We start from the raw sequence: 115343 nt of genomic DNA, 5'->3' as shown, positions 1-115343 counted from the left end.
CGCGCGCACTCGCGCCCGAGAGCGTCCGTGCCCTTGCGGTCGACAGCGCTGCGGTGGACGGTGTGACCCTTCTCGACGCCCCTGATCTCACCGAGGCACTCGGTGCGACGGCGGGTGAGGCCTTCGTGATCCGGCCCGACGGTCTGCTGTTGTGCCGGGTACCGGTTGCGGAACTGACCGGTGTGGCGGCTTCCGTGCGCTCCGGCGCCGCCCCGGCCGGAGCCGAACTCCCGGCCCGGCCCGCCGAGCAGGCGACCGCGGACGAGCAGCGTCGCGAGAACGTGTGGCTCGGCCTGTCGACGGCTCTGGACCAGGCGGCCGAGAACGACCGGGAGGGCTTCCTGGCACGACTCGCGCTGGTGCTCGGCTCCCAGGTCGACCGACGGCAGTTCGAGGAGGCCATCGCGGCCGCCGCGGACACCTCACCGCTGCGCGTGGAGGAACTCGCCGCGCAGTCCTGATCGATCGCTTCGATCCGTCGTCCGTCCCGGTGGCTCTCGCTGCCGGGACGGACGGCTGTCACGGGTCGGTCGGGGAGACGAGCCCGGTGCGGAAAGCGATGGCGACGAGATTCGCTCGATCCCGAGCATGAAGTTTCGCGAGGATTCGGGTGACGTGGGTGCGCACCGTCGCGGGACTGATGAACAGCTTGCGTCCGATCTCGTCGTTCGACAGCCCCGAACCGATTTCCACGAGGATCTCGCGCTCACGATCCGTGAGAACCTTCAGCACTTCCGTCTCCCGCGTGCGGGGACTGCGCGCCGCCGCCTGCATGACGCGGCGGGTGACCGCAGGGGAGAGCATCGCGTCGCCGTTCGCGACGTTGCGGACGGCGGCACGTAGTTCCTCGGGGGCGGAGTTCTTCACGAGGAAGCCGACAGCGCCCGCGCCGATCGCGTCGAGGATGTTGTCCTCGCCGTCGAAGGTGGTCAGCACCACCACGTGCGTCCCGGTCGACGGCGTGGCGCCGACTATCCGCCGGGTAGCGGTGATCCCGTCCGTCCCCGGCATCCGGATATCCATGAGCACCACATCCGGTGCCGTACGCGCGACCACCCGAACGGCTGCGTCTCCGTCGGATGCTTCGCCGACCACCTCGATGTCGTCGGTGCGAGCGAGCAGTGCCCGCAGCCCCTCCCGGACGAGGACCTGGTCGTCGACGATCACAACCCGTATCACGACCGCCCTCCCGTGGGGATCCGTGCCGTCACCAGGAAACCCCCGCTGTCGGACCGGCCGGTCTCGATCGTCCCGCCGAGCAGTCCCACACGTTCCCGCATGCCGGCGAGCCCCCAGCCGGTGGAGCCGTCCTCGCCCGGACCCCGACCGTCGTCCTCCACCCTCACGGTGAGATCACCATCTCGAACGAGCAGTCGCACAACTGCCGTCGTGGCATCCGCATGTCTGAGGACATTGCTCAGCGCCTCCTGCACCACCCGATAGGCAGTGGCGGCCACGACCGAAGGAAGGTCGTCGATCGGGTGGTCGGGGTCGAGGTGCACCTCGATCCCGGCGGCGCTGACCGTATCGACGAGATGGGGGAGCCCGGCGAGGGAGGGCGTCGGGGCGCGACCGGAGTCGTCGGTGGAGCGCAGCGCCTCCACCGTGGCGTGGAGCTCGTCCACGGCGCGAGAACAGCTGGTGCGTACCGCGGCCAGCGACCGGCGGGCCAGAGGCGGATCGTCCTCGATCGCCTCCGCTGCAACCCCGGCATGCAGCGAGATGATCGAGACGGTGTGGGCGAGTAGATCGTGCAGGTCGCGCGCGATCTCCACTCGTTCTCGTTCGACCCGTCGCGCGGCCTCGTGCTCGCGTTCGAAGTGTGCTGCTCGTTCCCGCCGGAGCATCTCCGCCCGCAGGGCGCGTCGCGACCGGACGCTGTCGCCCAACGCGATCACTGCGGCCATCAGGCCCACCTGCCCTCCCACCTCGAAACCGAGGACATAAGCGAGGTCGTCGCCCTCCGTCCACCGCACGCTCGTCGACAGCACGACCGACGCGACGGCGACTCCCACCGCCAAGCGCACGTGCTTCTGCTCGGCGGCGGAGTACAGCGCCACCGCCAACGGCACGGCGAGACCGATCGGTGGCAGCGACAGGCTGTAGTACGCGACGAGCACCGAGGCGGTGAAGAGCAGTACCGCGACCGGATGTGTCCGGCGCACGACGATCGCGCCCGCCACGAAACCGGCGAGGACGTAGGCGAGCGGCGACGGGCCGGTGGTATCGCTTCCGAGGTTCGCGACGATCCCACCGACGAGGACGACGAAGACCACCGCCGCGAGGAGAACGTCGATCGCGCGGGCGCGGCGCTCGGCGCGATCGGGGCTCTCGGACGGGACCACTGCCACGGTTCCTCGATCCTGCGCATGCGCAGATCCCACGACGGCGACGTTACCGCTCGGAGGTGGTGGGTGGGATCCGAACGCTGCGAGTGGAACTCTTCCCGTCGGTCTCGAAGGGAGCGGGAATGGTGAGCACTCGGTGTAGGGCACCGAATGCGAGCGTGGCAGTAACCGCGCTCATCGCAAGCCGGATACGGTGCCCGTTCTCGAATTCTGCGGCCACGCGACGCAGTGTGTCCGCGGAATGCACCGCGATTCCTTCGTCGAACATGATCGTGTTGCGTGGCCAGAAGTACAGGGCTGAGAACGCGAATTCACCCAGGAGCAGGACGGTCACACTCGCGGCGACCCACCTGCGTGCCACCCGGTCGCGGCGGACGGCGACGAGTGCAACGAGACCGAGAACGACGGTGAGCGCGCCCATCGGTGGGAAGAAGTCGGCCGGCCCGGTCTGGGAGAAGAACCGGACAGCCAGATCGAGAGATCCTGGCGGGTCGTGGAATACGTTGGGATACAGGATGATCGTCTCCGCGAGAATGCCCCCGAACGCGATGAGCGCGACACACGAGTAGGCCGTGCTCACCGCGATTCCGGGTTTCGCGATACCGAGTGTGGACATGGCACCGACGTTAGGAGCCGAACACGCTGCGGTCGTCCGTTCGAGATCGTGATCGATGTACGACTTCCGACGTACTCGGTGCTACCGCAGAGCGTCGAGCGCTTCGTCGATCGGGAGGTCGCCGTTGTTGAACTCGATGGTGCGGCCGACCGTTTCCGGGCGCTCGAGCACCGCTGCGATGACTGCGGCAACGTCGGCACGTGAGACCTGACCTCTGTCGCTCGCACCGTGACCTTCGATCTCGATGCGGCCGGTGGGCGGATCGAGGGTCAGGGCACTCGGGCCGAGGATCGTCCAGTCGAGGCCGGTGCCCCGCAGGTGAGCGTCAGCGGCACCCTTGGCCTCGGCGTAGGCGTGGAAGCTGTTGTCCTCCGGGACGCCGTGATCGGGACGGGATCCGAAATACGAGACCATCACGTACCGGCGGACCCCGGCCTCCTGCGCCGCGGTCATCGACGCGATCGCTGCGTCACGATCCACCGCGTAGGTGCGAGCGGGGTTGCCTCCTCCGGCTCCTGCCGACCAGACCACCGCGTCGTGGCCACGCAGCAGATCGGTGATCTCGGCGATGCCCAGTTTCTCGACATCGGCGATCACCGGCGTGCCGCCGGCACCGCGCACATCCTCGGCATGATCGGGATTGCGGATGAACGCACTGGTCTCGTGACCGGCATCGGCCAGCAGTCGCTCGAGATGCAAGGCGACCTTGCCGTGTCCTCCGAAGAGTGCGATTCGTGCCATGGAGCCCTCCTGACGATGAAGTGATTCCCGTGCAGCATGCCCCGCGCCGGCCCCCGCGAACCGTGACGTCCACCGCGAACCGCGTGATCAGCCGATACGTTCGAGCGCGCGGTCGACGAGATATTCGGCGATTGCCATCGACGAGGTGGCCCCGGGTGACGGTGCGTTGCGCAGGTGCACGATCCGGCCGTGCCCCGTGACGACGAAGTCGTCCTCGAGACTCCCGTCGGAGTTCATTGCCTGGGCCCGGATGCCGCGCGGTCCCGGCCGCACGTCGTCGACGGTCAGCCCGGGCATGTATGCGGCTGCATCGGCGACGAACCGTCGAGTGCTGGCGGCGGTGCGTAGTTCCCGGCCCGCCGCAGGCAGATTGTGGGCGGCGAAACGCCAGAAGCCCGGCCACGCGACGGCGTCACGCAGATCCCGCCACGATCCGCGTCGGCCGCGGTAGCTTTCGCGACCGGGGGAGAGGAAGGCGTTCGGCCCCACCATCACCTCCCCGTCGATCCGGCGGGTGAGGTGCACACCGAGGAACGGGTAGCGGGGATCGGGCACCGGATAGATCAACCCGCGCACCTTCGCCGCCGCCTCGGTCTCGAGCAACAGATAGTCACCGAGAAACGGGACGATACGCGGGTGGCGGGTGTCGCCGGAGGAATGTGCGAGGCGGTCGGACTGCAGGCCCGCGCACGTGATCACCAGGTCGAAAGCGACCTGGTCGGCCGGTGTGTCGACGACGACCCGGTCGCCGGCTTCACGGACGGCGGTAACGGGAGTCCCGGTGCACAGCATGCCGCCGGCGGCGATCACATCGTCTGCCAGTGCGCGGGTCACCGCGACGAAGTCCACGATCGCCGTGTGGGGCGAGTACAGCGCGGCGATCCCGACTGCATGTGGCTCGATCTCGGTGATCTCGTCGGCGTCGATACGGCGGAGGTCGGGGACGCCGTTCGCAGTGGCCCGCGAGAAGATCGCGTCGAGTCGGCCGAGTTCCGATTCGTCGAGGGCGACGACGAGCTTGCCGCATTCGTCGTAGGGCAGGCCCTTCTCCGTGGTGAACGCCTGCAACAGTTCCACCCCGCGCCTGCACAGCCGCGCCTTGAGGCTCCCGGGCGTGTAGTAGAGACCCGCGTGCACGACGCCGCTGTTGTGTCCCGTCTGATGTGCGGCGAGCCGGTCTTCCTTCTCGAACAGCGTGACGTCGGCGTCCATCATGGCCAGTCGCCGGGCGGTCGCGGCACCGATGATGCCCCCACCGACCACCGCGACGCGAAGGTTGCGAATACTCAAGGGCCGCTCCCTGTTCTCTGCGGATCGTGGGTCCGAGTGCAGTTCGGCGAGTATATGCCGCGACGCCTCGCCGACAAGCACGATCCGGGCAGGGGAACCGACACTGTTCGAAGCAGTTCTGACCGGAACACTCGGCGAAATCCCCCGAGTGAGGGATGGTCGAGGCACCCGACCCCGGCCGACACTGAATTCACGGAAGAGAGGGGTTCATCGAGAACCCTCGTCGATCGGAATCACCATGAAGAAATATCGATCACGTCGTTCCATTGCTCTGCTCGTGGCGACCTGCCTCGCCGTGGCGATGGCGGGCGTGGCATCGGCGGTGCCCGCTCCTGCCCACCTGCATTTCGGTCGGGCCGTGAGCGTCGGCGACGGAACTGCGCGTGCGTATGCCACCCTCGACGCGAACGGCGCTCCGACTGCCGTCGGCATCCGTCTCTCGCCGACTGTCCTCGACGGACTGCCCGATGCCGACGGGATGTACATGCTGCACCTGCCCGTTCAGGCGTCCGACACGGTGTTCGACCACGTCATGTTGAACTGGAATCCGCGTGGACACGACCCGACCGTGCTGTTCGGCAAGCCGCATTTCGACGTGCACTTCTACATGACCGACATGGCGTCGATCGAACGGATCGACCCTGCCACACCCGATTACGCCGACCGCGCGGCACGGCTTCCGGACCCGAAGTACATGCCCGTCGATTACGTGACCCCGCCGGGCATGCTCGCCTCCCAGTTGGCGGTGCCGCTCATGGGTGTGCACTGGCTCGACGTCACGGAGGGAATGGTCCCCGGCGTCTACAACTTCACCGAGACCTTCATCAACGGATCGTGGGACGGCGACTCCACATTCATGGAACCGATGATGACACGGGAGTGGCTGCTCACACGTCCGGCGATCCGCGAACAGATCAAGTTGCCGGCCGCCTATCAGCACTCGGCCTACTATCCCACCGTCTACAGCGTCGGATTCGACGAGCAGGCACAGGAATACGACCTCGCCCTCGAAGGGATGGTTCCGCGTCAGGCGTCCTGATCGCGATGCCCGTGAAAAATCCTGCGGAGACACAGGAATCGTTCAGTGCGAAATCAATCCGAACGGAGGAAATGTCATGCCCGTAACCGAGGAATCCATCATCATCGACAAGCCTGTCGACGAGGTCTTCGCCTTCTTCGCCGCCGCGGAGAACGCCCCGGTGTACATGACGAACGTGATGGACTACGAGCTGGTCTCGGGTGAAGGCGGCAAGGAGGGATCGCTCGCGCGCGCCACCGTCAAGGTCGCCGGACGGAAAATCGAACTTACCGAGGAACTGGCTCGGGTCGAGCCCGGCAGAGCCCAGCACCGCCGCAGCGTGAAGAGCCCGATCCGGTACGAGACCGTCTTTCGCTTCGACCCGGTGGAGACAGGAACCCGCGTCACCTTCCGTCAGGACACCGAGGAGGTCGGGAGCTTCTTCGTCAAATTCACTCAGCCCGTGGTGGAGAAACTGTACGCACGCGATGTGCGGAACAACCTCGAACACGCGAAACAGCTCCTGGAGGAGGGGGATGCGGACGAAGGGTGACGTGAAGTCCCGACCGGCACCTGTCAGGGGGTGCCGGTCGCTTCGCGTGCACACGTCAGTGGTCTGTTCGTCAGTGGTCGACGAGCGTCAGAACTCGATCGGCCGCTGCCGATGCCCCGTCGACACCCCGGAGCCGAGCACCGAGTTCCCCTGCCGCCGTGCGATACCCGTCCTCGGTGAGCAGACTGTTCAGGGCAGCGCGCACGTGCTCGGGCGACGCGGTCTTCCGGAGGCGGATGCCCGCACCGGCCTTCGCCACCTCGCGACCGATCATCGCCTGATCCGTCACTGCGGACATGGGCATGATCAGCATCGGAAGACCGTGGGCCAGTGCCCGGAAGGTCGTCGCATGCCCGCCGTGCCCGACGACCACCGAGCAGGTCGGCATCAACTCGTGGTGCGGAACGTACCGGTGGACGGTCGCATTGGGCGGTACGCGCAATCCTGCGGGATCGATCGCGGGCCCGGTGGTGACGACGAACTCGGCGTCGATCCCGGCCGCCGCATCGAAGATGTTCTGGTAGGTACGGCGCTGGCCCGGGAAACCGCCCGTGCTCAGGCTGACGAGTACGCGCGGCGGTGTTCGTCCGACCGCGGCGGCCTTCGCGTCGTGGATCGCACCGGTCCAGATCAGCGCGCGGTTCGAGTGCCGTCGCCCGGCCGGGTCGAGCATGCGATCCGAGCACACCAACCGCATGTCGGCCTGCTCCCACAATCGCTTCGGGCCCAGGCCACGCAGACGCGCTCCGATCCCGAACGGCCCGTGACGGAACGAGCCGTCGAAGGCGGAGAAGAAGGTGTGGAACAGCACCACGTGCGGCACTCCGGTGCGCGCCGCCGCGTCCTGGGCGTTGAACAACATGCAGTCGACTATCACCAGATCGGTCGGCTCCCTGGTGATCTCGTCGTTCACGTCCCGGGCGACCGCAGCGTCGGTCGTCATGGCGAGGGCCATGGTCAGCACCTTCGCGGTGCTCAGCTCGACGTGCGGGGTCCAGGTCGGCGAGTGCCGATAGCTGCAGAAGGCGAGACCGGCGTCCTCGGCGACCTTCCGTTGCGATTCGTGTCCGAGAACCCGCACGTGGTGTCCGCGGCGATGCAACTCGCGTCCGAGCGCTGCTTCGGGCGGGTAGTTCCCGCCACCCTCCAACGTGACGATCAGGATGCGTGCCACGTTTCACCTCTTCCGCTGCGCATCGACCGGGACGTTCTTCGGGTCCGGCTTCTCGACGAACCACCCGTCCGGTCCGACCGTCGTACCGATCCGGGGCAGGCAGTGGGTGAAGAACAACCGTGCGACGAGTTCCTGACGGCTGCCCACATTGGTCTTCGCATAGATGCTCTTCAGATGGTCCTGCACGGTGTACGGACTGATGAACAGTCCACGTGCGATCTCGGTGCGTGACTCTCCCGCGAGAATGCACGCGAGGACGTCGGTCTCCCGCTCGGTGAGGCCGTGGAGCGCAGCCGTGAGGGCAACGAGCTGAGCGGGCTGTGCGGGTTCGATCGTGACGACGATCCGGGCCGAATCGCCTCGCCCGTCCAGCGTCCCGGCCCGGAGGACGAGCCACTGACCGTCCCGCGTGCGGGCACGTACAGCACGCGCTGCGGTGCCCTCGTATCGGAATCGAACAGCGATCACCACGGCGGGGAGCATGAAGGAACCTTCGTAGCCGAGACGCTCGAGATACTCCGTCGCCTGGGGAGTGGCCGATTCGATCTCGTTGTCCGCTCCCACGACCACGACCGCCGGTCCGGAACCGGCAAGCGATTCGTCGGATGCGAGTAGAGGGGATTCACGCAACAGCGACAATCGGAGTCCGTCACCGATCTGGCTCACGCATCCCGCGAGCGTCGCCACCTCCTCGGCGTCGAAGCGACGGCCGGGACCGCGCATGAGAGTGCCTCCACCCCAGACACGGCCGTCACGACCTCGGAAGACGAGGCGCACCTCGTCGTCCATTCCTCGAGGCTCGAGGAGCTTGTTGTAGGGCAGCGCGTCGCGGATGTCGCAGTCGAGGGCCTCGCGGATCGTCTGGACACCGGTTCGTGTCCGGGCGAGCCGGCCGTAGGTGTTGGCGAAGCACGACGTGCCGTACTCGATGTGCGCCACCGTCTCTGCAGCCCGACGGGAGGGCTCGTCGACATCGAGCATGGTTGCCCCCGTGAACAGCAGGCTCGCCGGATCGACGAGCGCGATGCAGCCGATGTCGAAGGGGATGCGCCGGCGGATGGCGTCGAGGGCGGCGCGCCGGAACTCGGTGGGTTCAGCGGTTCCGAGCGCGACGTCTCGCACCTCGTCACGAAGCGCCCCTGCCTGCCGTGCCGCGGCCATATTCTCAGTATGTGCTGGTCACGGCTCTCTCGATACCCCTCGGCGCGGCAGGAACTCCGCATATACGGCGAATGCCGTCCCCGATCGGTGGGATCGGAGACGGCATTCGGAGGGAACGGGACGAACTGCTCAGCGGGTGCGGGCCGAGCTGTATCCCCAGAGCCAGTCGGTGTACTTGTAGCTCGAGGTGTCGCGGATGCGGAACAGCTCGTTGCGGGCTTCACGGCCGGCGCCGTCGAGGTGCCACAGATCTCCCCACATCCGTCCGGTGGTGAGGATGCGGTTGCAGCGCGGTGCGCGTTCTGCGTTGACGTCCTGCAGGATCTTCGGCCAGTTCTTCGTATCGCCCTGCAGATCCTCGGCGGCATAGTCGGCGAGGCACCGGGCGTCCTCGAGGGCCATGACGGCACCGGAGGCGAGGTACTGCAGCGGCGGGTGAGCGGCGTCGCCGAGCAGGATCATCCGCCCGTCGACCCAGTTGTCGATCGGGTTGCGGTCGAACATCGGCCACCAGCGATCGGTCCACAGGTACTTCAGTGCGGCCTGCACGCTTTCGTGGCAATGGTCGTATGCGTGCGCGAGTTCCTCGGGGCTGCCCCATTTCTCCTCGCCGCGCAGGAAGGCGGGGGACTGGAAAACCGCCACCTGGTTGAGCATCTCACCCTGACGCAGGGGGTACTGGATGAAGTGGCACCGCGGTCCGATGTAGCCGACGACGTCCTCGATCTCCTCCTCGAGCGGAACCTCGTTCATCGGAAAGGTTCCGCGGAAGGCGACATAGCCGGAGCCGACCGGCTTGTCGTCGGAGAGCTTCGGACGCAGGCGGGAATGCAGTCCGTCCATGCCGAGCGCGACGTCACCGACGTGCTCCTCGCCGTTCTCGAGCACGACCCGCACGGTGTCGCCCTCGGTGATCACATCGGCGACCGTCGAGCTCGTGCGGAGGTCGGCGCCGGCCCGACGAGCCGCCTCGACGAGCACGGAGTGCAGATCGGAACGGTGCACCACGAAGTACACGCCACCGTAGTGCCGCTGGTAGTCGTGTCCCAGGTCGACCTTCGTAAGGATCTCGGCGGTCACGGCGTCCCGGAAGACGAGGTTCTTGGGCAGCACACCCTTCGCGATGACCTCGTCGTACACGCCGAGCGACTGCAGGATCCGGGAACCGTGCGGGCCGATCTGAAGACCCGCGCCCACCTCGCCGAACTCGGGAGCGCGCTCGAACAGCGTGACCTGAGCACCCTTCTGGGCGAGAGCGAGGGCGTTGGCTACACCGCCGATACCGCCACCGGCAATGAGAACTCGTGCGTCCTTCAGGTCGGACATGACACTCCTTCGGTTCGTGTGAAGTAAGGGGAGGGGCCGCGATCAGGGCGTAGGGATCGGGCGAAGCGAATCGTGACGGGCGGGGAACTTCTTCCAGACCACAGTCAGCAGCAGCGACGAGATCAGCGCGCTGATACCGAAGAGGACGAAGTTGGAGTTCGCGCCCAGACCGGCCGCGAGCAGCCAGCCACCGATCTGCGGAGCGGCGACAGCGCCGATGCGCCCGACACCGAGCGCCCAGCCCAGCGCGGTGCCGCGCAGATGGTCGGGGTAGTAGGACGCGACGGCGGCGATGATCAGGGCTTGCGTGCCGTGCGTGCCCACACCGGCGAGTACGAAGATCAGGTACACCGCGGCAACCGGCGGGTCGAGCAACAGTGCCAGCAGCGCGACACCGGCGATGAGCGCGGCGATGATGCTCGTCGGGACCGACCCCCATCGCACGCCGCCCCAGGCGGTGACGAAGGATCCGGCGACCGCACCGAGGTTCAGGGCCAGGGAGAAGGTGAGGGCGCTACCGAGGTCGGTGCCCTCGCCCTGCATGAGCTTGGGCAACCAGGTGCCCAGGCCGTACCAGGCGAGCAACGTCACGACGGTGACGGCGGCGAACATGATGCTGATGGTCCGGAACCGGGAGCCGAGGAGTTCCTTGAAGCCACCCTCGGAGCGGTCCGGATGCGTGCGCGCCGCGGCGTGCTTCGGCAGGACCTTGATCGCCAGCGGAACCAGGACCACCAGGGGGATGAGAGCGAACGCGAACATCGGCCGCCATCCCCAGTTGGGGATCACCGGGATGCCGACGAGGGCGGCGATCGAGCCACCGATCGGTACGCCCGACATCATCATCGTGGCCACGGCGGCGCGCCACTTGTCGGGTACGAGTTCGGCGGCCAGGGCGTTCGAGGTCGGCACGAGCCCACCGAGGCCGATGCCGGCAATGAGGCGCAGGAGGCCGAAGATCACCGGTCCGGGAGCCGCGGCGCACAGTGCCGTGAAGACGGAGAGAACGACGACGCATCCGATGACAGCGTTCTTGCGTCCGATTCCGTCCGAGAGCCGACCGGCGAGCACGGCGCCGATCATCATGCCCACGAACGCGAGGCTTCCGAGCGTGCCTGCAGTGGAGGAACTGATGCCCCATTCGTCCTGCAGGCTCGAGATCACGTTGCCGTAGACGATCAGGTCGTAGCCGTCGAAGACGACGAAGAGCCAGCAGACGATCACCGCGATCACGTGAGCCCGAGGGAGGGTGATGTTGCCTCCGGCCCGCGTCGATGAAGCCTCATTGGGGGAATGCATCCTTCAACGGTGGGCGCGCAGCGCTCTTCGATGCAATAAAGTTCTGCTATGCAGAACAAGCCGATCGGCACGATTCGTAAGCCCACCTACATGCTGGAGTCGGTCGACAACGCCTTGCGGCTTCTCCAGTTGCTCCGCGATGCGGGAGCGATCCGACTCAAGGACGCCGCCGCGGAACTCGGCACGGCGCCATCGACGGCGCACCGTCTGCTGGCGATGCTCGTCTACCGGGGATTCGCCGTGCAGGACGAGAAGCGGATGTACCACCCCGGCCCAGCACTGGGTGTCGGTCCCGCTCGGCAGGGGTGGACGCGCGACTTCACCGAACTCTGCCGGCCGCACATGGAGGCGCTCGCAACCCTCGCAGACGAGACGATCAACCTCGTGATCCGAGTGGGCTCCCAGGCGCGATTCCTGTGGACCGCCGAGACCACATCGATCCTGCGTGTGGGGGATCGCCGGGGTCAGGTACTGCCTGCCGAACTCACCGCCGGTGGACGGATCCTCCTGGCCGAACTTCCCCGCTCGGTTCTCGAACAGCTCTATCTCCGGCCTGCGGACGAGCCTCACATCGGTCAGGGGCCGAGTCCCGCCTACGAGAGCGATCGGCGGATGGCGATCGGGGAGTTCGAGGAGTTCGTCCACGAACTCGAGGCTGCACGCCGGCTCGGTTTCGCGGTCAACGTCGAGCAGACGGAGGAGGGTGTCGCGGCGATCGGAGTGGCGATTCGCAACGGCCGGGGCACTGCGATCGGTGCCCTCACCGCCGCCGTGCCCATCACCCGCTACCGCCAGCATCTGCGCGGAAAGCTGGTCGCGCAGATGCAGGCAGCGGTGCGTGGCATCGAGGTGGATATAGCTCACATCGACGGTCCGGACGTTTCAAATTCCACGCAGCAGAAATAGTTGGCCTCCGCTTGTCCGTGGACCCTAGGTTGGGAGTTAACGCCGGACAAGGAGATTTCATGACTGCCACCGAGCCCGTCGATCCTGAGCTCCAGAAGCTGTACGACGACTTCGAGACGGAACACCTCAATCCGTTGTGGACCCAGATCGGCGATCTGATGCCGATGGTCCCGACTTCCAAGGCTGTCCCCTTCGTCTGGAAGTGGTCGACCCTCTACCCGCTCGCGCAGCGCGCGGGCGACCTGGTGCCGGTCGGCCGTGGGGGAGAGCGACGCGCCATCGCACTCGCGAACCCGGGTCTCGGAGGTGTCCCGTACATCACTCCCACCCTGTGGGCGGCGATCCAGTACCTCGGACCGAAGGAAACCGCACCCGAGCACCGGCACTCGCAGAATGCCTTCCGCTTCGTGGTCGAAGGCGAGGGCGTGTGGACCGTGGTCAACGGCGATCCGGTTGCCATGCGTCGCGGCGACTTCCTGCTCACGCCCGGCTGGAACTTCCACGGCCACCACAACGAGACCGATCGGCCCATGGCGTGGATCGACGGTCTCGACATCCCGTTCGTGCACTACACCGACACCGGCTTCTTCGAGTTCGGGTCGGACGGCGTCACCGACGAGAGCACCCCGGATCTCTCCCGTTCCGAGCGTTTGTGGGTCCACCCGGGCTTGCGTCCGCTGGTCGGCCTCGACCGCAAGACCAGCTCGCCGATCGCGTGCTACCGCTGGGAGCACACCGATCGTGCTCTGAACGAGCAACTCGCGCTCGAGGACGAGGGTTACGCGGCCACCCCCGAACCGGGTCACGCTGCCGTGCGCTACACCAATCCCACCACCGGTGGCGACGTCATGCCGACGATCCGTGCCGAGTTCCACCGTCTCCGCGCAGGAGCGCACACCCGCGCTCGCCGCGATGTGGGTTCGGTGGTCTTCCAGGTCTTCGAGGGTGAGGGCCGTTTCCATCTCGCGGACAAGAGCCACGACGTCGCCAAGGGGGACATGATCGTCGTGCCGTCCTGGACCGAATGGTCGCTCGAGACCGACAAGGGCGTGGACCTGTTCGCCTTCTCCGACGCGCCGATCGTCGAACGTCTGCATTTCAACCGCACCATCATCTCCGAAGGAGCCTGACCCATGCGTCTCGCCACTCTCCGTCTCGACGGCGGCACGGCCGCTGTCCGCGTCGACAGCGACTCCAGCGCCACCGTCATCGACGGTTATGCCGATCTCTCTGCGCTGCTCGCCGATCCGAACTGGAAGTCGGTGGCCGAGAAGGCTTCCGGCAAGACCATCGACCTCGGCTCTGCCGACTATGCCCCCGTGGTTCCGGCGCCGGGCAAGATCGTGTGCGTCGGACTGAACTACGCGACCCACATCAAGGAGATGGGCCGCGACCTGCCGGAGTACCCGACTCTGTTCTCGAAGTTCAAGGAAGCCCTCACCGGACCGTACGACGACGTGGTGGTCCCCGCCTACGCCGGATCCCAGCTCGACTGGGAAGCCGAGCTGGCCGTCATCATCGGCAAGCAGGCCTACCAGGTCTCGGAGTCCGACGCCGCCGAGTACATCGCCGGCTACTCGGTCATCAACGACTACACGATGCGCGACTACCAGTACCGCACCCTGCAGTGGGATCAGGGCAAGACCTTCGAGAAGACCAGCGGTTTCGGGCCGTTCCTCGACACCGACTACCAGCTCGGTACTGCTATCGAGACCCGGGTCGAGGGTGAAGTCATGCAGTCGTCGAATACCAGCGACCTGGTGTTCACCCCTGCCAAGCTCGTCGACTACATCTCCCACATCGTCACCTTGCAGCCCGGCGACGTCATCATCACCGGCACCACGGGCGGTGTCGGCCACGCTCGCAAGCCTGCGCGGTACATCCAGAACGGCGAGGTCTGCGAGGTCACCATCGAGGGTCTCGGCACCGTCAAGAACAAGACGATCATCAAGTAGGAGAAGCCGAATCGTGGGATTCAACGATCTCGACCTGTCCGAGCGACTCCTGATCGCACGGCGAGGTACCGCCTATCTTTCGCAGCGCCTCGCCGAGCTGACCGACGACGAACTCGACGGTCCCACCCTGCTCGAGGGATGGACGCGCCGACATCTGGTCGCGCACATCGGATACAACGCCGCGGCGCTGTGCCGCCTCATGGACTGGGCGGCGAGCGGCGTCGAGACGCCGATGTATGCCTCCACCGAACAGCGGGCCCAGGAGATCGCCGAAGGTGCGACGCTGAATCCTGCTGCTCTCCGGAATCTGTTCTCCCACACGATTGCTCGACTCGACGAAAAATGGCGCCACCTCCCGGATGCCGCCTGGGCGGCGGAGGTCCGGACCGCGCAGGGGCGGCTCGTCCCAGCCGAGGAGGTCGCCTGGATGCGCACTCGGGAAGTGTGGATCCACGCAGTCGATCTCGACAATGGTGGACGCTTCGGTGATTTCCCGCCGGTCGTGCTCGACTCGCTCCTCGACGACATCGTCGGCATGTGGCGCAAGAAGGACCTCGGAGCGGGCCTCGCCCTCGAGGTCGAAGGACGTGAACCGGTCCTCGTGCAGGACGACGCCGAGACGACCCACACGGTGCGCGGAGATCTGCCCGGCGTCGTCCGCTGGGCAGCCGGTCGCGGCGCCGTCGGCGTCACCGGGGGCGAGCTCACCCCACCGAGGTGGCTCTGAACGTCCCCGACGTTCGCGATGCAACGAAGGCCCTTCCGTCCCGGTGACGGAAGGGCCTTCGCCCGTCTGCGTGGCTCGCATCCGACCCCGACGTTCTCCGGGCCTGCCGGGGGACGGCCCGGACGTCTTGTCGTACGCCGGTCAGCCGGCGTCCGTCGTCTCGAACGGCACGACCACCTCCGGGGCGATCCGCATGACGGTGTATCCCGCCACCGCTCCGGCACCGAAGCCGGGAGCGAAGATGCGCACCGGTTCGGTGATCACTCCGTCGCGGACGGCGTCATGGATCGCGAGGGGGATGCTCGCCGACGACGTGTTTCCCACCTTTTCGATGTTGAAGTACAGGCGGTCCGCGGACAGGCCGGCGTCCGCCGCGAGTTCGACGATCATCGTCTTGTTCGCCTGGTGCGGCACGATGAGATCGATGTCGTCGAGCAGTGATCGCTCGGCGTCGTCGGGGGAGGGTAGTGCCTTGATCTCGTCGAGCATCTGCGCGAGATAACGTCCGGCGAGCGACTTCACCTCGGGACCGTAGACGGTGATGGCGTTGTCGAAATCCGGGTTGGGCCAGATGATCGAATTGACCTGGCTCGTCGGTCCGCTCGCGTAGGTGTTGAAGAACTCCAGGTCGGGTTCTTCGCCTTCGGCTGCCGGCGACAGGACGAGTGCGGCGGCGCCGTCACCGAAGATCATCCGGGACGGACGAACGTTTCCGATCTTGTCGGAGAACTTCTCGACGCACACCACGAGAACCGGGCGCCGGAGCTGCTGCATGATGCGGGTCGCCTCGGCCAGTCCGTACGGCATGCCCGCACACGCCGCGACCAGGTCGAACGAGGCATGAGTCTGGCTGATGCCCAGTTCTCCCGAGATCCACGTCGCCAGGGACGGGATCAGCCGGCCGCTCGTGCACGTGCAGGTGATGACCGCGCCGATATCCTCCGGGCCCACACCGGCGTGGGCGACCGCCTGCCTCGCTGCGGACAGAGCCAGTTCCTCGAAAGTGCCCGAGGTGTAACGGCGCTGCTCGATCCCGGTCTTCGCGGTGATCTCATCGGCGGACATGGGAGACCAGTTGTACGCCGTGTTACGGATCAGATCCTCGTTGGTGCACACCTGGTCGCCGTGAGCAACCGCGATCGCGTCGATGCGGGGAGCGACCGCGAACTCCGCCCGCACATCGACAGCCGGGTACGGTTTCGACGGTTCGGTCGGCTCGGGCCGGGTGAACGACGTGGCCGGGCGGGTGCGGCCCGATGCCACACGGTTGATGAAGCGCTGCACCTCGCGGTTGCGCGGGTGTGAGACGACAACGTAATCGTCGTCCTCGAGATCCGAGACCCGGGCGAGCTCGATCTCGTTGCGGTCCCAGAGCTGCTGGTTGTGCAGCACCATCGACCACCGGCTCAGCGCTTCGAGCTCGGCGACATCCTCATGGCAGTCCAGAATCTGGTCGTAGCCGAATACAGGATAGTTCGGGTCGAAGGTCCGCACCCGCAGGGTGATGCTCTCCGGATCGGAGAGAAGTTGGGCCACTGTCGGTTTCACCGTAGGAAGGTCGCCGGCGTAATGCCGACGTGCCCCGAACACCGAAAACAGCCGGTCGAAGATGCGATCTTCGGCCGAATTCTCCCATGCCGCAGGGAGGGTGCGGTAGGCGTCGGCAACTGCCGAGTTCCGCTCGTCCGCCTCGGGCCAGGGTGTGAGACGGGGCATGTAGATGTCGTCACGGTTGCGCGGCACATCGCCCCAGCGGGTGACCCTTCTGTCGAACATGGTGAGTGCGAATCTATCCGCCCAGAAGACATTGAGAGCCATGTCGCGCATGATCTCGAACTTCGACCGGTAGACGCCCTGCGCGTGACGGGACAGGATCTCGGAGACGGTAGGCGCCTTGGTGTCGAAATCGCGGCGGATCACCGAGTCGAGATGATCGATGCTGGTCAAAGTGGAGAAGTCCAGCTCCGGAATGAAATTGGAAGGGAACACGAGTCGGTTGTGCCGATTGAGTTCGAAAGGTTGCATCGGAAGAAAGGACCGTTCGATTCGAAGTAGTGGAATTGAAGTCCGGGTCACATGTCCAGGCCGCCGTTGACGCCCCACACCTGTCCGGTGATGTACGAGGAGGCATCGGCTGCCAGGAAGTGGACGACCCGGGCGATCTCCTGAGGGTCGGCGAGTCGCTTCACGGGGATGCTGTCGGTGATCCGCCCCAGTACCTTGTCGGGGATGGACTCGACCATCTCGGTAGCGACGAAGCCGGGAGTGACCGTGTTGACGGTGACACCGATGCCATTCGGATCCTGCTTGTCGCCCTTGGCGAGGTAGAAGGCGGCTTCCTTGGCAAGCGTCTTGGTCAGGCCGAAGAGGCCGGCCTTGGAGGCGGCGTAGTTGGCCTGACCGATGTTGCCGGTCTCGCCGATCACCGAGGAAACGTTGACGATGCGTCCCGTCCCCCGCTCGAGCATGTGTCGCAAGGCGGCCTGCGCCAGGTAGAACGCACCCGACAGGTTCACGCCGATGACGCTGTTCCAGTCCTCGTCCTGCATCTTCAGGACCGTGCGGTCCATGGTGATGCCGGCATTGTTGACGAGGATGTCGAGGCGACCGTGTGCTTCGATGACCTCGTCGATCGTGCGACGGCAGTCTTCGGGGTTCGCGACATCGCCGCGGTGGACAGAGTAACGAACATCCTTGCGGCCGTTCTCGTTCAAGTCTGCGAGAAACTGGTCTGCCTGCGCCGTGTTGCGGCCGTATCCGGCCGCGACCGTTGCGCCCTGGCTTGCAAGGCTGCGGCTGATGGCCGCGCCGATCCCACGTGTTCCGCCGGTGACGAAGGCGACTCGTCCGCGGAGCTTGTTTCCGCCTGCGCCGATCTGCGAAGTGGGTTCGACAGTGCTGGTCATTCTCATCTCCTCGCTGTGCGGGAGGGTGACGGGCCGACGGAATCGCCGGTCTCGATTAATCCCTGCCCCCTGATTTCCGGTGAAGGAACACGTTTCGGATACCCCCTGATCCGAACCCGTGCCCTGTGGCGAGCTCTTCCGGCTCGCAATTCCCTGCGATGACAATGATGCAACAGCTGGATCGTGTTGTCACCGGGAGCATTACGTACCTAATCCTGCGGGTGATTTGTCCAGTAGTCGGTTAAAGTGTTGTATACCAATCGATTTCGAGCGGTAAGCATCGTTACCGGTCGGTACGAACATGCTGAATGTCCGTAGCGCAGGTGGCCGGAATCGATACGCCCGGCCGGCGATGTCGATTTGACACAAGGTACTACCGGAAGGTCAGTTGCCTGCATCGGAATGCGGATCGAGTATCGCCATTGATCCAAGCGGTTTCGAAATATGTTTGCAGGAACAATATTTCGTCGCAGTCCATGATCGGTCGGCATCCTGCGGGGTCGGATGAGTCGGGATGCACTCCGTGCCATCGCGTGGTCTACGCGGTTGTCGCCGTGCTACTCCCCAGTAGGTCACGCACGACGTGCGACGGTGATGTGATTCTGGCCACCCCGAGCACGGACTGTGCCCGAAGCCGGTTCCGAGCGCGGATGAGAGGGTGGCTACGTGAGCAGCACTCGCATCGTCAGCACGACCGTGGCCGGGGGGCTTTGACCGGCCTGGACCCGCACGACCTCGCCGGCGACGTCGCCGTCGTCATCGAGTGGTTCGACGCGGCGCCCGCAGTGGTGGCCGGTCACGCCTTCGGTCACTATGTGGCGCGCGTGCCGGCCGCCGATCGGCCCGAACTTGTATCTTCGCCGAGGGGCACGACGCGACGGCGTGGCTCGACGGATGGTGGCCGGAGGCGATCGTGGCGCAGCGTGCCGCGATGAGAGCCACGGACAAGGAATCGTGGTGGACGGTGTCACCGTCCCCTCTGCTCGACGTGCAGGCAGACGAGGACGTATTCCGGCCCGCGCACACGCGCGGTGAGCTCGTCGACGAGTTCGGCAGCGCACAGGTCTCGACGGCGCTCCGCATCGGCCACCCTCGCCCGAGCTGCTCATTTCCCGAAACGTAGACGCCGGCTTCCCGGATCGCTTCGAGGACATCGAGGACGGGCCCCACCGGAAGTTCCGGTGGGGCCCGTCCCGAGTGCGTCGTTACGCGAGCGTGCGTGCCATGCCACGTTCGACGGCCGCGATGATCTGCGGTCGTAGCTCGGCTGCCGGCACGATCGCATCGACCGAACCGACCCGCTGTGCACGCTGGATGTTGTGGATCGCCTCGAACTCGGCTGCCACCTCACCGAGCTTCTCCGATCGGACCGCGGTACGCAGCGCGGTGAGCTCGACACCCAGACGCGCCTTGTCGCCGTCCTCCGCGGCCCGCAACTGGGCCTCGAGTTCCACGACCCGCGGATCGCTCGCGGTGCGCTTGTTGACGTCGCGGGTGAAGACCACCGCTGCTGCGGGAGCACCACCGAGAACCGAAGCGAACGACCCCTCGACCGCGAGAACCTCCATGTTCTCGTTGAGTGCGCCGGAGAACACCACGAAGGCACCACCGTGGTAACGGGACACCACGACGAACACGATCGGTCCGTCGAAGTTGACGATGGCCCGGCCGATCTCGGCGCCGTATTCGAGCTGGAGATTGCGCAGCGACTCGGGGGAGCCGTCGAAGCCCGACAGGTTGGCGAGCACTACGAGCGGACGGTTGCCACTCGCTGCGTTGATCGCCCGCGCCGTCTTCTTCGACGACTTGGGGAACAGCGTGCCCGACGTCCACTGGTCCGGTCCGTCGGCAGGGAACCAGCCCTTACGGGGGATCGCGCGGGACTCGATGCCGATGACCGTCACCGGGTTTCCACCCAGATGCGCGTCGAAGACGACCGAGGTGTCGGCGTCGGCCATGTCGGCCCAGCGCTCGAGCACCGCGTGGTCCTGGTCGACCACGGAGCGCATCACCGTGCGGATGTCGAACGGCTTCTTGCGATCCGGGTTGGTCTCGGACGAGAAGATGTCACCCACCGTCGTGAAGTCGCTGGACGGATGCACGTGCGGGTATACGCACACGTTCCGATCCACCGGGTCGGCGGATTCTGCCTTGCGGGGGAACCGTTCGCCTGGTGCGACATAGGCGTGAGCGTAGTGCGCGAACAGCGTCTCGATTGCTGCGCTGAGGTTGGGCGCCCAGTACTGCGCCTGGCCGTTGGGGCCCATGACGCGGTCGTACCCGCCGATGCCGAAATTGTCTTCCGCGGACACACCGCCGGAGTAGTCGAGCGACTGCTTGCCCGTGAGCACCATGGCGCTGTCGGGGGTCATCACCAGGATGCCCTTGGTGTGCATGAGCATCGTCGCCTCGGCGTTCCAGTAGGGCTGGGCGCCGACGTTGATGCCGGTGACCACCACGTTGATCTCGCCGCCGTTCTGCGTGAACGTGATGATGCGGCGGAGCCCGCGCGACACCCAGTCCATGTTCTCGGTACCCGAGTCCATCGAGATCGTCGCGCCCGACGAGAGTGCGAACCACTCGACGGGTGCGCCCAGGGTCTCCGCGAGGTCGATCGCAGCGACCACACGGGAGCATTCCGCCTCCGCGACGGTGCCCAGGGCTTTCGTGGGATCACCGAACAGCGCGACCCGCTTCATGCCCTCGGGGTAGCGCGGGGTCGGGGTGTCGACGACACCGACGATCACGCCCGCGGTGTTGCGGCCGTACGGCCGGTCGACCGGCACGAGGGTGCCTTGTTCGTCGAAGTCGTACTCGACGAAGGTTCCCTCGCCACCGGTGAGCAACGGGATCAGTTCGTACGGGTAGACGGTCCCGCGGGCACGCGATCGCTGTACCTTCTGGGTGTACTCGTCGAGCGGCTGCAGCGGCTCCTTCGGCGGTTCGGTGACCCGCACGATGACTCCGGCACCGGAACGGTACGAGAAGCGCAGGGCCACTTCACGTGCCGGCGCATCCTGATCCTGACGCCACGAGCCGATGACGGTGATCTCCTCGAGGCCCGCCCCCACGGTCAGAGGTGCGGCATTGCGGCCGATGCGGCGCAGGTCCTCCATGTCGAGATCCACGACGGGCCACACGTACAGCACCACGCGGTTCGCGTCGAGACGTCGCCCACCCCGGTTCGCCTGGGCACGGCGCATGCCGTCGAGTGAACTGGCGAGGGCACGCTCGAATGCAGGCAATCCGACGATCTTTCCGGAGTCGTCGCGCTGCGGTGTCAGGTCGCGTACCTCGGCGAGTGCGATGAATCGTTCGTCGGACGGATTGTCCTGCGACACCAAGTGATACAGGTAGGTGTCGGGGTTGGCGGGCAGGCGGGTGCCGTCGAAGTTCTTCAGACGCCACAGATCCAGGCGTTGTCCCGTGAGCGGGTGGATGTCGCGGATGTTGGCCTCTTCCGCGTACCCGTTCTCGTAGGAGCGGAAGGTGAACACGTGCTCCTCGGCCATGTCGGTATGGCAGACGGTCACGGTCACGCGCCGGGCCGTTGCGGTCACCACCCGGTCTGCGAGCATCTCGCGAAGGGCATCGGCCTGCGCATCGGTATCGGCGGGAGCGTCGTCCCAGGCGAGGTACAGGTCGATCACCAGATTCGACGTGTCCGGAATCGATGCTGCGGCCTCCGCGACGGCGTCGAGCAGGGAGGCGAACTCGGCGTGCGGCGCTCCCGCCGAGATCAGGTACAGGCGGGCGTCGCGCAGGTCGAACCTGCCGGTGACGAACTCGTGTCCGCCGACAGTGCACGAACGGACGTCCTCGAGAGTGCGGATCTTGTAGGCGCGTCGTGTGATGACCTCGAGCAGTGGGCCCGGAACGGTCTCGGGACGCGTGATCTGCTGCGCGAGAAGGTCGATCAGCGGTTCCGGAGTGGCGACCAGCCTATCGATGCGCGTCGCGTAGTCCGGTGCCTGCGGGTGCTCGGCGAGGTACGCGAGCGAGCCGCGGACCCCGTCGTAGGCCTGCTCGCGGGCCTTGCGGATGACCGGTTCCTCGAAGTAGCGGTACCGGAGATTGCGTGCGGTGTCGCCGATGACGGGGAAGCGGACCTGGGTCGCGACGATCAGCCGGTCGAGGACCTCGTTGAGCTCGTGCGAGATCCCCACCTCGGTGTCGTCGCGCTCGACCCAGCGGTCCAGCAGCGAGGTGACCACGGGAACGTGGGCCTCGATGCGCTCGAGCGCGAGGAACAAGCGGTACACCGCTTCCTCGAGTTCCGGGGTGCGATCGAGTTCGAGAACGTCGTAGTGCCGCAATGCGCGAGCGAGACGAGCACGGAAGCTGTCGGGCAGACCGCCGACCTCCACGTCGAGCGACTGCAGATAGCCGTGGAAGAACTCGCGGGGACTGTGCACCCGGTCGTCGCTGTTCTTCTCCTCCTCGGTGGGGCGATTGCGCGACAGTTCGCACACGTCGGCGAAGGTCGTGAGCAGCGCGAGCTCGGTACGGACGAGCGCGCAGGAGTCGACGGCGCCGGAAAGGCGCTCGTACTCGGCGAGCAGGGCGGCGGTGCGCTTGGCGGATACGTCGTAACCGGTGACCAGGGCGGCCAGTGAATCGAGCCGGGCGAGGGCGTCGGCGGCGACGTCGTCGCTGAGCGAGGGTGCCGGCGCTGCGAACTCCACACGCTCGACGGTCTCGGTGACCACCTCTTCGGCGATCTGATCGACCCGCAGGAGCGGGGCGCCTGCATCGACCTGAGCGTTGACGACGGCGAGGATCTCGCGCACCTTGCCGGCGAAGGGCGCCCGCACCGCGGTCTCCATCTTCATCGACTCGAGCACGACGAGTGTCTGTCCGGCCTCGACCTCGTCACCGATGGCGACGGGCACCGCGACGACCACCGCCGGGGCGGGCGTGCGCACCACACCTGCCTCGTCCTGGCTGATCTGGTGGCTGATGCCGTCGACCTCGACGAGGAAGTGGGCGGGCCCGGCGATCGACACTACGTTGTGGCGGCGACCGTCCAGGGTCAGACGCGACTCGTAGTCGCTGAGCCGCTCGACTTCGATGTCGAACTCGGCGGTGCCGGTGTCGACCCGGTAACGGTGCGGACCGACCTGGCCGACGACCAGCTCGTACGACTGGCCTTGGTAGCTCAGTTCGATCTTGCGTCCGACGGCGTGCCCGGCGCGGGGGCGACCACCACGGGCGGAGGCGAGGAAGGCGGCGCGTTCGTGGGCCTCGTCGGTGTCGTAGACGTCGACCGCCGTCGCGATGAGGGCGATGTCGGCGACCTTGGACGGCCCTGTCTCGGTGCCGGCGCCGGTGCGGTCGAGCCAGCCGGTGTCGGCGGACGCGTCGATCACCTCGGGCCGGTCGAGCAGGTCGAGCAGGAACGACTTGGTGGTGGTGCCACCGTCGAGGACGACGGTGGTCTCACGCAGGGCGGTCCGCAGACGGGCGAGTGCCTCGTCGCGGTCACGTCCCCACGCGATGATCTTGGCGACCATCGAGTCGTAGTCGGGCGGGATGACATCGCCCTGAGCGATTCCGGTGTCCACGCGCAGGCCGGACCCGAGAGGGAACTTCAGCAACTGCACGGTGCCGGGGGCGGGCGCGAAGCCGTTCGCAGCATCCTCGGCGTTCAGGCGTGCCTCGACGGCGTGACCGAACTCGCCGGGGCACTCGCCGGGCAGCTTCTCGCCGGAAGCGACGAGGATCTGCAACTTCACGAGGTCGATGCCGGTCGTGGCCTCGGTGATGGGGTGCTCTACCTGGAGTCGGGTGTTGACCTCGAGGAACGTGAAGATCTTCAGGTCCGGCTGGTAGAGATACTCGACCGTACCGGCGCCGGCATAGCCGGCCGCGCGGACTAGGTCCGCCGAGACCTTGCGCAGGTGGTCGGACTGCTCGGTGGTGAGCAGGGGAGACGCCGATTCTTCGATGACCTTCTGGTTCTTGCGCTGGATCGAGCAGTCGCGCACACCGGGGGCCCACACGTTGCCGTGCTTGTCGGCGATGATCTGGACCTCGACGTGGCGCGCGTCGGTGACGAGCCGCTCGATGAAGACGACGGGATCGCCGAACGAACGCTCGGCCTCGCCCTGGGTGCGCTCGAGAGCGAGCTCGAGCTCGTCCTCCGCATAGACCTTGCGGATGCCGCGGCCGCCGCCGCCGGAGCGGGCCTTGATGATCAGCGGGTAGCCGATCGCCTGTGCATGGCGGCGGGCATCGGCGCGGGACTCGACCGGTCCACCGGACCAGGGAGCGACGGGAACCCCCACCTTCTCGGCGAGGATCTTCGCTTCGACCTTGTCGCCGAGTAGCCGCATGGCATCTGCCGAGGGGCCGATGAAGGTGATCCCCAGGCGCGCGCAGAGCTCGGCGAAGGCGGGATCTTCGGCGACGAAGCCCCAGCCGACCCAGACGGCGTCTGCATTCGCCTCGAGGAGGGCGCGCTCGAGTTCCGTGTGATCGAGGTAGGGGGTCGCCGCCGTGGTCGACGGACGAAGGGTCACTCCTTCGTCGGCCTGACGGACGAACATCGCCCGCCGTTCGGCGTCGGTGTGCAGAGCGATCGTCCTGATGTCGTAGCCGTGCTCGGAGTTGAGCTCCCGGACTGCCCGGATGAGGCGGACGGCCGCCTCACCACGATTGACCACTGCGATCCGCTTGAACATACTCGTTGCCACCGTTCTCCATCGTTTGTGCGCGCATCGGGCGCGCGTCTCGAAGCTCCACCCCAATGAGGAGGAAAAACCTAGCCGGTTCTACGTCCCACGTCTCGTGCTGGCGGCGCGAGCGGGCACATCTGGCGGTCGGCTCCTCGTGGTTGGCATGGGCGTGCGTGTTCGTCGTCGGTCCGCGGGCAACGTCCGCGGTGTCCGCAGGACCGTTTCGAACAGGTCTTCGCAGCTACGGCCGTCGGTTGCGACGTCACGTCCCCCAGGGGCGAAGGCTCCGTTCGGTTAACAGCATGGACGAAACATGAGGGATTGTCACGTTTTGCTCCCGGGTATCGGGAAAGTGCGCCCCCGGCGACGCCTCATCTCTCGGTATCCCTCGGGTGCAGTCGATTTCGTGTGGCTGTGGACGTCCAGGCCGGGAGGTCCGGCCGGAGCTTCCGCGGGTACTGTGCAGTAACACCCATCGGTAACTTCTGTGACTGCGTGCGGGTCGAATCGGGTGACGCGTCATTCCTGCTGGTACACAGGGGTTTTCAAGAGTCCGGGATCGGGGTCGGTTTCGGAATCGGGCACAACGCCGCGGCGGCACCTGGAGCTGGTGTGACATCCGTCACGAAGCGCGAAAAGGTGAAGTTCTCAACCGAACCGGAAGGTGAAGTCGGCGGCCCGGTCGTCACCGTGAAAGAGGGTGATACTCCGGGTCGACCCCGGACATTCCTCCGACCCTCGCCGGATCTGGGAAAGTGGAGAGTGTACTGCGGACAAGCCGCGAGGAGGATCCGTGTCCGAATCCGATCGACCCCACCTCCAGGGCGACGACACGCCCGGTCACCACGGCCCGTCGACGGATCGGCGCGCGCGTATCGCCGGGCAGGTGCGCCGATGGTGCGAGAGCAGCAGCATCGAGGGCAGGCATGCGCCGCTCTCGGACGCGGCGGCCGTGGCTCTGGCTGCGGGCCGGCTCGACGAACCCACTCGTGTCGTGCTGGCGAACCGCCGACGCGCCGGGCGTCGACTGCCTGCGCTCGAAGGATTCGGTCAGCTACGCCTGCTCTCCGACGAGCACGATCGTCTCCGTGCTCGCATCGCCGGGCAGCGTCCCGGTGCCTCGCGACTCGCGGTCGAGTACCGGGCGAACGAACTGGCCAGGCGCCTCCGGGTGGCGCGGCAGACCGTCGTCCACTCGCCGCTGCACTATGCGCAGGGGGTCCGTGCCGTGCGCCGCGACCGGCGCGACGGGCTGCATCTCGAGATCGAACAACGCGAAGCCCTGTTCGCCGCCCTGCAGCGCACCCCCACGCCGCTGCCCGTTGTCCCCGTCGAGCAGGCGCGGGTCGCCTTGCTCGGTATCGCGGTCGACCGCGTGACCCGCTGGTCCGAACGCACTCCGCTCGCCGAGACGGGGCGCCGCGTAGCCGAGCGGCTCGCCCGTGAGCTGCCCGACGGCGACGACCACTTCGTCGACCGCTACGACACCCTCCTGTTCCTTGCCGGCTCCCTCTACGACCGCATCGAGGCGTCGGTGGCGTGGCGCTCGGCGTACTTCGAGGTTCAACGCGCTCAGCTCGATCTGCCCGAGGAGATCACCCAGATCGCGGTGGACGCCGTCGCGCTCCGCGACCTGCTCGACGACCTGCACACGGCGATCGGGACGACCCCGCAGGCGCGAGCAAGTCTCGAATCCCGTGTGGCCGCGCTCGAACCGGTGTGGGATCAGATACTCGCGCGTGTCACAGCGCTCGCGCGAATCGGAGATCTGCTCACGCGGGCGGAGGATCACGTACACCTCGCGCGTCTGGCGCAACGCACTGCGAACCTCGACCAGCGGATCGACGATCTGATCGGAAGGTCGGGCGCACGCGAATTGTCCGCGGAGAACACCGATTTCGTCGGTGACCAGCTCGGGGTTGCGGCCGAACCGATGGTCGCTCTGCGGAGCGCCTTGTGGACGGACATCGCGGAGCTCACCGCAAAGGAGTGACCCCGCCGGGGTTGTTATCCGTCACATCGATTCGAACGCGCTTCGGGTGGGATCTTCGAACTTCGAGCATGGGACCGGCGGCCCTGGTGCATTTGTCCGAAACGGTGGTAGCTTCCTCGCGTCCGGTCGGGGGTCGATCCACAGGGGGCGTGGTGGCGTCGCAATTCGTGCGAAGAAGCATTGTGCTGGCTTTCGCTGCAGTTCTCGGGGTGTCGGGGTGTGGGGGTGGGCCCACCGTTTCGGTGGTCGACGACCCGAGGCTCGAAGCCGAGTTCGAGTCGGTCCTCGTCTCCGGCGAGTCCCGCACTCTCGGGGAGATCGCGGCCGCCGCAGGAGTCGAGTCGTGGGATCGGATGTACTACTTCCGGGTGCCGGTACTGATGAGCGAGATCAACCGCATGATGCACACCCCGGGAGTGACCTGGCGAAACCTGCCGGGCGCCGAGGCCAAGGGGTTGATGGTGTTCGTCTCGCAGGGGGAGGTCGTACGCGCGGTCTCGGATCGGGAGCCTCCGCTGTACCTGAGCGGGTTCGCGACATCGGACTCGACCGTCGACGCGGATTCGGGTGCCGGTATTCCTCGTCTCGCTGTCGAGTCCATGGGACGCTGACCCGGCTGTCTCGTATGTCCGCCTTCGGGTAGTTTTCTCATGAAGCGAGTGACGAGTTCTCCCGAAGAGGTGCGGTTTGGCACGGGTAATCGCGACGATCAACCTGAAAGGTGGCGTCGGCAAGACGACGACGACGGCCGCGCTGGGCGAGTTCATGGCAGCGGAGTTCGGGCAGCGTGTGCTCCTGATCGATCTCGACCCGCAGACCAACCTCACCACGATGATGGTGGGCGAGGAGCGCTGGACGGAACTGAACGAGCTCGGTCTCACCCTCGCCACCCTGTTCCGGAAGGCGATCGAGCCCGATGCCGCCGAGTTCGACATCGAGAAGGCCGTCCAGCACGATGTTTCGCCTGTGCGTGCGGTCCGCGATCTGGATCTGCTCGCCTCGTCCCTGGACCTCATGGAGATCCAGGAAGGCCTGAGCCACCAGCAGTACGCCGACCCCGGTTCGCACCGTCCCGTCGAGGTGCTGCTCTCGGCAGTGCGGCCGATCATCGACCGATACGACTACGTGCTCGTCGACTGTCCGCCCAATCTCGGAATGCTCACTCTCAACGGGCTGCGCCTCGCCGACGGCTACCTGATCCCCACCATCCCCGACATCCTGTCGACCTACGGAATCCCGCCGCTGCAGAAGAAGATTCGAGAGTTCGCGCAGCGGACCGAACACCCGGTGCGCGAAATCGGCCTTGTCATCACGAAGTACCGCAGCGCGTCGAATCTGCACCGGAGCATCATCGAACAGCTTCAGCGCGACGATCGGATCGCGAATGTAGTCCCCGCCTGGGTGCCCGAAGCCAATCAGATAGCGGCGTCCGCAGAGTTCGTGCCCTACGGCACCCTGAAACGCAAGTACGGCAATTCGGGTCAGTACGACGCCCTGAGGATTCTCACCGAGACGATCATGATGAATGCGCAGGTGTACCTGTGACGAACCCCGACACCGCCGCGGGCATGGCACAGGCCCGCCTGCGAGTGAGCATCGGAGCCGCGAGTGCGGCCTTGCTCCGGCTCGACGAGGCCGCGCCCGGAACGGCAGACGCGCTCGTCGCCCTCGTCCAGGTCATCGCCGACGAGGCGGCACGCACCCCGCGTTTCGCGAAGGCGCTGTCCGCGGCACTGACCGCGGTCCCGCACACTGCGGAAACTGCGGTGCAATCCGTTCACGCCCCTGCCTCACGTCCTGCCGTGCCTCGGACGTCGACGCGCCGGACCCGGCGTGCACCCGCGGTGTTCGATCCGTTCGTGGTCTACCGCGAGGACGGAGAGGCGGCGCTGCGGGAAAAGCTGTCGGGTCTCGAGGTCGAGCAACTCAAGGACATCATCGCCGAGCACGCCATGGACTACGACCGACTTGCGATGCGCTGGCGCACCCCGTCCAAACTGCAGGACCGAATCGTCGAACGAGTGAAGGCATACACGACGAAGGGTGATGCTTTCCGGTGATCGGTCACAGTCCGTTCTTCTTTCGCTCCTAGCCACGTATGGTCGCTGCAGACCTCCGGCCTCGACGAGGCGGCGCAGGAGGTGGGCGCCTCGTGCTGCGTCCGCTCCATCGATCCATGCGTGCACGAAGAAGGAGTAGTCGACATGAGTGACACCGTTCGACGGGGAGTGACGGCGTTCGTCGCCGATGTACGGTCGCGGGGCGGTCACGCCGAGCCGATTCCGGGACAGCGGGACGTCCGGGTGTGCGGCGCGGACGGTTCCGAACGAGTCGTGCGTGTGTGCTCGACTGCGCGCGACTCGTGGCTCGCGAGACGCCGGGACGGAGTTCCCGGGGTCGACGGTGCGGGTGTGGCGTACTGGGTCTTCGTCGATCTCACGCCCCCGAGGCCGCAGTTCTACGTGGTGGATTCGGAGGAGGTCGAAGCGGGGATCGAGGAAGAAGTCGCTCTCTGGCTCGCCGACCGGCCTGGCCGGACGCCGACGGGTAGTCATCCGATTCAGCGCAGCAACGTTGTGCACGGTCATAATCGGTGGGACCTGCTCGGTCTCGCCGTGGTCAAGGATCCTGCGCACGATACGACGGTCGTGCCGCTGCCGACCACGCGTGTGAAACGCCCGGCTGCCCGCAAGGTCGTCGAATCCGACGGCGCCGACAGCCGACTCTCGGTAGTGACCGATATCGGAGGTTACCGCGTACAAGGGCGCGTCGATCCCGTGGTGGGAGCCCTCGAGATCACCCGAGGGCCGATGGAGGGGCGACGCTTCCCGGACGCCACGGCAGCGGCCCGGGCACTGGTCACCTTCTTCGACGACCACGAGACGGCCCCCGACGCCCAGACCTTCTGGCGCCACGAAGCTCTCGGGTGAGACCGACGTTTCCGGCGAAGCCTTTCCGGCGCACCCGGCTCCCGGTCAGGCGATGACGTAGCGCTCGTTCTCGCGAACCCAGAGCACGCCGTCGCCGGCTGTGGGGCCCTGTTCCTCGAGGGCCCGCTTGAGGATCTTGTTGGTGGCGGTGGACGGAAGATCCGCGGCGATCCGTACGTACTTCGGCCATGCCTTCGGTGAAAGATCTGCCTGCTCAGTGAGGAAGTGCTCGAATTCTTCTGGGGAGAGGGAGGTCTCGTCGCGAAGCACCATCGCGGCCATGACCTGATCACCCACATGCTCGTCGGGCACTCCGTACACGGCGACACGGCTCAGTTGCGGGAGCCGCTGCAGGATGCGTTCGATGGGAGCCGCTGCGAGGTTCTCCCCGTCCACACGCATCCAGTCGGCGGTGCGGCCGGCGAGATAGATCCAGCCCTCCGCGTCCTTGTAGGCGAGATCGCCCGACCAGAAGATACCGCCCCTCAGACACTCGTCGGTGGCGGCCTTGTCGTTGTAGTAGCCGGTGAAGAATCCGGCACCTTGCGTGTTCACGAGTTGGCCCACCGACTTGTCGGCGTTCACCAGGGCACCGGCTTCATCGAATTCCGCGTGTGCGCAAGGGGTTACGGTGTCGGGATCGTAGACGTCCACTCCCGGGAAACCTCGACCGATCGAGCCGGGTGGGGTGCCCTCGTCGCGGGTGATGATCACGGCGGCCTCGGTCGATCCGAATCCGTCCCAGACGGTGACATCGAAGCGTCGGCCGAACTCTTCGATGTCACGGTCTGTCGCTTCGTTGCCGAACGCCACCCGGAGCGGATTGTCGGAGTCGTCGCGGCGTTCGACGGTTGCGAGGATATATGCAAGGGGCTTACCGACATAGTTCATGTAGGTCGCGCGGTAGCGGCGCACGTCGTCGAGAAAGCGTGAGGCCGAGAACGTCGCCGGTGCCATCGCCGCGCCGCTGCACAGCGACACGCACCATCCCGCGAGGATCGCGTTCGAGTGGAACAGCGGCATCGAGAGGTAGACGACGTCGTCGCTCGTGATCGAAAACCGCGGAACGAGGGTGCTGCCGGAGAACAGCACCATCATGTGCGCGAGCATCACCGGCTTGGGGTCTCCGCTCGTGCCCGAGGTGAAGATCAGCATGAAGGGATCGGCCGGACCGGTCTCGCCGAACGGCTCGAGCGGGCCGGCGTCGTCGACGAGTGCCCGCCATCGGGGGCCGGTGACGTCGAAGACGGTGACTCCGCCGAGGTCGAGTCCTTCGAGCAAAGGGGCGTGCTCGGTGTCGGTCAGCAGGATCTGACAGTCTGCCCGCGTGATGTCGCGTGCCAGGCCCGCACCGCGACGGGTGCTGTTGATGCCGACGAGTGGAAAGCCTGCGAGTCCCGCGCCGGCGATTGCATGGAGGAAGTCGGGAGTGTTGCCGAGGAGTGCGCCCACATGAACCGGCCGGTCGCGATCCATCAGCGACAGCAGGGCCGATGCCTGTGCGGACGCTTCGGCCAAGTGTTCACGCCACGTCCAGATTCCGCTGTCGTGGACGATGGCGGTGGTGTCGTTCTCGAGCAGTTCGCGCAGTGCCTGCTGGACGGTGTCTGCCATGCATACCTCGATGTGTGAAGGGGTAGAGGCGGAGGCCGGGAACGGCGGGTTACATATCGACGAGATGTCTTGTCAGAAAATGGATCTGGTGTCGTACCGTTGTGTCGAACCACTTCTTCCCGGGCCAGACGTCGAAGTGGTCGCACGGATAGTGCCGTACCTCGGCGCGGGCGCGGAAGGCCGCTCGCGCAGCGGATTGCGGAGGCGCACTTCGATCGAAGTCCGCGATCTGCACGAGCACGGGGCATTCGATCGCGGACGCTTGCCGGGCCGGCCGGTAGATACCGAGCGACAGCACGATGTCGGCGTCGATCTCGTTGCGCCAGGTCGGTCCGGCGAGGGCGAGATAGTCCTCCTGATAGCCGTCCAGCGACAGGGCGGCCACCGTGCCCGGCGGTCCCACGATCGGGATGGTGGTGGACGAACGGCGCGTCGCGGATTCCACGCGGCTACGGATCCCGGCTGCTGTCGATCGCATGAGGACCGAAGGCGCGTGGCTTCGGGCTGCGAGTGCGCCCGCCGCGAGGCCGTCGACGAGTGGAGTCACCGATACGACGGCCGCGACCTCGGGTTCCTGCGCCGCAACCGCCAGGACGTGGCCGCCGGACAACGACACACCCCACAGCACGGCGCGGCGGGGATCCACGCCGTCGAGCCCACGCGCAGTCGCGAGCGCGGCGCGGTAGTCGGAGATCTGCCCGGCGAGGTCGACCCGCTGACGGGCGGTGCCTCCGGACTCACCGAAGCCGCGATAGTCGAAGGCGAGTACGTGCATGCCGGCCGCAGCGAGGCGCTCGGCGAACGGAGCGAGCCCGGAGTCCTTCGTTCCGCCCAGCCCGTGCGCCATGACCACGACGGGAGCTCGGCCGGCGTCGGTGAGAAGCTCGGAGCGGGGTGTGAAATGCCATGCGTGGACAGTTTCGTCATCCGAGCGGAATGTCAGGGGGCTCGGCGTCGTGACGCTCTCTCCTTCGACCCGTGTCATCGGGAGGTCTCCTTCGTCGCCTGGGCGGCGCGTGCGATTCCTGCAGGCAGCTCCTGCGTCCGGATGTCGAACTCGTACGCGAAATAGTCGAGTTGCTGCGTGTGCCGGGGACGGTCGAGCATGTGCCCGGTGTATCTGCGCTGATCCTCGACGATGACCCGGCGCATCTCGTCCTCGTGGGGCAACGCGTAGCGGCCGATCGCGTACGCCGCGATCAGTCGCGCCTGGCATTCGACGAACGGGAAGAGGGTGGGCGTGGCCTGGGCGAAACCGGCGAATGCGAGGTCCGGGATGCCCGGCGCGAAGATCCGCTTGTACAGCGCGATGTGGTTTTCGGGCGCGCTGATGAACTCCGGGTCGAAGAACGGAAAGGTGATGTTGTAGCCGGTCGCGTAGATGACGACGTCGAACTCGCCCTTCGTTCCGTCCACGAAGTGGACCGTGCGCTCGTCGAACCGCTCGATGTCGGGCTTCGGCACGATGTCGCCCGAGCCCAGGCGCAGCGGGAGCTCGACCGACTGCGTGGGGTGCGCTTCGAAGAACTTGTGGTTCGGAGTGGGCAGCCCGTATCGCTCGGGACGTCCCGACAACAGTGGCTGTCCCAGTTGCGCGACCTTCCGTTGCCACGACATCGGGATATAGGGAACGGTGCGGTAGAACTTGTCGGCCGGGCGTCCGGCGATGTACTTCGGGACGATCCACGCGCTCGAGCGCGTCGAGAGGGTCACCTCGGTCTGCAACGCCTTCGACGACAGTTCCACCGCGATGTCGGCGGCGCTGTTGCCGAGCCCGACCACGAGGATGCGTCTGCCCGCGAAATCGATCGGGGTGCGGGGGTCGATGTAGTGGTGGGAGTGAAGCCACTCGCCGGTGAAGACTCCGGGGAACTCGGGCACGCGTGGATCCCAGTGATGACCATTGGCGACGACGAGGAAGTCGAACTCGCGGGTGCTTCCGTCCTCGAGTTCGAGTTGCCAACCGCCCTCGGGACGGCGCCTCGCGTGCCGCACGCCGTTGCGGAACTCGATGCTCTCCCGCAGGCCGAAGGCGTCCGTGTAGCCGTCGAGGTACTCCTTGATCTGGGTGTGGTGGGGAAAGTCGGGGTAGGACTCCGGCATCGGGTAGTCCTTGAACGACAGCTGGTGTTTGGAGGTGTCGATATGCAACGAACGATATGCGCTGCTGTGGCCGTTGGGATTGCCGAAGGCCCAGTTCCCTCCCACACGGTCGGAACTTTCGAAGCACGTATAGGGCACCCCGTAGTCGCACAGCATCTTCCCGGCAGTCAGCCCGCTGATACCGGCGCCGATGACCGCGGTGGCAGGTGCCGACATGCTTTCCCTTCGACGGTGTGGCGCCGGCGCGATCCGAAGACCCGCCGACAGTGATGACGGTCACAATGTAGAACACGTTCACTTTTGTGTACACGTGCCGTTCCGGGGACGGGTCGTGTCCGGGCGGCAGGTGTGAAGCGGCTGCGAAATCGGTCCGCGAACCCGGTGCGCGGGGGAGACGAAGCGCCTACTCTGGGTGCACCTGCATGCATTTGGGTGTGGTCTTCGTGTGCCGCACTGCACGTCGATCCGTCCGCGCCGCACCGTTGCCGTTGCACGGCAACCCGAGGAGGCCAGATGAACGCGGTTGTCGCTCCCGTCAAGCCCACACGGCCGTATCCGCCGCGAAAGCTGTCCAAGGGTGCCTTCCTCTACGACACCATCACCACGACGGACCCGAAGAAGCTCGGACTGATGTACATCTTCACATCGTTCGCGTTCTTCCTGTTCGGTGGTCTGCTCGCCTTGCTGATGCGCGCGGAGCTCGCGCTTCCGGGCCTGCAGTTCCTGTCGAACGAGCAGTACAACCAGCTGTTCACCAACCACGGCGGCATCATGCTGCTGATGTACGCGACCCCGGTCGTCTTCGGCTTCGCGAACTACATCCTGCCGCTGCAGATCGGTGCTCCTGACGTCGCCTTCCCGCGCCTGAACGCCTTCAGCTACTGGCTGTTCCTGTTCGGTGCGCTCACCGTGGCGTTCGCCTTCATCACGCCCGGCGGTGCCGCCGACTTCGGGTGGACGTCCTACATGCCTCTCGCCGACGTGACCCACTCACCCGGAATCGGCGGCAATCTGTGGTTCCTCGGTCTGGTCGTCATGGGCCTGGGCACCATCCTCGGTGGCGTCAACATGATCACCACCGTGGTCTGCTTGCGCGCACCGGGCATGACCATGTTCCGGATGCCGATCTTCACGTGGAACATCTTCATCACGATGATCCTCATACTCCTCGTCTTTCCCCTGCTCGCCGCGGCGTTCATGGGAGCCTTCGTCGATCGCGTCCTCAACGGGCACGTCTACGATCCCGCGACCGGCGGTGTGATCCTCTACCAGCATCTGTTCTGGTTCTTCGGGCACCCCGAGGTGTACGTCATCGCGCTGCCGTTCTTCGGCATCGTCTCGGAGATCTTCCCGGTCTTCTCCCGTAAGCCGATCTTCGGTTACAGCGGCCTCGTGTACGCGACCATCGCCATCGCCGCGCTGTCCATCGCGGTGTGGGCACACCACATGTACGCCACCGGCGCCGTGCTGCTGCCGTACTTCGCCTTCCTGACCTTCCTCATCGCTGTCCCGACCGGTGTGAAGTTCTTCAACTGGATCGGCACGATGTGGAAAGGTCAGATCACCTTCGAGACGCCGATGCTGTTCGCTGTCGGTTTCGTCGTCACCTTCCTCTTCGGTGGCCTGTCGGGCGTCATCCTCGCGAGCCCGCCGCTGGACTTCCATCTGCACGACTCGTACTTCGTGGTGGCGCACTTCCATTACGTGCTCTTCGGCACGATCGTGTTCGCGACCTACGCCGGCATCTACTTCTGGTTCCCCAAGATGACCGGCAGGATGATGGACGAGCGGCTCGGCCGCTGGCACTTCTGGCTGACCTTCATCGGCTTCCACACCACCTTCCTGGTGCAGCACTGGCTCGGTAACGAGGGCATGCCGCGTCGCTACGCCGACTACCTACCCTCCGACGGGTTCACCACCTTGAACACGATCTCCACGGTCGGTGCCTTCATCGTGGGCGCGTCGACGCTGCCGTTCCTGTGGAACGTCTTCAAGAGCTACCGCTACGGCCAGGTCGTGACGGTGGACGACCCGTGGGGTTACGGCAACTCGCTCGAGTGGGCCACCACCTGCCCGCCTCCGCGGCACAACTTCTACGAACTGCCGCGGATCCGTTCGGAGCGTCCGGCCTTCGAGCTGCACTATCCGCACATGGTCGAGAAGATGCGTGCCGAGGCGCACGTCGGCCCGGGCAGCGACAAGCACGCGGTCAATGTGCTCGAGGGTGCCGATCGCACTCCGGGTGATCGTCCCCGTGAGTGAGCGGAGGATCTGAGCACGCACCGGAAGAGCCCGCCACAGGGACGGAGTCGAGCGGATATGACCGGAGACCGATCGGATGAGGAACTACCCGCCGATCTCGATGTCCTGATCGTCGGCGCGGGCATCTCCGGTATCGGAACGGCTTACCACCTGAAGACCAAACGACCGGCGACGACCTTCGCAATCGTCGAGGCTCGCGACGCCCTCGGTGGCACCTGGGATCTGTTCCGCTACCCCGGGGTCCGCTCCGACTCCGATCTGCACACCCTCGGGTACGAGTTCAAGCCCTGGAGGAAGAAGCACGCGTATGCCGGCGGCAGCGAGATCCTCGGTTATCTTCACGAGGCGGTCGACGAACACGGGCTCCGCCGGTATCTGCATTTCGGGCACCGTGTGGTTCGTGCGTCCTTCTCCTCCGGCACCGGCAAGTGGACCGTCGTCCTCGAGCGCACGAGCGACGACGCCACATTCGCCGTGACCTGCAAGTTCTTCTTCTCCGCGACCGGCTACTACGACTACGACGAGGGCTACACCCCGGCGTTCGAGGGCAGCGACGACTTCCGTGGCAGGATCGTCCATCCCCAGCACTGGCCCGACGATCTCGACTGTGCCGGCAAGCGGGTCGTGGTCATCGGCAGCGGTGCCACCGCGGTGACGCTCGTGCCCGCGCTCGCGGAAGAGGCTGGGCACGTGACGATGCTGCAGCGCTCGCCGTCCCACGTTCTGGCTTGGCCGAAGGAGAACAAGGTCGCGAATGTGCTCAGACGCGCACTGCCGACACGGATGGCCGACCGCGCAGTCCGGTCCCTGAGCATCCGTCTGCTGCACGAGATGTACCGGACGAGCCGACGGGCACCGAACACCTTCCGACGTATCCTGCGCCGCAGGATGACGAGGGTGCTGCCCGACGACTATCCCGTCGACGTGCACTTCAACCCGTCGTACGATCCGTGGGATCAACGCCTGTGCGTCGCCCCCGACGCCGACCTGTTCGAGGCCATCGCGGACGGTTCCGCCTCGGTGGTCACCGACCGGATCGTCCGGTTCACTCCGGCGGGGATAGCCCTCGAATCCGGGCGCGAACTCGCCGCCGACGTCATCGTCACCGCGACAGGCCTGAAGATGGTGCCCTTCGGGCGGATCGCGCTCGATGTCGACGGAGTTCCCGTCGACCTGCACGAATGCATCACCTTCAATGCCACCATGCTCACCGGCGTCCCCAACTATGCGTTCGCGTTCGGATACACCAACTCGTCGTGGACCCTCAAAGTCGACCTCACCGGCCATTACCTGTGCCGGTTGCTCGATTACACGGACAGTCACGGTTACGACGTGGTGACCCCGGTCCGCGACGACCGGGTAGTCGGTGGAGGGCCGTTCTGGAATCTCACATCGAACTATCTCCGGCGATCCGCCGATGCGTTTCCCACGTCCGGTGCAGACGGGCCGTGGTCGATGGAGCAGAACTACTATCTCGACCGCAAACGGCTACTCCGCGACCCGATCGACCATCCGGCGCTGCAGTTCACGCATGTGGGGCAGCCTGTGGGTTCATCGACTCGAGGAGATCGTCGGGAACTCCCACCACGAGAGCCCGAGCAGCACCCGACACTGCCGCAAGGTCGCTGACACCGAGCACCGCCAGCGAGGCCGTCGCCAGCGCTTCCGGCAGTCCTGCATCGATGTCGCCGTTGTCGGCACGCATTCCGATGACCGACTCGACGATCCGGAACGGTAGGTGTGTGCGGGGATCACCGTCGCCGACGATCTCCGCCGCGAGGAGCCGGTATCGCTCCATCAATTGCAGGCGCTCGTGCCGAAATCGATCGAACGGTGCGGTCCGAACCTCCGGGAGATGGTAGAGGGCGCCGAGATTCCATCTCCCCGCGGATAATTGGGCCGTGTCGAACCAGGCGAGCGCGCACAGGCGCACGTCGGCGGGCAACGCGTCGTCGAGCTTCTCGTCGAAGTCGAGCGTCGGTTCGACGGTGTCCTCGAGCAGTGCGACGAGGATGTCGTTCTTTGTGGCGAAGTGGTTGTACAGCGATGCCTGGCGGATCCCCACAGCCTCGGCGATCGACCGTGTCGATGTGGGGGAGAATCCACGGGTGGTGAACAACTCCGCTGCGGCATCGAGGATTTCGGCACGTGCTGTCGAGCCCGGGCGGCGCGGCGCGTGGAGGCGGGGTCGTCCTGGTCCTGCATGGGTCACCTCCCCACTGTGACACGACGAAAGGCCCTGCAGCACGCCACTGTTCGAGTAGTGAAAACTTCGTCACACGGATGAAACATGCGTCACCGACTCGTTACGTGGTGGACATTCGCCGAAGATGCGCGCACGGAAAACTGTCGATCGACAGTTTCCCCGGACCGCCGATCGGAGCACCATGACCGAGACCATCGCGACCGCCACCACGCACGCTGCTCGCGCCCATGCCCGAGCGCAGGCAGGCACCGTCACGGACGCCATGCCGATCGTTCCCGCGTCGTCGTGGCCGGCCCCGCCGAGCGGTCGTGCGGCGTCCATGACCTGGGCCGAGACCGTCCCGGGCGGCCGCTACACCAGCAAGGTCCTCGCACGCGGCACCCGCCTGCGTCTACGGGATGTCGACGGCGCCGCCTGCGCCCACCTACTGCTGTTCCGTGCCGACGCGCCGCACGAGCGACTCAACGTCGCCGACACCGTGAAGGTGCCGTGGCAGGCCTATCTCGGTCTCGGGCATCCCTTGCTGTCCGACCAGGGCCGGGTCCTCGCAACGATCGTCGCCGACACGTCGGGCCGGCACGACGCGCTGTGCGGCACCACGCACCTCGCCGGAAACACCGAGAAATACGGTGCAGGCGAGCTTCATTCGGCATCGCCCGCCGGACGTGAACTCTTCACCGTCGCCGCCGCCAAGCACGACCTGCAGCCCCGCGACCTGCCGCCCTCCCTGTCCTTCTTCCACGGTGTGCAGGTGGCGGACGACGGAAGTCTCGTCAGTACCGGCAATGCCGGACCCGGCACGGTGGTCGACCTGTTGATCCATCTGCCGGTCATCGCACTGATCGCCAACACCGCACACCCTCTCGACCCGAATCCCGAGTTCACCACGGGCAGCCTCGAAGTCCTCGCATGGCGAGCACCCGGCGAGCTGAACTCGCTGCCGAACACCGATCCCGAGTACCAGCGCGCCGTACTGAACACCGATGACGCCTGGGCCGCAGCAACGTCCGAAACGGAGACCCGCCGATGACTCTCACCGCAGACACCGCAGAACTCGCCCTCGTTCCCGGCCGGGTCGTCCTCGACGAGATCGTCGGACTCCGAGGCCCGTGGTCGGCTGTCGTCGCCGCCGGTGACGTCCTCACGATCGTCGACCTGCACGGCAACCAGGCGGTCGACACCCTCATCTACGATGCACACGACCGCACCCGCCGATACAGTGCCGCCACTACCGTTGCGGCCCAACGGAATCTGTTCCTCACCACCGGTTCGGTCCTGCGCGACGCCGACGGTGCGCCCCTGATGACGCTCGTCGCCGACGAGGTTGGCAACCACGACACTGTCGGAGGTGCCTGCTCACAGGAATCGAACACCCTCCGCTACGGGCACCACACCAAGCACCAGCACGCGTGTGTCGAGAACTTCCTCATCGAGGGTGCGAAATGGGGACTCGGCAAACGAGATCTCGTCTCCAACATCAACTTCTTCATGAATGTGCCGGTGGAAGCGGACGGCACCCTCGGTATCGTCGACGGACTGTCCGCGCCCGGAAAGCGACTCGCGATCCGCGCAGAACGCGACGTGCTCGTCCTCGTCTCGAATTGTCCCCAGATCAACAACCCGTGCAACGGTTTCGATCCCACGCCTGTGCGGATGATCGTCACCCGCGGGGAGTGAGGAAGCCATGACCGTCAAGATCGGCGTCGAACGTCCGGGGATGCTCACCACCATCCAGGATTACCCAGGTCGCACCGGATACTGGCAGATCGGTGTGCCGCCTTCCGGGCCGATGGACGACCTGTCCTTCCGTCTCGGCAATGTCGCACTCGGCAACGACGAGGGCGCTCCGGGCCTCGAAACCACGATGGCCGGTCCGGCTCTGCGGTTCACGGAGGAGACCGAGGTGTGCGTGACGGGCGCACCCGTCACCGTGCGCGTCGACGGACGTGTCGTTCCGCAGTGGCGGCCCGTCACCGTCCCGGCCGGTGGCCTGCTCGACGTCGGCGTCGTCTCCGGTCCCGGTCTGCGTGTCTACATTCTGGTCCGGGGCGGGCTCGATGTCCCCGAGTTCCTCGGCAGCGCATCCACCTTCACCCTCGGAACGTTCGGCGGTCACGAAGGTCGCACGTTGCGCGAAGGTGATTTCCTCGTCGTGGGTGAGGATATCCGGGGAGAAAGCGCACCCGTCCCGTCCGAGCACGTACCGGCGCTCGTGACGCGATGGGAGATCGCGGTGACCGAAGGCCCGCACGGTGCCCCCGAGTTCTTCACCCGCAGTGACATCGACACTCTCTACGCCACCGACTACGAGGTGCACTTCAACTCCGACCGCACCGGCGTCCGGCTGATCGGACCCAAGCCCGAATGGGCGCGGACGGACGGTGGGGAAGCGGGTCTTCATCCGTCGAACATCCATGACAACGCGTACTCGGTCGGGGCGCTCGACTTCACCGGCGACACCCCGATCCTGCTCGGGCCCGACGGCCCCAGCCTGGGCGGCTTCGTGTGCCCGGTGACCGTCGTGAGCGCCGACCGCTGGAAACTCGGTCAGCTCGCACCCGGCAACACCGTTCGATTCGTGCCGGTCCGGTCGCAGCGCAGCGCCTCCCGTCGTGAACTCGGTGTCGGCCGTCGTGCCGGGCTCTCGCTCGTCGCCTCGGCCGGCGGCGACGGCGACGACGGAGTCCTCGCTCGCCGCGACGGGCACACCGCCGTCACCTACCGGCGCAGCGGTGACGACAACGTGCTCGTCGAGTACGGGGACATGACGCTCGACCTGTCACTGCGGGCCCGTGTGCACGCGCTGCACCAGCGCCTCGAGGCGGATCGCCCCGCGGGTCTGCTCGAACTGACTCCGGGCATACGATCCCTGCAGATCAAGGTGGATCCGGACATCCTGCCGGTGCGTGCCCTGCTCGGTCTGCTCGCAGAGGTCGAGGACACGATCGGCGACAGCGACGAACTCGAGGTACCCAGTCGGCAGGTGCGATTGCCGCTGTCCTGGGACGACCCCGCGACCCGCGAGGCCATTCAGCGCTACATGCACGGCGTACGCGCCGACGCCCCGTGGTGCCCGTGGAACATCGAGTTCATCCGCCGCATGAACGGCCTCGACACCGTCGCCGACGTGTTCGACACCGTCTTCGCCGCCGACTACATGGTGCTCGGCCTCGGCGACGTCTACCTCGGCGCGCCGGTCGCGACACCCCTCGATCCGCGGCACCGACTGGTCACCACCAAGTACAACCCCGCCCGGACGTGGACGCCCGAGAACGCCGTCGGCATCGGCGGTGCGTACCTGTGCATCTACGGGATGGAAGGCCCCGGCGGCTACCAATTCGTCGGCCGCACCACGCAGGTGTGGAACCACCGGCACCCGCAGTCCGCCGGCCCCTTCGAGGACGGAACTCCCTGGCTGCTCCGGTTCTTCGACCGCATCTCCTGGTATCCCGTCGAGCCCGACGAACTTCTCGACCTGCGTGCCGACCTCGCGGCCGGGCGAGGTGGGGGAGTCGAGATCACCGACGGCACCTTCTCGCTGGCCGACCACCGTCGCTTCCTTGCCGACAACGCGGCATCGATCGCCGACTTCCAGGCGATGCAATCCGTGGCCTTCGGACAGGAGCGGGCACGTTGGAAAGCGAGCGGCGCATGACGGTCGCCGGACGGATCCGCACGGTGGGAACCCGGTTCGAGCGGACCCTGCTGGCGCGGCCGGGCGTCGAGCCGGACACCACCACCCGGGTCACCTGGTTGCAGGGCGAGCAGTTGTACTGCGATCTGAGGCAGCCTGCACAGTTGCAGACGGTCGCGGCGCCGACGCTTGCCCGGATGGGTATCGACGACCTCGTGACCCTCGCAGGCCAGGACGGATTCGCCGGCCGCTTGCTCGACCGGGGAGAATACGTCGAGTGGGAACGAGCGGTCACCCTGCATCCGCTCGGGCCGACGCCCGATGCCGGCAGGCTGGCAATCCTCGACGCCGGCACGCTCGTCGAACACGGTGTGTTCGAGGACTACACGGAACACTGGCACATCGCCGAAGTCTCACCCCACGTCGACGAGTACCTGCTCGAAGACGTCGACACCGGTGCGACGGCGGTGCTCGTACGTGTCGGAGACACCTTCGCGTTCGCACGTGGCCGTGACCGCGTGATCGGGACCGAGCCGCTGATCGAACAGATACGTGGTGCCGCAACACTTGCCGACGCACAGGCGCTGATGGATTGTGAGATCGCGGTCGGCCGGGTGCACGACGGCCGGTGGAGCATCACCGCATCGACCCTTCCGTACCGCGTCGGAGACGCCCTCGATCCGAGCTTCGGCGACGAAACCCACACGCGTGACAGGGCATTCGACGGAACGGCCGTCACGAGACGGTGGCGTTCGGTCGACCCGACTTTCAGGAGCAGATCATGACGTTCACGAGTATCCCGGTCATCGACGTACACGCACTGGTTTCAGGAGACGGGGACCGTCGGGGCGTAGTCGTCGCAGAACTGGGGCGGGCCGCACGTGAGGTCGGTTTCGCGCAGATCATCGGGCACGGTATAGATTCCACCCTCGCCGACGGCCTGAAGGCTGCCGCCGAACGATTCTTCGCGTTACCCGAAGAAGCCAAAATGTCGGTCTACATAGGTAACTCCTCGAATCACCGGGGCTACGTACCGGCAGGTGAGGAAGTATTCGCCGGTGCCACACCGGATCACAAGGAAGCCTTCGACCTGTCGATCGATCTTCCTGCCGACCATCCCGAATACCTCGCAGGCAATCCGTTGCTCGGGCCCAACCAGTGGCCCGACCTGCCGGACTTCGAGAAGCCCGTCGGCGCATACTACGAGGCCGTATTCGGGTTGGGGCGCGTGCTTCTGCGAGCCTTCGCAGAAACGCTCGGTGAACCCGCAGATCTGTTCGATCGTTACGTCACCACGCCTCCGGCCCAACTGCGCATGATCCACTATCCGTACGATCCGGAGGCCGCCGACCGGCCCGGCATCGGCGCTCACACCGACTACGAGGTGTTCACGTTGCTCCTGCCGACCGCGCCGGGGCTCGAAGTGGTCAATGCAGACGGCGACTGGATCGACGTCCCCTACCGCGACGATGCATTCATTCTGAATATTGGTGACCTGCTGGAGATTTGGACCAACGGTGTGTTTACAGCGACGTCACATCGGGTGCGTAAGGTTGCTCAGGAGCGTTACTCGTTCCCGCTGTTCTTCAACGTCGACTACAACACCCGGGTCGAGCCGCTGGAGAGGTTCGTCGACGGCGACGGACCGCGATACGGCGGAGTGACGGCCGGCGAGCATCTGTTCGCGCAGACCGCCCAGAGCTTCACCTACCTCCGCAACCGTCTCGCCGCAGGCGAGATCACGCTTCCCGACAACGCACGCCCCCTCTACTCGCTCGGACGCGAAGCCCAACGCAGCGCTCCTGCCGTCTGACCCTCTCCATACGGAGTTGCCATGATCATCACCGGTGTCGCCGTGTGCCTCGTCGTACTTCTCGGGGCCGGCTTCTATTCCACCCGCAAGGTCCGCGGACAGGCCGGGAACTTCCTGCTCGCAGGTCGCTCGCTGGGCGCCCCCGTGCTCGCGGTCCTGCTCATGTCCCAGGTCATCGACTCCAACGCCACCCTCGGTTCCGCCGACCTTGCTGCCGGTTTCGGTTTCTGGGCGGGGGCAGCGATGCCGCTCGGGGTCGCGCTGAGTGTTCTTCTCGTCGGACTGTTCTTCGCGAAGCGTCTGCGAGCGACCGGTGTGGTGACCCTGCCCGAGTTCTTCGCACGCCGATTCGGCCGGGGCACCGAGATCACCGCCTCCGTACTCACCGTCGGCAGCTTCGGCATCCTCCTCGCCGGCAATCTCGTTGCACTCGGTTACCTCCTGCAGTACTTCCTCGGGCTGAACTACACGGTGGCCGTGCTGGTGATCATCCCGTTCGTCCTTGCCTACACGATGGCCGGTGGCATGTTCGCCAGCGTCTACACCGGCGTGGTGCAGTTCGCGGTCATGGCCGTGGGCATCGTCTCGTTGCTCGCATGGGTTGCCTTCGGTCCGGGCTTCACGCACGGCGACGGCCTCGGCATCGGTGATCTCGGGCAGCTCACCGATCCGGCGCAGGGGGCTGCGATCAACTGGGCGACGATCGTCGCTCTCGGACTCGGTAACCTCGTCGCGATCGACCTGATGCAGCGCGTGTTCTCCGCCAAGTCGCCGCACGCAGCCCAGCGCGCCTGCTTCTCGGCCGCGACCGGCATTCTCCTGCTCTGCGTGCCGCTGTCCTTCGTCGCTCTTGCGGCGGTGTCGATCGTCGGTGACAGTGCCGCCGACGGGCCGATCCTCTACGTCCTGCTCGGCCAGTACACCCCGGAATGGCTGTCGATCCTGGTGCTCTCGGGTCTGGTGACGGCCTCGCTGACCACCATCAGCGGTGTGCTGCTCTCCACCGCGACGGTGCTGGTGCGCAACGTCTTCCGTGTCGGCGGCGAGAACGCCGCGATGTCGTCGGACGTCATGAAGGCCACACGCCTGCTCATGCTGCCCATGGCGGCCTTCGGAGCGATCGTCGCCCTGCGTGTTCCGCAGACCGGCATCCTGCTCACCCTCACCTTCGACCTGCTGCTTGCCTCGCTGGTCGTGCCGTTCATCCTCGGACTGTTCTGGTCGCGCGGTGACGGTCGCGCCGTAGCGGCTGCCGCGATCGCCGGCATCACGGTCCGTGCCGGCTTCTTCGTCCTCACCCCGACGATCTACGGTGTCGACAACACTCTGCTGTATATCCCCAACTCGATGGTGACCTCGTCCGTCGACGGCTGGAGCACCTTCATCGGATTCCTGGTCTCGCTCGCGGCATACGTGATCGTCGCGCTGGTGCGGCGTCCCACGCCGACGCCGGTGCAGGCGCCGGTCACTGTGCCGGTCCTCGAGAAGCAGCCGGTCGCGGTGTAGTTCACCTTCCGAACCGGGGCTCGCTACCGCTGGAGCGGTGGCGAGCCCCGGTTCAGCGCGTCAGCCTTGCGATACGACGCGCAGCCTGCCGTAGTCGGTCGGCGACGGCGTCGAAGTGCTCGAGCTCGGCCCAGGTCCACCGAACCACCTCGAAACCTGCATCGCGAATGGCGTCCTGCCGGAGCTTCTCGTCGAACAGGTCGCGCGGGTCGCTGTACTTGATCCGGCCGTCGAACTCGCCGATCACACCGTTCTCCCAGAAGAAGTCGACGCGATAGCGCCGGCCGTCGAGAGTCCGGATCTCATGTTGGAGGATCGGACGTGGTAGTCCGGCTTCCGCGATGCGCAGCCGCGACAACGATTCCCCGACGCTCTCACTGCGCCCGTCCAGGAAAGGCACCACGGAACGCGCACGAGCGATGCCATGTCGAGCTCCGGCACATGCCAGCGCCTCCGCAAGGCAATCACGCACTTCGGGATACAGGCGAAGAGCGGAGTCGCCGGCGACCACCGCTTCACTGCGGGCAAGCGTGCGGGCAAGGTCGGTGACGGTGCGTGCGATCGACGTCACGGGCACTCCGTCGAGCGTCACCACCTCCCCGGCGAGTTCGGTGGGGTGCACGTGGATCTGCGAGGTGACCCGACCGCGTCGGGTGCTCGGCCGGGATATGTGGACGTGGTCGAGCGACACGTTCCACAGTTCGAAACCGTGCAGAGCCGCCGCCGACGCATGGCTGAGAGCCTCACCGGGCCCGAGCGTCGCTCCGACGTATCGTGCGCGCACGCGATGAACGCCGACCGGTCCGATGGTGCCGACGTCACGCCCGTGCAAATAACAACCGCGTGCAATCCGCACGAGCGAACCTGCGCGAACGGCATTGCGGATGTCGGTCTCGGAGAAACCCCCAGCGTGGAGCGAAGCATTGGTCAGGATGTTCGGGTCTGTCACGAGAACGATCCTGCCCGGCGTGGTGTCGGCCGACTCCCTGACAAGTCCGGGTTCGGTACACCTGTGGATCGATCGCGGGACTGTGCATGACGAGGCTTTGGCTGAAGTTTGCGCGCCGAAAAGAGTTGCGCGCGTGTTATAGCGGCGGCAAGCCGCGAGATTCCGCGCTCATGAGAGCGCTTGTTCAGCGTTGCACGATGTCGATCGTCCCCTTGCATACCGCGTTCTGGGTGTTGACGAACCACCAGCCCGCACCTGTCTGGAGTGTGACCGTGAAATCCACCGTTCCGGTGCCGGTCCAGGTGCGGTTCACTGGTATCCGCGGATGTTGTTGCAATGCTTCCCGGTCGCTGACGCTCCGGCCGGACTGCCCTGTATTGCGGTTGTGCCAGTCGACGAGCACCTGGGTGCCGTACCAGTTGATGCCGAGCGTGGGGAGCAGGCCCCCGGGTGGAATCGGAAGTTCGTTGCCGCCGGACAGCAGGAGTGACGGCTCGAGTGGCCCGTCCGGTGGCGCCGATTCGCCGGACGCCGCGTGAACGGTCCAGGTGAACGGTGGTGCCCAGAAGAGCGGATTCGCACTGGAACAGGTCATCGTCGTGGATGTCGGCGCAGCCTGGGCGACGCCCGCCGCTGCGATCATCGCTGTCCCGACAGCGCCGGCGGTGAGCAACGCGGCCGCTGTACGCCGGACCGTCTGTCCTGCCATATGTCCCCCTGCTTCGGTGTCGATTCCGACTGTTCCGGACACTCTGCACCATTTTTCTGTCGGCCGCAGGTTGTTTCGTGGTCAGGCGCCGAATCGACCCGCGACCACCGTTCCCTCGGGTGTGGGATCGCTGATCGTCGGATCAGGACTCCACCCCAGGATCGGCGGGACGAAGACGCACTCCAGCGGTCCGGCCGAGCCCGGATCGAGTGCCTCGAGCATGAACCACGCCGCATTCGGATCGTTGACGATGCCGGCATGTTCGACGAAATCGTTTGCACAGTGGTCCTGCAGCACGATATTCGTCGCGTTCGGTGCTTCGCGGTAGCCACTGGTGTACGGCAGCACGATCTCCTCGTAGCGGGTCATGATGTTCGTGTACGTCACCTCGTCGGCGTAGACCCCGGCCTGCTGGATGGTGTGGATCCAGTCCGAGCCGGCGAGGACCTGCGGGCACGCGCCGCAGCCGATCGCGTGGACGAGATTCTCCACGTCCTGGCGCACCCCGGCTCGCTCGAACAACTCGAACGAGGCCGCGAGCAGGAACGCGTGGCTGCCTTCGTAGACCGGCCCGAGCGAGACGTAGTCGTCGACCTTCTCGTTGCCGCCCAGGAACTTCACGTACCAGACGGGCATGAGCGTGCCCTGCGAGTGTCCGACCAGATCGACCTTCTCCGCACCGGTTGCGGCGAGTACCTCGTCGACGAATCCGGAGAGTTGCTGCGCGCTCTCCTGCATCGGGAGCAGACCGCCGACCGCGCTCAGCGGCCACGGAAGGTCGGCGTGGTTGCCGTAAGTGAGAGCGAAAACGCAGTACCCCTCGTTCGCGAGGAGGGGGCCGAGGTACGACCAGTTGTTCTGACGGTTGAGCACCGTTCCGTGGACGAGGATCACCGGATCGGGGTGTTCCTCCGACGGCTCGCAGTCCCAGTCGTTCGTGCCGGGCGCGCTGCCGTGCGGATCGCCGAATTCGTGTGCAAAGCCGTCGAGGAATGTCTTTCCTACCGGCAGGGGAGGTGGCGCGGGCTCCTCTGCCGCTGCCGTTCCCGCCCCGGCGATCGTGAAGGCGACCGCGAGCGCCGCGGCGACCCATGAACGTATGTGCATGCCCATCCCCCTGCAAGTATGTGGATGGGGCAGGAAGTTAACAGGAATTCTCGTCGCTCGGGGAGTAGCGCCGCCTCGATGGGATCGAGCCTTTCTGGCTCCCTCAGTGCTCGGTGTCCTGCTGACGAGAGCGCGCGGACTCCACAGCTGCCGTCATCGCGACCAGGAAATCCCGCACGGCGTCCAGCCGGGCCGCGGAGAAGGTTTCGAGCGCATCTGATGCCTGGGCGATGAGCGGTCCGAAGAAGTCCCATCCGAGCTTCTCGGCGGCGGGCGTGACGCGCAGGATGACACGTCGCCGGTCTTTGCTGTCGCGGTCGCGTTGCACGTGGCCCGCCTTTTCGAGCCGATCGACGAGAGCTGTGACCGAGGCGGTGTTCAGACGGAGGTGTTCGGCCAGCCACCCGGGCGTCGCGAGCTCGCCCGCTCGCTCCCGGTCCAGGAGACCGATCAGTGCTCGGAGATCGGTGGGGTGCAAACCGTGCTCCTGCGCGAATTCGGCACCGAGAAGGTCGAGTTGCAGCGTGAGCGCGCGCAATCGATGAACCATGTCGAGTCTGCTGTCGTATTCCGCCATCACACCTCACCTCTCGACAGAGTCTACTCACCCGCCTAGTATCTCGATTATCGAGATATTCGACGGTGGAGGTTCCGATGCTCCGGTCACCCCGCATACCCTTCGTCGACACGGCCGAGGGCCGTGCCTTCTACGCCGCATACGACTCACTCCTGGCGAAGTGGCCGCGCGGCAGCATTATTCACGATCTTCCTTCTCGTTTCGGTACCACCCGCGTCACCGAATTCGGTCCACCCGAGGGTCCTCCGGTGCTGCTCCTCCCCGGCGCCGGAGCGACCTCCATGGTCTGGTTCGCCAACGTCGCCGCGCTGGGGGAGACTCATCGGGTCCTGGCCGTCGACCTCATCGGCGATGCCGGACGCAGCGTCGCCTCCGGCGATCCTGTCCGCAACGTCGACGACCTGCTCGAATGGCTCGGTTCCGTCGCCGACGCTCTCGGTGCGGCTCGGTATGCGCTCGTCGGTCATTCCTACGGCGCGATGATCGCGCTCGCGTCGACCCTCCGGGCTCCCGGCCGAGTGGAGCAACTCGTCCTGCTCGACCCCAACTCGTGCTTCGCCGGAATGCGATTCGGATACCTTCTTCGCGCGCTGCCGATCCTCCTCCGGCCCACCATTGCTCGCGAACGCGCCTTCCTCGCGTGGGAAACCCGAGGGGCGCAACTCGATCCCGACTGGGTCACTCTGATGGCGCTCGGCGCTGCGAGTTTCCCGACCGGGAGGACGATCGTGCCTCGGCGCCCCGATGCCGAGGCCCTGGCCCACTTGCCGGTGGGCACCACGGTCGTTCTTGCTCCGTTCGGGAAAGTGCACGATCCGGCGAGGGTGGCGCGGGCGGCGCAGGCTGCACTGCCGTCCTGCCGGGCCGTCAACCTCTCCTCCGGTACCCACCACACAGTGCCGATGAATCCGGGCGACGAGGTCGATGCCGTGCTGCGGGACGCCCTCGGGCGGGCGGTGGGCGAGGACGACCGGCCCGCAGACGATCATCCATTGTGACCTAGATCACCAGGCTTCGCACCTCTGCTCGTTTCTGCAGGTCACCGCCTGGTAGCCCACCGTTCTGCACGGGTTCGAGGTCGTGATGTGATGCAGAAATCGTGGAGCAGTCGAAACGGAGTCGCTACGGTTGATGACGGTCGAGTGCCCCCGAAACGGGCGAATGGAAGTGAGAGATCATGGGCAGCTCTCCAGCCCCTGAGCGAACAGCCGAATATCCCAGACCTTCCCACACGCTTCTCCACCTCACCGACACCCATCTCGTCGGTGGCAACGAGCTCCTCTACGGCACTGTCGACGCCGACACCCGCCTCGGCCTGATTCTCGAGGACATTCGTGCGTCACAGGTCCGTCCCGACGCCTTGGTATTCACCGGAGACCTCGCCGATCGCGGTCAACCCGACGCCTACCGCAAGCTTCGCGGGCTTGTCGAACCGCTGGCAGCAGCGCTCGGCGCCGAGATCGTCTGGGCCATGGGTAACCATGACGACCGGGCCGTTTTCCGGGAAGAACTGCTGGACGCAGCGCCCATCGGCGCGCCCATCGACGAAGTCCACATGGTCGGCGGACTGCGAATCATCGCGCTCGACACTTCGGTTCCGGGTTATCACCACGGCGAGGTATCTGCCGAGCAACTCGACTGGCTGGCCGACGAACTCTCCACGCCCGCACCGTTCGGTACCGTTCTCGCACTGCATCATCCACCGGTGCCCAGCGTCTTCGACATGGCCGTCCTCGTCGAACTACGCGACCAGGCCGGCCTCGCCGAGGTGCTGCGCGACACCGATGTGCGTACGATCCTCGGCGGCCACCTGCACTATTCGACCTCGGCGACCTTCGCGGGCATCCCGGTGTCCGTCGCCTCGTCCACCTGTTACACGCAGGACCTCAACGTTCCGGTCGGCTCGCAGCGCGGGCACGACGGCGCGCAGGGATTCAACCTGGTGCACGTTTATCCGGACACGATCGTCCATTCGGTGGTGCCCAGTGGTAGCTACGCCACCACCGGGGAGCCCCACACGGCCGAGGACGCCGCACGACTCCTCGCCGAAGCCGGCATCCGCATTCCCGACAACCCCGACATCACGGTTCGCGTCTGACGACATCAGGCCGGGGGAGGGAAGCGCCCGTCGAGTCGGAAGGTCAGCCGGGACAGCCGGTTTCCCAGGGCGCCGGAATCGGATAGTACCGCTCGAGGAATTGTGTCACCTTCGCGGTGCGCAACTCCAGGTCGACCTCGGGCCTGCTGCCGTCGTTGAGGCAGAGGAGGTCCATGTTGCGTCGAGTCAGGAGCGTGTCGAGCCGACGCAGCCCGGATTTCGCCGTGGTGTCGACATACTCCACCCTCGCCGCGGTCTGCTGGACCGCACGACCGGTCATCAGCGCGTAGTAGTGGTAGAAGGAATTCGTCACCGAGATGTTGTCGGCAGCTCGGAAGGGGCTCGCCGCCGTTGCTGCGAACTCGTTCGCGAACTCCGCCTCCATCTCCGCCATGATCGACCTGCGCAGCGGAACGGGAGTGTGTTCGAGGTGCCGAGTGATGGTGATTCCGAACCGATCTTGCAGAAGCTTACGGTTCATGCGCGCGGAGTTCTCGAATCCGCTGCGCGCGGCATGGTTCCGGCCGAGCCCGATGCGCACGTCCCACTCGATGAACTTGCTTACGCCTCCGCCGGAGAAGAACAGGCTCGGGCTCACCCGGCGACCGAAGAACATATCATCGTTCGAGTAGAGGAAGTGCTCGGACAATCCGGGAATATGATGCAGCTGCGACTCGACCGCCATGGAGTTGTGTGTCGGTAACACGGACGGATCGGCGAAGAACTCCTCGCTGCGTACGAACGTCACGCGCGGGTCGTCGGCGAGCCAGGCGGGTCGCGGCGAGTCGGTCGCGACGAAGATCCGCCGCACCCACGGCGCGTACATGTGCACCGACCTCAGTGCGTACTTGAGTTCGTTGATGTGGCGATAGCGTGCAGGTGAATCGTCGCCTTCACCGACGACATAGTTCTGCATCAGCTTCGCGCGCCTGGCCTGGAACGACTTCGACGACCCGTCGACCCAGGAGAAGACCAGGTCGATCTCGAACGGTATGTCTCCCGGATGCCGGTCGAACATGCCTTCGATGGTGGGCCAGAGCTGTCCGTACCGTTCGACCGTCGTTCGTCGCATCTCGTCGCGCAGTGCGATCGTGCGGGTGAGGGCGTTCGGGCGAGGCATGATCACTTCGTCGTCGGTGTAGGTCCACAGTTCGATCTGCACACCGTTCGACGGTCCGTAGCGCAACCCGCTGGTCGGTTCGAACCGCGGCCGGAACACCCGGAACACCCGGTCCTTCTTGTTTCGTGAGAGGTGCCCGTCCGCCACCGGAACCGGGCGCCGTTTCGTCCCCACGGCCTTCGAATAGAAGGGTTCGTCGGCACATCCTTCGGCGACAGCGGCGTGCAGTCGCTTCCGATCGGACCGGTCGATCGCCAGAATCGGACGCGGACTGTCGTCGCGCACGAGGAGGTAGTCGATCCGCGCACGGTCGAGTACCCGGCGCAGGAACAAAAGATCCTCGACCTGCGCCTCGTGAGGTGTGGTCGTCGTGATCGGGATCGCGTAGCGACCCTCGAACCACACGGACTCCTGGCGGGTCGCGGGTGTGCGGAGCGCGGTGCGCTCACGCGGTGAGACGTCTCCGAGGTGCTGAGAACGGGAGACATAGGAAGCGTTCTGAGGGGCCGGCGTGTGCGTCGGAATCTCCTTTCACGGGTCGGGACCGGGAATGGTCCATTTCTAACTCCGTGCGGCTAACACCCCGAGTCTGTCGTGTGACGATCTCGTGAATGCACACGCGCTCGGTTGTCGAATGTGCTCCACCTCGGGTGTAGCCTGTGCCCAGGACTCGACACGGGGTGCCGGAAACGGCTGAGAGAACACCCGTCGAACCTGATCTCGATTATGCGAGCGAAGGGATGCCGAGCCGGCGACAGGACACAGGTCTGTCGCTGTCACGCACCCTTCCCGACCCAGGGAAGGTACAAGAATGTCGTCATTGCAGAACCGGATCGTCCTCGTGACCGGTGCCGGGCGTGGCCTCGGTTACAGCCTCGCGCAGGCATTCGCCGAGGAAGGGGCCGCAGTCGTTCTCGACTACCGGACCAGCGGTGAGAGCGCGCACGAACTGGCCGACGAGATCGGACGCGACCGCGCCATCGCCATTCGGGCCGACGTCACCGACCGCACCGAAGTCGTGTCGTTGTTCGACCGCGCCCGCGAGCACTTCGGACGACCCGTCACGACGGTCGTCAACAATGCCCTGCCGGACTTCTCGTTCAACGGTGACGCGCGCGCCAAGGCCGACGAGATCGGATACGCCGACTTCGGAACCCAGTTCGACGGCGTCGTCGGGGGAGCGGTCAACGTCATCCAGGCAGCTTTGCCGGGCATGCGGGAGGCCGGGGGCGGCAGCATCGTGAACATCGGAACCAACCTGTTCCAGCACCCGGTGGTCCCGTACCACGACTACACCGCAGCCAAGGCGGCACTGTTGTCGCTGACCCGCACCTTCGCCGCCGATCTCGGACCCGACGGTATCCGCGTCAACATGGTCTCCGGCGGTCTGCTCCGCACGACCGACGCATCGTCGGCGACCCCGGAGGAGGTGTTCGACCTGATCGCGTCGTCGACGCCGCTGCGGAAGGTGACCACTCCCGAGGATTTCGCGGCAGCGGTGCTGTTCTTCGCATCCGACTGGTCGCGGGCAGTCACCGGGCAGAACCTGGTGGTCGACGGAGGGCTGGTGATGGACTGATGGCCGGTCCGCGCACCCTCCACCTGAATGCCTTTCTGTACGGGGTGGGCCACCACTCGTCGGCATGGCGCCACCCGGATTCCGCTGCCGAACGCATCGGCGACATCACCTATTTCGAGGAACTGGCCCGCACCGCCGAACGCGGATGCTTCGACGCGGTCTTCTTCGCCGACGGGCACAGCGTCGATCCGAAGTACACGGCCGGTACCACCTGGTTCCTCGAACCGCTGACCGCGCTGTCGGCGATGGCGCGCGCTACCGAACGGATCGGTCTGGTCACCACGATCTCGGCCAGCTTCTTCACGCCGTTCCACGCCGCACGGATGCTTGCGTCGCTCGACCACATCAGCGGAGGCAGGGTCGGCGCCAATATCGTGACGTCGATGTTCGACGGCGAAGCGCGCAATCACGGTTTCGAGGTTCTACCGCCGCACGCCGAACGCTATGCGCGAGCAGAAGAATTCATCGACGTTCTCTGCGCGCTGTGGGATTCGTGGGACGACGGTGTTCTCCTCGACAGGGCAGGCGGCAGATACCTCGATGCCGAGTCCATCCATCGTATCGACCACCAGGGCACATATTTCCGAGTGGACGGACCGCTGACCGTCCCGCGATGTCCCCAAGGGCGTCCTGTGCTCTTCCAGGCCGGCGCGTCGGAAACCGGGCGCAACCTCGCCGCCCGCCACGCCGAAGCCGTCTACTCCGTTGCGTGGGATCTGACCGCGGCACTCGACTACGCCACCGACCTGCGTGCACGAATCTCGGCAGCCGGCAGGGATTTCGGTTCGGTTGCGATCCTGCCGGGCCTCGTGACCTATGTCGGGCGCACCGAAGAGGAGGCGTGGGCAAAGAAGACAGAGCTCGATGCACTCCTCGACGTCGACGCTGCCGTCGCACAACTCGGAGTCTTCACGGGTCGCGACTACACCGACCACGAACTCGACGCGCTCGTCGACGACCTCGCACCCATCGAGGAATTCACAGGTCCACAAGGGCGGTACGCGACGGTGCAGCGCATCATCGAAACCCGACGTCCCAGCCTGCGTGAATTGCTCGGCTACCTCGCGGCAGGCGGTGGTCATGCGCCGATGATCGGCACCCCCGAGTCCGTCGCCGACGAGATCGAGGAATGGTTCGACGCCGGCGCCTGCGACGGGTTCAACCTCATGTGTCCCAGCTATCCCGACTCTCTCGACGACTTCGTCGACCTGGTGGTGCCGGAGTTGCAGCAACGCGGCCTGTTCAGAACCGAGTACCCCGGCAGAACTCTGCGCGACTCGCTCGGCCTGAAGACGCTGTAACTCGCCGGTCCGTTCGATCACCGATCCGCGATCAGCCACCCGGAGTCGGCGTCGATGTGCTTTCTCCGGCTCCGGGCGCTCGGGCAGGATCGCCCGGTTGCCGGTATTCGGACCCGTAGAAGATCGGCAGTATCCCCTTGACGATGGTCAGGGCAGAGCCTTCGCCGGAAGGCACGGTCGACAGATTCGTGGCGACGACGATCGTCAGGTCGGACTCGGGGTCGTGACCCATGAAGGTCATGAAGCCGGGAAGTTGCCCGTCGTGCCCGAGCAGCGGGCCGAAGCCGGCCATCCCGAGGCCGTAACCTGCGCTTCCCTCACCCACAGGCTGAACGCTGTCGAGTCGGGTCTGCTGCATCTGTTCGTCGAGCAGACCACCGCCGACAAGCGCCTTCACGTAGGTGGTCATGTCGTCGACGGTGGAGATCGCAGCGCCGGCAGTCCACGCCCACGACGGGTTGTCGCCGGTCACGTCGTCGGGTTTCAGGGTCCCCGCGACCGCGGCGGCTTGTTCCTGTTCCGGCAGCTCGTAGGTGTCGATGGTGGAGACGTTCGTGCCGAACATGTAGCCCTGAGGATGCGGATCGGGGATCGAGGCGTCGTCGATCGCGGGAAACGAGGTGTTCTCCAAACCGAGGGGGGTGAAGATGCGCTCTTCGAACGCATCGGCGATCGGCATACCGGTCAGCTCCTCGACGACGAGTCCGAGGAGCACGGTGTTGGTGTTGCTGTATTCGAACTGTTCTCCAGGCGGAAACTCGACCGGGTGGGAAAAGGCGATCTGCAGCAGCTCTTCCTGCGTCCAGGCCTTGTCGGGTTCACGATCGAGTACGGCGTTGAATTCCGGATCGAAGGTGTAGCTGTACAGCCCGCTGCGCATCTCGGCGAGCTGCGCGATCGTGATCGTGTCGCCGTTCGGCACTCCATCGATGTACTTCGATATCGGATCGTCGAGTGACAGTCGTCCTTCCTGCACCAATTGCAGGACGGCGGTGACCGTCATCGTCTTCGTGTTGCTACCGATCCGGAAGTGGTCTCCGGCGTCGATCGGATCATCGGTATCGATGGTGCTCGTGCCGAAAGTGCCGGTCCAGTCGCCGCGTTCGGGCGAGCTGACCTGTATCACCGCGCCGGGAATCGCGTTGTCGCGCATCAGCTGGTCGATGGTCGATTCCACCTCTGCCACGTATTCCGGCCGAGTCTGTTCCGCGGAGGTCTCCGCGGAGGCCGGGGACGGCGCGGAATCTGTCCCGGTGCCGCCCGAACTGCATGCGGAGGCGGCCATCAGGCCCACGGTGAGGATCGACGCTGCGAGTGCCTTCATGAGCCGTCTGCTTTCGGTCGGTGATCCTGGACGAGCCGAGCTATCCGATAGTGTCACAAATCCGGACATTTACCCATGTAGACGTACATTTTTCACCCTCCTCGAAGCCGCACGCCGACACCGGCCGCCGTGTCATCCTGAAACAGGACCGAATCCGTCAGCGGAAGGCCTCATCATGAAGGCACTGGTATTTCACGGACCGGGGAAACGATCGTGGGAGGATGTTCCCGACGCAACAATCCAGGACAGTACCGACGCGATCGTGCGGGTCGACGCGGTCACCATCTGCGGCACCGACCTGCACATACTCGGTGGTGATGTGCCCGAGGTGACCGACGGCCGGATCCTCGGGCACGAGGCTGTCGGTACGGTGGTCGAAGTGGGCGGCGGGGTGCAGACACTCGCACCCGGAGACCGTGTGCTCGTCTCGTGTATCACCGCGTGCGGTACGTGCCGGTTCTGCCACGAGAGCCGGTACGGGCAGTGCCTCAGGGGTGGCGGCTGGATCCTCGGCCACCTGATCGACGGCACCCAGGCCGAGCTGGTTCGAGTTCCGTACGCGGACAACTCGACTCATCGTATTCCCGAAGGTGTGAGCGACGAGCAGATGCTGATGCTCGCCGACATTCTGCCGACCTCCTACGAGGTCGGTGTCCTCAACGGTTGCGTCCGGCCGGCGGACGTCGTCGTCATCATCGGGGCCGGGCCGATCGGGCTCGCGGCGATCCTCGGTGCCAGACTGTTCAGCCCGAGCCACATCGTTGCCGTCGACCTCGCCGACAGCCGACTCGAGGCGGCAAAAGAATTCGGCGCGAACGTGGTCGTCAACAGCGGTCGCGAGGACGTCGCAGCTGTCGTCCGGGATCTCACGGACGGTCTCGGCGCCGACGTCACCATGGAGGCCGTGGGGTACCCCGCGACCTTCGAGCAGGCAGTTGCCCTCGTCAGGCCGTGTGGGCACGTCGCCAATCTCGGCGTACACGGCAAACCTGCGACCCTGCATCTCGAGGACATCTGGATCAAGGACCTCACGATCACGACAGGGCTGGTCGACGCGTACTCCACGCCCACATTGATCGGATTGGTGAGCAGCGGCAAGCTCGACACGTCGCCGATGATCACGCACCGGTTCTCCCTCGACGAGTTCGAGCAGGCCTACGACGTGTTCTCACGTGCCGGTGAGACCGGTGCGCTGAAAATTCTCCTCACCGCAGGTTCGTAACGGGCGCGACGTTCATTCCTGCCTGTTCGCGACGTCGAGAAGCTGCTGGATTCGCTCCGGGGTGACCCCCGGGGCGAATCCGGCGATGCGGCCGAGAGGCATCGACGCCGCCATCTTCAGAGCGTTCTCGTCGATTGCGAGATCACCTCCCGTCGGGCCGAAGGCCTGCAGGACGATCTCGGCTGCGACGGGATTCTCGAACAACTCCCCGAGGGACGACTCCATCGTCAGCGGAACCCTCACCGCGTCGCCCTTCACGTCGATGGCGAGGCTATGCCGGATGGCGCGACTCGACGCGCCGATGTCGATGCTGTACGTACCGCCTTCGACCACCCAGGAGTCCACGCGGGTGTCCCAGTAGGTAAGGTCGTCGCGGCGCACGATCACGGCGACACGACGCGATTCTCCCGGCTCCAGGCGAACTTTGGTGAATCCCTTCAACTCGCGCGGTGCCCGGGTCACCGCTGAGCCGGGTACGCCCACGTACACCTGCACGACCTCCGCGCCCGCGCGCTCACCACTGTTGGTGACGGTGACCTCCACCGTCAGATCGCCGCCGGTTTCCGCTGCGCCGTCGGATTCCGCTGCGGCGTCGGAATATTCGAAGGTCGTGTACGACAGACCGTGACCGAACGGAAAGGACACGTCGAGACGACGCGCGTCGTACCAGCGGTACCCGACGAACAACCCTTCGCCGTAGCGCACATGCCCGTGCTCGCCGGGGAAGTTCGTGTGCGCGGGCGTGTCCTCGAGCCGGATCGGGATCGTTTCCGCGAGACGGCCGCTCGGGTTCACGACTCCGAAGAGAACGTCCGCGACGGCACCGCCCCCGGCCTGCCCGAGCAGCCACCCCTCGACAATCGCGGGGACTCGGTCGGCGAAGCCGCTCAACCGCACGACCCCGCCGTTCGACAACACGACGACGACCTTCTGATTCGCTGCAAGCACCGCGTCGAGCAGCGCGATCTGGACCACCGGCAGGTCGAGATCATCGCGGTCGAAGCCCTCGGATTCGAATTGGGGTGGAACACCGAGGAATACGACGGCGACATCGGCTTCTCCGGCAAGCGTCGCCGCTTCGTTCACCAGACCGGTCGAGTCGGACCCGTCGAGTGTGTAACCGGCGGCGAAGGGAACTTCGCGGCCGGACAGCGAGCGGATCTCGTCGAGCGCGTTGTCGAGGCGCGTCGGTTCGATGCGGGATGAACCTGCACCTTGATAACGCGGTGTACGTGCCAGTTCACCGATCACCACGAGGTTCGTGTCCGCGGCGAGGGGAAGCAGATCGTTCTCGTTCCGGAGCAGGACGACGCTCTGCCCGGCCACCTCTCGCGCGAGAGCATGGTGGGCGTCGGTGTCGAATGTCGCGTCGGGATCGGACGCCTCGACGGCTTTGTGCACCAGTTCGACCACGCGCGTCGCTGCCCGGTCGAGGACCGCCTCGTCGACCGTGCCCGCCTTCACCGCCGCGACGATCTCGGCGTCGGTGCGGCCTCCGGTGGACGGCATCTCGAGGTCCAGGCCGGCGAGGAGGGAGGCCACGCGGTCGTCGACGGCACCCCAATCGCTCACGACCAGGCCCTCGAATCCCCACTCGCCGCGCAGGACGTCGGTCAGCAACCACGGATTACGTGAGGAGTACACACCGTTGATCCGGTTGTACGAGCACATCACCGTCCAGGGTTGTGCCTCCTGTACGACCCGTCGGAAAGCGCGTAGGTAGATCTCCCGCAGTGGCCGGGGATCGATGTCGGCCGAGACCCGCATCCGATCGGTTTCCTGGTTGTTCGCAGCGAAATGCTTCAACGACGCACCGATGCCCTGCGACTGGATGCCGTCGACGATCGCCGCTCCGAGGATGCCGGCGAGCAGTGGATCCTCCGACAAGTACTCGAAGTTCCGGCCGCACAGTGGCGAGCGCTTGATATTGATGCCCGGCCCGAGAAGAACACCGACCCCCAGTGCCCGGGCCTCCACACCCAGCGCCGCGCCGACACGTGTGAGCAACTCCGGGTCGAACGAGCATGCGAGTGCAACAGCCGGTGGAAAGCAGGTGGCGGGCTCGGCCGAATCCAGACCGAGATGGTCTCCGGCGGTGTTCTGCTTCCGCACACCGTGTGGGCCGTCTGTGAACATGATCGAGGGGACGTGCTCGCGGAGAACGGGTTCGGTATGCCAGAAATCGAACCCGCTGGTGAGCGATGCCTTCTCTTCGAGCGTCAGGCGCGCGACGATGTCCGTCGCAGAGCGGTCGGTCATGATGCTCCTTCGACCCGGGGCGGTCCGCTGAACCTTACTCGCGAAGTGAGGGTCCATATCGATCTTGTCGTCCCGCGTGTTACATGGGACGGGTCGGGTGCAGCCTTGTCGGTCGGCAGGTTAAGAATGTCCGATTATCGGTTTTCGTCGGGGGAACGAGAGCGATCGGAGGATGACGTGATCGAAATGCACGCACCCGCGAGGGGGACGGTGGCGTTGCCCCGCGACCACCGGTGGGTGGTGGTGGACGTCGAGACATCGGGTGTGCGCCCGAACGCCCACAGAGTCCTGAGTGTCGCAGCATTGGCGCTGCGTGAGGACGGTTCCGTCGAGCGGGAATTCTCCAGCCTCGTCGATCCCGGTTGCGATCCGGGACCGGTGCACGTCCACAACCTCACTCCCGAACGCCTCGCCGGCGCACCCCGTTTCGAGGACATCGCCGCCGAACTCGCCGACGTCCTCGCCGGTGCCACCATCGTCGCCCACAACGCGTCGTTCGATTACGGGTTCCTCGATGCAGAGTTCAGGCGGGCCGGCATCTCGCTCCCCGCGGAGCAACGGCTGTGCACACTGGCGTTGTCGCGGCGGCTCGAACTCGACGTCCCCAACTACCGCCTGGCCACTCTCGCGCAGCACTGGCAGATTCAGCAGTTGCAGGAGCACGACGCCTACGACGACGCGCGCGTACTGTCCGAGATCTTCCTCCGCAGCGCAGCGATGGCCGACAACCTCCAGTTGCCGCTGCCCGTGGTGAACTGCCGCACCCGCAAGTCGGTCCACCCAGCGTCGGTCCCGCGCGTGCCGTGCCCGTGGAAGAACCCTGGCCGTCTCACCGACGGTCTCGTCCAGGGCATGAAGGTCGTCATCAGTGGGTCCACCGCTACTCCCCGCACGACGCTCGCAAACCGCCTGACCGAAGCCGGGCTCGATGTGATGAACAGTGCGAGCAAGCAGACCAGCGTCGTGGTGTGCAACGACCCGACGGTGCAGACCGCGAAGGTTCGCAAGGCGATGGCCGAAGGCATACCCGTGATCGCCGAGCAACAGCTCGAGGATCTGCTGATGCGGGTGCGGCCCGGCGAACCCAAGGTCGCGACCGTCATCGATATCATCCCGCCGCCCGAACCGCAGGTCGCTGCCGCGCCCGCCCAGCAGAGCCGCGCACTGACCGGGCAGAAGCCGAAGTTGTGGACCGGACGCAAGGTCCTGCTGCTCGGTGGCACACATCTGCAGGCCGTCATGATGCGGTCGCGGCTGACTCAACTCGGTGCCCGTCCGGCCCTGAACTTCACGGCCGCCGTCACCGACGTCCTGGTCCTCGAAGGCGGAGACACGGACAAGCGGATGTCGCGGGTCGCGGCGCGAGAGCTGCCGGTTCTGCGGCCCGGCGATGTGGATGCCGCGCTACAGGACGGAGTCGTTCCCGCGCACATGCGTGTGGAGTCGCGGCTGACGGCACCGGTGCTGTCTCGTGGTGAGGTGATCGACCTGCCATCGGACGGTGACCGCTGGGCGGTGAACGTCGCGTGGAAGGCCGAAGCGGCCGGAGACGAATTCGATCTCGACGTCGTTGCCTTTCTTCTCGGTGCCGACGAGAAGGTCGATACCGATGAGGATTTCGTCTTCTACAACAATCCGCTCTATGACGACGGCGTCGTCGAGCTGACGATCGACGGCAGCAGTGAGCACTGCATCCGGGTCGACCTCGCGGCGCTTCCCGGCGAATGCGAACGCATCGCCATTGCCGCCGCGATCGACGGCCACCGCACCTTCGGTGAACTCGGAGCGGTGTCGGTCGGCGTCGACAGCGAGGGCGGCACTGCCGCGACGTTCGTGCTCGACGCCGGGACCACCGAACGGACGATGGTGCTCGCCGAGATCTACCGCCGCTCCGGCAAATGGCGGTTGCGCGCGGTGGGGCAGGGATACGACGACGACCTCGCGGCCCTCGCACGTCGCTACGGGGTGGATGTCGATGAATAACGTGGCGGGGGAGCAGTCGTGAGTATCCGAATTCCGGAGCAGCCTCGGTTCGCGCACGCGACAGAGGAAATCGTATGGCAGGCTCTTGCCGAGCAACTCGGTCCGAACGACCTCGTCGTGGCCAACCAGCGCGTCACCGATCACGACAAGGACCACGAGATCGACTTCGTCGTCGCGCTCGAGGGGTACGGAGTGATCTGCCTCGAGGTCAAAGGCGGCGAGGTTTGGTGCGCGGACGGCAATTGGTACCAGCATCATCGCTCGGGTCCCGCCGTCATAGAACCGGTCGAACAGGTGAGAGGCGCCATGTACGCCCTGCGCCGGTTCGTCGACAAGGACCCGCGGTGGACGTCGGGGCATGTGCGATGGGATCACGTCGTCGTCTTTCCCAACAGCAGTTTCTCTGCCGAATTCGCTCTCCCGGACTGCCCGCGCTGGAAGGTCGTCGACCGCGACGACATCGAGAAGGTTGTTTCGATGCTCATGCGGGTTCTCGTCGAACAGCAGGTGGCGAAGACGGGAATCGATGCCGACGGGATCGCCGAACTCGCCGAGGTGCTGTCCGGTCGCGGCATGCCGCAACGCGACGTCGTCGCGCGGGCGCTCGAGAACGAGGACACGTGCGACGTGCTGACCGCTCAGCAGGCGCTCATCCTCGATGCGACGAGGTTGCTTCCTCGCGTCGAGGTGCGCGGTGGTGCCGGTAGCGGCAAGACCTTCCTCGCCCTCGAGAAGGCGCGTCGGCTCACCAAGCACGGCAAGCGCGTTGCACTGCTCTGCTATTCGCACGGGCTCGCTTCTTATCTGGAGCGGATCACCTCGACGTGGCCGCGCAAGCACCGACCCGCCTACGTCGGTGAGTTCCACGAACTCGGCAGAATCTGGGGTGCACCGGAGGGGCCGCCCGAGAGCCTGCGCAACGAGCAGACCGTGCAGTTCTGGGAGCACGACCTCCCTGCTCGCATGGCCGAACTCGCCGCCGAACTTCCCGACAAGAAGCGATTCGACGCAATCGTCGTCGACGAAGCGCAAGACTTCGCAGACGACTGGTGGCGGCCCGTCCTCGCTGCTCTGCGCGACGAGGACGAAGGGGAGATCTACGTCTTCAGCGACGAAGGGCAGCGCGTCTTCGACCGAGAGGGTGTGCCACCTGTCGACCTGGTGCCGCTGGTACTCGATCAGAACATGCGCAACACCAGGCAGATCGCCGACTCGTTCATTCCGCTCGTCGGCCAGCGGATGCGTCTGCTCGGCGGCGACGGTCCCGAAGTTCGCTTCGTGCCTTGCCTTTCCGAAGATGCGTTGGACAGGGCGGACGACGCGATCGACGAACTCCTCGACGAAGGCTGGCGTCCCGAGGACGTCGCACTGCTGGCGACGGGCAGCCGTCACCCCGAGCAGGTCGAGCGTCAGGCTGCCGGCCCGAAGGCGTACTGGGAGAGCTTCTGGGACACCGACCAGGTGTTCTACGGGCACGTGCTCGGCTTCAAAGGCCTCGAACGACGGGCAGTGGTCCTCGCCCTGAACGAGAAGAAACCACAGGACCGCTCGCGTGAGCGTCTGTACGTCGGTTTGTCGCGGGCGCGGGATCAGCTGATCGTCTGCGGCGATCCCCACTTCATCCGCGAGGTGGGAGGAGAGGATCTGCTCGAGCGTCTGGGCGCAATCTGACTGCGCCCCTGTCTCTTCCAGTCCTCTTCTTCAGTCATCCGCGCCCGCAGTTGCGTGCGCGGATGACTGATTTCCGTACGGTTGTTCCGAGTCGAGAGTGTCGAGCTGTCGTGCCCAGTCGAACTCGGTGTCGAGGAACGCTTCGCCGCCGGTGGCGAAGGCGTCGCGGAGTTGCTTCAAGGCTTTGCTGAATTGTTCGATGCGTTCCACGGCTGACTCCGGTGTTCCTGAAGCTTTGCGCCGATAACCCGCAGCCAGTTGCTGCGCGGATTCAAAGTCGCCGAAGCCGTGAGTTGCCTGAAGCCGAGAAGCAGTCCGCGAGGAGTTCTCGAACTCGGCCAGCATGATCTCGCAGACCCGCAGGATCTCCTCAATGACATGTGGTTCGAGTCTGACGGAGTTCGGCATATGGTCTTGCTCCTTCCATCTCACCGGGGGAGATATTGCTCGATTGACGCGACCAACTCATCCATGCCTGAGCACCATTCGTCTTGAGGCGCTGGCTCGACCGAATCCGTGTAGTACAGGCGGTTGAACAGCACTATTCCGAACTCCGTCTGCAGTACATAGGTGCATTCGTTATTGCCGCTCGGGCCGACCTCCCGTAACCCCGCTCTGTCGCGGACAGTGATCGGGGACGCGACGTGCCCGTTCTTTGCGAGTTCTTCGTCAAGGGTGACGTTCCCGGACAGGATGTTGAGTCCGTAACCGCGACGCACACCCGGGACATAGTCCCGCTTGTCGTAGGCACAGCCGAGGAAGGTGTACGACCCCATCGGCATATCCGCGACTTCCTTCTTCCCCGCGTCGTACCCGGCGGCGGTCATGATGTCGTCGGGGATGTCGTAGCAGGGGTCGAAGGTGACGGGTGGCCTGCCGGAGTCATCTGTGATGCGGGGCGTGCGGGTCGTTGTTGTGGTCGCCTCGCCAGTGGCTTCGGTTTCCTCCGCGGAAGTCGGACTGCATGCTGTCACCGCCGCGGCGACGGCTGCGAGCGCCACGATTCTCCACCCACCCATGCGACCCCCCGATCGATCGTTGCGCCGACGCTAGCACAGGGTCACTCTCGGGGAGCGCCGCTGGTCGTAAGGGCAATCGGCGGTGCGCTTTCCGCTGATCCCTGGTGCCGGCGAGGGTGTTCCCAGCCGATCTTCGTGCCCCGTATCGGTCTCTCTCATCCGCATACGAAGTTGCTACACGCGCGTGCCGGAGCGTGACTGGATGGCGGTTTCGCGTGTGGGTAGAAGTTCGGTGCGTCACGACGGGTTGTCGGGATCGATTACGTCGAGTTGACGTGCCCAGTCGAACTCGGTGTCGAGGAAGGCTTGGCCTCCGGTCGCGAAGGCGTCGCGGAGCTGGGTGAGGGCTTCTATGAATTGCTCCACGCGTTCCTTGGCTGACTCCGGAGTCCCAGCGGCTTTGCGGCGGTAACCGGCAGCGAGTTGCTGGGCGGAGTCGAAGTCCCCGAATCCGTGAGTAGCGCTCAGACCGTCGGCGGTTCGCCTTGTGCTTCGCAGCTCGGCCAGCATGACATTGCATATCCTGACTATCTCGTCGACCACATCCGGTTCGAGCCTTACGAAGTCGGGCATGCATCCTCCCAGTCTTGCTCAGTCCTGTATGAAGGTTTCGATTGCGGATACGGTTTGCTCGAATCCGTTGCACCATTCGGACTGTGGCACCGGTCCTGGATGGTCCTTCTGATAGAGCCTGCTCAAAATCACTATTCCGAAGTCAGTTTCGAGCACGTACCTGCATGTTTCTACGTTTTTCGGACCGACTTCAAGGAGGGCCGGTCGGCCGTTGATGGAGGCGGTAGCGGCGATATCTCGGTTCTTTTCCAGCTCCTCGTCGAGCGAGACATTCCCGGCCATGACCAGTAGGTCATACCGCGCCAGGACGCCGGGGGTGCTGATCGTGCCCTCATATGCGCAGCCGAGGAAGGTGTACGACCCCATCGGCATATCCGCGACTTCCTTCTTCGCCGCGTCGTACCCGGCGGCGGTCATGATGTCGTCGGGAATGTCGTAGCAGGGGTCGAAGGTGACCGGTGGCCTGCCGGAATCGTCGGTGATGCGCGGCGTGCGGGTCATGGTCGTCGCCGCCTCGTTCTCCGCATCGACTTCGCCCGCCGAACCCGGGCTGCACCCCGTCACCATGACCGCGACGGCTGCGAGCGCCACGATTCCCCGCTTACCCATGCGACCCCCCGATCGATAGTCGGGCAGACGCTAACACAACCGCCGGACGGGACCGTCTGGCTTGCGAGATTGCTGTGCACACCTGTCACAGCCGAAGCGGATGGTGATTCGGCGCGCGGATGGAAGCGTCTCCCAGGACGTCACCCCTGCTCGGCCTGGCGCCAGAAGGCGGGCAGCTCGACGCTCAGTCGATCCTTTGCCTGCATGGGAAGCGAGTGGGTGGTATCCGGGAATACCGCGACATCCATGTCTGCAAGGCGTCGCGCCCGTGCAACGGCCTTCTCGCCGCCTGCGATCGAATCACGTTCCGCGATAGCAACATAGGTGGGCATCCTCAGCGTGGACAGCTCGTCGTCGTCCAACGGGGATGGGGTGGGCAGCGCGGCAGCGTAGTGTCGCGTTCCTTCCGAGATCATCCTTGCGATGGGGTCGTCGGGGTCGTAGTCGTCGACACCCCCGATCTTTCCGAGTGCTGTGTTCCTCCAGCCGTCGGGCAGGCCCGGCAGCGACGACATCGATGCCCAGAACAGCATTCGAGCAGGGGGATAGGCGAAGGTGAGCACCGGTTCGAGGAGAGTCAGCGAGCGGACGTTGTCGGGGAAACGTTTCGCGTACGCCACCGCGCTGGCGCCGCCGAAGGAATGCCCGACGATGTGAGCTTTCCCTGCTCCGAGTTGCCGGAGCGCCTCATCTATCCACACGGCCTGGTCGCCGACGGAGGTCAGCGGTGTCCCCTGGACGGACAGTCCGACGTCGCCGAGCGCGTCGAACGCGATGACGTGGCGGTGGGGGAGGAAGCCGGGTAGGTTCTCACTCCACATCGGCACACCCGACGACCGGCCCGGAACAAGAACCACGGGAAGGGTGTCGGCGGTGTGAGGAGAGGTCCACTCGTAGGCGCGGACCGTACCGAATCGGGTGATGACGTCGTGGATGTCGGTCGGTGGCGGAAGGGTGGACATCGCCCGGTCGTAGGCGGCAAGGTAGCTGTCCCGCCCGCCGGCGCTTCGGAAGTGACCGACGCCCGGTGTACCGAAGAAGAACTCGTAGACAGCCAGGATGCCGACGGCGGCGAACGTCGCGACCAGCGTCAGGCCGGTGCGTCGAACGGTTCTGCGTATTCGTCCGGGTGGGGAAGCTCGAGGGGTTATGAGGGGGGCCCTGACCGTCGCGGTTTGCAATACGTTCATATTGTATCGTCGGGACATGCCGAAAGTCATCGATCATGCGCAACGCCGCCGGGAGATCGTCTGGGCGCTGTGGTCGGTCATCCACGAACGAGGGATCGACGGCGTCACCTTCCAAGCGGTCGCAACGGCAGGCGGGATATCGGTCGGCAGGATCCAGCACTACTTCGAGTCCAAAGAAGAACTGATCCGCTCGGGCGCCGAACACATGGTGGCCGAGGCCGAAAAGCACTACCGCCGCAACGAAACGTCGTCCGACCCTCAGGCCGAACTCGTCGCACTCCTCACGCAACCCCTGCCCACGAACGAGGCAGGACGCATGGGTGTGTCGGTGTGGTACGCCTACCTCGCCAAGGCTGCGAGCGACCCCTGGATCCGATCGTTCCTGGAGGAGTCGACCCGGGGGACTGTCGGCGAAACTCGGCGACTTCTCGAGGAGGCCGGCGTGCCGCCCGAGAGTGCACCGGCGCAGGCCCTGCGGCTCGTCGCGGTGAGCAACGGCGTGACGCAGTCCCTGCTCGTCGGACTCACGGATCCGGACGAGGGCGTCGCGCTGGTCACCGCAGAAGTCGACCGCGCGATCGGCTGACGACGGCAAGGTTCCCGACGTAGCGTCGTGACAACAGTGATTGCCGCGCAACGCAACGGGCTACCCACCCGGGTAACACCGGAAGCATCGCAGTCGGGAGGCACGTTCATGAGCGACGACAGTTTCGGCGCACGCGACACCCTGAAGGTCGACGACACCGACTACCGGATCTACCGCATCGACAAGGTCCCGGGCTCGGAGCGACTGCCTTACAGCCTCAAAGTTCTGCTCGAGAACCTGCTGCGTACCGAGGACGGGCGGCTCGTCACCCGAGAACAGATCGAAGCGGTCGCGGGATGGGATCCGAAGTCCACCCACAACCCGGAGATCCAGTTCTCCCCGGCGCGCGTCCTCATGCAGGATTTCACCGGTGTGCCGTGCGTCGTCGACCTGGTCGCAATGCGCGATGCCATGACCGAGCAGAGCGGCGACCCGAAGCGCATCAACCCGCTGATCCCCACCGAACTCGTCATCGACCACTCGGTGATCGCCGACGTCTTCGGCAGCAAGGACGCCTTCCGGATCAACACCGACCTCGAGTTCCAGCGCAACCGTGAACGCTACGAGCTGCTGCGGTGGGCGCAGGGCGCATTCGACGACTTCAAGGTGGTTCCTCCCGGCACCGGCATCTGCCACCAGGTCAACCTCGAGTACCTGGCCCGCGTCGTGTTCACCCGCGAAAACGGGGACGGAGAGTTCGTCGCCTATCCCGACTCGCTCGTCGGAACCGACTCGCACACCCCCATGGTCAACGGCCTCGGCGTGGTGGGCTGGGGCGTCGGCGGTATCGAGGCCGAGGCGGCGATGCTCGGCCAGCCCGCCTCGATGCTGATTCCCCAGGTCGTCGGATTCAAGCTCACGGGAGAGCTGAAGGAAGGGACGACGGCGACCGACCTCGTGCTCACCGTCGCCGAGAAGCTCCGCAAGACCGGCGTAGTGGGAAAGTTCGTCGAGTTCTTCGGTCCCGGCATCGCGAACGTTCCGCTCGCCAACCGCGCGACCATCGGCAACATGAGCCCCGAATACGGCTCGACGATCTCGATCTTCCCGATCGACGACGTCACCCTCGACTACCTGCGCCTGACGGGCCGCGACGACCACCGGATCCGTCTGGTCGAGGCGTATGCCAAAGAGCAGGGCATGTGGCACGACCCGGATCGCGAACCCGAGTACAGCGAGGTCGTCGAGCTGGATCTGTCGACCGTCCGCCCGTCCATTGCCGGCCCGAAGCGACCGCAGGACCGCATTCCCGTTGCCCTCGCACCCACGGCTGTCACCTCGCTGCTCAACGGTGAGGAGGTGCCCGACGTCGTCTCGCGCGTCCAGGACTCGGGCGTCGACGAGGGCGTGCTCGAATCGTTTCCCGCCAGCGACCCGGTGTCGGTGCGCAGCGAGGACTCCCGCGACGAGCCGCGCGACCCGGTGCCCGACGAGGCCGACACCTCGGCACCGCCGTCGAAGAAGGCCCTGGTGCGCATCGGCGATGGTGACGAGTTCGCACTCGACAACGGTCACGTGGTGATCGCGGCGATCACATCGTGCACGAATACGTCGAACCCGTCGGTGATGATCGGTGCGGCGCTGCTCGCCAAGAAGGCCGTCGAGAAGGGGCTGCGCAGCAAGCCGTGGGTGAAGACCACCCTGGCACCCGGCTCCCGGATCGTCACCGACTACTACGAGCGTTCGGGCCTGATGCCCTATCTCGACAAGCTCGGATTCAATCTCGTCGGGTACGGCTGTACGACCTGCATCGGCAACTCCGGCCCGCTTCCCGACGAGATCGCCGCTGCGATCGACGAGCACGACATCAACGTCTCGGCTGTGCTGTCGGGCAACCGCAACTTCGAAGGCCGCATCCACCCGCAGACGAAGATGAACTTCCTGGCGTCGCCGCCGCTGGTCATCGCGTATGCGCTGGCCGGGTCGATGCTCGTCGACCTCTTCGAGGATCCGCTCGGTACCGACACCGAAGGCAACGAGGTCTATCTGCGCGACATCTGGCCGACCACCCAGGAGATCCAGGAGGTCATCGACGACGCCGTTCGGGCGGAGATGTTCGAGGCGGGCTATCAGGACGTCTACACCGGCGACGAGACGTGGCGGAACCTCGACGTGCCCGACAGCGAGGTCTTCGAGTGGAAGGACGAGTCGACGTACGTGCGGCGGCCCCCCTACTTCGAAAGCATGTCTCCGGAACCAGCACCGCCGAAGGACATCGAAGGTGCCCGCGTGCTGGCACTGCTCGGCGACTCGGTGACCACCGACCACATCTCGCCGGCCGGGTCCATCCGCCGTGACAGCCCCGCCGGCCGCTATCTGCAGGAGCACGGCGTCGCCCAGTCCGACTTCAATTCGTACGGATCGCGGCGCGGCAACCACGAGGTGATGATCCGCGGCACCTTCGCGAACATCAGGCTGCGCAATCAGCTCGTGCCGGACGTCGAAGGCGGTGTCACCCGCTATCTTCCGACCGGCGAGCAGATGAGCATCTACGACGCCGCGCAGAAGTACGCGGAGGACGGCACCCCGCTCGTCGTCCTCGCCGGCGCGGAATACGGATCGGGCTCGTCGCGCGACTGGGCCGCCAAAGGCACACTGCTGCTGGGGGTACGGGCGGTGATCGCACAGTCGTACGAGCGCATCCACCGCTCCAATCTGATCGGCATGGGTGTGCTGCCGCTGCAGTTCCCGGAGGGTGAATCGGCGCAGAGCCTCGGACTGACGGGGGAAGAGGAGTTCACCATCACGGGCCTGGCGGAGAGCGACGACATCCCCGAGACCGTGCGAGTACGGGCGGGCGACAAGGAGTTCGACGCGACGGTGCGCATCGACACTCCGGCCGAAGCCGAATACTTCCGGCACGGGGGCATTCTGAAATACGTGCTGAGGCAGCTCGCGAAATAGGGTCGGCCACTAATGCGCCGCCAACCCCCGTTCGGCTGCGGCGGTGCGCACCGCGTCGATCACCAGCTGCAGCGGCGGCCGGTCCGCAGCCGTGCCCCGATGGGCGATCGAAATCGTCCGGATGAGCGGCTCGGTCAATGCCACCACCTCGACGCCGGGCGGACTCAACGTCAGGCCGAGGTCGGAGACGAGAGTGACGCCCAGGCCGGCGGCAACCATGGACAGCGCCGTCGCCTGCTCGCCGACCTCGTGATTGATCCGGGGCTCGAATCCCGCCCGCTGACAGGCCAGGCTCACCGCGCGTCCGAAGTGTGAATTGGGGCCTGCCAGAACCCAGGGGTGCTCGGCGAGGTCGGCGAGCGCGATGGTGCCGGCCGGTACCGTCCCGGGCGGCACCGCTGCGTGCAGTCGCTCCACGGCGATCACCACCTGCGTCAGCTCCGGATCCCACAGCATCGGGTAACCGGAATATTCGATTACGAACGAGAAATCCAGCGAGCCGTCGCGCACCGCGCCGGCGGTGTCTTCGGGGGCGAGTTCCTTCGTCCGAACCTCGATGCCGGGGTGTTCGGCGGCCAGCAGTGCCAGAGCGCTCGGTATCAGGGTCGATGCGACGGAGGCCCATACACCGACGGTCAGGCGCGCCGTCACACCGTCGCGTGTCCGCTCGAGTGCGGTGGTCGCGCGTTCCACCGAGTGCAGGATCTCCTCGGCGTGTTCGGCGAGCAGCACACCGGCTTCCGTCAATTGGACTCGACGTCCACGCCGTTCGAAAAGCTTTGCACCCACGTCACGTTCGAGCTGAGTGAGCTGTTGCGATACCGCCGACGTGGTGTAGTGAAGGGCCTGCGCGGCGGCGGTCACGGTGCCTCGGAGATACAACTCCCGAAGCATCCGCAAGCGGCGCAAGGACAGCTCCATGCCGTCAGAGTAGGCATCGCGCACCGCCCGCGCGACCGCTGGCGGGCCGTGCTGTGTAGAAACCGTGAACGCGAACCTTCGAGTTTCGTAACTGGACGCCTCGTTGCCGACACATGCAGGCTGGCGTCACCGGCCGAATCGATACAGCAACGAGGGGCTCTGACGAACGGGGGACCGCACGTGACCATGATGACCGAACGCCTCGAAGCCCTGAGCGCCCGCAAGGACGAACCCTTCATGCGGCTGACCTGGACGGATCCGCAGACAGGTGCGCACGGCTTCCTCGTCGTCCACACCCTCGTGTCCGATCTGGCGACCGGCGGGACCCGCATGCGGGCGGGTTGCACGATGTCGGAGGTCGAGGACCTCGCGCGGGGAATGGCGGCGAAGACGGCAGTGTTCGACCTGCCCGTAGGAGGCGCGAAGGGCGGTATCGACTTCGATCGCAAGGATCCTCGTGCGGTCGGTGTGCTGCAGCGGTTCTGCCAGGCGATGCGTCCGTGGCTGGACGCGCACTGGGTGACGGCGGAGGATCTGGGCGTTCCCCAGCACCTCCTCGACGAGGTGTTCGAAAGACTCGGCCTGCACCAGTCGTTCCATGCCGCGATCTGCCGGGCAGCAGATCCGTCGAGCACACTGCACCGGGTGCGGGCGTCCATGAACGCTCCGGTGCCCGGTGGATTCCTGCTCGGCGACGTGATCGGTGGTTACGGGGTCGCGCACGCCTGCATCGCCACCGCGAACGCGTATGGATGGGCCCCGGCGCAGGCCACCGTCGCCATTCAGGGAATCGGGACGATGGGAGGCGGTGCCGCCTGGTACCTGCACGAAGCAGGCATGCGGGTGGTAGCCGTCGCCGACGCAGCAGGAACACTGTATTGCCCTGATGGGCTGGATGTTCCGGCACTGCTCGATCTACGGGACGGTTACGGGGAGATCGATCGTTCCCGCCTCCCGGACGGTGTGGAGCAGCTACCGCGCGAGGCGATAATCGCCGCCCCGGCAGACATATTCGTACCCGCAGCCATCTCCTATGCGATCACGATGGAGAACGTGGACCGGATCGGCGCGAGAGCTGTGGTCGAAGCCGCGAATTCGGCGACGACACCGGACGCCGAAGCGGTGCTGACCGGCCGCGGCATCCCGGTGATCCCGGATTTCGTCGCCAATGCCGGAGCGGTCGCGTGGGCGTGGTGGGTTCTGCTGGGATGGGTCGGCACCGACCCGGAGGACTCGTTCCGGCGGCTGCGCACCGAGATGCTCGCGAAGGTCACCTTGCTCGTCGAGCGCTGGGCGCTGGACGGAGTGCCACCGCGGCAGACGGCCCGGGAACTCGGCGCGACCAATCACTCCCTGCCGTTGCCGCGCACGGTCACCATCCCCTGACGCTTCGAAGCCGGACGCTCACCACGCAGGTCAGCGCAGTGACGTCGAGGTGCGGGCGGGATGCCGCCGGGCGTCATGTGGGACCGGAAACGGGCATGTCGATCAGAACTTCTAAGGTGGACATGCCCGTTTCCGTCGGCGGGCGGAAGGACGTCCGCAGGGATGAGTGGAGTGCGCTTGGAGTCGGGGGAGAGCGAACCTGAACTGAGGGATCGCGTGCAGCGCCTGCTCGCCTTCTTGGCGGAGCTCGTCAAAGCCCGCAGCGCCCCCGTCCGGATCGTCGACAAACACCGGGCAGTGATGTCCCTCGACGACGGAAACATCGGGGCCGGTCTGAGAGCCCACGCCTCCGCGGGCGACGTCGTTCTGCGTGCGCGCCGCGTTCGGCTCGAAGACCCGCCGCGCCCGTCCGAGCCGCTCGCGAAGTATGTGCGCGGAGACATCGGGGACTCCGCCGTGGAGCCCGTACTCGACCCGCAGGCGTCCGGCATCGTCGACGGCTTCGACGCCTGGCTCACGGAATGGCGGGCATGGGCGCTCGTCGACCGCGAACGACGAGCCGCATCGCAGCTGTACAGCTTCTTGCAGCGAGCGATGCTGGACCTCGAGGACCAACCGGAATCGCTGGAGCTCGTCGTCGCGTCGGGCTTGCTGCATCTGTCCGAGGGGATTGCGGGCGCGCGGGTTCGCACTCACCTGATCACGCAATCCGCGATCATCGAGCGTCATGGCGACTCCGGCGACCTGGTGGTCCGGTTGAATCCCGACGCCGGTCCGTCACTGGAGGACTCCCAGCTCCTCACCGGACTGGAGGTATTCGACCCGTCGAGTATCCGTGAGCTGCACGATTCTCTGGTCACCCAGGTCGCGTCGCCTCTCGATCCCGCTGCCCGGTCGTTCCTGAAGAACTGGGCCGGCCGTGCGCTCACCGTGCGCGTCGAGGTCGTCGACCATGTCGAGGAGGCATCCTCGCCGGACGCCTTCGTGACACCCTCGCCCGCACTCGTGCTGCGTAAACGCGGCGCTCACGCGCTCATCGAGTACTACCAGCGCATGGCCGAGGCCGCCGCCGACGAGTCGAACCCGGTACCGCTCGGTCTGGCGCAGCTCGTCGAGGCCATCGAGCCGGCCGACCGGGTCGCATGGCTCGACCGCATCGGCACACCGTCGGCTCCCTTCACCGGTGAGCAGTTGCTCCCGCTGCCCGCGAACGAAGAGCAGCGCGACATCATCGACCGGCTCGCCGGCGACAGCGGCGTCGTGGTCGAAGGTCCTCCGGGCACGGGTAAGACCCACACCATCGCCAATATCGTGTCCGCGCTGCTCGCGCGTGGCCAGCGTGTGCTGGTCACCAGCGAGAAAGCGCAGGCACTGCGTGTGCTGCGCGACAAGCTTCCGCCCGAACTGCAAGAACTGTGCGTGGCCGTGACCGATCCGGCGCACGGCGGAACTGTCGAGCTCACCCGCAGCGTCAGTGAAATCGCCATTCGCAAGGCACAATTCAACGTGCGGCGCGCACAGGAACGCATCGACGAGCTCACCGCGCAACGTAACGACGCGCTGACCCGCCGCGCGACGTTGATGGAACAGATCCGGCAGACGCGAGCGGACGAGGCGGCGGTCCACGCCGAGGTTGCAGTCGGTTACGAGGGGACGGCCGCGTCGATCGTCCGTCGGGTCCGCGCACACGAATCCAAGTACGGATGGCTGCCCGCCCCGCTCCTCACCGACACCCCACCACTGACGGTCGACGAACTCGTCACCCTCCATGCTCTCCATCAGCGGTCGAGCGTCGAACGTGCGCGTCGCCGGCACCAGCGGTTCCCGGAGCTGTCCCTGCCCACCCAGAGGGAAGTGCAGTACGCATGCGCGGCCGTCTCACAAGCGCCGAACGACACGGCGAACAGCGAGATGCAGGGAGTGCTGCGCGTGCTCGAGGGCGCGTCGCTGGAGGCACTGGCCCGCATCCGCGACCTGTGCCAGCAACTGCAGGGCGCTCTCGAGGACGCAGACCGGCTCGACCCCCGAGTTCAGCGTGTGGCAGACGACGTCCTGTCGGGGAGGGCGCAACATCTGTGGGGCAAGACCGCCGAACTCGCGGGGCTGGTGCAAGCAGCACGCGACGCCGATCGCGTCGTCGGAGCCAGCTCGGTCGAGACTCCGGTAACGGGACAGCTCGCCTTCGAGGCGTACGACGCGCTCGCTCGCAAGCTGGAGGCGGGCGACACGTGGCGCACCGGTTTCGGCCGGTTCCGCAGGAGTGACGAGCAATCTGCAGTCGAAGCGCTCGGTGAGCCGGCGACCGTCGACGGTGTCGCAGCGACCACCGCCCGCACCGCCCGCATCGTCGCCGAACACCTCCGCGCGCTCGAGACGATCCGGGTGGCGGGGGTCATGCTCCGCGATCTCGGCCTCGACATCGAGCTCGACGGATCGCGCAGCCGTGCCGTCGGCACCCTGGCCTTCATCGACCGGGACCGTGCCATCGTCGACAGTCTCGTTGCGCGGGTCCAAGACGTCGAGGCGGCGTTACGCGAGGTCCACCCCGGTGCGCCGCGGATCACGAGTGTCGAACAGGCGCGATCGATCGCGGAGTCGGCGCGGACCATTGCCGCGGCGGGTACCGCGGAAGCGAGCAAGAACTGGCTCGAATCCATCGGCATGTACGTGCGAGGCCAGATCTCCGGAGGAGCGTCGCCCGAAGGGCGCGCCCTCGCACGAGCCTTCCACGACGCCGACTTCGAGGCCATCAACGCGGCCCTGGACGCGTGGGACCGAGCAGTCGGGGAACAACGCGAGGAGCTGGACCTCGTCTCGCTGCACGCGCGCTTGACCGCCGCTGCGCCGGCGCTCGCGCAGGCCATCGCAGAAAACCCGTTGAGTTTGGCATGGCCGACCCGCCTCGCGGACATCGAGGCTGCGTGGGCGTGGCGACGCGCGGACGACTGGGTGCGGCGCTTCCACGAGCGCAGCGACGACGGGCAGTTCGAACGTGAGCTCGATGCCGCCGAACAGGACATCGCGCGATTGACGACCCAGCTTGTCGAGGAGAAGGCGTGGAGCGCGTGTCTCGACCGCACGACCGCCGCACAGGTTCAGGCGCTCCACTCGTACCGCGATCACGTCGCGAGCATCGGCAAGGGAACCGGGCGGTATGCGGAGCGCTATCGAGCTGCGGCGCGGGAGGCGATGCAGGTCGCGCAGGGTGCGGTGCCGGCATGGGTGATGCCCTTGCAGCAGGTGTTGGCTTCGGTACCACCGGAACAGAATTCGTTCGATGTCGTCATCGTCGACGAAGCAAGCCAGGCCGACATCAGCAGTCTGTTCCTGCTGTGGCTCGCGCCGCGAGTGATCGTCGTCGGCGACGACAAACAGTGTGCGCCGAGTGCGGTGTCGCTGGGTGCGCTCGACGCGGTGTTCAGCCGCCTCGATTCGTATCTGCCGGATATTCCGAACTACCTGCGCGACAGCTTCACTCCGCGGTCGAGCATGTTCTCGTTGCTGCGGTCGCGGTTCGGAAGCATCATCCGGTTGCGCGAGCACTTCCGGTCGATGCCGGAGATCATCGCGTGGTCGAGCGACAATTTCTATGCGGACGACCCGCTGGTTCCCATGCGGCAGTACGGATCCGACCGTCTGCCGCCACTGCGCACGACCCTCGTCGAAGGCGGTGCCGTCACGGGGCAGAACTCGACGTTGACGAACCACGTCGAGGCCCGTGCCCTCGTCGACACGCTCGTGAAGTGTGCCGAAGACCCGGCCTACGACGGCAAGACGTTCGGTGTGGTGGTTCTGCAGGGGCAGTCGCAAGTCGACGTCATCCAGAACGAACTGCTGGACCGGCTCACGCCCGACCAGTGGGAGCAGCGCCGACTCCGGGTCGGCACGCCCCCGGATTTCCAGGGCGACGAGCGGAACGTGATGTTCCTGTCGATGGTCGTGGCACCCGAACAGAACATTGCGGCGATGACGAGGACCGAATACCAGCGACGGTTCAACGTTGCCGCGTCGCGTGCTCAGGACCAGTTGTGGTTGTTCCACTCGCGGACGCTCGACACGCTGCGGCGGACCGACCTGCGGTACTCGTTGCTCGCCTATATGCAGTCGACGTCCCCGAGCCCGGCCGAGCCGATGCCCGACAGGGTGACGCGCGACGAGCGGCACGAGGCATTCGACAGTCTCTTCCAGCAGGAAGTGTTCCTCGACATCGTCGAGCGCGGCTATCACGTGAACCCGCGGGTCGAGGTGAACGGTCACTTCATCGACCTGGTGGTCACGGGAGCGACCGGAAAACTGGCTGTCGCATGCGACGACGAGCAATGGCACGCGAGTCCCGACCGGCAGCGCGCCGAGCTCGAGCGGGAACGTGAACTGCACCGGAGTGGGTGGAAGTTCTGGAGGGTCCGCGAATCGGAGTACTACCTCGACCCGGTGGCTGCCACGGCCGGACTCTGGGACGAACTGGGGCGGCGTGGAATCACGCCGGATGGCTCGGATCTCGCCGTGTCCCGATCGGGTCGATCATCGATCGAGTTCCGCAGCGATGGCAGGCCGAATGAGCACCGTGCCGCGGCCGGCGGACATGCTGCGGCAGCAGTCGTCGACGAGATCGCCGAGTTGGGCACTCGGACGGTCACAGGGGAGGGAGACCGACCGGGGGCGGTGCGGCCGAACTGACGAGCCGAAGTTCGCCTATTCGTCGTCGGCGTGCAGTTGTTCGACTGCCTCTGCGATGCGACGAGTGTCGGCGAAGGTCCACCCCTCCGGTGACGTGACAGCAGCCCAGCCGTAAGGGATGAGATCCTCGTAGTTGTGTCCGTGGCCCACCGGCGGCGACGTGCCGACCATGATGTCGGCGGCGACCTGAGCGAAGGTGACGATCGGATACCACCGCATGGACGGTGAGCGATCCGAGCCCGGAGGTTCGGCGAGCCAGTCGGGTCGCTCGAACAGCAGTCCCGGTCCCCACCACACCACCGGATCGGACGCGTGCTGCAGATACAGGATCCGCGGGTCGCTCCACGGTCCGCGCTGGTCTTCGAGCGTCTGAACGTCGGAGGCGAACCGCACCGCGACGCCGTCCTCGTAGACGGGAAGGACCTCGGGGCTGCTGGGGTCACGCTGGTCGACGATACTGCGCCACAGCTGGTTCGAGTTCGGAGGTCCGACGAACAGCGCGCCGTCGATCTTGTTGCGCATGTCGTCGAGGCCGTCGAAGGCCGCCTCGGCGGATTGCGATCCCAGGCTTTCGCCGTAGACCACCAGTTCGGGTCGCTGGTCCTCCGGCAGTTGCGACCAGCGTTCGTGGACCCCGTTGATCAGTGCGTTACCGGCGGCCTTGGCAGCGGAACCGTCGACGAGGAAAGAAATCCAGCTCGGCAGGAACGAGTACTGGATCGCGGCGATCGCCGAGTTGCCGTTGTAGATCATCTCGATCGAGTCGGCGGCGAACGGATTCACCCACCCGGTCCCGGTGGTACCGGCGACCACGAGGATCTCGCGTTCCCATGCCTTCGTACGGTCGAGTTCGTCGAGGATCAGCTGCACCTGTTCGTCGGTGGTGCCGTCGGCTTCGAGCCCCGCATACACCCGTATGGGTTCGAGTGCGGGTGCGCCGTTCAGCTCGGTCAACTGCTCGGCGTCCATCCCACCGGCGACGAACGTGCGTCCCTGACGCCCGAGACTCTCCCACGACGACGTCGACGCCGGGCTGCCCGACCGCTCGGGAATCCGAGGCTGCTCCACGCCGGGGTCGGTGCTGTTGTTGTCGTCGGCGAACACGATGCGTGCCGCCACCGAGCTGCTCGCGAGGAGAACCTGGTCGACGAACACGACCACCGCGAGCACGAGGATCACCGGTGCGAGAACGCCGGCCGCGGCGACCGGAACGCGCAGGCGGGTCGCGAGGAACTCCGCGAAGCGTCGTCCGACCCACCGCAATCCACATGCGATGTAGAGGAGGGCGGCGAAGATCGCGACGCTCACCAACCCGGTGCGCAGATACGCGAAGCCCGTCGTGGCCTCGATGCCCATGAGGGCGCGGACCTCGTTCTGCCATCCCGCCGCAGCGAACAGACTCCCCAGAAGCGTTCCCACCGCGGCGAGAGCGACCACCACCTCGGCGATGCGCCGGACCGTGTGACGACGTCGCCACCACGTGAGACGCGGCGCGATCCATCGCCGAGCGGGAAAGGCGACGAGCACACCGATGCCGTACCCGACGATGCCCGTCACGCCACTGATCAGGCCCTGAAAATACCACTCGCGGGGGATGAGGGACGGGCTCAGGCTCCACGCGAAGAAGAACAGGGCGACGACGAGGCCGACGAAGTCGAGGCCGAAGACGGAAAGGTGGCGGCGGGTGTCAGTACTCGACTCGTCGGTTTCGAGGGGCGTAGCGGGAGCGGTCACGATGCGACAGTAGCCGGATTCGTCCCTCACGTAATTTCGGAGAATTCCACTCGGGGCGAGTCAGGTATCTACCCCGACTGACGTGTCCAGGGAATCGTGCTGTTCGGGGGCGGGAGTCGGCATGGGACACACGACTGGCCGGTAATGCCCACTGGCCAAGTGCGAAAGACGGTAGGTGGATCGGGTAAGAGCGGAGTTTCGTGACCGAGTTCGGCTCGCTTGACCTTCGATCTCTATGCTGAGCGGAGCGACTGTAACGGACGTCCTGAAACCGTCGATGACTGCTTGAGCAGACCGAATCTCACCCGAACGAAGTCGGTCTCGACGTAGCCGTACATCGATGAAGGAACCGTCGTTGACCGATGAGAGTGAAGTCCCGGAGATCGACACCTGGGAAGAGATGATCGCATGGTTGGTTACCTCGTTCACCGATCAGCCGGTGGGTCTGATTATCGATCTCGGACCGAGTGACTACGTCAGTTACGTCGGCGATGAGGACTTCGAGGACGAAGACGTCGAGCGGGTTGTATGTGCACAAGTGCACGTGCTCGCCGATGGAGTGTTGATGGTTCGGCGTTCGCGAACCGTTCTCGAGCGTCTTCGTCTCGACGATCACGCCATCGAGGGTCTGGAGCTGGACCGCTGGTTCTTCGACGATCATTTCGACGATTGCACGGACGGATACGTTTTCACTCGCGACATCGAACTGGCGGCCGATGCGTGTGCAGCATGGTTTCGTGATATGCCAGGAGCGCCCTCGCTCGAGCAGATCGGATGTGATTACGAGTATCCCGTCTCGCTTCCCCCGTCACGATCGAGTTCTGTGAACTAGTCCCGCGTGTGCGGGCGTACCCCACTGGGGACAGCAGTGACCTGTCGGGCAGGTTAATCGTGAAGTGGCGAGACCGAATACTCGGTTTGTCGGTTCGATGATCTATCGTTCCAGCGTCGTGTTCGAGTAAGGGCGGAGAGAAAACTTTGGGCGCAGTGCATTTCACGTCGGGTGAGGACGGCACCTTGACCTGCGAGGTCCGATCGCTCGGTGGTCGCTTGCTTCGGTTGACCGGAAACCTCGCCACAGTTGAGCCCCTGACGTCCGGGGACGCGCAGATGGTCGCCAACAAGGCTCTCGCCCACAACGCTTGGGCGTATGTGAAGCATGAGACGGAGTATCAGGCCGCGACCGAGGATGATCAGCGGAAGAGTCACCGGAAGCAGGCTGACGAACATGCTGCCGTCGCCGAAGGGATTGCGAACCTCATCGACGATCTGGCCGATGACTTCACTATGGCGTGGTGCTCCGGCTGCTTCATGCGTACCGAACATCGAAAGGTCCACGGTAAGCGGTCGGGTGTCCGTGCTCATCTGTGCGCATCCTGTGGGGTGGCTACCGTGGGATGCGCTGCTCCGCAGTGCGTCCACATGGCTACCCGCGGTCTGGGTTCGTTCCGCATTCCCCGCTACTGCGCTGAGCACCGGCACGATATTCCCAGTTTCGAACGTGCGACTGACACCGTCGAGGGCCCGGAAGACTACGGGAAGCTTCTGAAGTACGACAAGCCGAATCTGAACAGGGCGACCAAACTTGCCGCTGCGGGAGTGCTTGCCGCCGGTGTGGCCGTGCCGGGAGGCATCGCAGCGGCACCTGCCGTCGGTGGAGCAATCGGCGCACTGATGGGCTACAGCGGTGCTGTGGCGGCGAACGTGGGCCTAGCGTTCCTCGGCGGCGGTGCGGTAGCAGCCGGTGGTCTCGGAATCGCAGGAGGGACGTACGTAGTTGCGGCGGTCGGAGCGGCGCTCGGTGGAGCGCTCGGTGCGAGTGTCACCAACGCATACGTCAACGAAGACAAGTCGTTCGAGATCGAGAAGTTCCGTGAGGGCGTCGGCATCCCGGTGATCGTCACCCGCGGCTTCCTGAACGAATCGAGTTCGGACTGGCGCGCTGCGATCGCATTCGTGGAGCGTCGTTACCCCGACGCGCCGATCTACAAACTTCATTGGGGTAGCAAGGAACTGGCAGCTCTTGGAGTCCCTGCGGCCCGAGGAGCTGGGGCGCGATACGCGATGGGCGCCGCGGCCCGCGTCGCAGCAAGAGCGGGCAAAGCGGCTGCTGGGAAGCTCAACCCGATCGCGCCTGTGATGATGGCTGCCGACCTGGCCAAGAATCCGTGGCACACGGCGAGGGTCCGTGCAGATCGCACCGGTGTCGCGCTGGCCGGCATCCTCGCAAGGACCGAGATATCCAGCTACCACCTGGTCGGTCACAGCCTGGGTGCTCGGGTCATGATCACAGCTGCGGAAACGCTTTCTACGCAACAGGGTGGACCCCGCATCGACACGATCCATGTCGTCGGCGCAGCGATCGGACGTAAGGGCGATTGGCGGAAGCTGAACGACGCAGTGTCGAACAAAGTCCACAACTACTTCTCATCGAACGACAAGGTTCTGCGTTACGCGTATGCGGCGGCGCAGGGTGGCAGCGTTGCCGCTGGTTACGCGGGATTCGGTACGTCGTACCCGAATATTGTCGATCACGACGTATCGAGGTGCGTCGATGGACATTCAGAGTACTTCAGCAAGGTCACGCCCGTGTAGGTCCGCGCAGTCATTGCGCGGCCCGTCCGACCAGTACGGGTAGGTAGGGGATGCCGCGCCCGTATAGGTGTTGAGCGCTTCGAGTCAGCTTCGGCGGCGGCGCCACTGCTCGGGGCTCGGCGGTAGCGCCCGCCTGGGAATGACAGCGCGCAGGTGTATCGGTTCCTCGTGAGGCGTGCTATGCGATTGCGACCATTGATCAACCGTGCCCTGCGCCTGCTTCTCGAGACTCACGCGTGGTGGATTCGCCTGGAAGAGCATCATTTGGTAACGCCACTCATGCGGACTCGGAGGCAGCGTGCGAAGGCTCGTCGAGCGAGACGTGTTGTGCCGTCTTACGGCAACCGGTCCCGGGTTCCCGCTACCTGCTGACGTTTGCCACTGGTATGGCTTGCTGCGCGCGATCGGACGTGGTTGGGCAGTCCCTTTCGGGATCGTCACAGACGATTTGGAAGAGGCAGTGCTTTCTCGAGTCTCGCTGAGTTCGGTAGAGGGGACATCCCGGTGTGTCCTCGTCGAGTCGGCCTGCACGTGAGCACTGGGTTGAGCGTCTGCTCCCAGAGCAGGCAATCTCAGTGACTGCCAGATGTCGTCCCAGCGTGCCCTCACGTACCGGTAGAGCGCACGGAACGGGTCGTCCTGTTGCGGGCTATCAGAGCCTCGAGGGATCAGATCCGAGAACATTCCGATCAGCGTCGCGAGAGTAGCCAGAATGAGAAGCAACAATACGATTGCCAACCAGTACTTGGTAATCGCAATCCCCACCACCACCCCGATGCCGAACAGGGCGAATGCCGTTTTCCCGTTCGGGAAGATGTCTTTCACGCACGTCTTTCTTGCTCATGGCATTCGCCCGGAAGCAGATGTCGATGATCGAACCGTCAAGATGCCGCTGCCGCCTGTCCGGGGAAGCGGGCACCTCTGAACAGTGGAACTACTTGCTCCCCGGGGTCCAGCGCATTCCCCATTTGTATGCCTTGTCGAGATGGGACTGGTCGCCCTTGATGTAACGGACTTCGCGTTTGACGTTGATCTCGCCATTCGTGCTCTCCAACAACGCAATCGCGCACATGGGTGCACGGTTGTCGCCGGAGTCCAGGCGGACCTCGATCTCGGATCCTGAGGTTCGATAGAGCGTGACCACACCGTCCGCGGCCGCCCAGTTCGGTACGCCCTCGTAGATGTACGCGAAGATCAGGATTCGCTTGAAAGCCCGCGGATTGGACAGGTCGATGTAGAGGTTCTCACCTCCGGCCACGGTGCCCGTCCGGTCGTCCCCGTCGAGTTCGATGTAGGGGTAGCTGTATCGCGAGCCGAACGCGCCACCAAGCGCCTGGATGACGCCCTTGCTCCCGTCGGCCATTTCGTACAGGCAGCCGAGATCGAGGTCGATGCCGTTTCCACCGGTAAGGCGACCCAGGAACCCTTTGCCGGAGCCCCTGGTGGTCCAGTTCAGGTTCACTCGCATGACGCCCTGCTCCTCGCCGGCTTTCACGAGGCTCACCGAAGGAGTGCTCTTGTCAAGGGTGATCTTGGACAGAGTGACCGGCGGTGCTGCCGGCGTCTGCACGCGTGGCCGGGACGGCGGAACCCCGCGACGGTCTGTCGCCGGGTTGGGTGTCGGCGTGGGCGGAGGAGTAGGAGCAGGAGTAGGAGTAGGCGTAGGCGCGGGGGGAGGAGTGGGGGTTGGCGCCGGTGCCGGGCGACTGACGTCCACACCGTAGTTCATGGCGAGCGCCGTCAGTCCGGTGCTCCATCCCTGCGAGACGTTGCGGACCTTCCACGTCCCGTTGCGGCGATAGACCTCCATGAGGATGGCTGCACGTTCGGTACGCAATCCGCTGGCGGGTGCCTGAACGACCAGCCCGGTCGGTTGTTCGAGGGTGACGCCGAGTCCGGGAACCGTTGCCAGGCTTCCGCTCACGCCGTCGTCCAGAGCGACCGCAACGGACAGGGTGTGGATGTGAGAGGGAATAAGCGATAGATCCAACGAGATTCGATCTGCACCGATGAGTCGAACCGAGCCTTCGGGGGACTTGGGCTGGTTGAAGAAGATGAAGTCGTCATCGTTTCGCACACGCTGGTCGACTGTCAGTTGGAAGGCCATCAGGTCGACTGTGCCCTGACGTGCGCCGGTCACCGACAACGTCGCGGTGCCGTCATTGATGACTGTGTTCGCTCCGGGGGGAAGTGCAGGCATGGCGTGTCCGGCCCTACGGCCGACTCCTTTCGGCGAAGATGCGTGTGGGCAGCCGGACTGGCCGGCTGCCCACACGTGGAACTGATCAGGCGTTGACGGTGACCGTCTCGGGCTGCGGATCTTCATCCGAGTCCGTGGTCGCCTCGTCATCGGGGTTGTTCTTGTTCCGGATGATGCTGGTGATCAGAGCCGCGAGGATCAGGAACACGCCGGTCAGGCCAGTGACGATCTCGCTGACGTGGTGACCGATCGAGTACAGCAGGATCAGGGCCAGCGCACCGATTGCCCAGTGAGCGCCATGCTCGAGGAAGACGTACTCGGCGAGCGTGCCCTTGCGGACCAGGTAGACGGTGATCGACCGGACGAACATCGCGCCGATGAAGCCGAGACCGAGCGCGATGATGATCGGGTCGGAGGTGACCGCGAATGCGCCGATCACGCCGTCGAAGGAGAAGGACGCATCCAGCACCTCCAGGTAGAGGAACAGGAAGAAGCCGGCTTTACCAGTTGCCTTCGCGAGGTCGCTGGGACCACTGGAAGTCTCCTCGCCCTCCTCGTCGACGTTGAAGAGTTCTCCGAGGCCGTTGACCAGAATGTAGGTGATCATGCCGAGCGTGCCGGCGATCATCACTGTGGACGACTTGCCTTCCGGCGCGAGCAACAGTGCGGTGAGAACGAGGAGTCCGGATGCCACGACTACCGAGAGCTGGTCGAGCTTGCCGATGCGTTCCAGCGGGCGCTCGATCCAGGACAGCCAGGTGATGTCCTTCTCCTCGAAGATGAAGCCCAGGAACAGCATCAGAAGGAACATGCCGCCGAACGACGCGATCTGGGGGTGCGCATCGGTGATCAGCGTTTCGTAGCTTGCGCGACCGTCGGGGAAGTAGGCCGCACCGTCGGCCGGCGGGTTGAGCGCCAGGTCCAGGGCTGCAACAGGACCGAGCCCTGAAGCGACCCAGACGATGAGAAGCGGGAAGACGAGCCGCATGCCGAAGACGGCAATAAGGATGCCGATGGTGAGGAAGATCTTCTGCCAGAACTCACTCATTCTGCGCAGCACCGTTGCGTTGATGACCGCGTTGTCGAAGGAAAGGGAGACCTCGAGTACGCCCAGGATGGCGGCAAGCAGCAGAGCTTGAGGACCGCCGTAGAGGAAGGCGACGACCAGGGCGACAACGGTGACGGCGAAAGATGCGCCGAAAATGCGCAGAACCACGGACGTGGCCTTTCTCTATGGGTGCGGAAGGCGTCGGGTTGCTTTCGTTCCGAGCATCCGACGTCTTCCGCGAACGGAACTGACGAATCAGGCGACGTTGACGCCGTAGTCGAGAGCGATGCCTCGGAGACCGGATGCGTAACCCTGACCGACAGCGCGGAACTTCCACTCCGCGTTGTGTCGGTAGACCTCCCCGAAAATCATCGCGGTCTCGGTGGAAGCGTCTTCCGTCAGGTCGTAGCGAGCCAGTTCGACCCCCGTGACACGGTCGATGATCCGAATGTAGGCGTTACGGACGTGACCGAAGGACTGGCCGCGAACGTCCGCGTCGTAGATCGACACGGCGAAGAAGATGTTGGTGACCGTGGGCGGGAGTGCAGCGAGGTCGACGTGGATCGACTCGTCGTCGCCGTCTCCGTCGCCGGTCAGATTGTCGCCGGTGTGCTCGACCAGGCCGTCGGGCGACGAGAGATTGCCGTAGAAGACGAAGTGCTTATCCGAGAGAACCTTGTAGTTGGGGCCCGTGACCAGTGCCGAAGCATCCAAGTCGTAGGGGGCACCGGTTGTGGTGCGCTCGTCCCAACCGAGCCCGACGGTGATGGTCGTGAGGTTATCGGTGGCCTTGGACAGGGAGACGTTGCCGCCCTTGGCAAGAGAGACGCTCATGGGATTCCTTTCAAAATTCTGCGCGGAAGTAGGCGTAGTTCATACCCGCGTCCGATTGCGCTACAGACGCGGCGGGATCGCGGGGTTACAGGTGAAGTTGAACGAATCGAGGGGTGAAGTGCCCTCGATTCGGGTGCGAGCATGCCGAGAGGAACTCCTCTGGCTCGCGTGGGTACTATTGTCCACCTCGTGTGGCTGAACTCCTTCTGCGGGTGCAACTTCTGGGGTTGCGACGCGAACGGCGGCACAATGCACGCATCACCTACTCCAGCCCCCGACAGACTGATGGGCGACAACATAGCAGGTGCAACTAAATGTCCGGAAGAGTCGATCGCCTCGATGTCGACCGACGGTTTCTGTTACCACTGGTACTGGGACGGGCGCATGCCGGGTTACTGAGCGGATGTAACAATCTCGGTGCCGAGCGCAGATGTATTCGGCGATGGAGTCGGATCGATCGGGGAGGCAGATGAGCGGGAGTATCGGAGCGGCACAGCGACCGTTGCTGTCGTAGCCGTTGTCTATGTTCGTCGGCGTTCCGTCCGTTCTCGTACGGAGTAACTTCATCGCGCAGTGGGGTGGTTGTGGATTCGAGGGAGAGCGATCCTGAGCTGAAGGATCGTGTCCAACGGTTGCTCGCCTTCTTGTCCGAGCTCGTCAAGGCGCGTAGCGCCCCCGTTCGAATCATCGACAAGCACCGCGCGGTGATCGCGCTCGACGAAGGCAATCTGGATGTAGCTCTCAGTACCGATGCGTCCGCGGGCGATGTCGTGCTCCGGGCACGTCGCGTGCACTTGGAAGACCCACCCCGGCCGCCGGCTGCAGTCACTCCCTGGATTCGCGGGTCGGTCGCGGACTCGACCACCGAACCCACGCTCGATACCGCCGCTCCCGACACAAGGGAGTTCGACGCATGGCTGACGAAGTGGCGGGCCTGGGCCGAAGTCGATCGTGAACGGCGACCCGCATGGCATCTCCATGCCTTTCTCCAGCGCGCACTGCTCGATCTCGAGGCGCAGCCGGAGTCCCTGGAACTCGTGATCGCGTCGGGGCTGCTCCAGCTGTCGGCAGATGTAGCGGGCGAACAGGTGCGAACGCACCTGATCACGCAGTCGACGCTGGTGGAACGCGACTCGGCATCGGGCGACCTGCTGGTGCGACTGGATCCCGAATCCGTTCCTGCGCTCGAAGACACACAGTTGTTGACCGGGCTCGACGTCTTCGATTCGTCGGGTACTCGGAGCCTGCACGAATCGCTGGCTGCGCGAGCGAGCTCCCCTGTGGACCCTGCCGCACGTATCTTCCTCAAGGATTGGTCCGACCGAGCCCTGGCCACCCGTGTCGAGGTCGTCGACCGACCCGACGAAGCTGCCTCGCAGGACCGTCTACTCACACCGTCGCCCTCGCTGGTTCTGCGCAAGCGGGGTGCTTATGCACTGATCGAGTACTACGACCGCATGACGGCAGCGGCGGCCGACGAAACAACGGCAGTCCCTCTCGGTCTGGCACAGCTCGTCGAGGCGATCGAACCCGCCGATCGGGTCGCCTGGCTCGACAGAGCCGGTACGTCGTCCTCACTGCTCGCCGACGATCCGTTGTTCCCGCTTCCTGCCAACCAGGAGCAACGCGACATCATCGATCGGCTCGCAGGCGACAGCGGTGTCGTCGTGGAGGGCCCGCCCGGAACCGGGAAGACCCACACGATCGCCAACCTGGTTTCTGCGTTGTTGGCTCGTGGTCAGCGTGTCCTGGTCACCAGCGAGAAGGCTCAGGCGCTGCGGGTCCTTCGCGACAAGCTCCCATCGGAACTGCAGGAACTTTGTGTTTCGGTCACGGACGCCGGCCGCGGTGGCTCGGCCGAGCTGAATCGCAGCGTCAGCGAGATCGCGACCCGCAAGGCCCAGTTCGATCCGCGCCGCGCCGCGGCCCACATCGACGAGGTGGCGCAACGACGCGACACCGCACTCAGTCGCCGTGCGATGCTGACGGAACGCATCCGTCAAGCTCGTGCGTCCGAGACGCTGGCCCACGCCGATGTCGCACCCGGCTATTCGGGAACTCCGGCCGAGATCGTCCGGAAGGTCACGGCGCAGAGCGCCAACCACGACTGGCTACGTGGCACCCTCGCCACGGATACTCCGCCGCTCACTTCGGAGGAGTTCCAGACGCTGCTCGCCCTGTCCGAAAGGTCTCGGCCAGGTCGAGCCGAGCGCCGACGGCAGTATTTCCCCGACTTGGAGTTGCCGAGCCTCTCCGATCTCGAACTCGCCTGCGAAGCTGTTCGCAACAGTCCGGCTTCGGGTGGCGCCCCCACTTCGGGACTGCTTCGGATGTTGGAGGGTGCTGCTCCCGACGTTCTCGAACGGATCCGCGAGCAGTGCGACCATCTGCAGCGTGCGCTGCTCGATGTCGACGGTTTAGAGCCTGCATTCCGGAACCTCGCCGACGCAGTACTCTCCGGACGGATCGATTATCTGTGGGACAAGACTGCGCACATCCGCGAGCTGGTCACCGTCGCCTACAACGCCGACGTCTTCCTCGGTACGACTACTGTCGTCGACAGTCCGGTGGATGGACGAAATGCGTTGCATGCCTATGACGCGCTCGCCAGGGCGCTCGAGGGCGGCGAGACGTGGCGAAGCGGACTCGCCCGTTTCCGCAGGGGCGACGAGCAGACCGCGGTGGAGGCGCTGGGCAGGGTTGCCACCGTCGACGGCGTCGAGGCCACGACTGCGCCACTGGCTCGTGCGGTCGCCGAGCATCTTCGTGCGCTCGATGCCATCCAGTCCGTCGCTCTCATCCTTCGGGATCTCGGCATCGAGATCGACCTCTCGGGATCTCGCAGTCAGATGATCGGTGTGGTAGCGAGGGCTGCCCGGTCTCGCGATCTGGTGGACGTTCTCGCGGTGCGTGCCAAGGACGTGGCGCGTGTGCTGCAGCAGGCGAGTCCCGGGGCGCCGCGTATTGCGAGCCTGGATCAGGCCCGGTCCGTCGCGGCTGCGGCGCAGGCGATCGCTGCAGCAGGCTATGCAGAGGCAAATCGCTCCTGGCTCATGGATATCGCCTCTCATGTCCGGGCAAGAATGACGCACGGGATGCCGCCGGAAGGGCACGTGCTCGTCCGGGCCATCGAATCCGCGGAGTTCGGCAGGATCCATACGGCGATCGAGTCCTGGCACGCTGCGATCCGCGAGTACCAGGAAGAACGTCACCTCGAATTGCTACAGACTCGGCTGACCGATGCGGCGCCCGCGTTGGCGCACGCCATCGCCGAGAATCCCTCGTCCGCGGAGTGGTCGGTTCGCCTGAACTACATCGAGCAGGCATGGGCGTGGCGTCGGGCATACGACTGGGTGCAGCAGCACTCCCACGCCGTCGACGATCAGCATCTCCAGCACGAACTCGACGCGACAGAGAAAGACATCGCGCAGCTCACCGCACAGTTGGCCGCGGAACGCGCATGGAGTGCGTGCCTCGAGCGAACGACGGCGGCCCAGGTCCAAGCGCTGCAAACCTACCGCGATCACGTGACCAGCATCGGAAAGGGAACCGGCAAGTACGCGGAACGCTTCCGTGCAGGTGCGCGTGAGGCGATGCAGGTGGCGCAGCAGGCGGTCCCGGCATGGGTCATGCCTCTGCAACAGGTACTGGCATCCATTCCCGCCGAACAGAACTCGTTCGACGTCGTCATCGTCGACGAGGCGAGCCAGGCCGACATCAGCAGCCTGTTCCTGCTGTGGCTTGCTCCTCGGGTGATCGTGGTGGGCGACGACAAGCAGTGTGCGCCCAGTGATGTCTCGTCGGGTGCGCTCGAAGGGGTCTTCACCCGACTCGACTCATATCTGCCCGACATCCCGAAGTACCTGCGCGACAGCTTTACCCCTCGCTCCAGTGTCTTCTCGTTGCTCCGCTCGAGGTTCGGCAGTGTGATTCGGCTGCGCGAGCACTTCCGGTGCATGCCCGAGATCATCAACTGGTCCAGTGGACAGTTCTACGCCGATGCGCCATTGGTGCCGGTGCGTCAGTTCGGTGCCGACCGTCTGCCGCCGCTGCGAACCACCTATGTCGAGGGCGGCGTGGTCACCGGACGGAACGCGACGCTCTCCAACAGGGTCGAAGCACGCGCCATCGCCGACACGATCAAGCAATGCCTGTCGGACGAGGCATACGACGGCAAGACCTTCGGTGTCGTCGTTCTGCAGGGGCAAGCGCAGGTCGACGTCATCACGAACGAACTGCTCGACCGCTTGACGCCCGAGCAGTGGGAAGAGCGACGACTGCGTGTAGGAACGCCGCCCGACTTCCAGGGCGACGAACGGCACGTGGTCTTCCTCTCGATGGTCGTCGCGCCGGAACAGAACATCATGGCGATGACGAAGACCGAGTACCAACGACGGTTCAATGTCGCCGCGTCCCGCGCGCAGGACCAGATGTGGCTGTTCCATTCGCGCACCGTCGAATCGCTGCGCTCGACCGACCTGCGGCATTCGTTGCTCACCTACATGCAGTCGACGTCGCCCGCGCCGGCAGAGCCGATGCCCGAGGGCGTGACCCGCGACGATCGGCACCACGCGTTCGACAGCCTCTTCGAGCAGCGCGTGTTCCTCGACATCGTAGCTCGCGGTTACCACGTGAATCCGCAGGTGGAGGCGAACGGCCGACGGATCGATCTCGTGGTCACCGGTGCAGCAGGGAAGCTCGCCGTCGAGTGCGACGGCGATCATTGGCATACGAGTCCCGAACAGCAGCGCGCCGACCTCGAACGTGAACGAGAGCTGCAACGCTGTGGATGGCAGTTCTGGCGCATCCGCGAATCGGAGTACTACCTCGATCCTGTGGGATCGATGAGAGGTCTCTGGGAGGAGCTCGACAGGCGCGGTATCAGGCCGCACGTCGTCGGAGTGAACGACGTCGTCACTGCCGTGCAGGAGACCTGGACTCCGGTAGAACTCGTGGAGGACGACTCGCCGGTCGACGACGTCGTCGACGTCCTCGACCAGCCGATCCTTCCCCCGGAACCGGTCGTGAAGATCACGGAACCGCAACCGGTTCACGTTGAGGTGCCCCCACCTGCGACTGCACCTTCCGTTCACACCGATCCTGAGATCCTTGCGGACCCCGCTCCTGATGTGCCGGAAGTGGAACCGCCGACAGGGCCGCAGGAGCAGATCGCGCTTGCTACTGCAATTACGACAGCGCTGGCTTCGGGCCCCTTGCCCGTCAGCAAGATCGCGGCTCGGTTGGGGGAGGACTGGAAAGTGGTCCTTGCCGATCTCGACAGGCTGATTGCCGCCGGTCGGGTCGGTGAAGTTGCAGTTTTCGGAAAGCTGACGCAATACCACCTCCTGGATGCGTCTCCGGAAGAAGTAGAGGACATCCCGGCTGCCACGCTGGAAGAAAGCCCTCCTGACGTTGCGGTCCTCGAACCTGCCGCGGAGCAGACGATCACAACAGACGAGTCGCCAGATCTCGCGACGTCGATAGTGGAGGTCCTCGCTTCCGGGCCCCTGCCAGTCGGAAAGATCGCCGAACAGGTAGGGGAGCACTGGAGGATTGTCCACGCCGGACTGGACCAGCTCCTTCTCGAGGGGCGAATCGAAGAGGTCACGGCGTTCGGGAAACTGACCGAATATCACCTCGTGGACGTGGCGTCACGGACCGAGAACAGCGAGTCGCCGCTACCACCTGCCGCGGGCTCGCAGGCCGACTCGCCGGGTTCGGTGTTACCGCCTGTGCAGACGGCGGTCGTTCCCGGCTGGGAGACCATGCCGGCGTCGGCGATCGAATCGCTCCCACCGAGTCTCGCGTCGCGGATCGTGGAGCAGCTCTCGTCTGGGCCGGTGTCTCTCGCGGATCTCGAGTTCCGGCTGAACGAGCCGCGGGACCGCATCGAAGCCGTCGTGGAGGAGTTGATCGCTCGGGGGCGCGCGGTATGGATGCCGGAACGCGGCCCGCGCGTATACGCCCTGGCGTCACCGGCAGATCGGACAGTGGCGGACGACGAGAGTGCTCCTACCTCTCGGTCGGCTGTGATACCCCGAGCTGTCTCGGTGGCCGATCTGCCACCGGCACGTCTCGACTCGGTCGCGGAGATACTCATCACCGCTGCAACAATCGCGGACCTGTCAGTGGAGCGCGCAAAGAAGCTGAGCAGACTCGATCACGAGAGTGTCATGCAGATCATCTCGAATCTGGAAGCAGACGGGAAACTGGTGCGTCGAGACGATGCTTCGGGACCCGTGTGGGGACGGGGTGACCGGTGACGGCACCCACTTTGGCCGGACCACCTTTACGTGCCTGGCAACGTGAAGCTTTCGATGCCTGGACGAGGGCAGACCGTAGTGCCGTCGTCGAGGCTGTCACCGGAACAGGGAAAACGACGCTCGGAATCGCAGCAGTCGCCGACGGCGTCGCTCGTGGCGTGGACGTCTTGGTCGTCGTGCCCGGGATCGAACTGCTCGAGCAATGGCATCGCGCGATCCGTCGAACGCTCCCCGATGTCCCCGTCGGTCGGCGGGGCGGCGGTCACTCGGACAATTTTGAAGGCAAGCGAATTCTGGTCAGCACCGTGCACTCGGCGATCAGCACCTCCGCGCCGCAACCGTCGGGCTCCGCGCTGCTGGTTGCGGATGAGGTGCATCGGTACGGTGCCGTCACGTTCTCGAAGCTGCTGACGGATCGATTCCCCGAAAGAATCGGTCTCACTGCCACTTTCGAACGGTCGGATGACGGTGTGGAAAGGTTCCTCCTGCCGTACTTCCGGACCGTCGTAGAGGGTTGTAGCTACGAACGCGGGCACGCCGACGGCATTCTCGCCCCGGTGAACGTCATGCTCGTTGCGGTCCCGTTCGATCCGATCGAGGCTGTCGAATACCAGGAGTACGACGAGCTGGCCCGCAAGCTCCGGGGCGATCTGATCGAGAAGTTCGGATGCGCCGGCGAGCCGTTCGGCGAGTTCATGCGCGACGTCCAATTGCTCGGTGGCGGCGACGGTGCGGATCGATCGACATGGGTGGCACGAAAGTACTTGCACGCGTTCTCGAAACGTCGATCCCTGCTCGCGGAATGCCGTGGTAAGCGGGAAGTGCTGCGCGGCCTGGGCGTGGTGCTCAAAGAAACCGGTCGCGCTCTCGCATTCTCGGAGACACGCGAGTCGTCGCGAGCTGCCGCGGAGGTACTGCTGGAGGAAGGCGTGCTGGCAGCACCTTTCACGAGCGACCTCAGCAGATCGGACCGAACGCGACTGCTGAACGAATTCAAGAACGGCACGCTGACCGCCCTGGTGGCACCGAAGGTGCTGGACGAGGGCGTGGACGTCCCGGAAGCCGACGTCGGAATCATCCTGGCCAGCAGTAAGAGCAGACGGCAGATGATTCAGCGGATGGGTCGGATCATCAGGCCGAAGTCCGACGGGAGGCCTGCGTCGTTCCTGGTGATGTACGCGGAGAACAGCTCGGAGGATCCTGCGAACGGGGCGCACGGAACGTTTCTCGAGCAGCTCACCGGCATCGCCTCTCAGGTGGTGACGGTTTCTGCAGAGGACGCCCCCGACCTTCTTCGGGAGTGGATGAATTCTGCCCGGAGCGACGACAAGGTCGAACCGGCGGCGTTCGGTGCACCGGTGGTCGAACAACCTGCCCCGAGTTCGGCTTCGGTCGAAGAGGTCGCTGCGATCGCGCAGCGTCTGATCGAGGAGGAAGTCCCTGAGGAAGCGCTTGTCGCCGGTACCGAGAATGCGGAGATCTCCGAGATCCTGCTGAACGTGGGAGTCAAAGGCTCGGTCGACGACTTCGACACCGTACTTTCGTGCCTGTCGATACTCGAACCCCGTCAGGTATCGGTACTGGTCATGCGCTATGGGCTTGGTGGGCAGCCACCGAAGAGACAAGCAGAGATCGGTGCGCGGCTAGGGCTGTCGTCGAGCCAGGTCGGCCGAATCGAGCGGACCGCGATCGCGCACCTGGGAGACACGGTGGCCGGTCAGCTGTTGTCGGACGTCATGGCGCGGATGGAGAGCGTGTAGTGGCCCAGTGGTTCGAGGGGTTCGACGGTCAGATCGTTCTCGACGACGACTACCTGTGGATCCTGCGTGAAGACATTCCGGCCGACCTGACACACGGCACGGTGCTGCCGACCCTACGGGCACATCGTGGGGCGGTGATCGGGACGGAGTTCCGGCCTGCCACCGCGAGCGACCTCGGCACACTGCGGATCAAGGTCTCCAGCGGTCGCGCTGCGCCTCGTGATCGTCATCCTGCGGGGTTCGATACGGTCCGGTTCTCGTTGACGAGCAACGACCGGTTCTCCACGGTCCATTTGCTCTTGGCCGCCACTGCGGCGGACGCGATGGAAGCAGTGGCGCCGGACGACCAGTTGCGTGCAGCGTTGGACGAACTCGACGGCATTGCCACGCAGACCGAGTTGGCCGGCGTCCTGGGCGAGAGTCCCGACGTCATGCAGGTCGTGGACGGCGTGACATGGAACTCCGTCGGAAAACTGTGGGTGGCAGCGGGAGGCACGTCGACGGTGCCCGCCGATACTCGACTCGAGTGGATCCGCGCACTTCGAGAGCTGACACGGCGGGTGCCCGCGAACGCGGGGATCAAGACGTTGCAGACCGCAGTGGGAGCGACTGCACTGCGCCACCTCGACAGTCAGCGCATCGGAGCCTTGTGGGAGTCCGTGCTGTCCGAGGTGCTGCCCCCGCGCGTGGAGACGTCATCGGAGGATGGGGGAGGAGAAGTTGTGCCGGGTAAGCCTGTGCCGGTACGACGGGCTCCGACGTCGGAGCCGCAGGTGCGCCCGCGGACGAGAGTATGGACGAAGTGGGACTCCGCCACCAGCCATGATCAGGAAACACGCGCAGGTCTCGCACGTCCCGCGAATTCGACCGATGCTGCCGCCGAGTCACCGGAGCGGAGCAGTGGAACCCGAGGAGACAAGGCACTCCGAGATCGAAAGACCGCGTTCAGCGGAAAACGAATCCGCGTCCATCTCGATTGCGATGGGCACCGCGTGAAGGCGATCTTCGATCCGGAGACAGGAGCAACGGAGATCACCTCGGCTCCGGTTCGAGCCTTGCTCGGCTCGGTGCATGCCGATCCCGATGCAGCCGCCGGTGCGGTCACTACCACGTTTCGACTGGGAGACGAAGGACCGTTCGACGGTTGGCAGTTGTGGCGGATCGACGACAACTCCGGCCGGCCGCTCGCCGAGGTTCCCGAAGCGAGACCGCTCGTCTGACGCTTGTCGTCGCGCTTTACCGATGCAATGCCCACCCCTCGAGATGGCTTTGTAACGCCGGTCCGCGCCCGCGGTATCAACAGGGCAAGCAGGGTGTTCATCAAGTTCGGAAAGTGATCGGTACCGGTAGAGAATGACTACGTCTGAGTCCTGTGTAAAGGGTCTGCGAGAGCTCGCCGCCGACGAGCGCTGCAAGCCTCGAGCGGACGACCTGGAATTGCTGGCGAAGGACATCGAGTCGGGTGACTCCGACAAGTGGGTAGGCATCGACCTGCTGGCGGCATTTCCCGCGTCCACCACGGCGAGTGTCCGGAAGTTCGGAATCGTGGAGAGCCTTCTCGGTGCCCTCGCTGCCATAGCGGTTTTCGCGCCGGTGGCATGGACGTGGTTCAGCCTACGTGCTGCATCGCAGGCCTACTCGAACATGACCGGAGACGGCATCAGGCCCGACGACACCTTCCTGGGGCTGTGGATCTCGGGCTTCGATGGCTACCTGACAGGGTGGCATCGACTTTCGTGGGTCGCGCTGGTCTCGATTCTCGTCATCGTTGTGGCAGTCCTTCTCGTCATCGCGCAGCGGGTCGTCAGTAGTGCGGCAGACAAGAAAGAGGACGAGGAAGCAGTCGCATTCGAAGCGCGCCGTATCAGCGTCCTTTGTGCTGCTCAACGTGAGATCGGTGGTCAGCATACGGCCGACCCGAGCGCCATCGAAGCGATCGTGCGAAGCTCGATCAAGAAGCTTTCCGAAGCTCACGACGCAACGAAGGAAGGGATCGATCGCCTCAACGCGACGTCCGCCTCGCTCGAGACGACAGCTGCGACGATGACCGCCGCTGCCGACGCCACGCAATCCTCGCTCCAGGGTGTCGAGTACGCCGCGAAGGTCCTGGAGACGACCGCCGACGAGAGTCAACGACGAGCGGCGAAGACCCTCGATCACTTCACCGACCAACTTCAGGATCAGCTCACGAAGGTGCAGTCGGAGACCGGCCGTGTCGTCGCACAATCGTCCGACGCGATCAGATCGACGATCGACGATCTCGTTGCCGGCGTCGCGCTGATGGAGAGATCGCAGAGTGCCATTGCAGGCAGCGTCGACACGATGGACAGGCGCAGCGTCGACACCGGCCGCGAACTGCAGGCAGCAGTGTTCGAACTCCGATCTGCCGTGGAGGGGATCGATCGCTCTCTCCTCCGGCACGAAAGTGCGTTGCAGGCGCAGGCGTCGGATCTCACCGCGGCGCGCGATGCTGTCGAGATGATGCTGCGGCGACTCGAGCTCATGGGACACGAACAGAGCGGCGACCATGTCGAAACGGTCTGAGCGCCGCGGGCGGGGATTGCTCCGGCCGGAAGCGCTCGCCGGGTGGATCTTCGCCGATCTGTTGATCGTGCTGTTCATCGTGGGGCTGGGTTCCGCCACAGCACCGGAGATACCCGATCCCGCGGCCGTCGAGGAACCGTTGCCGAAGATCGTCGGCATGCGCCAGGATCCGGAGATCCTCACGATCGATTACGACGCCGGGGCACTTATCGGATCCGGTGCAGGATCCGAGGACGAAGGGCGGTTGGTGTGTGAGCGCCTGAACGAAGTGACCGGTGCGCTGCAGGGCGAACGAGCCGCGCTCGCTCTGATATTCGGCGGTGGCAAAGATATCGGAGTGGCGCTCGAATCCGCAGTCCGGATCGCGGAACAGTTACCCTGTGCAGCGCCTACCTTGTTCGATGGGACGACGACCCGTGACTTCTGGGACGGCTCCCTCCCGCCTGGAACCGGGCGCCTCGAAGTCTTCCTTTTCACGACCGATTGATTCGACCGAAGAGAGCTGAAATGGGCCAGAACATTCTTCCGTTCTATCTGGTGTGCGACGAGTCCGCTTCCATGTCGGGCGACGCGATCGACGCCATGAACAAGGCGTTGCCGGAGTTGCATGCCGAGATCGGCATGAACCCGGTCGTGTCCGACAAGACGCAGTTCGCGATCATCGGATTCAGTAACGAAGCGGAAGTCCTTCTCGAGTTGTCGGACCTGAGCCAGATCGCGGGCCTCCCGGTCCTGACGGCAAAGGGCGGCACGAACTTCGCGGCGGCGATGCGGTGCTTGAAGTCCCAGATCGAGCTCGATCTGGATCGCCTCAAGTCTCAAGGGCACAAGGTGTTCCGCCCGGTGGTGTTCTTCCTTACCGATGGACAGCCGACCTCCGATTGGGAGGTCGAGTACAACGAGCTCACGTCGCCGAGCTTCCGGTACCGTCCGAACATCGTCTCGTTCGGCATCGGCGATGCCGATCGCGACGTCATTTCGGCTATCGCGAACTTCCGTGCGTTCATCCAGGAGGACACCTCGATGTCCCCGGCGGTAGCGCTGCAGGAGTTCGCTACCGCACTGACGAAGTCGATCGTGAAATCCGGGGTCAGCATGACCAAGGAAGGCGGACTCCAGTTGCAGACCCCCACTCAGGTGGACGGTTTCACTGCCCTCGACGTCGACACGGTATAACGCGATGAGCAACTTCCCCGAGCACAGCAACAACGATGCGCCCGAGTCCGCCCTGATAAATCCGGCGTCCTTCGAAGAGGGAGAGCCCGCCATCCGGGAAGACTCCTACGCATCCGAATACTCGCAGCGTCCTGTGGGTACCGAGCCATTCGCGTACCCGCCGCGTCCGACGCAGCCTCCGCCACCGCCCGCACCGGCACGGCCACAGGTAGTGCCTGCTCCCACCGAAACCCAGTGGGGACAACCCGCGGAGGCGCCGAGTGCCATGGCAACTCCGGATGCTGCCGTTCCTCCGCAAGCGGCCACCCCGGTTGTCGAACACGCGTACCGCACGTTCGGAGCGCCTGCGCGACTCAAGCCCATGCCGAGCAAGGTTGTCGAACAACCCTTGCGCAGCTTCGAAACCGTGCGGGATACCGTCATGGACTGGCTCGAGGACCGGCTCGGTGACTTGCGGGCAGTTTCGACCCGAGGACATATCCACCGCTATCTCGCAGAGGTGCGCCAGGACAATTTCGCCTTCTCGCGGGGCACCAACTATCTCGCGCTGGCCGTCTCGGACGGAGTGGGCAATGCGAAGTCGTCGCATCTCGGGTCGGCCTTGGCCTCGAGGACCATCGTCGAAAACGAGGCGCTTCTCGGGGAAATCGTCTCCGCGCGCACGCCTGCCGAAGTGTCTCTCCGGGACATCGCCACTTTGCTGCGTTCGGTGGCGACTGACGCAGAAGTGGATGCCGCCGAGGTATCCACAACTCTGACAGCAGCAATTGTGCTGGACAATCCGTCCCAGGTGGGGGAGAACACCGTGGTTCTCGCCCAGATCGGAGATTCGCCGGCATTCAAGTTGTCGCGTGGCGAGTGGATCGAACTGACATGCCCGGCTCTCCAGTCCGGGCCCGGTGACCTCATCGACAACTCGGTGAATCCGCTCCCGGGCCACCACATGGCTTCGGTATGGGTGGAAACCTTCCGACCGGGGGAGACCCTCGTCCTTGCTACCGACGGGGTGGGTGATCCGGTCAAGTCCAACGGTGAGTATGCCGATGCGTTGACACAGCTCTGGCGTTTCGCAGCGCCGTCGCCGGCCGATCTGCTCAAGGTTCTCGATGCGACTGTGAAGTCGTTCGACGACGATCGAACGATCGTGGGATTCCGATTCGGCGAACCGCAGCGATGAACGCCACGAACCTTGCGACGCTGAAACTGGGACCGAGACTCGGGGACGGCGGTCAAGGCGCTGTCTACGAGTTGGCGGACGATCCGACCCGAGTGTTCAAGAAATACCACAGTCCGTCCGGTCCTGGCTTCTCTGCTTCGACGCTCGATGCGTTGATCGGCATGCGAGGCAAGCTGTCCAACGGCGGACGTCCGGTCGATGAGTGGGCTGCGTGGCCGAGCTCGGTCGTACGTGACGCTCAGAACGTGGTCGGGTTTCTCATGCCCCGGGTGCCGACGGAGTTCACCTTTCAAGCGCACGGGAAGCGGCGTTTGTCCGAGCTCGGTGTACTGCTGGCCAAGAAGTCCAGTCCATTGTTCGCAGGCGTCACGCTTCCCACTTTGGAGGAGCGAATCGCGATCCTTCGCAACCTGGCGAGGGCGGTGGGTGTGCTGCACGAGCACCGGATCGTTATCGGTGACCTGTCCTTCGCGAACATCTTCTGGTCGCTGTCTCCGGAACCGCGTGTGATGCTGATCGATTGCGATGGCATGCGACCCGACGGCTTACCTCCTGTTCTTCCCCAAGCCGAAACGCCGGACTGGGACGATCCCTTCGCTGCACCTCGCACCGCGCCGACGTTCGACCGCGACTGCTACAAGCTTGCACTCGCAGTGATGAGGGTCCTCGGCGGGGAAATCGACTGCCGGCCGACCGAACTCGACAGTGTCGCGTTCGATGGCGTCGAGCCGGCGATGGACCACCGATTGCGAGAGCTTCTTCGTCAGGCAGCAGGCCCCGAGGGGACACGACCATCTGCGAGGGTGTGGGAAGCGGCGTTGAGTGACCGCGTCACCGTTCCTGTACAGCCGACGATGCGCCGGACCGTCGCAGCCCCGAAACCGAAACCCGAACTACTGGGCACCGGTGAACGCAAGTTCCGGCCCGTGACTCCTCCGAAGAGGTAAGCGCTAGATGGTATTCGTCGTCGCGATCGTCGCTGCCGTGGTCGTGCTTCTGGCTCTTGTAGGCACATTGGTGCGCCGGCGCAGGCGTTGGCGAAACAAGGGAATGGTCCTTGCGCCGGAGTTCCAGACTCGTGACCACGCTCCTGTGAGTCATGCCGAACCAGGCTATGCGGAGATGTCGTACGACGATTGGTGGGAAAGTGACTTCTTCTCCGACAGGAGCCTCGAACCGCCCCGCTCGGATCCTGCGAAGGCTCCTGAGCATCCCGCCCGCAGCTGGGAAGCGATACCTGCGGAACGGTCGGAGCCCGTCGATCTGACGAAATCCGCTGCGAAGGAGATTGCGCGTCAGCGTCGTCAGCGAGCTGAGGAACGGCGGCGAAAGCTGCTTCTGCGCGGGGGTATTCAGTATGAGGACGACGCGAGTCTGGAGCGTGAGCAACAGCTCGGCGCCGGCGGTCAGGGCGCTGTTTACGGACTGGTCGACAACACCGGTCAAGTTGCCAAGTACTGGGATATGCCACTGACTCGAGGAACCCGTGAATTGGAAGAACTCGTCCATAGAAGAACGGACGTAGAGGCATCGGTTTCTGGGCATCCTATCCACCTGTGCTGGCCCGAGAGCCCCGTTCGAAGAGGCGGAGAACTCATCGGTTACACGATGCCGAGGATCGGCGGGCAGTTCTACTTCGAGATGACGTTCGGCTCTGTCACCAAGACACATCCGCGTGAACTGCAGCATGCGATCCCACGCAAACAGGGTGCTGTGCCTTTTCCCTTCGAGGTCGACGATCGACAACGTCTCGAACTCGTCTATCTAGTGGCCGTATTTCTCGACGGAATGCACAGAAACGACATCGTCTACGGAGACTTTTCGTGGATGAACTTCACGTTCTCGCTCGACCCCGTGGAGTTGTGCGTGCTCGACTTCGACTCGTCACGCGTCCAGGGCAGTCTCCCGTTCACGAGGAGTCTCCCTCTCGACAGTCCCAACTGGGAAGATCCTCAATGGCAGGGGTCGGCCGTCGTGCGAATGGATTCCGACCGCTACAAGTTCGCGCTCTTCGCCTACCGAATGCTGGTGGCGAAGAGTTTGGATGCAGAGATCGATCCGGATCGAGCAGCGGAGTGGGGACGCGATACCGGTTCCACACTGCTCAGTGGCTTGTGGTCTCGAGCGATGGGGGTGGCAGGTACGAGGCCTCCTTTATCGCAGTGGGTAGCTGCCTTGGAGCAGGCTCGGCGTGATATGTCGGTTCTGGAGAGCTACTAGTTGGTGAGGGCTGCACGGCGAGCAGTCGCATCGTCCGGCGAACTGCGATAGTTGTGGAACGCCGTTCACTGAGCATCCGGCGTCTGGGTCGGACTCACCCACCGCGGGTATGTCCCTGTCACCGGTCGCCAATAGAATCTCCAGTCATGACCGCTGCTCCACGCCCGTCCAGTGTCGCGAATCCGCACATTGTGGACTTGTTCGCCGGACCCGGCGGGTTGGATGTAGCAGCTACCTGGCTCGGAGTGCCGGTTGTGGGCATCGAATGGGATGCGAATGCGTGCGCGACTCGACGCGCGGCAGGCCTGGAGACGCAGCAGGGAGACGTCCGGGAGTTCGGGCCGGCAGACTTTCCAGAAGCGAACGTTCTCGCAGGTGGACCTCCATGCCAGACATACACGGTCGCTGGGACAGGCGCCGGTCGCATGGCGCTGGAGCGTGTACTTCGGTTGGTGAAGTCGATGAGCGTCGGGGAACGCGTCGACCATCAGTTGGCACGCTTCGACGACGAGCGCACCGGACTCGTACTCGAACCACTCCGGTGGGCGCTCCATGCACACGGTGCCGGCAACCCGTACCAGGCGATCGTCCTGGAGCAGGTTCCGGCAGTGCTGCCCGTGTGGGTGGCCATGGGAGAAGTGCTCGAAGGACTCGGCTACAGCGTGGCGACGGGAGTCCTGAGAACAGAAGAGTACGGCGTCCCACAAACACGTCGTCGCGCCATCTTGCTCGCCCGATACAGGGATGAGGTGCAGCTACCTCTCCCGACGCACCGGCCGTATCGAAAAGGTATCGCCCGAGATCTGGGCAGCGTCGACCTGAAGCCGTGGAACACCATGGGTGATGCGTTGGCGCGTACTCGGGGATACGGCTTTTCGGTCGTCTCCAACTACGGGACGGGCGGCGATCCGAAGGCACGCGGACGTCGTACTTCGAACGAACCCGCATTCACAGTGACAGGGAAAGTGTCGAGAAATCGCGTCGTCGACGCCCTGGGTCTCGAGGTCGCCCGATTCACCGCAGCAGAGGCGGGTCGTCTCCAGACATTTCCGATCGACTTTCCCTGGAGCGGTGGCGACATAGCGCAACAGATCGGAAATGCCATTCCTCCCCGTCTAGGAGCTCAGATTCTGGCCTCGGCTCTGGGAACGATTCACACCGTCGACGACGATTTTCTCTGCGATGCCATGCAGAGACGGTGGTCGAGCTCGATGCGGTCCGTTGTCCCGACTGGGGACTGATCGGTCGTTCGGTTCGTTTCTCCGTGTGATGGCGTAACAGTTTCGGCGTGTCGGACATATGTCCCTAGGAAGGGTGTCGGAGCCAAGCAGTATGGTTCCACAACTAACTAGTTCAGAGTGCGACACAGGATGGGCATGGCAGACGACTGGAAGTTCGAGGTCCCCACGACCGGCACGAAGCATCTGCCGCCGGACGCCCGATACATGGAGGCACTCAGTAGCCAGGGGTACGGGTTCGAAGTCGCGATTGCCGACCTGGTCGACAACTCGATCGACGCCGGTGCGAAGGACGTAGTGATCCATTTCCTTCGCGACGGTGACCAGTTGGTCAGCCTTCTCATCATCGATGACGGAGAAGGGATGACAGACGAGGGTCTGGATGTCGCAATGACCGTCGGAGGCCAGCGGAACTACGGGCGGCAAGCGCTCGGGATGTTCGGCACGGGCCTGAAGTCCGCCTCCCTCAGCCACGCATCTGCCGTCACCGTCGTGAGCAAGACCAAGAAGACCCGTCCCGCGGGCCGCCGTTGGCTCATGGAGCGCGCACTCTCGAGTTTCCAGTGCGACATCGTCGATCCCTACTACGCTCAGACACTCATCGACCGCTACTACCAGTGCCCGATCACGTGGCAGGGCACGGTCATTCGTTGGGACGGGGTCAAGAACTTCCCGCAACGCGGGGGGAGTGGACAGACCGACCGCTACCTGCATCGGACGATCAACAAGCTCGGCCTACATCTCGGCCTGTATCTCCACCGATTCCTCGCGCGTGACGACTTCAACATCACCATTGCTGTCGAGGACGTCTCGACCGGAATGGAGTACATGAACTTCGGTGTGGTTCCGCTCGACCCGTTCGGTTACCCGGTTTCCGGACATCCGGAGTACCCGCGTCGGTTTGTCGCAGACGTACCGTCGGTGGGGCAGCTCGGTCTCGACGCCCACATCTGGGTCCCGAAATCCAACCTCGACGAGTACCGGGCTGTCGGGTCCGTAATTGAGCGTCAGGGCTTCTACTTCTACCGCCACAACCGCTTGGTGCAGGCAGGCGGATGGAATAACTTCCGTCAACCCGAACAGCACCTGTCCCTGGCCCGAGTTGCGGTCGATCTACCTTCAGGCTCGGAGAAGGTCTTCCGCCTCACGGTCAAGAAGGAGGGCGTCGAGATGTCGCCCGAGGTGGTGTCGGCGTTGGAGGAGGCCGCCGACGATCAGGGACGGCTCTTCACCCAATACCTCACCGACGCGGACACCACGTACCGCGACGCACGCAAGAGGTCCGGTACCGTTCGGAAGCCCGTAATTCCTGCTGGAAAGGGAATCGACACCTCGGTACGGGAGACGATCGAGGACGAGCTTCCGGTACTTCCCGGCGAGGATCCCATCTCGGTGCGATGGACGAAGCTCGATACCGATGTCTTCTTCGAGGTCGATCGTGACGGTCGGTCGATCAACCTGAATCAGCACTACCGGGCCGCGATCCTGGGAGGACGTCGTGGGACGCTCAATGACGCCCAGGTCGTCAAGTCCTTGATGTACCTGATGCTTCACCAGGTTTTCGAGAAGGAATACAGCGGTCCCCGCGAGAAGGACAACCTGCAACTGTGGCAGTCGGTGCTCGTGTCGGCGGCTCGCGCCGAGATGGAACGCATGACCGACGATGATTGATCGAACAGACCTTCAATGGTCGACCGTCGAGTACTACCTCGGCGAAGCACTCGGAGCGAGCTATCGACTGTCTCACGACGGTGAGTCCCCGCTGGTGACTTACGAAGTCGACGGTGGTTCGCGTGAGATCGCGCTGTTGGTCGAGCTCGACAGGTACAAGAGCGCACCCCAGTCCACACTGCCGGCCATCGCGATCGACCGAGTGGATTACAACGGCAAGCACATGGCCCGCATCCGGACCACAGAATCCTCGCTCATGCGGGATTTCCACGACCTGGCGCTGGCCGTCGCGGGGAGGATTGTCAATGAGAAACGCTCACTGCATGCAGCTTTCCGTGAAACTGTACGGGCATGGAGTGCCCTACTCGATCAGAAACGTGTTGAGGGAGTGGGCCGCCGCATCGGCTTGCACGGTGAGCTCGTGATGCTCTCAGCTCTAGCGGCACGGTATGGGTGGGCTACGGCTCTGGAATCTTGGACAGGGCCGGCTGCTGAGGAGCACGACTTCGCGTTTCCCACCTTCGACATCGAAGTGAAGACGACGGCATCCGAACGACGTCGACATTCGATCAACGGGTTGGACCAGCTCGTCGAGTCCGGTGGTCGTCCTTTGTGGTTCGTCTCTGTCAGGGTCACCCGCGGAGGAGCTGGGGGCCGAACTCTGTCCGAATCGATCGATGCCGTGCGCAATGCCGCCATGGCGGAGCGCAAGGAACTCGGTGGGCGCGTAACGAAGTTGGTTTCGGAGTCTCGCCTCGACCTCGATGTTCGGGACGACGAGCGGTGGACTCTGCGGGACGAACCCCTTGTACTGCCGGCAAGCTCGCTACCGCGATTGGTTGTCGACAGCCCGGCAGGACCCATAAGCGAGCGAATACTTTCCGTGCGGTATGACATCGATGTCACGGGCATGAGGCCAGGTCAGAACCCACCATTCAATATCTCGATCCGCTCCCTTCCCTGAACAATAGGAATGCGCATGACGACCAAGGACGAGCTCAGAATCGCGCTGCACAGTGCCGCGTTGACGGAGATGGCGGCCACCAAGCCGAAAAAGCTGCAGCGGGCGCTCGACTACCAGACCGAGGACATGCCTCCCGAGGCCGAACCGTTGGCTGACGAGGGAGATTTTCGAGACGCGTTGAACTCAGCAGCGCCAACCGATCAGATCGTTGAACTGTGGCGCCGTCAACTGACGAAGTGGGACTTCGCGCAGAACCCGACGTGGTGCTCTTCGGAGCCGCGGACTGATGAGCGGCGCGCCGATGTGTACAAGCTCCTGGGGCTCGATGAGAGCACGATCAAACTCCTCGACAGCTTGATCCCGGTGTCCAAGACTCCCGGACCGGTGGTCATCAGCGACAAGTTCGTCCCTTGGTACAAGCCCGAGTTGCAACAGGGTCAGTCATGGTACTGGCCTGCTTACCGGAAGTTGCTCGTCGAAGGTAAGAAGTGGCCGGAGGAAGCAGTTTCGAGTCTGGATGTCGCGTCGGATCAGGTCGTCGAGCGCCTGGCCGATCCCACGCGGGTTGAGGCGTACCAATCGAAGGGATTGGTGGTCGGCTACGTGCAGTCAGGAAAGACCGCAAACTTCACCGGTGTGATCGCAAAGGCGATCGACGCGGGATACAGGTTGGTGATCGTTCTCGGTGGAACACTGAATCTCCTTCGGGCACAGACTCAGCGGCGCATCGATATGGAACTGGTCGGCAGGGAGAACATCGTGCGTGGAGGGAGCGAGTTCGAATCCGATTACGCAGATGACCCAGCATGGAGCCAGCGCAAGTTCCTCGAGTTCGGAGACCTTCCCTCCGTGCTCGGAGCGTTCGACATCGTTCGTATGACCACGAGGGACAACGACTACAAGAGCTTGTTGCAAGGGATTGTCGCTCTTGAGTTCGAGAAGCAGGAACCTGCTCTCCCCTTGTACGATCCGCGGAATCTCCATAAATCGTCGGCTCGACTCATGGTCGTCAAGAAAAACAAGACGGTGCTGGGAAAACTCGTCAAGGACCTGAACAAGATCAAGACTCCACTGTCGGAAATTCCAGTTCTCATCATCGATGATGAGTCGGACGAAGCGTCGCTTAACACAACTGATTTGAATAAGCCGAACGCTGAGCGCACGGCAATCAACCAGAAAATTTCCGATCTGTTGAAGATGCTTCCCCGTGCGCAGTACGTGGGTTACACGGCTACGCCGTTCGCCAACGTGTTTGTCGACCCAAGTGATGCAGAGGATATCTTTCCCAAGGACTTTATCGTCTCGCTTCCTCGGCCTTATGGGTACATGGGTGCCCGTGATTTTCATGATTTGGACTCGGATGTGCCGCTCAACGAGCGGAATTTTGCCAACTCGAATGAAAAGGCGCACATTCGGGATATATCCGTTGTAGACGATGATGATGACACGTGTCTGCGTAAAGCCTTGGACATGTTCGTTCTCACTGCCGCGATGAAGCTTTATCGCGAGGACAAAGATGGGCTGGGTGATCGCTTCTTTCAGCATCACACAATGCTGGTGCACGAGTCAGGTTGGACAGCCGAGCACAGGGAGCTCTTGGGGCGGGTTACGAAGCTCTGGTTCAATTCCGGGTACCTGAGCGAGGCGGGTCACTCTCGTCTCCGTAAGCTCTTCGACGCAGACATCGCTCCGGTATCCGGCGTCCGATCAGACGGGTACGCCGTTCCGGGTTCGTATGACGAGCTAATGCCGTATGTCGGTCCGGCAACCTTCCGCATTGGTGGTGACGACAAGCCGATCATCGTCGTCAACGGTGACGCAGACATCGAGACCGGTGAAGCCGACTTTGACAAACGCTCGATCTGGAAGATTCTCATCGGTGGACAGAAGCTGTCCCGCGGTTTCACTGTCGAGGGGCTGACGATTACGTACTTCCGGCGCCGTGCCGGCAACGCCTCAAGCTTGATGCAGATGGGCCGCTGGTTCGGCTTCCGGAATGGGTACCGAGACTTGGTCAGGCTCTTCATTGGGCGTGGAGAGAAGGTTGGGAAGAAGGAGATCGACCTATACGAGGCTTTCGAGGCGATCTGCCTCGATGAGGAGAGTTTCCGCAAAGAACTCGCCCAATATTCCGAGATGGTAGACGGCGTCCCTCAGATTACGCCAGCTCAAGTGCCACCCTTGGTTTCACAGCATCTTCCGTGGCTCAAGCCAACTAGCCCGAAAAAGATGTACAACGCACGACTCGTTGAGATCGCGTCGCCCGGCGAATGGGTGGAGCCGACTGCGTACCCGATGACAAGCAAGGATCTCACCCACAATACGAACCTTTGGCTTCCGGTTCTCGAGTCGCTATCCAGTAGCCCAATTCGATTTGCCTGTGATTCGGACGACGGTAAGAAATACAGCTTCGACGCTCTGAAGGGATCGATCTCTCCGGATGTTTTTCTGGACATTGCGTCCAGTCTCAAGTGGTGTGCTCCCACCCAATTCGCGCCTCACCTCGCATACCTCCGGGAAATTACCGGCGGAAGGCATGCTCAGGTAGAGGAATGGGCTGTATTGGCTCCTCAGTTGGGGTTGTCTAAAGGGACGGAAACGTCCGAGGGGGGTCATGGCCTTGTATTGGGCGCGCGTGAGGACTCGGTTTCCTGGTTCCTGCGAAGCAGGCGTAGAAATCCGCTTTTCGGTGCAATTAGCGAACCGAAGCACCGTACGGTGCCAAGGCGTATCGCCGGGGCTCTTGCTACAGAGTGCAACGAGGAGACTAAAGCGCTAACGGGGTCCAGAAAGGGTGCGATCCTCTTGTATCCGGTGATCGAGCGGAAAAAGGACCCAAATGGCCAGGACAAGCCGCTTCCGATTCGTGGGGACGGAAGTATTGATCCAAGCGAACTCGTCATAGCCTTCGCGTTCGTCGCGCCGACTTCTGCACGCGCCGGTGATGGTCGGGTGGTCCGCTTTACGACGGTTGACTCGTCGAGAGAAGGAACCCCCATCATCGATGTGAAGGACATCCCGTAAAGAGCAGGCGTGGTCGTGCTAGGACAATGCATCCCTGAGTACGACCACGCCTGCTTCGCCGTGCTCAACCTCAGCCGAGATGTCTTGCGTTGCAGGAACGGGCCGACCGCACAGTGTCAAATTTCCTGGTGACCTCAGTGGACGGCGAGTTCGGCGAGTCTGTTGGCGAGGATTCTCCATTGCGGGTCCTCGGTGAGATGGGACCATGACACCCGGATGGCGCCGTGGATGGTGTCGTCGTCGAGATCCATCGCTTTCAGGACATGGCTGGGCTCGTAGCTCTGCGACGTGCATGCCGAGCCATTGGACACTGCCACTACGTCTTTCAAAGCGAGAATCGCTGCCTCCCCGTCCACCCCTGGGACGGAGAAGTTGAGAGTGCTCGCGAGCGTGTTGTCGAGGGATCCGTTGATACGCACGTTGAGGGGCGTGAGGGCTTCGACCAAGCCGGACCGCAGTTCGGCCACGCGAGCCGCTCTGGCTGCTTGATCCTTCATCGCCGACGAGACTGCTGTTCCCAGTCCGGCGATGAGCGGAACAGGAAGGGTGCCGGGGCGGAGTCCCCGTTCCTGCCCTCCTCCGACCAGCAGCGGTGTGAGCGGGACGCGCCGGTATCCCCGACGGCGGACGATGAGTGCGCCGATTCCTTTGGGCGCGTATAGCTTGTGGCCGGAGATACTGATCATGTCGATGCGCTTGTTCGACACGACGTTTTCCACCTTGCCGAAGGCTTGCGCTGCATCTACGTGGAAGTAGGTATCGTGGTCGCCCAAGGATCGGGCAACATCGTCGACGGGTTGGACGGCACCGGTCTCGTTGTTCGCAGCCATTACCGAGACCAAGACGGTGTCTGGACGCACGGCTTCGATGATTGCATCGGCCGAGACTCGGCCATCATGTCCGGGCTTTAGAACGGTGGCCTCGAATCCCCGCTGTACCAGGCGCTCGACCGGCTCGAGGACGGCCTTGTGTTCGATGGCAGTCGTGACGATATGCATCTTGCCGGTCTTTCGACCGTGTTCTTCGAGCCCGAGAATCGCGAGGTTGTTGCTCTCCGTCGCACCGCTGGTGAAGATGACCTCCTCCGGCTTGGCGTCGGCGCCGGCTGCAACTTCTTCCCGTGCGCGATTGACGCGCTCCTTGGCGCGCTGACCGTATGTATGGGTACGGCTACCTGCGTTGCCGTACTCATCGCGCATGAAGTGGATCACCTCGTCCAGTACTGCAGGATCGACCGGGGTGGTCGCGTTGCAGTCGAGGTAAACAGGTCCTGAACTGGGCATACGTCTGGATTCTCCCGTGTCGGACGGCGCAGCTATCGTTCCTCACTGTACGCGTAGAGGAACGTGGTGTTCGGATGACTCGGGGGGGTGTGTTCGGATGTGCATTTCCGTACAAGAACAGGTACCGTTCCGTACAACTGGTAGCGATTGGGCAGGTGCGCGGTGAACGAACGTAGTGGTGCTCCACGGCGTGGAGAGTTCGAGTACGTGTTCCCGGCGATACGGGGGGTTCAGGCTGGTCGAGAGTACTACTCGACCATGTTTCCGCTTCGCATGATCCCTCGTCTGTTCTCCTTCGATGACGAGGAGCTGCTACCCGAGCAACGTGCGCAACGCACCCTCAACCGGTCGCGCGTACCCGAGATGGCGCGTTACATCGTCGAGAATCCGGACAGCTACGTGTTCTCGGCCCTGACGGCATCCGTGAGCGCGGACGTGGAGTTCGATCCGATTACCGACGGCGTCGGGCCGAGCGACCGCATCGGCACGCTCCGTATACCGATGGACGCCCGTTTCGTCATCAACGACGGACAGCATCGCCGTGCGGCGATCGAAGAAGCGCTCACGATGAACCCCGATGTCGGCGATGAGACGATCTCGATCGTCCTCTTTATCGACGTCGGTCTGGAACGATGTCAACAGATGTTCGCCGACCTCAACCGGTACGCAATTCGTCCGGCTCGGTCCATCAGCGTGCTCTACGACCATCGCGACGATCTATCGGCGGTCACGCGGATGGCGGTGTTCAGTTCGGACTTCTATCGAGACCTCACTGAGACCGAGACGAGCAATTTGGCAGCGCGGTCTCGGAAGCTGTTCACGCTATCGGCGATGTACAACGCGAATCGCGCATTGCTGGAGGGTATCGAGGAGGACTCGCTCGAGAAGCGTGCCGAGCTGGTCGGGAACTACTGGTCGGTGGTGGCAAAACAGTTCCCGGAATGGGCACAGGTTCGTGCCCGCGAAGTCACGGCCGGAGAGATTCGTCGGGACTTCATCCACAGCCACGGAATCGTTCTTCATGCCTTGGGCAAGGTGGGCAACGCACTCCTCGAGCGCAGTCGAGACAAACGGTCCTGGGATCGCGCACTCCGCCCCCTGCGTGAAATCGATTGGCACCGATCGAATTCAGAGCTCTGGGAAGGTCGAGCCTTGTCCGGCGGACGTGTCTCGAAGAGTACCGGCAACGTTCTGCTGACTACCGCACTGCTGAGAACACGCTTGAATCTTCCGCTACCTGACGACGAGCAAAAAGCCGAGAACAACTTTCGACGAGGTGACTCACGATGACCCGCAACCTGCCGATCCGTCCACGATCGGCATTCGATGAGCTCGGACTGTCCGGCACCATCGAGGCTCTGGTCGAGCAGACCCAAAAGCTCTACCTGGAGGATTCCATCCCGTGGGTCGTCGGTTATTCGGGCGGTAAGGACTCGACCGCGGTCCTGCAGTTGGTGTGGATGTCACTTGCACAACTGGAGCCGGCGAAGCGCACCAAGCCTGTGCACGTGATCAGCACGGACACTCTTGTCGAGAACCCTGTGGTTGCTGCATGGGTCACTCATTCACTGAACACGATGGCAGACGCTGCGCAGGCGCAGGGACTGCCCATCGAGCCTCATCGGCTCACGCCGGCGGTGTCCGACACGTTCTGGGTGAATCTTGCCGGTCGTGGCTATCCCGCGCCGCGGCCGAAGTTCCGGTGGTGCACCGAACGCTTGAAGATCAAGCCCTCCAACAACTTCATCATCAATATGGTGAAGTCCCACGGGGAGGCGATCCTCGTACTCGGTACGCGAAAGGCAGAGAGCTCGGGACGCTCCCACCGGATGACCGAGCTGGAAAGTCAGCGCGCCCGCGACATGCTGAGCCCGAACGGTTCTCTTCCCAATTGCCTCGTCTACTCACCGGTCGAGGATTGGTCCAACGACGACGTCTGGACCTTCCTGATGCAGACCAAGAACCCGTGGGGTTACTCGAACAAAGAGCTCCTCACCATGTACCAGGGAGCTTCGTCCGACGGCGAGTGTCCTCTTGTCGTCGACTCGTCCACGCCCAGCTGTGGTGACAGCCGGTTCGGCTGCTGGACCTGCACGCTCGTCGAGAAGGACAAGTCGATGTCGGCGATGATCCAGAACGACGAGGAGAAGGAGTGGATGTTGCCACTCCTCGAATTGCGCGACGAACTCGATGTCCAGGACGACCGTCACCTGCGTGACTTCCGACGGATGAACGGATCGGTGCAGCTGTTCAACGGCCGCAACATCCCCGGTCCGTACACACAAGAGTCGCGTGAGCGGTGGGTGCGGAAGCTGCTCGAAGCCCAGACGTGGATCAGGGAGAACGGACCGTCCTACGTACAGGACCTCGAACTCATCACCCTGGACGAACTGGAAGAGATCCGCCGGATCTGGGTGGTGGACAAGCACGAGTTCGAAGACAGCCTGCCCACCATCTATCGCGAAACCACGGGTGCGGAGTATCCAGGGCGACCCCTCGATGAGCACCTGCCGCTCGGGCCGGACACGGTCGAAATCCTTCGCGAAGTGGTGGGTGACGATCGTGTCCATTTCGAGCTCGTCCGCGAGCTGCTCGACGTCGAGCAGCGACATCGCTCCCAAGCACGCCGTGCAGGACTGTTCGATTCTCTGACGAAGGCACTCCGCAAGGGCTTCTACGAGAACGAAGGGGATGCATTGCAGCGCGCAACAGACCGAGCAAGTGCCGTAGACCGGTTGCGAGCCGCGGACGGCCCTGACGAGCTCGACATCGCTGATGGCTATGTGCAGCCTGCTCGCACAGGTGGCGAGCGATGATCCTGGACGAACTGGTTCTTCAGAATGTCGGTACGTTTTCAGGTCGTCACACGATCACTCTGACGCCGAAATCGAAGACGAAGCCAGTTGTTCTCGTGGGGGGCTTGAACGGTGCCGGCAAGACCACAGTGCTGGAGGCGATTCACCTCGCGCTGTACGGCGCGCTTGCACAGCCGAACGGGCGTCGCGCGGGCGGATACGAGAATTACCTGGTCGGATTGACGCATCGCGGAGCACCTGCGAAGTCGATCTCGGCAGTGGAGTTGGAGTTCCGCGCCTTTCAACAGGGGAAGGAACACGTCTATCGGATCAGCCGTCGATGGGGTGGAGCAAAAGCCCCGGGGCGCGAGAGCCTCGATGTGGAAGTCGACGGTCGGCTCGACCGTGCCTTGACCTCTACGTGGAGCGAGCACGTCGAGACGTTCCTCCCTCGCGGAATCGCCGGCCTGTTCTTCTTCGATGGAGAACAGATCGAAGCACTCGCAGACTTGGAGAAGTCACGTGAGGTGCTGGCCTCGGCGCTCTCGGCTCTGCTCGGACTCGATCTTGTCGACAGACTTGCGACGGATCTGTCGGTGTTGCGTCGTCGGCACCGAACAAACCAGATTCCCGAGTCTCTGAGGTCCGAGGTCGAGGCAAAGCGTGAACTCGTGACGCGAGCCCGCCAGCTCGAAGAGGGGACTGTCGAAGCCTTGGCGCGGGCGCGTGTCGAACTCGAACGCGCGGACAAAGATCGATCGGAAGCCAGGTCGGATTACCAGTCGCGGGGCGGTGAGGTCGCGGAGACGCGAGCAGAGACGGAGAAGGCCGCTGATGCTCTCCGTGCAGCGCTCACGCAGGTCGATGACGACTTGCGTGCTGAGGCGTCCGACGCTGCGCCGCTGCTTCTGGTGACCGATCTCCTTCACGAGGTTGAGTCGCGTGCAGCAGACGAGTCGACTTCGTCGAATCGGCGGGCCGTAGCGGACGTGCTCGCGCAGCGCGACGACTCAGTGCTCACTGTGCTTCGTAATAGCGGCGCTGGCGACAATGTGCTCACTGCGATCGCCACCTTCATGCAACAAGACCGTGCAGAACGTAACCAGAATGTCGATGTCGAAGACATCACTGGTCTCGGACGACCGGACTCGATCCGGGTTCTGCGTGAAACAGCGCTTCCCTCGAGTCGCCGTCGAATCGGTGAACTGGTGGAGCGTCGACGGGGTATCCGCGAAGAACTCGATCAGATCGACCGGGTACTCGTTGCTATGCCCGACCCTGAGTCGCTCGAAGAGGTGCGCCGAGCACTCGACGAGGCCTCGAACCGTTATGTCCGTGCTGAAACCAAGGTCACGACATTGGACGAGGAGCTCGCAGTACGACGGGCGGAACGGGCGAAAGTCGACGCCGACTACGAACGAATCCTGGAGAAGTACGCACAGGCGAACCTTGCGCTCGAGGACGACACACGGATCGTCGAGCATGTGGACAAAGTCCGAGCAACTCTCGAATCGTTGCAGGTCGCAGCGAAGAAGCGCTACCTCGGGCGTATCGGCGAATACGTCCTGGAGGCACTCCATAGATTGTTGCGCAAGAACAAACTGGTGACCGCGGTCCAGATCGATCCCGACACGTACACTGTGGAACTCACCGGTCCGGGCGGTAAGCCGCTTCCCGCGAACCAATTATCTGCAGGCGAACGGCAGTTGCTCGCGGTATCGCTCCTGTGGGGTCTGGCGCGAGCATCAGGGCAGCCACTGCCGGTCGTCGTCGATACTCCTTTGGGTCGGCTCGACGGCGAGCACCGCGAGCACCTCATCGAGCGGTACTTTCCCTTCGCGAGCCATCAGGTCGTTCTGCTGTCGACCGATACGGAGATCGACGAGCAAGCGTTCCGTCGAATCAATAAGCACGTCGGACGGTCGTACTGCCTTGATTACGACCACGACAGCGCGTCCACGTCGGTTCGATCCGGATACTTCTGGGAGTAAACGTAGTGACTGTCGAGCATGTACGTCTCTCGAAGACGGCACGAGATCAATTGGTGACGTTGAAGCGACGCACGGGAATCGGCCAGTGGAATGTTCTGTGCCGCTGGGCGCTCTGTCGTTCACTGGCAGAACCTTCCGTGCCGCCGGCTGCCCGAATTGTCACCGACAGCAATGTCGAGATGACATGGAAAGTGTTTGCCGGCGCGCACGGTGATGTTCTGTGGGCCGCTCTGAGGGTCCGATGCCACAACGACGGACTAGACATCGATGAGGAGACACTTGCTACTCAATTCCGCCTCCATCTTCACCGAGGCATCGGATACTTGATCGGGGACACACGTTCCTCCGACATCGAAGGGCTCGTGGAGCTGGCACTCGCGGAGTAGCGCATGACAACGATCGGACCTACCGCCCGTCATAAGACAGCGATGGTCCGATCGTCGTTGTCACGACCGATGGGGCTTGCCCTGGCCGATGGCATCATCGAGCGCGAGGCGACCGTCTTCGACTATGGATGCGGTCGAGGCGGGGATATCCGTCATCTCCAAGGACTCGGCTTTTCAGCGTCTGGGTGGGATCCTGCCCACCGCCCGAACGCCGAGATGGTCTCGTCGAACGTGGTAAACCTCGGATACGTCATCAACGTGATCGAGGATCCGATCGAGCGTGCTCAGGTACTTAGATCAGCTTGGAACCTCACCCGAAACGTTCTGGTGGTCTCTGCACGGTTGACCTGGGAGGCGCGTGAGCTGGTCGGTCGTCGTGTAGGGGACGGGATCCTTACCCGCATGGGGACATTCCAGAAGTTCTACGACCAATCCGAGCTCGCGACATGGATTGAGTCGGTCCTAGGAACAAAGCCGCTTGCCGCTGCGCCAGGAGTCTTCTATGTCTTTCGCGACGAAGCCGCCCAGCAGGACTTTATTGCGAATCGGGTCTACCAGTACCGACCACGCATAATCATCGATCCTCATGAGGAGTACGAGCGCAATCGCGAGAATCTCGCCCCGTTGTTCGACTTTCTGACTGCACATGCAAGGCCGCCAAAGCGCGGCGAGTTGAGCGCTGAAGCAGAAGCGTGCGTTTTGGACGCGAGCGGCACTCTGGGAAGAGCAGTTAACCTGATCTACCAGGTAACAGACGACTCACATTGGGAACAGGTTAGGATCCAACGTCGGTCCGAACTGCTGGTGTACGCCGCGATGTCGCGCTTCGGAGGTAAACCAAGATTCTCGCAGCTAGGTCCTACTCTCCAGCGTGATATCAAGCTTCACTTTGGAACCTACAGAGAGCTCACCAACCAGGGGGACCGGCTGCTCGCGGCAGTAGGCAACCGAACGATGGTGCTCATGTCGGCACGAAGTTCCAAGGTTGGCAAGCAGACTCCGTCCGCGTTGTATATCCATCGTTCTGCACTAGGCGAGCTGCCGCCGATCCTTCAGGTGTACGAAGGTTGTGCGAGAGTGCTAGCGGGCACTGTTGAGCGCGCAAACATGGTTAAACTGGCAGTGAATGAGCCCCAGGTCTCGTTTCTGTCATATCCGGATTTTGAGAGAAACGCTCACCCTACTCTTCATTCTGCGGTGACTGTCAACCTACGTAGACTGAGTGTGGATTGGCGAGACTATTCTAAATCCGACAACCCTCCTCTATTGCACCGAAAGGAAGAATTTATAGGTAGTGAAGACGGGAGGAGGTCACTCTATGCGCGGCTTACGGCCGCCGAAGTTCGCGCTGGACTATACCGGTATCCCGAAAAGATCGGCTCGCTTAGGGGATGGGAGCGGGTCCTTGACTCGCATGGTATCCGCATACGGGGTCACCGCGTAGTGATGGCCGGGCGGTCTTATGACGAGTAAGAAATTAGACCCTATGGTGTTTCGGATTCAAGCGAAGCAGTAACGGCGGTAGAGCGTGAAATGACTTTCCGGCGTCAAATAAACAATACCTTTACCGAGAACTACTCGTTCATTCTTGTCCGGAAAGGCATTCCATGCCCGTGCTTGTCGATCACGTGAGCCCAGTCGCTAGCGCAGGCATTAATTGTTCGCCTGCGCTAGCTTCAAGGCCTCATTGAGAGGGGGGGACTGCTGCACGATCGGGTGACAGTTACGGTCACGCAGCCTGTGCGGCTGGTGTGGTCATGATTGTCTCGAACTCAACCGGCGTCAACCGGCCGAGCCGGAGTTGGCGTCTACGGCGGTGGTAGGTCCGCTCAATCCAGGTGACGATCGCGATGCGCAACTGCTCACGAGTGACCCAACGCTGCCGGTCGAGGACGTTGCGTTGGAGCAGCGCAAAGAA

Annotated in this window: 89 protein-coding genes, 1 pseudogene and 1 riboswitch (1 of these 91 running past the window's edge); of the genes and pseudogenes, 53 read left to right on the top strand and 37 right to left on the bottom strand. The window is 64.5% G+C overall.

Annotated features, from left to right (window positions below; genetic code table 11):
* Positions 1-461, top strand: the end of a protein-coding gene (locus ABZ789_RS07950) for an FAD-dependent monooxygenase (RefSeq protein ID WP_358421506.1). 1438 nt of this gene lie to the left of the window's left edge; 461 of the gene's 1899 nt are visible here — the last part of the coding sequence; its start codon lies off the left edge, out of view; its stop codon occupies positions 459-461.
* Positions 462-519: 58 nt separating this feature from the next.
* Here the strand turns inward: ABZ789_RS07950 and ABZ789_RS07945 are convergent, their stop codons facing one another.
* From ABZ789_RS07945 to lhgO, 5 genes are all read right to left on the bottom strand, one after another.
* Positions 520-1179, bottom strand: a complete 660-nt coding sequence (locus tag ABZ789_RS07945) for a response regulator transcription factor (RefSeq protein WP_358421503.1) — start codon at positions 1177-1179, stop codon at positions 520-522.
* Entirely contained in the window at positions 1176-2384 is a 1209-nt protein-coding gene (locus tag ABZ789_RS07940) for a sensor histidine kinase (RefSeq protein WP_358421500.1), read from the bottom strand. The genes ABZ789_RS07945 and ABZ789_RS07940 overlap by 4 nt, the downstream gene beginning before the upstream one ends.
* Positions 2385-2394: 10 nt before the next feature.
* The gene (locus ABZ789_RS07935) at positions 2395-2964 is read right to left on the bottom strand and encodes a DUF1772 domain-containing protein (RefSeq protein ID WP_358421497.1); all 570 of its coding nucleotides are present in this window, start codon (positions 2962-2964) and stop codon (positions 2395-2397) included.
* Positions 2965-3045: 81 nt separating this feature from the next.
* On the bottom strand, positions 3046-3705 hold the full coding sequence (locus ABZ789_RS07930) for an SDR family oxidoreductase (RefSeq protein WP_358421494.1): 660 nt from the start codon (positions 3703-3705) through the stop codon (positions 3046-3048).
* Positions 3706-3792: 87 nt separating this feature from the next.
* On the bottom strand, positions 3793-4989 hold the full coding sequence (gene lhgO / locus ABZ789_RS07925; RefSeq protein ID WP_358422125.1) for an L-2-hydroxyglutarate oxidase: 1197 nt from the start codon (positions 4987-4989) through the stop codon (positions 3793-3795).
* Between the two features lie 244 nt (positions 4990-5233).
* Between lhgO and ABZ789_RS07920 the strand changes: the two genes are divergently transcribed.
* Together ABZ789_RS07920 and ABZ789_RS07915 are read left to right on the top strand one after the other, a co-directional pair.
* Positions 5234-6034 (top strand): DUF5602 domain-containing protein, encoded by an 801-nt coding sequence (locus ABZ789_RS07920; RefSeq protein ID WP_358421491.1) that lies wholly within the window; start codon positions 5234-5236, stop codon positions 6032-6034.
* Positions 6035-6110: 76 nt separating this feature from the next.
* Positions 6111-6566: an SRPBCC family protein gene (locus tag ABZ789_RS07915; protein WP_358421489.1), complete on the top strand. Its 456-nt coding sequence runs from the start codon at positions 6111-6113 to the stop codon at positions 6564-6566.
* A gap of 70 nt (positions 6567-6636) precedes the next feature.
* Here the strand turns inward: ABZ789_RS07915 and ABZ789_RS07910 are convergent, their stop codons facing one another.
* The 4 genes from ABZ789_RS07910 to ABZ789_RS07895 all read right to left on the bottom strand — a co-directional run bounded on the left by ABZ789_RS07910 (position 6637) and on the right by ABZ789_RS07895 (position 11526).
* A complete protein-coding gene (locus ABZ789_RS07910) occupies positions 6637-7740 on the bottom strand; it encodes a glycosyltransferase (RefSeq protein WP_358421486.1) in 1104 nt (367 codons plus the stop codon).
* Between the two features lie 3 nt (positions 7741-7743).
* The gene (locus ABZ789_RS07905; protein ID WP_358421484.1) at positions 7744-8901 is read right to left on the bottom strand and encodes a helix-turn-helix transcriptional regulator; all 1158 of its coding nucleotides are present in this window, start codon (positions 8899-8901) and stop codon (positions 7744-7746) included.
* Positions 8902-9030: 129 nt separating this feature from the next.
* A complete protein-coding gene (locus ABZ789_RS07900) occupies positions 9031-10227 on the bottom strand; it encodes an FAD-dependent monooxygenase (RefSeq protein ID WP_358421481.1) in 1197 nt (398 codons plus the stop codon).
* A gap of 42 nt (positions 10228-10269) precedes the next feature.
* Positions 10270-11526, bottom strand: a complete 1257-nt coding sequence (locus tag ABZ789_RS07895) for an aromatic acid/H+ symport family MFS transporter (RefSeq protein WP_358421478.1) — start codon at positions 11524-11526, stop codon at positions 10270-10272.
* 48 nt (positions 11527-11574) lie between these two features.
* Between ABZ789_RS07895 and ABZ789_RS07890 the strand changes: the two genes are divergently transcribed.
* The 4 genes from ABZ789_RS07890 to ABZ789_RS07875 are packed head-to-tail and all read left to right on the top strand — an operon-like array spanning position 11575 to position 15114.
* A complete protein-coding gene (locus ABZ789_RS07890; RefSeq protein WP_358421475.1) occupies positions 11575-12432 on the top strand; it encodes an IclR family transcriptional regulator in 858 nt (285 codons plus the stop codon).
* Positions 12433-12491: 59 nt separating this feature from the next.
* Positions 12492-13562, top strand: coding sequence for a cupin domain-containing protein (locus tag ABZ789_RS07885; RefSeq protein ID WP_358421472.1), 1071 nt, complete (start codon positions 12492-12494; stop codon positions 13560-13562).
* A gap of 3 nt (positions 13563-13565) precedes the next feature.
* Positions 13566-14387 carry a fumarylacetoacetate hydrolase family protein gene (locus ABZ789_RS07880; RefSeq protein ID WP_358421469.1) on the top strand — a complete coding sequence of 274 codons (822 nt, stop codon included), beginning with the start codon at positions 13566-13568 and terminating at the stop codon, positions 14385-14387.
* Positions 14388-14400: 13 nt separating this feature from the next.
* Positions 14401-15114: a maleylpyruvate isomerase family mycothiol-dependent enzyme gene (locus ABZ789_RS07875; protein WP_358421466.1), complete on the top strand. Its 714-nt coding sequence runs from the start codon at positions 14401-14403 to the stop codon at positions 15112-15114.
* Between the two features lie 141 nt (positions 15115-15255).
* Here the strand turns inward: ABZ789_RS07875 and ABZ789_RS07870 are convergent, their stop codons facing one another.
* The 3 genes from ABZ789_RS07870 to ABZ789_RS07860 all read right to left on the bottom strand — a co-directional run bounded on the left by ABZ789_RS07870 (position 15256) and on the right by ABZ789_RS07860 (position 18820).
* Entirely contained in the window at positions 15256-17139 is a 1884-nt protein-coding gene (locus tag ABZ789_RS07870) for a ketoacyl-ACP synthase III (RefSeq protein WP_358421463.1), read from the bottom strand.
* 47 nt (positions 17140-17186) lie between these two features.
* Complete coding sequence (locus ABZ789_RS07865) at positions 17187-18020, bottom strand: 3-oxoacyl-ACP reductase family protein (protein WP_358421460.1); 834 nt, start codon at positions 18018-18020, stop codon at positions 17187-17189.
* 662 nt (positions 18021-18682) lie between these two features.
* Positions 18683-18820, bottom strand: coding sequence for a hypothetical protein (locus tag ABZ789_RS07860; protein ID WP_358421457.1), 138 nt, complete (start codon positions 18818-18820; stop codon positions 18683-18685).
* A gap of 131 nt (positions 18821-18951) precedes the next feature.
* On the opposite strand from ABZ789_RS07860, the gene ABZ789_RS07855 reads away from it, so the two are divergent.
* Positions 18952-19143, top strand: a complete 192-nt coding sequence (locus ABZ789_RS07855; protein ID WP_358421454.1) for a hypothetical protein — start codon at positions 18952-18954, stop codon at positions 19141-19143.
* An 82-nt stretch (positions 19144-19225) separates the two neighbouring features.
* Here the strand turns inward: ABZ789_RS07855 and ABZ789_RS07850 are convergent, their stop codons facing one another.
* Positions 19226-24703 (bottom strand): carboxyl transferase domain-containing protein, encoded by a 5478-nt coding sequence (locus ABZ789_RS07850; RefSeq protein ID WP_358422122.1) that lies wholly within the window; start codon positions 24701-24703, stop codon positions 19226-19228.
* Positions 24704-25490: 787 nt separating this feature from the next.
* On the opposite strand from ABZ789_RS07850, the gene ABZ789_RS07845 reads away from it, so the two are divergent.
* From ABZ789_RS07845 to ABZ789_RS07825, 5 genes are all read left to right on the top strand, one after another.
* A complete protein-coding gene (locus ABZ789_RS07845) occupies positions 25491-26690 on the top strand; it encodes a hypothetical protein (RefSeq protein WP_358421451.1) in 1200 nt (399 codons plus the stop codon).
* Positions 26691-26857: 167 nt separating this feature from the next.
* On the top strand, positions 26858-27301 hold the full coding sequence (locus ABZ789_RS07840) for a hypothetical protein (protein ID WP_358421448.1): 444 nt from the start codon (positions 26858-26860) through the stop codon (positions 27299-27301).
* Positions 27302-27377: 76 nt separating this feature from the next.
* Complete coding sequence (locus ABZ789_RS07835; RefSeq protein WP_358421445.1) at positions 27378-28235, top strand: AAA family ATPase; 858 nt, start codon at positions 27378-27380, stop codon at positions 28233-28235.
* A complete protein-coding gene (locus ABZ789_RS07830) occupies positions 28232-28750 on the top strand; it encodes a hypothetical protein (protein ID WP_358421442.1) in 519 nt (172 codons plus the stop codon). The genes ABZ789_RS07835 and ABZ789_RS07830 overlap by 4 nt, the downstream gene beginning before the upstream one ends.
* Before the next feature lie 144 nt (positions 28751-28894).
* Positions 28895-29620 (top strand): hypothetical protein, encoded by a 726-nt coding sequence (locus tag ABZ789_RS07825; protein ID WP_358421439.1) that lies wholly within the window; start codon positions 28895-28897, stop codon positions 29618-29620.
* 45 nt (positions 29621-29665) lie between these two features.
* Here the strand turns inward: ABZ789_RS07825 and fadD1 are convergent, their stop codons facing one another.
* Genes fadD1 through ABZ789_RS07810 form a run of 3 tightly spaced genes read right to left on the bottom strand, consistent with a single transcriptional unit; the run spans position 29666 to position 33553 of the window.
* Positions 29666-31234 (bottom strand): fatty-acid--CoA ligase FadD1, encoded by a 1569-nt coding sequence (gene fadD1, locus ABZ789_RS07820; protein WP_358421436.1) that lies wholly within the window; start codon positions 31232-31234, stop codon positions 29666-29668.
* Between the two features lie 49 nt (positions 31235-31283).
* Positions 31284-32219 (bottom strand): alpha/beta fold hydrolase, encoded by a 936-nt coding sequence (locus tag ABZ789_RS07815; RefSeq protein WP_358421433.1) that lies wholly within the window; start codon positions 32217-32219, stop codon positions 31284-31286.
* Positions 32216-33553, bottom strand: a complete 1338-nt coding sequence (locus tag ABZ789_RS07810) for an NAD(P)-binding domain-containing protein (protein ID WP_358421430.1) — start codon at positions 33551-33553, stop codon at positions 32216-32218. Before ABZ789_RS07810 ends, ABZ789_RS07815 begins: the two co-directional genes overlap by 4 nt.
* Before the next feature lie 297 nt (positions 33554-33850).
* On the opposite strand from ABZ789_RS07810, the gene ctaD reads away from it, so the two are divergent.
* Complete coding sequence (gene ctaD, locus ABZ789_RS07805; RefSeq protein WP_358421427.1) at positions 33851-35599, top strand: cytochrome c oxidase subunit I; 1749 nt, start codon at positions 33851-33853, stop codon at positions 35597-35599.
* A 57-nt stretch (positions 35600-35656) separates the two neighbouring features.
* Positions 35657-37228, top strand: a complete 1572-nt coding sequence (locus ABZ789_RS07800) for an NAD(P)/FAD-dependent oxidoreductase (RefSeq protein WP_358421424.1) — start codon at positions 35657-35659, stop codon at positions 37226-37228.
* Here the strand turns inward: ABZ789_RS07800 and ABZ789_RS07795 are convergent.
* A complete protein-coding gene (locus ABZ789_RS07795; RefSeq protein WP_358421421.1) occupies positions 37125-37811 on the bottom strand; it encodes a TetR/AcrR family transcriptional regulator in 687 nt (228 codons plus the stop codon). The genes ABZ789_RS07800 and ABZ789_RS07795 overlap by 104 nt on opposite strands.
* A gap of 175 nt (positions 37812-37986) precedes the next feature.
* On the opposite strand from ABZ789_RS07795, the gene ABZ789_RS07790 reads away from it, so the two are divergent.
* From ABZ789_RS07790 to ABZ789_RS07765, 6 genes are read left to right on the top strand one after another with little or no spacing between them, the layout of a single operon-like run.
* Positions 37987-38835, top strand: coding sequence for an urea amidolyase associated protein UAAP1 (locus tag ABZ789_RS07790; RefSeq protein WP_358421418.1), 849 nt, complete (start codon positions 37987-37989; stop codon positions 38833-38835).
* Positions 38832-39482 (top strand): urea amidolyase associated protein UAAP2, encoded by a 651-nt coding sequence (locus ABZ789_RS07785; protein ID WP_358421415.1) that lies wholly within the window; start codon positions 38832-38834, stop codon positions 39480-39482. Before ABZ789_RS07790 ends, ABZ789_RS07785 begins: the two co-directional genes overlap by 4 nt.
* Before the next feature lie 7 nt (positions 39483-39489).
* Positions 39490-41460 (top strand): 5-oxoprolinase/urea amidolyase family protein, encoded by a 1971-nt coding sequence (locus tag ABZ789_RS07780; protein WP_358421412.1) that lies wholly within the window; start codon positions 39490-39492, stop codon positions 41458-41460.
* Positions 41457-42224, top strand: coding sequence for a hypothetical protein (locus ABZ789_RS07775; protein ID WP_358421409.1), 768 nt, complete (start codon positions 41457-41459; stop codon positions 42222-42224). Before ABZ789_RS07780 ends, ABZ789_RS07775 begins: the two co-directional genes overlap by 4 nt.
* Positions 42221-43252: a 2-oxoglutarate and iron-dependent oxygenase domain-containing protein gene (locus ABZ789_RS07770; protein WP_358421406.1), complete on the top strand. Its 1032-nt coding sequence runs from the start codon at positions 42221-42223 to the stop codon at positions 43250-43252. Before ABZ789_RS07775 ends, ABZ789_RS07770 begins: the two co-directional genes overlap by 4 nt.
* 21 nt (positions 43253-43273) lie before the next feature.
* Positions 43274-44758: a sodium:solute symporter family protein gene (locus ABZ789_RS07765; protein WP_358421403.1), complete on the top strand. Its 1485-nt coding sequence runs from the start codon at positions 43274-43276 to the stop codon at positions 44756-44758.
* Positions 44759-44810: 52 nt separating this feature from the next.
* Here ABZ789_RS07765 and ABZ789_RS07760 read toward each other — a convergent pair whose 3' ends face one another.
* The 4 genes from ABZ789_RS07760 to ABZ789_RS07745 form a co-directional block, all read right to left on the bottom strand.
* Positions 44811-45707: a type IV toxin-antitoxin system AbiEi family antitoxin domain-containing protein gene (locus tag ABZ789_RS07760; protein ID WP_358421400.1), complete on the bottom strand. Its 897-nt coding sequence runs from the start codon at positions 45705-45707 to the stop codon at positions 44811-44813.
* Between the two features lie 184 nt (positions 45708-45891).
* The gene (locus tag ABZ789_RS07755) at positions 45892-46416 is read right to left on the bottom strand and encodes a hypothetical protein (RefSeq protein WP_358422119.1); all 525 of its coding nucleotides are present in this window, start codon (positions 46414-46416) and stop codon (positions 45892-45894) included.
* 81 nt (positions 46417-46497) lie between these two features.
* Complete coding sequence (locus ABZ789_RS07750) at positions 46498-47523, bottom strand: alpha/beta fold hydrolase (RefSeq protein WP_358421397.1); 1026 nt, start codon at positions 47521-47523, stop codon at positions 46498-46500.
* A gap of 103 nt (positions 47524-47626) precedes the next feature.
* Complete coding sequence (locus ABZ789_RS07745) at positions 47627-48100, bottom strand: MarR family transcriptional regulator (RefSeq protein WP_358421394.1); 474 nt, start codon at positions 48098-48100, stop codon at positions 47627-47629.
* Positions 48101-48177: 77 nt separating this feature from the next.
* On the opposite strand from ABZ789_RS07745, the gene ABZ789_RS07740 reads away from it, so the two are divergent.
* A complete protein-coding gene (locus ABZ789_RS07740) occupies positions 48178-49098 on the top strand; it encodes an alpha/beta fold hydrolase (RefSeq protein ID WP_358421391.1) in 921 nt (306 codons plus the stop codon).
* A 179-nt stretch (positions 49099-49277) separates the two neighbouring features.
* Positions 49278-50198 (top strand): phosphodiesterase, encoded by a 921-nt coding sequence (locus ABZ789_RS07735; RefSeq protein ID WP_358421388.1) that lies wholly within the window; start codon positions 49278-49280, stop codon positions 50196-50198.
* 43 nt (positions 50199-50241) lie between these two features.
* On the opposite strand, the gene ABZ789_RS07730 is transcribed toward ABZ789_RS07735, so the two are convergent.
* Complete coding sequence (locus ABZ789_RS07730; protein WP_358421385.1) at positions 50242-51723, bottom strand: stealth family protein; 1482 nt, start codon at positions 51721-51723, stop codon at positions 50242-50244.
* 261 nt (positions 51724-51984) lie between these two features.
* Positions 51985-52076, top strand: a riboswitch (TPP riboswitch).
* Between the two features lie 53 nt (positions 52077-52129).
* Here ABZ789_RS07730 and ABZ789_RS07725 point away from each other — a divergent pair.
* On the top strand, positions 52130-52897 hold the full coding sequence (locus tag ABZ789_RS07725) for a 3-oxoacyl-ACP reductase (protein ID WP_358421382.1): 768 nt from the start codon (positions 52130-52132) through the stop codon (positions 52895-52897).
* Complete coding sequence (locus ABZ789_RS07720; protein ID WP_358421379.1) at positions 52897-54198, top strand: LLM class flavin-dependent oxidoreductase; 1302 nt, start codon at positions 52897-52899, stop codon at positions 54196-54198. Before ABZ789_RS07725 ends, ABZ789_RS07720 begins: the two co-directional genes overlap by 1 nt.
* Positions 54199-54229: 31 nt before the next feature.
* Here ABZ789_RS07720 and ABZ789_RS07715 read toward each other — a convergent pair whose 3' ends face one another.
* Positions 54230-55522: a serine hydrolase domain-containing protein gene (locus ABZ789_RS07715; RefSeq protein WP_358421376.1), complete on the bottom strand. Its 1293-nt coding sequence runs from the start codon at positions 55520-55522 to the stop codon at positions 54230-54232.
* 175 nt (positions 55523-55697) lie between these two features.
* Between ABZ789_RS07715 and ABZ789_RS07710 the strand changes: the two genes are divergently transcribed.
* Positions 55698-56744: a zinc-dependent alcohol dehydrogenase family protein gene (locus ABZ789_RS07710; protein WP_358421373.1), complete on the top strand. Its 1047-nt coding sequence runs from the start codon at positions 55698-55700 to the stop codon at positions 56742-56744.
* 12 nt (positions 56745-56756) lie between these two features.
* Here the strand turns inward: ABZ789_RS07710 and ABZ789_RS07705 are convergent, their stop codons facing one another.
* Positions 56757-59003 carry a glycoside hydrolase family 3 C-terminal domain-containing protein gene (locus ABZ789_RS07705; protein WP_358421371.1) on the bottom strand — a complete coding sequence of 749 codons (2247 nt, stop codon included), beginning with the start codon at positions 59001-59003 and terminating at the stop codon, positions 56757-56759.
* 186 nt (positions 59004-59189) lie between these two features.
* On the opposite strand from ABZ789_RS07705, the gene ABZ789_RS07700 reads away from it, so the two are divergent.
* Together ABZ789_RS07700 and ABZ789_RS07695 are read left to right on the top strand one after the other, a co-directional pair.
* On the top strand, positions 59190-60986 hold the full coding sequence (locus ABZ789_RS07700; RefSeq protein ID WP_358422116.1) for a TerD family protein: 1797 nt from the start codon (positions 59190-59192) through the stop codon (positions 60984-60986).
* Between the two features lie 18 nt (positions 60987-61004).
* Entirely contained in the window at positions 61005-62657 is a 1653-nt protein-coding gene (locus ABZ789_RS07695) for an NERD domain-containing protein (protein ID WP_358421368.1), read from the top strand.
* A 30-nt stretch (positions 62658-62687) separates the two neighbouring features.
* Here ABZ789_RS07695 and ABZ789_RS07690 read toward each other — a convergent pair whose 3' ends face one another.
* The 5 genes from ABZ789_RS07690 to ABZ789_RS07670 form a co-directional block, all read right to left on the bottom strand.
* Positions 62688-63065 carry a hypothetical protein gene (locus ABZ789_RS07690; protein WP_358421365.1) on the bottom strand — a complete coding sequence of 126 codons (378 nt, stop codon included), beginning with the start codon at positions 63063-63065 and terminating at the stop codon, positions 62688-62690.
* A gap of 20 nt (positions 63066-63085) precedes the next feature.
* Positions 63086-63676, bottom strand: coding sequence for a DUF3558 domain-containing protein (locus ABZ789_RS07685; protein ID WP_358421362.1), 591 nt, complete (start codon positions 63674-63676; stop codon positions 63086-63088).
* Between the two features lie 237 nt (positions 63677-63913).
* Complete coding sequence (locus tag ABZ789_RS07680) at positions 63914-64249, bottom strand: hypothetical protein (RefSeq protein WP_358421359.1); 336 nt, start codon at positions 64247-64249, stop codon at positions 63914-63916.
* A gap of 18 nt (positions 64250-64267) precedes the next feature.
* On the bottom strand, positions 64268-64858 hold the full coding sequence (locus ABZ789_RS07675) for a DUF3558 domain-containing protein (RefSeq protein WP_358421356.1): 591 nt from the start codon (positions 64856-64858) through the stop codon (positions 64268-64270).
* A gap of 140 nt (positions 64859-64998) precedes the next feature.
* Positions 64999-66048, bottom strand: a complete 1050-nt coding sequence (locus ABZ789_RS07670; RefSeq protein ID WP_358421353.1) for an alpha/beta fold hydrolase — start codon at positions 66046-66048, stop codon at positions 64999-65001.
* Between the two features lie 16 nt (positions 66049-66064).
* Between ABZ789_RS07670 and ABZ789_RS07665 the strand changes: the two genes are divergently transcribed.
* On the top strand, positions 66065-66634 hold the full coding sequence (locus ABZ789_RS07665; protein WP_358421350.1) for a TetR/AcrR family transcriptional regulator: 570 nt from the start codon (positions 66065-66067) through the stop codon (positions 66632-66634).
* A 108-nt stretch (positions 66635-66742) separates the two neighbouring features.
* The gene (locus ABZ789_RS07660) at positions 66743-69538 is read left to right on the top strand and encodes an aconitate hydratase (protein WP_358421347.1); all 2796 of its coding nucleotides are present in this window, start codon (positions 66743-66745) and stop codon (positions 69536-69538) included.
* Positions 69539-69547: 9 nt separating this feature from the next.
* Here the strand turns inward: ABZ789_RS07660 and ABZ789_RS07655 are convergent, their stop codons facing one another.
* Positions 69548-70459, bottom strand: a complete 912-nt coding sequence (locus tag ABZ789_RS07655) for a LysR substrate-binding domain-containing protein (protein ID WP_358421344.1) — start codon at positions 70457-70459, stop codon at positions 69548-69550.
* Positions 70460-70645: 186 nt separating this feature from the next.
* On the opposite strand from ABZ789_RS07655, the gene ABZ789_RS07650 reads away from it, so the two are divergent.
* Both ABZ789_RS07650 and ABZ789_RS07645 read left to right on the top strand, forming a co-directional pair.
* On the top strand, positions 70646-71845 hold the full coding sequence (locus ABZ789_RS07650; protein ID WP_358422113.1) for a Glu/Leu/Phe/Val dehydrogenase dimerization domain-containing protein: 1200 nt from the start codon (positions 70646-70648) through the stop codon (positions 71843-71845).
* A gap of 162 nt (positions 71846-72007) precedes the next feature.
* Positions 72008-76522 (top strand): AAA domain-containing protein, encoded by a 4515-nt coding sequence (locus tag ABZ789_RS07645; RefSeq protein WP_358421341.1) that lies wholly within the window; start codon positions 72008-72010, stop codon positions 76520-76522.
* Between the two features lie 15 nt (positions 76523-76537).
* On the opposite strand, the gene ABZ789_RS07640 is transcribed toward ABZ789_RS07645, so the two are convergent.
* Entirely contained in the window at positions 76538-78256 is a 1719-nt protein-coding gene (locus tag ABZ789_RS07640) for an alpha/beta-hydrolase family protein (RefSeq protein WP_358421338.1), read from the bottom strand.
* Positions 78257-78611: 355 nt separating this feature from the next.
* On the opposite strand from ABZ789_RS07640, the gene ABZ789_RS07635 reads away from it, so the two are divergent.
* From ABZ789_RS07635 to ABZ789_RS07625, 3 genes are all read left to right on the top strand, one after another.
* Complete coding sequence (locus ABZ789_RS07635) at positions 78612-79088, top strand: hypothetical protein (RefSeq protein ID WP_358421335.1); 477 nt, start codon at positions 78612-78614, stop codon at positions 79086-79088.
* A gap of 155 nt (positions 79089-79243) precedes the next feature.
* Positions 79244-80851, top strand: coding sequence for a DUF726 domain-containing protein (locus ABZ789_RS07630; RefSeq protein WP_358421332.1), 1608 nt, complete (start codon positions 79244-79246; stop codon positions 80849-80851).
* 712 nt (positions 80852-81563) lie between these two features.
* Positions 81564-81776 carry a hypothetical protein gene (locus ABZ789_RS07625; protein WP_358421329.1) on the top strand — a complete coding sequence of 71 codons (213 nt, stop codon included), beginning with the start codon at positions 81564-81566 and terminating at the stop codon, positions 81774-81776.
* Between the two features lie 9 nt (positions 81777-81785).
* On the opposite strand, the gene ABZ789_RS07620 is transcribed toward ABZ789_RS07625, so the two are convergent.
* The 4 genes and pseudogenes from ABZ789_RS07620 to ABZ789_RS07605 form a co-directional block, all read right to left on the bottom strand.
* Positions 81786-82421, bottom strand: coding sequence for a Tellurium resistance (locus tag ABZ789_RS07620; RefSeq protein ID WP_358422110.1), 636 nt, complete (start codon positions 82419-82421; stop codon positions 81786-81788).
* 162 nt (positions 82422-82583) lie between these two features.
* A pseudogene (locus tag ABZ789_RS07615) lies at positions 82584-83051 on the bottom strand (TerD family protein); the annotation flags it as partial.
* An 85-nt stretch (positions 83052-83136) separates the two neighbouring features.
* Positions 83137-84267 (bottom strand): DUF475 domain-containing protein, encoded by a 1131-nt coding sequence (locus ABZ789_RS07610; RefSeq protein WP_358421326.1) that lies wholly within the window; start codon positions 84265-84267, stop codon positions 83137-83139.
* An 87-nt stretch (positions 84268-84354) separates the two neighbouring features.
* On the bottom strand, positions 84355-84933 hold the full coding sequence (locus tag ABZ789_RS07605) for a TerD family protein (RefSeq protein ID WP_145691608.1): 579 nt from the start codon (positions 84931-84933) through the stop codon (positions 84355-84357).
* Between the two features lie 584 nt (positions 84934-85517).
* Here ABZ789_RS07605 and ABZ789_RS07600 point away from each other — a divergent pair.
* The 13 genes from ABZ789_RS07600 to ABZ789_RS07540 all read left to right on the top strand — a co-directional run bounded on the left by ABZ789_RS07600 (position 85518) and on the right by ABZ789_RS07540 (position 106970).
* Entirely contained in the window at positions 85518-91196 is a 5679-nt protein-coding gene (locus tag ABZ789_RS07600) for an AAA domain-containing protein (RefSeq protein ID WP_358421322.1), read from the top strand.
* Entirely contained in the window at positions 91193-92956 is a 1764-nt protein-coding gene (locus tag ABZ789_RS07595; protein ID WP_358421320.1) for a DEAD/DEAH box helicase family protein, read from the top strand. Before ABZ789_RS07600 ends, ABZ789_RS07595 begins: the two co-directional genes overlap by 4 nt.
* Complete coding sequence (locus ABZ789_RS07590) at positions 92956-94176, top strand: hypothetical protein (RefSeq protein ID WP_358421317.1); 1221 nt, start codon at positions 92956-92958, stop codon at positions 94174-94176. Before ABZ789_RS07595 ends, ABZ789_RS07590 begins: the two co-directional genes overlap by 1 nt.
* A gap of 133 nt (positions 94177-94309) precedes the next feature.
* Entirely contained in the window at positions 94310-95500 is a 1191-nt protein-coding gene (locus ABZ789_RS07585; RefSeq protein ID WP_358421314.1) for a hypothetical protein, read from the top strand.
* Positions 95484-95987, top strand: coding sequence for a hypothetical protein (locus ABZ789_RS07580; RefSeq protein ID WP_358421311.1), 504 nt, complete (start codon positions 95484-95486; stop codon positions 95985-95987). Before ABZ789_RS07585 ends, ABZ789_RS07580 begins: the two co-directional genes overlap by 17 nt.
* A gap of 20 nt (positions 95988-96007) precedes the next feature.
* Positions 96008-96676, top strand: a complete 669-nt coding sequence (locus ABZ789_RS07575) for a VWA domain-containing protein (protein WP_145691614.1) — start codon at positions 96008-96010, stop codon at positions 96674-96676.
* A gap of 4 nt (positions 96677-96680) precedes the next feature.
* Entirely contained in the window at positions 96681-97853 is a 1173-nt protein-coding gene (locus ABZ789_RS07570) for a protein phosphatase 2C domain-containing protein (RefSeq protein WP_358421308.1), read from the top strand.
* Positions 97850-98800, top strand: coding sequence for a hypothetical protein (locus ABZ789_RS07565; RefSeq protein ID WP_358421305.1), 951 nt, complete (start codon positions 97850-97852; stop codon positions 98798-98800). The genes ABZ789_RS07570 and ABZ789_RS07565 overlap by 4 nt, the downstream gene beginning before the upstream one ends.
* Before the next feature lie 37 nt (positions 98801-98837).
* A complete protein-coding gene (locus ABZ789_RS07560; protein WP_358421302.1) occupies positions 98838-100073 on the top strand; it encodes a hypothetical protein in 1236 nt (411 codons plus the stop codon).
* A gap of 146 nt (positions 100074-100219) precedes the next feature.
* Entirely contained in the window at positions 100220-101314 is a 1095-nt protein-coding gene (locus ABZ789_RS07555; RefSeq protein WP_358421299.1) for a DNA cytosine methyltransferase, read from the top strand.
* 135 nt (positions 101315-101449) lie between these two features.
* On the top strand, positions 101450-102982 hold the full coding sequence (locus ABZ789_RS07550) for an ATP-binding protein (RefSeq protein ID WP_358421296.1): 1533 nt from the start codon (positions 101450-101452) through the stop codon (positions 102980-102982).
* Positions 102975-103946: a PD-(D/E)XK motif protein gene (locus tag ABZ789_RS07545; RefSeq protein ID WP_358421294.1), complete on the top strand. Its 972-nt coding sequence runs from the start codon at positions 102975-102977 to the stop codon at positions 103944-103946. Before ABZ789_RS07550 ends, ABZ789_RS07545 begins: the two co-directional genes overlap by 8 nt.
* A 15-nt stretch (positions 103947-103961) precedes the next feature.
* Entirely contained in the window at positions 103962-106970 is a 3009-nt protein-coding gene (locus ABZ789_RS07540; protein ID WP_358421291.1) for a Z1 domain-containing protein, read from the top strand.
* A gap of 134 nt (positions 106971-107104) precedes the next feature.
* Here ABZ789_RS07540 and dndA read toward each other — a convergent pair whose 3' ends face one another.
* Positions 107105-108253, bottom strand: a complete 1149-nt coding sequence (gene dndA / locus ABZ789_RS07535; RefSeq protein ID WP_358421288.1) for a cysteine desulfurase DndA — start codon at positions 108251-108253, stop codon at positions 107105-107107.
* A gap of 162 nt (positions 108254-108415) precedes the next feature.
* Here dndA and dndB point away from each other — a divergent pair, with 162 nt between their 5' ends.
* From dndB to ABZ789_RS07510, 5 genes are read left to right on the top strand one after another with little or no spacing between them, the layout of a single operon-like run.
* Positions 108416-109543 (top strand): DNA sulfur modification protein DndB, encoded by a 1128-nt coding sequence (gene dndB, locus ABZ789_RS07530; protein WP_229567705.1) that lies wholly within the window; start codon positions 108416-108418, stop codon positions 109541-109543.
* On the top strand, positions 109540-111069 hold the full coding sequence (dndC, locus tag ABZ789_RS07525; RefSeq protein ID WP_358421285.1) for a DNA phosphorothioation system sulfurtransferase DndC: 1530 nt from the start codon (positions 109540-109542) through the stop codon (positions 111067-111069). The genes dndB and dndC overlap by 4 nt, the downstream gene beginning before the upstream one ends.
* Complete coding sequence (dndD, locus tag ABZ789_RS07520; RefSeq protein ID WP_358421282.1) at positions 111066-113039, top strand: DNA sulfur modification protein DndD; 1974 nt, start codon at positions 111066-111068, stop codon at positions 113037-113039. Before dndC ends, dndD begins: the two co-directional genes overlap by 4 nt.
* A gap of 5 nt (positions 113040-113044) precedes the next feature.
* The gene (gene dndE, locus ABZ789_RS07515) at positions 113045-113425 is read left to right on the top strand and encodes a DNA sulfur modification protein DndE (protein ID WP_358421279.1); all 381 of its coding nucleotides are present in this window, start codon (positions 113045-113047) and stop codon (positions 113423-113425) included.
* A gap of 3 nt (positions 113426-113428) precedes the next feature.
* A complete protein-coding gene (locus tag ABZ789_RS07510; RefSeq protein WP_358421276.1) occupies positions 113429-114898 on the top strand; it encodes a DNA phosphorothioation-associated putative methyltransferase in 1470 nt (489 codons plus the stop codon).
* A gap of 256 nt (positions 114899-115154) precedes the next feature.
* Here the strand turns inward: ABZ789_RS07510 and ABZ789_RS07505 are convergent.
* A partial coding sequence (locus ABZ789_RS07505) for an IS3 family transposase (RefSeq protein WP_358421274.1) occupies positions 115155-115343 on the bottom strand: 189 nt, incomplete at its 5' end.

Origin of the sequence: Rhodococcus sp. NPDC047139, from assembly GCF_040643435.1 — a bacterium.
In the GTDB taxonomy this organism is placed as follows: Bacteria; Actinomycetota; Actinomycetes; order Mycobacteriales; family Mycobacteriaceae; genus Rhodococcus.
Note: the sequence above shows the minus strand (reverse complement) of the source record. Positions and strands in the feature narration are given on the sequence as shown.

Bases quoted from the DNA above. Each gene is read 5' to 3' on its own strand.
- ABZ789_RS07750 (WP_358421397.1), bottom strand. From the start codon at position 47,523: ATGCACATACGTTCATGGGTCGCCGCGGCGCTCGCGGTCGCCTTCACG.
- dndA (WP_358421288.1), bottom strand. From the start codon at position 108,253: ATGCCCAGTTCAGGACCTGTTTACCTCGACTGCAACGCGACCACCCCG.
- ABZ789_RS07775 (WP_358421409.1), top strand. From the start codon at position 41,457: ATGACGGTCGCCGGACGGATCCGCACGGTGGGAACCCGGTTCGAGCGG.
- ABZ789_RS07510 (WP_358421276.1), top strand. From the start codon at position 113,429: ATGACAACGATCGGACCTACCGCCCGTCATAAGACAGCGATGGTCCGA.
- ABZ789_RS07665 (WP_358421350.1), top strand. From the start codon at position 66,065: ATGCCGAAAGTCATCGATCATGCGCAACGCCGCCGGGAGATCGTCTGG.
- ABZ789_RS07580 (WP_358421311.1), top strand. From the start codon at position 95,484: ATGTCGAAACGGTCTGAGCGCCGCGGGCGGGGATTGCTCCGGCCGGAA.
- ABZ789_RS07645 (WP_358421341.1), top strand. From the start codon at position 72,008: ATGAGTGGAGTGCGCTTGGAGTCGGGGGAGAGCGAACCTGAACTGAGG.
- ABZ789_RS07790 (WP_358421418.1), top strand. From the start codon at position 37,987: ATGACCGAGACCATCGCGACCGCCACCACGCACGCTGCTCGCGCCCAT.
- ABZ789_RS07930 (WP_358421494.1), bottom strand. From the start codon at position 3,705: ATGGCACGAATCGCACTCTTCGGAGGACACGGCAAGGTCGCCTTGCAT.
- ABZ789_RS07710 (WP_358421373.1), top strand. From the start codon at position 55,698: ATGAAGGCACTGGTATTTCACGGACCGGGGAAACGATCGTGGGAGGAT.
- ABZ789_RS07935 (WP_358421497.1), bottom strand. From the start codon at position 2,964: ATGTCCACACTCGGTATCGCGAAACCCGGAATCGCGGTGAGCACGGCC.
- ABZ789_RS07675 (WP_358421356.1), bottom strand. From the start codon at position 64,858: ATGGGTAAGCGGGGAATCGTGGCGCTCGCAGCCGTCGCGGTCATGGTG.
- ABZ789_RS07765 (WP_358421403.1), top strand. From the start codon at position 43,274: ATGATCATCACCGGTGTCGCCGTGTGCCTCGTCGTACTTCTCGGGGCC.
- ABZ789_RS07565 (WP_358421305.1), top strand. From the start codon at position 97,850: ATGAACGCCACGAACCTTGCGACGCTGAAACTGGGACCGAGACTCGGG.
- ABZ789_RS07605 (WP_145691608.1), bottom strand. From the start codon at position 84,933: ATGAGCGTCTCTCTTGCCAAGGGCGGCAACGTCTCCCTGTCCAAGGCC.
- ABZ789_RS07735 (WP_358421388.1), top strand. From the start codon at position 49,278: ATGGGCAGCTCTCCAGCCCCTGAGCGAACAGCCGAATATCCCAGACCT.
- ABZ789_RS07685 (WP_358421362.1), bottom strand. From the start codon at position 63,676: ATGGGTGGGTGGAGAATCGTGGCGCTCGCAGCCGTCGCCGCGGCGGTG.
- ABZ789_RS07815 (WP_358421433.1), bottom strand. From the start codon at position 32,219: ATGACACGGGTCGAAGGAGAGAGCGTCACGACGCCGAGCCCCCTGACA.
- ABZ789_RS07745 (WP_358421394.1), bottom strand. From the start codon at position 48,100: ATGGCGGAATACGACAGCAGACTCGACATGGTTCATCGATTGCGCGCG.
- ABZ789_RS07705 (WP_358421371.1), bottom strand. From the start codon at position 59,003: ATGACCGACCGCTCTGCGACGGACATCGTCGCGCGCCTGACGCTCGAA.
- fadD1 (WP_358421436.1), bottom strand. From the start codon at position 31,234: ATGGCAGACACCGTCCAGCAGGCACTGCGCGAACTGCTCGAGAACGAC.
- ABZ789_RS07885 (WP_358421472.1), top strand. From the start codon at position 12,492: ATGACTGCCACCGAGCCCGTCGATCCTGAGCTCCAGAAGCTGTACGAC.
- ABZ789_RS07915 (WP_358421489.1), top strand. From the start codon at position 6,111: ATGCCCGTAACCGAGGAATCCATCATCATCGACAAGCCTGTCGACGAG.
- ABZ789_RS07570 (WP_358421308.1), top strand. From the start codon at position 96,681: ATGAGCAACTTCCCCGAGCACAGCAACAACGATGCGCCCGAGTCCGCC.
- ABZ789_RS07660 (WP_358421347.1), top strand. From the start codon at position 66,743: ATGAGCGACGACAGTTTCGGCGCACGCGACACCCTGAAGGTCGACGAC.
- dndD (WP_358421282.1), top strand. From the start codon at position 111,066: ATGATCCTGGACGAACTGGTTCTTCAGAATGTCGGTACGTTTTCAGGT.
- ABZ789_RS07865 (WP_358421460.1), bottom strand. From the start codon at position 18,020: ATGACCAGCACTGTCGAACCCACTTCGCAGATCGGCGCAGGCGGAAAC.
- ABZ789_RS07555 (WP_358421299.1), top strand. From the start codon at position 100,220: ATGACCGCTGCTCCACGCCCGTCCAGTGTCGCGAATCCGCACATTGTG.
- ABZ789_RS07540 (WP_358421291.1), top strand. From the start codon at position 103,962: ATGACGACCAAGGACGAGCTCAGAATCGCGCTGCACAGTGCCGCGTTG.
- ABZ789_RS07740 (WP_358421391.1), top strand. From the start codon at position 48,178: ATGCTCCGGTCACCCCGCATACCCTTCGTCGACACGGCCGAGGGCCGT.
- ABZ789_RS07680 (WP_358421359.1), bottom strand. From the start codon at position 64,249: ATGCCCGACTTCGTAAGGCTCGAACCGGATGTGGTCGACGAGATAGTC.
- ABZ789_RS07715 (WP_358421376.1), bottom strand. From the start codon at position 55,522: ATGAAGGCACTCGCAGCGTCGATCCTCACCGTGGGCCTGATGGCCGCC.
- ABZ789_RS07825 (WP_358421439.1), top strand. From the start codon at position 28,895: ATGAGTGACACCGTTCGACGGGGAGTGACGGCGTTCGTCGCCGATGTA.
- ABZ789_RS07850 (WP_358422122.1), bottom strand. From the start codon at position 24,703: ATGTTCAAGCGGATCGCAGTGGTCAATCGTGGTGAGGCGGCCGTCCGC.
- dndC (WP_358421285.1), top strand. From the start codon at position 109,540: ATGACCCGCAACCTGCCGATCCGTCCACGATCGGCATTCGATGAGCTC.
- ABZ789_RS07810 (WP_358421430.1), bottom strand. From the start codon at position 33,553: ATGTCGGCACCTGCCACCGCGGTCATCGGCGCCGGTATCAGCGGGCTG.
- ABZ789_RS07655 (WP_358421344.1), bottom strand. From the start codon at position 70,459: ATGGAGCTGTCCTTGCGCCGCTTGCGGATGCTTCGGGAGTTGTATCTC.
- ABZ789_RS07720 (WP_358421379.1), top strand. From the start codon at position 52,897: ATGGCCGGTCCGCGCACCCTCCACCTGAATGCCTTTCTGTACGGGGTG.
- ABZ789_RS07700 (WP_358422116.1), top strand. From the start codon at position 59,190: ATGCACGCACCCGCGAGGGGGACGGTGGCGTTGCCCCGCGACCACCGG.
- ABZ789_RS07895 (WP_358421478.1), bottom strand. From the start codon at position 11,526: ATGCATTCCCCCAATGAGGCTTCATCGACGCGGGCCGGAGGCAACATC.
- ABZ789_RS07755 (WP_358422119.1), bottom strand. From the start codon at position 46,416: ATGGCAGGACAGACGGTCCGGCGTACAGCGGCCGCGTTGCTCACCGCC.
- ABZ789_RS07770 (WP_358421406.1), top strand. From the start codon at position 42,221: ATGACGTTCACGAGTATCCCGGTCATCGACGTACACGCACTGGTTTCA.
- ABZ789_RS07855 (WP_358421454.1), top strand. From the start codon at position 18,952: ATGAGAGCCACGGACAAGGAATCGTGGTGGACGGTGTCACCGTCCCCT.
- ABZ789_RS07650 (WP_358422113.1), top strand. From the start codon at position 70,646: ATGATGACCGAACGCCTCGAAGCCCTGAGCGCCCGCAAGGACGAACCC.
- ABZ789_RS07890 (WP_358421475.1), top strand. From the start codon at position 11,575: ATGCAGAACAAGCCGATCGGCACGATTCGTAAGCCCACCTACATGCTG.
- ABZ789_RS07870 (WP_358421463.1), bottom strand. From the start codon at position 17,139: ATGCAACCTTTCGAACTCAATCGGCACAACCGACTCGTGTTCCCTTCC.
- ABZ789_RS07625 (WP_358421329.1), top strand. From the start codon at position 81,564: ATGAGAAGCAACAATACGATTGCCAACCAGTACTTGGTAATCGCAATC.
- ABZ789_RS07550 (WP_358421296.1), top strand. From the start codon at position 101,450: ATGGCAGACGACTGGAAGTTCGAGGTCCCCACGACCGGCACGAAGCAT.
- ABZ789_RS07585 (WP_358421314.1), top strand. From the start codon at position 94,310: ATGACTACGTCTGAGTCCTGTGTAAAGGGTCTGCGAGAGCTCGCCGCC.
- ABZ789_RS07575 (WP_145691614.1), top strand. From the start codon at position 96,008: ATGGGCCAGAACATTCTTCCGTTCTATCTGGTGTGCGACGAGTCCGCT.
- ABZ789_RS07690 (WP_358421365.1), bottom strand. From the start codon at position 63,065: ATGCCGAACTCCGTCAGACTCGAACCACATGTCATTGAGGAGATCCTG.
- ABZ789_RS07785 (WP_358421415.1), top strand. From the start codon at position 38,832: ATGACTCTCACCGCAGACACCGCAGAACTCGCCCTCGTTCCCGGCCGG.
- ABZ789_RS07900 (WP_358421481.1), bottom strand. From the start codon at position 10,227: ATGTCCGACCTGAAGGACGCACGAGTTCTCATTGCCGGTGGCGGTATC.
- ABZ789_RS07880 (WP_358421469.1), top strand. From the start codon at position 13,566: ATGCGTCTCGCCACTCTCCGTCTCGACGGCGGCACGGCCGCTGTCCGC.
- ABZ789_RS07780 (WP_358421412.1), top strand. From the start codon at position 39,490: ATGACCGTCAAGATCGGCGTCGAACGTCCGGGGATGCTCACCACCATC.
- ABZ789_RS07670 (WP_358421353.1), bottom strand. From the start codon at position 66,048: ATGAACGTATTGCAAACCGCGACGGTCAGGGCCCCCCTCATAACCCCT.
- ABZ789_RS07920 (WP_358421491.1), top strand. From the start codon at position 5,234: ATGAAGAAATATCGATCACGTCGTTCCATTGCTCTGCTCGTGGCGACC.
- ABZ789_RS07800 (WP_358421424.1), top strand. From the start codon at position 35,657: ATGACCGGAGACCGATCGGATGAGGAACTACCCGCCGATCTCGATGTC.
- ctaD (WP_358421427.1), top strand. From the start codon at position 33,851: ATGAACGCGGTTGTCGCTCCCGTCAAGCCCACACGGCCGTATCCGCCG.
- ABZ789_RS07545 (WP_358421294.1), top strand. From the start codon at position 102,975: ATGATTGATCGAACAGACCTTCAATGGTCGACCGTCGAGTACTACCTC.
- ABZ789_RS07905 (WP_358421484.1), bottom strand. From the start codon at position 8,901: ATGGCCGCGGCACGGCAGGCAGGGGCGCTTCGTGACGAGGTGCGAGAC.
- ABZ789_RS07725 (WP_358421382.1), top strand. From the start codon at position 52,130: ATGTCGTCATTGCAGAACCGGATCGTCCTCGTGACCGGTGCCGGGCGT.